Source organism: Bacteroides sp. BFG-606, assembly GCF_024788145.1.
Lineage (GTDB): Bacteria > Bacteroidota > Bacteroidia > Bacteroidales > Bacteroidaceae > Bacteroides > Bacteroides vicugnae.
The window spans coordinates 3864945-3980287 of sequence record NZ_JANUIL010000001.1 but is presented as its reverse complement, the minus strand read 5'-3'; the positions used below and the strand labels follow the sequence as shown (position 1 = coordinate 3980287).

The following is a 115343-nucleotide window of genomic DNA, read 5'->3' as shown; positions in this document are numbered from 1 at the left end:
CCATAACAATGTTGCTATAAAATAAATTAAAAAGATCTTCAAAAGCCTCTTCTTTAAAAAGTCTTTCAAATAATTTTTCTTATAAATACAAGAATATGTTAATCCATATCCCGAAAGAAAGAAAAATACAGCTACTGCATACGTACCAAAATTAAAAAACTGTGAAAATACAGGACCAAGATATATCAGTTTACACAAGTGGCAAATAACGACTGATAACGCACAAAAGTATTTAATATACACCCATCGCTGTACAGCCATTGCCTCAAGTTTACTGTAATTTTTCATTATCATCTAATTATTCATTCGCTAAACTAAGTACCTAATAAATATTATATTTATCTAATATGATTCGTTCTATAAATATTATCAAAAGGATCACTTATAAAATCCGAAGATTCTCATTTCATTTTATATAATAGTTCAAGTCCACTGTACGGCAAATGCATGATAGCAAATAGTTTTATTTCTTGTTTTATAGGTAGTTTAATATATTTAGACGGTGACACTACCTGTTTTATCAATTTTCTACAATCTGCTATTATTTTTTTCTTTTCTTTCACCGATATTGAAACCTCATTCATTATCTGTTCAATAATCCTAAGTACACCTGAAGCTAAGATAAAAGACGCAAAGTAATTGTTGATAATAAAATTGTCAGAATATCTTTCTTGAAAATAGATATAATCTATAGAATGTAGCTTTAGAGCTTTGTACACGGTTCTATAGTCGATAATTTTATTAGACAAAGAATTTTCTATCTGCCTATAATAATAGCTACAATCATCAGATACATAGACCGTATTAATATGTTTAAAATAATTAAAGCAAAAAATAAGATCTTCACAAAAAGATAATTTATCAACAAAACGAATTTTATATTCATTCAATATTGATTTTTTAAACATCTTCCCCCATACAGCCAGGCAAAGTCCATTAACTCCAATCAAACCTGTGATAGCATCTTCAACAGTTATGAGGTCAGTAGGGGCATTTGAAAAAAAGATTTTTTTATCCCCCCCTTTTCAAAACCCTTAATTAGATAAAGATCTTTATTAGGGTATTCGTTTATATTGAAATTCCTTAAATAATCGGCACCAATAACGTCATCTGAATCGATAAAAACAATCCATTCTCCCAAGGATAATTCAATACCTAAATTTCGGGCTGAACTTACTCCACCATTTGTTTTATGAAATGCACGAACGCGAACATCTTTCTCTGCGTACTCATCACAAATAATACTAGAGCGATCTAAGCTACCATCATCAATAAGCAATAGTTCAAAGTCTGTAAAAGTTTGTAAAAGTATACTATCTATACAATAATTGAGATAGTTCTCCACGTTGTATACAGGTATAATAACAGAAATTTTAGGCTTCACAGTATATTATTAAGAATTATTTCGTTTGAACATGATTATTAGTCTACTTACAAAATCTCTTGTTCCATGAAACAATAGATAAAAAACGCCAAAAGTTAATACAGCACAAATAAGAAATACATATAATGAACTAATAATTAATTGCTTCAAATTACTTATAGTCTCTATCTGTAAGTAATCAAAGATAAAATATGTAACTACAAATAAAAAAAATATACCAGCATATCTAAAAATGGTTGGAATAAAATATTTACTAGCTTCTACTTCTATCCCCTTTACGAAAAGAAAATAAGGCTTCCATATCAAAATTATTATCATTTGGCTGATTATTATCCCTAATACAATTCCATTTAGAGACCAAAAGTATCCTAAACAGATTGATAATCCCAAATTTAAAACAGCTTCTAATACAGGAGCCCATACATCTTGAAACAGACCATATGCATAAATGTAACTGTCTACAGTAGTCCGTAGCATACTAATACTGGTTAATATAATAAATAATAAAAGAAAATCCTTTCCTAAACAATAATTAGCACCTAACCATAATGTTATCAACGGATTAGTAAGATAGAATAAACAAAGAATGCAGATTGTACTAATACACATTCTGGAATCGCTTAATTCCCAAAAAACATCTATGATTCTCTTTCTATCATTACTAGCAACCAAATTTCCCACTGCAGCTCCTGTACTGTTGAACATTGCACCCATAAGAGCTCCAACTTTTGACACAATCAATAGATAATTACCATATAAAGCAACAATGGATAAACTTGTGAACGCATAAATAACCAACGGACTTGATTGTGATAAAATGACTCCACCCATTTTATGAAAAAATGCTTGTTGGGTTTTTCTCAATACCTCTGGATATTTCTTTAAATAGCTCTTCCCACATGAAACATTTCCCTTTAGCCATGAATATTCCTTCTTTAATAGTCTATGTAATAAAAAAGACGTAATGACTGCTGAGAGAAGTTCAACAACTATCCAAAACACATATGGAAATGCACTGTAGGTGATACCTAAAATTTGGATTATAGTTTTAACAACCACAAATCCTTGTACAACTATCTGAATTTTATATCCTTTCTGGTCTGCGTTAAGAACTATTTGTCTATAATTAAAGAAATACCCCAACATTGAACTAAACAACAGAACTCCAAAAGTAGAATAGGAATACCACAGAGATAATGGAGACTTAGCAAATATCAATGGAAAGAATACCATTAAAATAGCAGAAACTCCTAGCATAAAATACGCAATCTTTCTATAGAGCCATCCTTGCAAAGAGACTATTTCGTTAATTTTCTCATGATCTTTTTCAAATAAAGGCTTATATAGAAAATAACCAACTGAAGTTCCTATCCCAAGTTCTGCTAGATTCAAAAATCCTAATAAATTTACAACAGTTGTATTTAATCCTAATATTTCACTACCTAAGTAATCAAAAAATGCTTTTCTAGAAAAAAAGCCCAATAGTATCTGTATCAGATAAAAAATTAAAGCTACTTTCGCATTTCTAACACTCTTTTCTGTTCTTGTCTCTAACATATTGAAAATTCTTACTTAAACTTCGACTAGACCTATAAATTACATACAATAGACTTCAGATAGCGAAACGCTCTTCATAATAACAAATAATCGTTACATGCCATATTCCTGACTAAAATAAATATTACTCTAGTCAATGTTATATCCCTACACATAGAAATCATTTTTTTACTTTATTTTCTCCATAGCCATAACCATACCCATAACGTTTACCATAACCATAATACTTACCATATTTACCATAACCATAATAATAACCATACTTCTTCTTTTGAAGATCAAGAGCATTAATTACAGTACAAAGATTAGGTAACTTATTACTATTAGCCAATTCATTAATCAAAGTAAACTCGGCTTTTCGAGTATAATCAGCACGACAGACATACACCGATAAGTCTGCTACACGACCTATCAATAAGGTATCCGTCACCATACCAACTGGAGCTGTATCCAGAATTACATAATCAAAGTTCTTTCTCAATGTTTCAATCGCCTTATCCAAGACATTACGGGCTAACAGTTCTGTCGGATTAGGAGGAACAGTTCCACCAGGAAGAATAAAAAGATTCTTGTTGATATCAGAAGGCTGTACCAAATCCATCAGATTCTTTTCTGGATTTGACAGATATTGAGTAATACCCAATTCTTTACGAGGAATATTAAACACCTTATTCAAACCGGGCTTACGAATATCGAGACCAACAATCACAACCTTTTTTCCCAATAAAGAAAGGCTGACCGCTAGATTTGAAGAAATAAATGATTTACCTTCACCACTGACCGTAGAAGTGACCAGTATCACTTTTTGGTCACTTTTAAGCATAAACTGAAGATTAGTACGGACATTGCGAAAAGTCTCACTCATTAAGGTATTTTGATTCTCGAATACGGCAATAGCTCCATTATTTTCAGTAGTTAAAGGTACATCACCTACAATAGGCCGACTCGTTAAATTCTCAACATCACCACGTCCCTCTATTTTGAATTTAGTCAAACCAATCAGGAAAATAACACCAACAGGTAGCCCCATACCTACTACCAAAGCAATCATATAAATAATTTTGGGCTTTGGAGATACCGGACCACCTTCAGCTACCGGCTCATCTATAATCTTAGCATTATTGGCTGTAGCGGCTAAAGTGATGGCGTTTTCTTCACGCTTCTGCAAAAGCATCAAATAAAGTCCTGCCTTAATTTCTTGCTGACGTGCAATACTTACATATTGACGCTCTTGCCCCGGAGCATCACTGATACGACGAGAAAAACGACTCGCTTCACGATCTAAATCAGCCTTCACAATAAGTAAGCCCTGCAAAGTACCATTAATAGCAGCCTGAACATTCGATTTCATAGCACGAATGCTCGTATCCAGATTCACTATCATCGGATTGCTCTCCGTAGAAGTACGAAGTAAACGTTTACGTTCAATAATTAATTCATTATAACGTTCTATCTGAGTAGTCAATCCATCATCAGATAAACCGATATTACCAGGTAAAACTTCATATTCATTTGACGGATTATTGATATATTTAGCAAGGTCGCGAACCAAATTAATCTGAGTTCCATTCTCTACACGTTTCCTTTCATATTCAGCATTTCCCGATACTGCCAATTGAGCATCACTGCTAATATCTGTCAAACCCGCATTTCTTTTAAAGGCTTCCAATTTATTCTCCGTACTTCCTAATTCTTCATCAATAATCTTAATACGTTCATTGATAAATTCCCTTGTCTTTTCAGCAACCTCATTCTTGTCATTATTTGTATTCCGATTATACATTTCCATCAACTTATTGATAAAATCCTGTCCTCGCTGTATATTCGTATTCATCAATGAAACAACTGCTACAGAAGTCGTTTTGGAGGTGGGTGCTATTTCCAATGCCCACTGATATCCTTTTGCTACTCCAAACGGCTGGCTGACCACAGCGCTGATATTTCGCACCACATTTTGTCCTTCTATCCTCCCATTCGCCAAGGAATCTTTCAATGCAAACCCAAATGTACCCGCATCTGTAGGTAACACTGCTGGGAGTTTATCAAAATGTTCAGTATATTCATTCAACCCTATTTTCAAATTTACATCCAGACCACCTTCTGGAGCAAGCTTCATATTAATCAAAGCTATATCCGGCAGTTCATCAGCTTCCTGAGGTGTCAGGTTTACAACTACTGGAGAAGTCTTATATAGTTCTTTTTTAGGGAACTCATCCTCATCATAATAAGTTATATAAAGTTCCAGATTATTGATAACTTCTTTTAAAATCGTTTTTGAACGTAAAACTTCAATCTCATTATCAATACTTTGTGCTGAAGTTATCACTCCTCCTAATCCTAAATTCTCCAAATCTGTCGACCCTGAATTTCCTCCTTTCTTATCATCCTTTATCATGATAGAAGCAGAAACTTTATACACAGGGGTCTGAAAATATAAATATCCCCAAGCACCAATCAAACAAATCAAAATAGAAGCCACAAACCAAGGCCAGTGAATTATATATCTGAAAAGAAGTTCCTGATAATTGACTTTCTCCTCATCCTGTTCGTTCATATTATTTTCGTACAAGTTTTCTTTCATTTTTGATCATTTATTTTATGATTTTATCGTAATATAGTTATCATTAGGTTGGCTAATGAGACCAAAATAGAAGTAGCAGAAACCCACAATCCCGTACTAGTCCCAACATCCGAATTCTTAGCCTTAGTCTTATTAGGTGTCACATAAATTATATCATTCTGCTGTAACTGATAATAAGGAGACAGTACCGTTTCAGCCTTATTCAAATCTATTGTAATAATTTCTTGCTTGTTATCTTGTCCTGTCCGGATTAATTTCACATTATCACGCATACCATAAATAGTCAAATCACCTGCCATAGCGAGTGCTTCCAGCAAATTAATCTTCTCGTTAGAAACAACAAAACTACCCGGACTAGCGACCTCACCCAATACCGAAATCCGATAATTAACAATACGTACAGTTACAAGCGGTGCTTCTTTCAAATAAACTTTCAATTTCTCTATAATCAAGTTTTCTATTTCCAGTTTAGTCAATCCACCTACATGAATCTCACCCAATACCGGAAAGTTGATATTTCCCTGATTATCTACCAAATATTGCTGTGGAGCATCAGTACCCGAATTTACCAAATTGAAAGGTGCAGCCAGTTCCGGAGTGGAACAAGACACGGCAATCGTCAACAAATCCTTTGGCATTACCTTCACACCTGTCTGATGAACACTCTGTTCTGTATCATTCACAAAAGCTGTATCTTGCAAATAAGGCACTTTCTTGTATGCTTGGCAGGATACCAGCAAAAAAGTAAGTAACAAGCAAAGAGTCAATCCAGCCATTTTTTTCATAACCGCCTATAATTTTTAGTTTTTAATCTTTAATTATTTCAATAAGCCTCTTTATCCCCGCGGATGACATTATACACAGTTTTATACATGATATATAAATCCAAAAGAAACGTCCAATGTTCGATATACCAGATGTCACGTTGCACGCGTCCTTCCATCTGCCAAAGCTCTTTTGTTTCTCCACGAAAACCTGTCACCTGTGCCCAACCTGTAATACCCGGTTTCACAAAATGACGAACCATATATTTATTTATTAAATGGGAATATTCTTCTGTGTGCTTCAACATGTGCGGACGAGGACCCACTAAAGACATATCCCCTTTCAGTACATTAATAAATTGAGGAAGTTCATCCACATTCGTCTTACGAATCAAATCACCGATTCGGGTTTTACGAGGATCATGTTCGGTAGCCTGTAATGTATCACATAGAGCATTCACCCGCATCGAACGAAACTTATAGCACCAAAATTCACGACCATCTTCACCACTTCGTTTCTGTTTGAAAAAGACAGGTCCGGGAGAACTTATCTTTATAGCCAGTCCCACAATGACATATATAATCGGGAAAAGGGTACAAAGGAACAGTAGCGAGCAAATAATATCAAAGCTACGTTTCACAATACGATTTTCCAATAACTCTAGTGGCTCACGACGGATAGAAAGTACCGGAACATTACCTAGCATTTCAAAATGCATTCTCCGTTTCAGATAGTTCCGGACATTGGGAACACTGAAAAAACGAATCAGATGGTTCTCACAATAGTTGATAATCGGCACAATTTCAGCACTACGGGCGGAAGGAAGACTGCAATAAAGCTGGTCTACTTTTCCCGCATTACGGGTCAAATAATCAACGGCTTCGCATGGCTGTCCCAAATATGCTACATTCATAGGATAGCGGTCTGATGGATAATCTTCAAAATATCCCAGTACCCGAAATCCGGATGTCGGATCATCCGTCATGGAATGATAAAGTTCCTGCATATTTTCATGGCTACCCACTAGTACTACCTTTCGGACATTTTCCCCACTTTTGCGATAAAGCTCCAGAATATAACGAAACGTCAGGCGATAAGAAATAATAACGATAATGAGAACTACGTAAAATGCCCCCAGCTGACGCAGGTTAACACATTCAAAATGGAAAATGTATGAGAGTCCCAACACCATCAATACAAAAGGAATCATGTTCCGTGCCACTCGAAGCATGATTTGCTCCGGACGAACCACCGGACGATGAAGGATCACTCCGGAACGAATGTTGCAAACCAGATAACATAAAGTCATCAAAGCCATGCTCTGGAAAAGAGGCATGGAAAACTCAAAAAGGGAACGGTTTCCCCAAAGAGAATCGAATACCCACAACAGTAAGTTCAGTAAGATAATGTCCCCTAAAAGGACAAAAGATTTTAGGACTTTATTAAAACGTTGGACTTCCTGCATAATATTATTTATCTTTTTTCATTCAATCATCATATGCTAGCTCTACCACTCCATTAGTACAGTTTTTATCATTGTTAGCAAGTTCCTCTTTCTTCTTTTTCCTGTACCGAAGATACATCAATGCCCACTTTTCTATTTTTTCAAGAATTTCTTCATCAGTAAGAGCGTTACAATAAAAATCAAGAATACCTTCGTAATACTTCAGATGTTTATCGGAGCCCCCCTTAGATCAGAGTAAGTCGTATGCCCCATGTGCATAGCATCACACATTGCTGTAATATTCACCCCCGCACGTCTCAACTCCTCCTCAATCAGGATTCCTAAAGCCTCGTGGCGAATTTCGTTTCGCATGTCCATTTCTTTGTTTTTTGTTAAATATGTAAGTTTCACGTTAATTATTTTCACATTGTTCCCGACATGTCGGGAACAGCATTTTAAAATCTTTGCTGATCTTCGCCCATGCTTTTGAAAGACAAAGCAATTACTGAATTAAAAACTTAAAAAATTAAATGATGACAAACGATTTCAGAATGTCTTATTTCATGCCTCCCATTGCTCCCATCAAAAATGAACAGGGACGGATTGTTACTCCTGCAACACTTATTCCCTCCTGCGAAGTCTCCGTAGAGCAAGTTTTTCAAATGATAACCTGCAACGAGAATCTCAAAATCCTGACCGGACAAGTACGCAATTCCGAAGATATACGGACCGCAAAAGCATCACTATTGCCTTATGTGACTCCCTGTGGTACGTTCTCGCGTCGAAACAGCAAATGTTTCGTAGCTTCTTCACATCTGGTGGTGGTAGATATCGACCATCTCGACTCCTATCAGGAGGCAGTGGAAATGCGCAGCGCATTGTTTAATGACCACCTTCTGCATCCTGTACTCACGTTTATCAGTCCCAGTGGACGGGGTGTGAAAGCATTCGTACCCTACAATCATTTACCCATGGCTAACGACACAAACAGTATCATCGAAAATATGAAGCTGGCAATGATGTTCACCGTGCTGCTCTATGGTACGGAAACACCTTCTCCATTCGGAGAAAAACGCAAAGGGGTAGACTTTTCCGGTAAGGACATTGTAAGGTCTTGCTTTCTTAGTCATGATCCGGGAGCGTTGTTTAGAAACAGTAAATAATTAGATATTAAAAACTATAAATTAAAATTATGGACGAAATTGAATCGTTATGCCGCCTCTGTGAGGCGGTTGAAACTGCAGGAGCGGATATTGCCCCTACGTATGCTGAATATGTACAACTGGCGTTCGCCATCGCAACCGATTGCGGAGAAGCTGGACGCGAGTTTTTCCATCGGTTGTGCCGGGTGTCTGCCAAGTACGAACGGGAACATGCCGAACGGATATTCTCCAACGCACTTACTACCCGGCATGGAGATGTCCATCTGGGCACTGCATTCCATCTTGCTGAAAGGACGGGTGTAACTCTCTGCAAAGAGGAAATGATGAACCACCGGAAAAATGCAAAAAATGCAGAAAATACACCGACCAAAAATCTCACACACACGCACGTATATAATAAGGTGGACAATGAAGAACCGGACGAATCCGAAGAGCTGCAGGACGGTAGTGAACCGAACCAGCCATTGCCCTCTTTCACCGAAGCGGACTGGCCGAAAATCCTGTTGCTCATCATGAGTTATGCCACCAGCCCCACACAACGCGATGTCATGCTGCTCGGAGCATTGACCGCCATAGGTGCCAGCATGGAGCGATATGTGAGATGTCCATACGCCGGCAAACTCCAGTCTCCTTGCCTGCAAAGTTTTATTGTAGCTCCTTCCGCCTCGGGTAAGGGAATTCTTTCGTTCATCCGTCTGCTTGTAGAGCCTATTCATGACGAGCTCCGCCAACAAGTAGCGGAAAAGGTCAAGGCCTACAAGAAAGAGAAAGCCGCCTATGATGTCATGGGAAAGGAGCGCTGCAAAGTGGAAGCTCCTCAAATGCCCAAGAATAAAATGTTCCTCATTTCGGGTAATAACACCGGAACGGGTATTCTGCAAAATATCATGGATGCCAACGGCACAGGGCTTATCTGCGAAACCGAAGCGGACACCATCTCTGCAGCTATCGGCTCTGAATACGGACACTGGAGCGATACGCTCCGCAAAGCGTTCGACCACGACCGTCTGTCGTACAACCGACGCACCGACCAGGAATACCGGGAAGTAAAGAAAAGCTATCTTTCCGTCCTGCTTTCCGGTACACCCGCACAGGTAAAACCACTTATTCCATCGACAGAGAACGGTCTCTTCTCGCGCCAGCTGTTTTATTATATGCACGGTATATGGACATGGATCAACCAGTTTGAAAGTGGCGAAACCGATCTGGAAGCTGTCTTCACAGACATAGGTCTGGAATGGAAAAAGCAACTGGACCTGATGAAAGCACACGGGCTTCATACGCTCCGGCTCACTGATGAACAAAAGCAAGAGTTCAATGCTCTCTTTGCCGATCTGTTTTTCCGTTCGGGACTCGCCAACGATAACGAAATGAGCAGTTCCATAGCCCGACTGGCTGTCAACACGTGCCGTATCATGGCAGAAATAGCTATGATGCGTGCACTGGAATGCGACCAGCCTTATCAGTTCAAAGGTTCTTCCGCCCCTCTGCTGACTCCTGACAAGGAGATTGCTGCCGATAATATCAAAGACAGCATTATCACCCGTTGGGATATGACAATCACCGCTGAAGATTTCCATGCGGTGCTGGAGCTTGTAACTCCGCTCTATCGTCATGCCACACATATCTTATCTTTTCTTCCTTCCACAGAGGTCAAACATAGAGCCAATGCCGACCGGGATGCACTTTTTGAAATAATGGGCAACCAGTTCACCCGCACACAGTTGTTGGAGCAGGCTGAAAAGATGAAAATCAAACCTAACACTGCTCTTAGCTGGCTGAACCGTCTGATAAAAAAAGGATTGCTCATCAATACAGACGATAAAGGCGTTTATACGCGCACGCATGTGTGCGTGTGTTAGGGAGCCCCCGGAAAAAGTGCATTCTTTGCATTTATATAACAACAGGACGTTTCATGAAATCTAAAGCGGCGCTTTAGAGGTGGTAAAGCATAGCTTTACGATTGCTAAAGCGGTGCTTTACTTTTCCGCTCTTCTAAGGTTCTCCCAAGGCGTCTACAATCACTCTCACCTCCAACGGGGTGAATGAGCGGCGCTTTGATTCGTAACCTAAGTCGTACAGACGTTGCAGAAGTCCGGGACATAAAGAGATCCATTTCTTCATCTTTCGATATGCAGCAATGTCAGTTAGTTCCGGAGAATAAAGTTGAGCCAGTTCCATGCGGCCGTAGGCACGTATTTTGAATTCGTTCATAATGAATAAGTTTCTGATTTACAGTTACAAAAATAACAAAACATATCCACATATCCTACGTTTTTCCATTGAATAACCGACTGTTACTGCGCATAATTGACAACAATCGTACGCAAGCGCATACTATTGATTTTCCAAGGTTTGAGGGTAGTATCTTTGTATTGTCGAAAGGGAAAAGAATCCCTCGGACACGATGTTTAACCCTTTAATTTATTGTTTTATGATCCGTTACAAAATTTATCAAAACCAACAACAGAAAGGCCTGAATGCAGGCAAGTGGTTCGCCCGTGCAGTAAGCGACGAGACGTTTGATTTGGCAAAGCTTGCCGAGCATATGTCGAAGCACAATTCACCGTATTCCGGTGGTGTCATCAAAGGTGTGCTTTCCGACATGGTTGACTGTATCAAAGAACTGCTGCTGGATGGCAAATGTGTGAAAATCGACGACCTTGCCATCTTTGGTGTGGGCATCCGCAGTAAGGCGGCTGATACGCTGGAAGATTTCTCACTGGAGAAAAACATCACTGGTATGCGTCTGAAAGCCCGTGCTACCGGTAATTTGTCAACCACCAACCTGAAACTCGACAGCCAGTTGAAGCAGCAGGCCGAATATCAGAAACCAACAACTGCCGGAGGAGGTTCTGATTCGGGTGACAACCCTGATCCGAAACCGGATGGTGGCGGTGAAGCGCCTGATCCGGCTGCTTAAGGGATTCACCACAGAGGACACCGAGGACACAGAGTTTTTTCACCACAGATTATTTCTTTCCTCTGTTTCCTCTGTGTCCTCCGTGGTGAATAAAAAAACTATTATCAATTTATTTAAAACTTATTATTATGAGTAATTCATCATCTCCCCGCTCCGTATGGAGCTTCATCATCAAAGTGATTATCACCGTTGCCACCGCTATCGGAGGTTTGATCGGAGTACAGAGCTGTATGTAGTCCTATGCGTACCATCACTCTGATTATCATTCATTGCAGTGCCACGCCGGAAGGAAAGTCCCTTTCGGTGGAGGCTTGCCGACAAGATCATATCTTGCACCGGAGATTCCGTGACATCGGCTATCATTTCTACATCACCCGGGACGGAGAAATCTGCCAGGGTCGTCCTCTGGAAAAGGTCGGGGCACACTGCCGTGACCATAACACCCATTCGATAGGTATTTGTTATGAAGGAGGGCTGGATATGGCAGGACGTCCCAAAGACACGCGTACATTGGCACAACGGGCTTCTTTGCTCGGTCTGCTCCGCGAATTGAGGAAAATATTTCCTAAGACGTTGATTGTAGGCCATCATGATTTGAATCCGATGAAGGAGTGTCCGTGTTTTAATTGTACGGAGGAGTATCGGGAATTAGGTGGTATTATCTAAGTATATTGACCAGCAAACTGGCAATAGACACCAGGATGGAAAATCCCGAAACCCACATCGTCGTACTTGTTCCTATGTCTGCGCTCTGCGCTTTGGTTTTATTAGGAGTGACATACAGGATGTCATTCTGTTGCAACTGATAATAAGGAGAGATTAACAAATCCGCGTCGTTCAGATTGAGTGTAACAAACTGTTTATGCCCATTCCTGTCTTCGCGGATTAGTTTTACATTATCACGAACACCATAAATTGTCAAATCTCCTGCCATGGCAAGTGCTTCGAGCACATTGATCTGCTCATTCACCACCGGATAAACACCGGGGGAAGCCACTTCTCCCAAAACCGAAACTTTAAAGCCGGACATACGGACTACTACCGTAGGACGTTCTTTCACGTAAGATTTCAGTCTCTCCGTTATCAGGTTTTCAGCTTCACGACTTGTTAAACCGGTTAAAGAAAGTTTACCTAAAACCGGATAGTTGATATTTCCCTGGTCATCCAGCAGAAATGTACTGCCTTGTTCATTGAATGGCTGCGAAACAACCGGATCGGAAGTGGAAACAAAAATGGAAACCTCATCGCCCGGTATCAGTCTTGCGTCCTGAACAGGTGCAACTTGCGTATTCGCCTGTTTCAAAATCTCCGCATCCTGTAAATAAGGTACTTTCTTATAGGACTGGCAAGCCGAGAAAAAGAAGAAAAAGAATATCAGTGCAAAAGCACAGGATAATTTCGTATTCATGTAAATGGTGGATAAATAATGACTGACGGGTATTAGTTTTTCTCGCAGATAGCCTCGACATAACCAATAGGCATATTAACACAAGCGCATCCCAGCATATTCAGCCGGACAGCAATCTTGCTTTTGCCATCGACATTGACCAGTTCACCAACCAGCCCGGTCAGAGGTCCTTTCACAACACGGACCCTTTCACCACGTGCCAAAGGAGAACTGTTCATACAAATAGCTTCCTCTGAATAGTCGAGCATGAAACGGAAACGAGCCATCTGCTCATCAGGAATCACCGCCGGAGAACTCTCACCGCGCATCACCATATAACGGCTAACAGTAGAGAAACCCAGAACTTCTTTGCGTTCTTTCGGATTTACATGCACAAACACCATCATGGGCAGAAGAACGGACTCAACCATCTTGCGCCGGTCACTCCACTGGTGAATTTCTTGTTGGACAGGAACGAAATTCTCAATCCCCATTTTAGATAAACGCTCGGCTACTTTCTTCTCGTGGTGCATACGAACCAGAGCGACATACCAGCGTTTAGAGTGTGCTACGCCTTCCCCTGTCCCATCACTAGGCCCAGCACTAATTGATTTTGGTTTTGTTAAAATCATGTTTTTTTACCCCATGTTATTCCGTTACTTCTTAGGTAACGGACAATACATACACAAGGCACGCATCTCAATAAAAATGGAAATCACATATAGGAATAGGGCACAAGAATGGAACTGCCTAATACTCAACAGGAAAAATCCAGAGATTAGGCAATAAAAAAGTATAGAGCATGAAAATTAGATTATTTCATGTTCGGATAGTTTTTTTCCTTATATTTCAGATAAAACGAAAAAAAGTGGAAGAATATTTGCTTACTATCTATGTTTTTGTCTATCTTTGCGTCAAATTTAAGTTCCGTTACCTAAGAAGTAACGCACATATATCAATACTGACTACTAGCACTTTACACTTTTCTTTCTGTCTACACAACAGTTTCTGACGTAAGATAAATTCCCTTTATTTACCTCTGTACGTTCTTTAAGTCCAAAGCCTTTTAAATAGATTTGTGTTGTTTTTATAGATTTATGGCCCAATGATTCACTAATCATTTCAATAGGTACTCCCCGATACTTCGCTGTCGTTGCCCAAGAATGGCGAAGTGTATAGGAAGTGACGGGAGATTGCAGACGTAAAGCTCTAGCCAAGTCTTTCAAACAATTATTGAACTGACGGAGAGCGGACTGATATTCCCGATACCCTTTTTCATCCTGACGTTTCTGTTTGCCGCTAAGAATGTCAAACAGATAATCCGGACGATCGGGTTGGGCATCTTCCCTGTTACGGAGCTGGTTGATCATTTCCCTGGCTGTATCAAGCACTTCCACACTCATCGGAGTTTTGGTTTTGATACGATTATACCGCAACACATTCTGATCCAAAGCCGATTTCTCCAAATGAGCCAAATCGGCAAACGACATTCCACAAAACTGGAACATCAGGGCAGCAATAGCCTGTGTACGACGCAATCGCTCCGACTTTGGATCTTCATATAGAAGCTTATGCAATTCGACAGCAGGCAGGGCTTTTTTCTGGCGGATATCCACACCTGTATAAACATCATGAAACAGTCGCGGCACATAAGACGCAATACCTGCTTCCACTCCCCGGTTGTAAATGCTACGAAGCATACGCATATACGTAGAAATCGTGTTGGGCTTCAAACCACACTCGTAAAGGTACTGCCCGTAACGCCGTAAACTTTCCCGGGTGACTTGTCTGAACGACACATTGAACGTGCCGCAAAACTTGCTGAAAGAGAAGAGAGCATTCTTGTAAACATGTGCTGTAGAATGGCGTCCCTCCTTTCGCAAACGGCCGATGTAGAACTCTGCACACCGGCTAAATCCATTTTTGTTCCTCATTACATCATTTATTATTTTATATATTTCAAAAAAAATCATCCGGCTTTGTCCATCATGAGAACGGAACAAAGTCGGATGAATTCCATTTTGTACGATATTATCTTACACGTATGTTTCCAGCAGTTTCACATTTCCTCCTTCGGGAGTGATTGTGACATCTTGCGTGGTAGCAGGCAACAGGATAGATTCTCCTGCACTGACAGTCAGTTCATTACCTTCATTGTCTCTCATCTTGCAGGATCCTTCCATACAGATAAAGATTACGAATGAATCGAGTTCGGAATAGTCGCAACTGATTTCTTCAGTCATGTCATACAGAGAAGTCGTGAAGTAAGTGCAAGCAACCAGTTCTACCGGTTCGTCCTTCAACGGTTCGTATTTAGTGCGATAGTCATCCAATACCTCATAGTTGATGGCTTCACGGGCTAAATCGGTGTGAAGTTCGCGGGTTTTGCCATTCGCATCTTTACGGTTGAAATCGTAGATACGGTAAGTTATATCAGAGGTCTGCTGAATCTCGGCGATGAAAGAACCTGCCCCGATGCTGTGCACACGTCCGGCAGGAAGGAAGAATACATCACCCGGATGAATTTCATATTCCTGCAATACGTCGGTAATCGTATTGTTCAACACGCGTTCTTTATATTCTTTCGGGGTAATCTGTTCAGAGAACCCTGAACGCAATTTAGCTCCTTTGTCGGCATCTACCACATACCACATCTCGGTTTTTCCCATCGAATTGTGGCGTTTCTTCGCCAACTCATCTGTCGGATGTACCTGGATTGACAAATCCTGTTTGGCGTCGATGAACTTAATGAGCAGTGGAAATTTATTGCCGAAACGAGCATAATTCGCTTCTCCAACCAGCTCCTCGCGATACTTTCTGACCATATCGGCCAAGGTTAGACCTTTATCCGGACCATTAGCCACTACGGATTCATTGTTCTCAACGCCAGAAATCTCCCAGCTTTCTCCTACTCCTTTCAAGTCTGAATTCAAATGCTTGAATGGAATAATTTTGTCGCCCCCCCAAAGCGTCTGCTTCAGAATAGGTTCGAATTTTAATGGATACATTTTTGTTTTTCTTGTTATAAACTTAGATTAAATTCGCTCGGATTGTTACAATCCGGCAACAAACATACAAAAAATAGTTCAGTTTTTAAGAAAAGGAGGATGAAAATTCATTTAAGAAAGCATCTTTTATTCTTGCATTCGAAGAAGATGAAGTAATAAAGCTAAACTTTCCTAAAGCATCTACTATATTTAGCCGGAATAATTTGTGAGTAAGAAAGAATTTCCCTTTATTTGCAGGAAAATTTTAATAATACCAGACATGAATAACACATTCCCAACAGAAGGGAATCTATCAGGGCTTAGCCGGAAAGATTTCCAAAAGGATATAAATGATAAGAAAACTGATTTATTTATCCTCAAAAACGCAAAGGGAATGGAAGTAGCTGTAACCAATTACGGATGCGCCATTCTTTCTATCATGGTACCGGACAAAAACGGTAAGTATGCCAATGTAATCCTCGGACACGACAGCATCGACCACGTCATCAACAGCCCGGAACCTTTCTTAAGCACTACTATCGGACGCTACGGCAACCGTATTGCGAAAGGAAAATTCACTTTGTTCGGCGAAGAACATGAACTCACGATTAACAACGGACCTAACTCTCTGCATGGTGGACCTACCGGTTTCCACGCCCGTGTATGGGATGCTGTCCAGATTGATGAGAGTACGGTGCAATTCAACTATGTTTCTGCCGATGGCGAAGAGGGATTCCCCGGCAATCTGGAAATAGAAATGACCTACCGCCTGGACAACGAAGTAAATGCACTGAATATCGAATACCGAGCTACCACCGACAAAGCTACAGTCGTTAACTTGACTAACCACGGTTTCTTCAACCTCGCCGGTATTTCCAACCCTACTCCTACCGTCAACAACCACATCGTTACGATCAACGCTGATTTCTATACGCCTATCGACGAAGTTTCTATCCCTACCGGTGAAATTGCCAAAGTAGAGGGTACTCCGATGGATTTCCGTGCCCCGCACACTGTAGGCGAACGTATCGACGACAAATTCCAGCAACTGATTTTCGGTGCAGGATATGACCACTGTTACGTACTGAACAAGTTGGAAAGCGGTTCGCTCGATCTGGCTGCCACTTGCAAGGATCCGGAAAGCGGACGTATCATGGAAGTATATACCACCGAAGCGGGTGTACAACTCTATACAGGCAACTGGCTCAACGGATTTGAAGGTGCACACGGAGCTACATTCCCTGCCAGAAGCGCTATCTGCTTTGAGGCACAGTGTTTCCCGGATACTCCGAACAAACCGCATTTCCCATCGGCTACTTTGCTGCCGGGTGATGAATACCAACAGATCACTGTCTACAAATTTACGGTAGAAGAATAAGATTTGAAAAATAACTAACCTAATTTTATAAACTAACATTTTTTTGAACCATGACACAAGAAAAAAAGAATGGAAAAATCATTGCGATCATTACGATGATTTTCCTTTTCGGTATGATTTCATTTGTTACTAACCTCGCTGCCCCTATGGGTATCGTATTGAAAAACCAGTTCGACGTATCAAACGCATTAGGTATGCTGGGAAACTTCGGAAACTTTATTGCTTATGCAGTAATGGGTATTCCGAGCGGCATCCTGTTACAACGCGTGGGCTATAAGAAAACAGCACTTATCGCAGTAGCTATCGGCTTCATAGGCGTAGGTATCCAGTTCTTATCCGGCCATTCAAGCCCGGAAATGGCTTTCGCTGTTTATTTGATCGGTGCATTCGTAGCAGGTTTCTCTATGTGTTTGCTTAACACTGTTGTGAACCCGATGCTGAACAAACTTGGTGGCGAAGGTAACAAAGGTAATCAGCTTATCCAGGTAGGTGGCTCTTTCAACTCTGTAATGGCTACCATTACTCCGATGTTTGTAGGTATCCTTATCGCCGGATCTATCGAAAAAGCTACTATTTCTCAAATATTCCCTGTGATGTACACCGCTATGGCTGTGTTCGCTTTCGCATTCTTCGTGCTTTTGTTTGTACGCATACCAGAGCCTAACGCCGCTACCGCAACAGAACCTATCGGTAAATTGATGAAAGGTGCTTTGAAGTTCCGTCATTTCGTCCTGGGAGCTATTGCAATCTTTGTATATGTAGGTATTGAAGTAGGTGTACCGGGAACTTTGAATTTATTCTTGACAGACCCTGTAGAAAAAGGTGGAGCAGGTATCGCTTCTACAATCTCGGGATTCGTAGTAGGAACATACTGGTTCCTGATGTTGATCGGACGCTTGACAGGTGCTTCTCTTGGTGCTAAAATCTCCAGTAAGGCTATGCTTACATTTACTTCTGCTTTAGGTTTGATTCTGGTATTCCTTGCCATCTTCTCATCTACAGAAACAATGGTTGATCTACCTGTACTTCAACAAAGCGCTACCGGTAGTTTGTCATTCGGATTTGCAGAAGTTCCTATCAATGCCATGTATCTGGTATTAGTGGGCTTATGTACTTCTATCATGTGGGGTGGTATTTTCAACCTTGCTGTAGAAGGTTTAGGTAAATATCTGGCTGCTGCTTCCGGTCTGTTTATGGTACTGGTATGTGGTGGAGGTATCTTACCTGTAATTCAGGGATTAGTAGCCGATATCGCTGGTTTCATGCCTAGCTATTGGGTTATTATCGCCGCTTTGGCTTACCTGTTGTTCTACGGTCTGGTAGGTTGCAAGAATGTAAATAAGGATATTCCTGTGGAATAAACAATCACATAGAATAGAATTCAATTTATTCACCTTTAAAATATAAATATCATGGATACAGAATACGTAAGAAGTCGATTCATTAAACACTTTGACGGAACTACCGGCTTTCTATATGCTTCTCCGGGCCGTATCAACCTGATCGGCGAACACACTGACTACAACGGTGGATTCGTTTTTCCGGGAGCGGTAGATAAAGGGATGATTGCTGAAATCAAACCGAACGGTACTGACAAAGTAAAGGCTTACTCTATCGACTTGAAAGATTATGTGGAATTTGGCTTGAATGAAGAAGATGCTCCACGCGCCAGCTGGGCAAGATATATTTTCGGTGTATGCCGTGAAATGATCAAACGTGGCGTTGACGTGAAGGGATTCAATACTGCTTTCGCAGGTGATGTGCCTCTGGGTGCAGGTATGTCTTCTTCTGCTGCTCTGGAAAGTACATATGCCTTCGCATTGAACGAGCTGTTCGGTGAAAACAAGATAGATAAGTTTGAATTGGCTAAAGTGGGTCAGGCTACAGAACATAACTATTGTGGTGTGAACTGCGGTATTATGGACCAGTTTGCTTCCGTATTCGGTAAAGCAGGCAGCTTGATCCGTCTGGATTGCCGTTCACTGGAGTATCAGTATTTCCCATTCCATCCGGAAGGTTATCGCCTGGTTCTGATGGATTCAGTGGTGAAACACGAATTGGCTTCTTCTGCTTACAACAAGCGTCGCCAAAGCTGTGAAGCTGCTGTTGCCGCTATCCAGAAAAAACATCCGCACGTAGAATTCCTGCGCGACTGTACAATGGCTATGCTGGAAGAAGCAAAAGCTGATATCAGCGCTGAAGACTATATGCGTGCAGAATACGTAATCGAGGAAATCCAACGTGTACTCGACGTTTGTGAAGCATTGGAAAAGGATGATTACGAAACTGTAGGTAAGAAGATGTACGAAACTCATCATGGTATGAGCAAGCTGTACGAAGTAAGCTGCGAAGAACTCGACTTCCTGAATGACTGCGCTAAAGAATACGGTGTTACCGGTTCACGCGTGATGGGTGGCGGATTCGGCGGTTGTACGATCAACCTTGTCAAAAACGAATTGTATGACAACTTCGTTGAAAAAACAAAAGCTGCTTTCAAAGCTAAATTCGGCAGAAGCCCGAAAGTGTATGATGTAGTAATCGGTGACGGTTCCCGCAGACTGGAATAAGAATTCATTCGAAATTAAATAAGTAAAAAGGGCGGCTTCCTCACGGAAGCCGCCCTTACTTTTACAATTAACAAAAATTTAAAACCTATTACTTGGTATTCTGAGCTAACACATCTATTTATTTCTTCTTAAATTTATAAACAGCAAATGTAGTCGGTTCCAGTTCGGTAACAAACACGTTGCCTTCAATCGATACCGGAGTTTCCTGTGGAGTGATGGCGGAAGGTTGTTCAAGCGTGTTATCCTTGTCAAGATCAAGCGAATGAAGTTTGATGCAACGGCCGTCTGAAAGTACATCCTGTTTTTTCAAACCTTCAAAGTTCAATGAAATCGGTTGGGCCGTGGCGGAAGTGTTAACCACCTTAACAATCAATTCATTCTTATCCTTATCATAAACAGCACTGGCAAAGAGTCCGTTTTGCCCTTCAGCTCCTGTTACATTTTTCTTATTCATGGTAAGCGGAAGCACGTTAGTTCCTTTGTTATGTGCAAACAACTGCTGTACATAATAGCTTGTAGTACGCACGGAATTCAGGTTATCAAACCAAATCATATCCGGACGCCATTGCCATCCTTCTACGTGAGCGAAAAGAGGAGCATAAGTAGCCATGTGTACGATGTCAGCGTTACGTTCCAGCCCTGTCATAAAAGCAGCTTCAAGCAGAGCAGCATGGTAATGATTCCATTTTTTGCCTTTTCCGTGGCAGGCATATTCTCCGGCAAACACTTTCGGACCTTTACGGTCATAGTTGTCATAGCGTGCGCCTTGTGTCAGAAACCAACTTTCAGGACGATAGAAGTGTTCATCCACCAAATCAGCTTTCAGACGTTTCATTTCAGGCCACAAATAATCAAACTCTTTTCCTTCGGAATTCGGACCGGAGCTACCTACGATTTTGATTTCCGGATGAGCCTTACGAATGGCTTTGATAAACGGTTCAAGACGTTCGGGATATTCTTTTCCCCATTGTTCGTTACCGATACCGATAAACTGCAGATTAAATGGAGCAGGATGTCCCATATCGGCACGTACCTTCCCCCATGTAGTATTGACGTCACCATTGGCAAATTCTATCAAATCGAGTGCATCCTGAATATAGCTATCCAGATCACAAACTGCAACGTGAGCTTTCGAATCATTATTCTGATATTGACAGGAAAGACCGCAATTCAGAATCGGAAGAGGCGCTGCACCCATTTCTTCGGACAACAGGAAGTATTCGTAGAATCCTAATCCATAGCTCTGATAATAATCCGGGAAGAAACGATGGGTAAAGGTATATTGCCAACGGTTCTCATTCAAAGGGCGGTTTTCTACGGGACCTACCGATTTTTTCCAGTCATAACGGGTATTGAGGTCAGTACCTTCTACGATACAACCACCGGGGAAGCGGAAGACTCCGGGATGAATATCCGCCAATGCTTGTGCTAAATCTTTGCGAAGACCATTTTCATGTCCTTTCCAGGTATTGACCGGGAAAAGAGAAACGTGCTCCAAATCAACCGTTCCTTTAGAAGTAAGGAAAATGCGGAGTACGGATTTTGGATGGGTAATGCCGGACTTCAAGATGACTTGATACTTTTTCCATTCGTTGGAGTCAATCGTCAGATTCTCTGCGGCAAAAGCCTGACGTTCACCCATTGATTTAGTATCGACAAGTTCGATCCTCAATGTTTCTTTCGTACTTCCTTGCGGCAAACGCGCCCAAACAGAAAAGCGATACTCCTCTCCTTTCTTGACGCCAATACCGAAAAAGCCTTCGTTATCCAGGCCGGTATGTTTGTGTCCGTGTCCCGGATCGGAAAGGCGTACATAATGCGGATTACGTTCAAAAGGTCCGTCATCCATCAGTGTCACTTTGCCATAGGTATTCCATCCCATCAGATGCTGGGGGAACTCGAACGAGCGGTTCTTTACCAGTTCCGCGTATAATCCGCCATCAGCAGCATAGTTGATGTCCTCAAAAAAGAGTCCGTACATAGTAGGTTGGATTTCCGCTCCCAGCTTCTTCGTTTGTATCACCAACTCATTGGTTTGCGCATGAAGTGCAAGGTTAGTAAACAAGGCTAATACTGCCAATAAATTTGTGTATCTTCTCATGGTTCTCAATAAAAAATTATATATAGTTAAAATGCAAAGATAATCAGATTCTCAATTTTCCGCGTACCCGATTTTATCATAAACAGGTGTTTATCGGTCAAAAAGGATCAAATTCCATTCATTTGCACAAATTTCCATCTGGTATCCGTATTTATAATACGAAATCAGATAAAAAAACACCTATTTATTACAATCATATAATACAAATATGAACTGCAGGAAAGCGTATATTTATATATATAATAAGGTGTGGAAAAAATTATAAAACATACCTTTTATGCTGCATAACATATAAGAGTGTATTTGATACACCAAACAAAAGTGTTACTTTTACACCCAAAATAAGATAAGCATCTCATTTACATTAAAAATAAAACCATGAAAAAACATTTTCTACTTGCAGGAATTGCCGTGCTGATGCTGGCTGCGTGCAATAACAAACCGGCTTCCGAGCTGACCTTGTCCGGTCTTGATCCGGTAAAATTTCAAACAGAAGTGAATAATGCCCAAACAGCTCTTTACACACTAAAGAATAAGGCAGGCATGGAAGTATGCATCACTAACTTCGGAGGACGTATCGTGTCTATCATGGTACCCGACAAGAACGGTCAGATGCAGGATGTAGTTTTAGGTTTTGACAGCATTGCTGATTATATCAATATTCCCAGCGACTTTGGCGCTTCTATCGGACGCTATGCAAACCGTATCAACCAGGGACGTTTTGTATTGGATGGCGATACGATCCAGTTACCACAAAACAATTACGGACACTGCCTGCACGGAGGTCCGAAAGGCTGGCAATACCAGGTTTATGAAGCCAATCTTATCGATCCGACAACACTGGAGCTGACTCGTATTTCACCGGATGGAGATGCTAATTTCCCGGGCAACGTAACAGCTAAAGTGACTTACAAACTGACTGATGACAACGCTATCGACATCAAATATAGCGCAACTACTGATAAAAAGACGATCATCAACATGACCAACCACTCTTATTTCAATCTTTCCGGTGATCCGTCTAAAATTTCAACCGACCATATCATGTATGTGAATGCAGACTACTATACTCCGGTAGACAGCACCTTTATGACTACAGGCGAAATTGCTCCGGTTAAAGACACTCCGATGGACTTTACTACTCCGAAAGCCGTGGGTAAGGAAATCAATAACTATGATTTCGTTCAATTAAAGAATGGAAACGGATATGATCATAACTGGGTATTGAACACTAAGGGAGATCTTTCTCAAGCAGCCGCCAAACTTACTTCACCCGAAAGCGGCATTACTCTGGAAGTATATACCAACGAACCGGGTATACAGGTTTATACAGGTAACTTCCTCGATGGAACCGTAACCGGCAAGAAAGGTATCGTTTACAACCAACGTGCTTCCGTTTGTCTGGAAACACAACACTATCCTGACAGCCCTAACAAGGCAGACTGGCCGTCTGTTGTTCTGGAACCGGGACAAACTTACAACAGCGAATGTATTTTCAAATTCTCTGTAGAGAGATAATATTAACTCATAAATCATTTTTATCGTGGAAGCATTAGATTGGCTAGTAATCGGAGTCTTTTTTCTGGCTCTGATTGGTATTATTGTTTGGGTAGTCAGACAAAAACAAAATGACTCGGCAGATTATTTCTTAGGTGGACGTGACGCAACATGGCTTGCGATCGGTGCCTCTATCTTCGCATCGAACATTGGCTCGGAGCACTTGATCGGACTGGCAGGAGCCGGAGCATCCAGTGGTATGGCTATGGCTCACTGGGAAATTCAAGGATGGATGATTTTGATTCTGGGATGGGTGTTCGTGCCTTTCTATTCACGAAGCATGGTATATACGATGCCGGAATTCCTGGAACGCCGCTATAATCCTCAATCACGTACTATCTTGTCTGTAATCTCTCTGGTTAGTTATGTCTTGACCAAAGTAGCCGTAACTGTATATGCCGGTGGTCTGGTGTTCCAGCAGGTATTCGGCATCAAAGAACTTTGGGGAATTGATTTCTTCTGGATTGCAGCTATCGGTCTGGTAGTGTTGACCGCAATTTATACCATCTTCGGAGGTATGAAATCCGTTCTTTATACTTCTGTTCTTCAAACTCCAATCCTATTGTTAGGCTCCTTAATTATCCTTGTGCTTGGTTTCAAAGAACTAGGCGGATGGGACGAAATGATGAGAGTCTGTGGTGCTGTGACCGTAAATGATTATGGTGATACCATGACCAACCTGATTCGTAGCAATGATGATGCAAACTTCCCATGGTTGGGTGCTTTGATCGGTTCAGCTATCATCGGATTCTGGTACTGGTGTACTGACCAGTTTATTGTGCAGCGTGTACTTTCAGGAAAGAATGAGAAAGAAGCTCGCCGTGGTACTATCTTCGGAGCTTACCTGAAACTGTTACCTGTATTCCTTTTCTTGATTCCGGGTATGATTGCATTCGCCTTGCACCAGAAATATATCGGTGCCGGTGGTGAGGGTTTCCTTCCGATGCTGGCTAATGGAACTGCAAATGCCGATGCCGCTTTCCCGACATTGGTTGCCAAATTACTTCCTGCCGGGGTAAAAGGTCTGGTAGTATGTGGTATTCTTGCCGCTTTGATGAGTTCTCTTGCCTCTTTGTTCAACTCATCGGCCATGTTGTTCACTATCGACTTCTACAAGCGTTTCAGACCGGAAACTCCGGAAAAGAAACTGGTTGGTATCGGCCAGGTTGCAACAGTTGTAATCGTTATTTTAGGTATTCTTTGGATTCCTATCATGCGTAGTGTAGGTGATGTACTTTACACCTATTTGCAGGATGTTCAGTCAGTCCTGGCTCCAGGTATCGCTGCTGCGTTTTTACTGGGGGGTCTGCTGGAAACGTACTTCTGCTCAAGGTGGTATGTGGGGACTGATTTCCGGTATGGTCATCGGCTTGACGCGTCTGGGTGCTAAAGTATACTATAGCAACGCGGGTGAAGTGGCTGATTCTACATTCAAATATTTGTTTTATGATATGAACTGGCTGTTCTTCTGCGGATGGATGTTCCTATTCTGTATGATTGTAGTAATCGTAGTTAGTCTAACAACAAAGGCCCCGACAGCAGAAAAGATTCAGGGACTGGTATTCGGTACAGCTACTAAAGAACAAAAAGCGGCTACTCGTGTCAGCTGGGATCACTGGGATATTATTCATACTGTAATAATCCTGTCTATTACAGCCGCTTTCTACTGGTATTTCTGGTAATTAAATAATTCACTACGACAACAATGAACAATTATTATAGCTCAAATCCGACTTTCTATGTCGGCATCGACTGTATCATCTTCGGTTTCTCCGAAGGGGAAATCAGCCTGCTCCTGTTGAAGAGAAACTTTGAGCCGGCAATGGGTGAATGGTCTCTGATGGGAGGATTCGTGCAGAAAGATGAAAGTGTGGACGATGCCGCCAAACGTGTATTGCATGAGCTCACCGGACTGGAAAACGTTTATATGGAACAGGTGGGAACCTTCGGAGCAATTGACCGCGATCCGGGTGAACGGGTAATCTCTGTGGCTTATTACGCGTTAATCAACATCAATAAATATGATCTGAATCTGGTTCGGAAACACAATGCTCACTGGGTGAAAATAAACGAGCTTCCCCCACTTATTTTCGACCATCCTGAAATGGTGGAGAAGGCACAGGAACTGATGAAACAGAAAGCGTCCGTGGAACCTATCGGATTCAATCTGCTTCCGAAACTCTTTACGTTGACTCAACTGCAAAGTCTATATGAGGCCATTTATGGTGAGACGATGGATAAACGGAACTTCCGTAAAAGAGTGGCTGAAATGGATTATATAGAGAAAACTGATAAAATTGATAAACTAAGTTCTAAACGCGGCGCTGCCTTGTATAAGTTCAACGGCAAGGCTTACCGCAAAGACCCGAAATTTAAAATCTAATCATTATGCTGGAAGAACTAAAAGAAAAAGTATTTCATGCCAATCTCGAATTGGTAAAGCATGGATTAGTCATCTTTACCTGGGGAAATGTTTCTGCCATTGACCGTGAAAGCGGATTGGTAGTAATCAAACCCAGTGGTGTAAGTTATGATGACATGAAAGCCGAAGATATGGTAGTAGTGGATCTGGATGGCAAGGTCGTTGAAGGACGGCTGAAGCCATCTTCAGACACCCCTACTCACGTAGTGCTTTACAAAGCATTTCCGGAAATCGGAGGAGTGGTACATACACACTCTACCTATGCAACAGCATGGGCACAAGCCGGATGTGACATTCCGAATATCGGAACCACTCATGCAGATTACTTCCATGATGCCATTCCCTGCACAGCGGATATGACGGAAGCGGAAGTGAAAGGTGCTTACGAGCTGGAAACCGGTAATGTAATAGTGAAACGTTTTGAAGGCTTGAACCCTGTACATACACCGGGAGTATTGGTGAAAAATCATGGTCCTTTCTCTTGGGGAAAAGACGCATACGACGCCGTACACAATGCTGTGGTTATGGAACAGGTAGCTAAAATGGCAAGTATCGCTTATGCGGTAAATCCCAATTTAACAATGAATCCGCTGCTGATAGAGAAACATTTCAGCCGCAAGCATGGCCCGAATGCTTATTATGGACAGTAAAACAATTAAAAATTATAAATTTAAACTATAACATGATGAATAACGTATTTGATCAATATGAAGTATGGTTCGTAACAGGAGCACAGCTTTTGTACGGAGGTGACGCAGTAATCGCAGTAGATGCACACTCTAATGAAATGGTTAACGGATTGAACGAATCCGGTAAACTTCCTGTAAAGGTGGTATACAAAGGAACAGCTAATTCTTCTAAAGAAGTGGAAGCTGTTTTCAAAGCAGCCAACAATGACGAAAAGTGTGTCGGTGTTATCACTTGGATGCATACGTTCTCCCCTGCTAAAATGTGGATTCACGGTTTGCAACAGTTGAAGAAACCTTTGTTGCACCTGCATACTCAATTCAACAAGGAAATTCCTTGGGATACCATGGACATGGACTTCATGAATCTGAACCAGTCTGCTCACGGTGACCGCGAATTCGGACATATCTGTACCCGTATGCGTATCCGTCGTAAAGTGGTGGTAGGTTACTGGAAAGAAGAAGAGACTTTGCATAAGATTGCCGTTTGGATGCGTGTTTGTGCCGGTTGGGCAGATTCACAGGATATGCTGATTATCCGTTTCGGCGACCAGATGAACAACGTAGCTGTAACCGATGGTGATAAAGTGGAAGCTGAACAGCGTATGGGTTACCACGTAGATTACTGTCCGGTAAGCGAATTGATGGAATATCACAAAGATATCAAAAATGAAGATGTAGATGCATTGGTAGCTACTTACTTCAAGGAGTACGATCACGATGCTTCTTTGGAAGATAAATCAACTGAAGCTTACCAGAAAGTATGGAATGCTGCCAAGGCTGAACTGGCTATGCGTGCTATCCTGAAAGCTAAAGGTGCGAAAGGGTTTACTACCAACTTCGACGATTTGGGCGACATTGAATACAATGGTTTCGATCAAATCCCGGGTCTTGCCTCACAACGTCTGATGGCGGAAGGTTACGGATTCGGTGCTGAAGGTGACTGGAAATCGGCTGCTCTTTACCGCACTGTATGGGTAATGAATCAGGGACTTCCTAAAGGCTGCTCATTCCTGGAAGATTACACTCTGAACTTCGATGGTGCAAACAGCTCTATCCTTCAGTCACACATGTTGGAAATCTGTCCGCTTATCGCTGCCAACAAACCTCGTCTGGAAGTACACTTCCTCGGTATAGGTATCCGCAAGAGTCAGACTGCACGTCTGGTCTTCACTTCAAAAGTCGGTACTGGCTGCACTGCTACTGTTGTAGATATGGGTAACCGTTTCCGTCTGATCGTGAACGACGTAGAATGTATCGAGCCGAAACCGCTGCCTAAGTTGCCGGTTGCTTCTGCTCTCTGGATTCCGATGCCAAACCTTGAAGTAGGTGCAGGTGCATGGATTCTGGCTGGTGGAACTCACCACTCTTGCTTCTCTTACGACCTGACAGCAGAATATTGGGAAGATTATGCTGAAATCGCAGGTATCGAAATGGTACATATCAACAAGGATACTACAATCAGCTGTTTCAAGAAAGAACTGCGCATGAACGAAGTTTATTACATGTTGAATAAAGCACTTTGCTAAACCTTAAAATATTGATTTCAACATGAAATTAGATGCAAAATCAACCATCGAGGCAGGTAAAGCTATTCTTGGCATAGAACTCGGTTCAACACGAATAAAAGCTGTCTTGATTGATCAGGAAAACAAGCCTATTGCTCAAGGTAGCCACACTTGGGAAAACCAGTTAGTTGACGGACTTTGGACGTATAGCATTGAAGCCATCTGGTCAGGGCTGCAAGATTGCTATGCCGATCTTCGTACGAACGTAAAGAATGCATACGGCATAGAGATCGAGACGCTGGCTGCCATCGGTGTCAGCGCCATGATGCATGGTTATATGCCATTCAACAAAAAAGAAGAAATCCTCGTGCCTTTCCGCACTTGGAGAAACACCAATACAGGCCGCGCAGCGGCTATTTTGTCCGAACTATTTGTCTATAATATCCCTCTGCGGTGGAGCATTTCCCACTTATATCAGGCTATTTTGGACAACGAAGCACATGTGAATGAGATTGACTTCTTGACCACTCTGGCAGGTTATGTGCATTGGCAGATCACAGGCAAAAAGGTGTTGGGAATAGGTGATGCATCGGGTATGCTTCCTATAGATCCGACTACTAACAACTATTCTGCCGAAATGGTGGCTAAGTTCGATAAGCTGATTGCTCCGAAAGAATATAGCTGGAAGCTGCAGGATATTCTGCCTAAAGTATTATCGGCAGGTGAAAATGCAGGTGTCCTCACACCGGAAGGTAGTAAAAAGCTCGACGTATCGGGCAATTTGAAAGCAGGAATACCCGTTTGTCCTCCGGAAGGAGATGCCGGCACCGGTATGGTTGCAACCAATGCTGTGAAACAGCGTACCGGAAATGTATCGGCAGGTACTTCTTCATTCTCTATGATTGTATTGGAGAAAGACTTGTCCAAGCCATACGAAATGATCGACATGGTCACAACTCCTGACGGAAGCCTCGTAGCCATGGTACATTGCAATAACTGTACTTCTGATCTCAATGCATGGGTCAACCTGTTTAAGGAATATCAGGAACTTCTGGGCATACCTGTAAATATGGATGAAATCTATAGTAAACTCTACCATATCGCACTTACCGGTGACACAGATTGCGGAGGTCTCCTTTCATACAACTATATTTCAGGCGAACCTGTAACAGGACTTGCGGACGGAAGACCGTTATTTGTACGTTCTGCCAATGACAAGTTCAATTTGGCCAACTTTATGCGGACTCACCTATATGCTTCAGTAGGTGTTCTCAAGATTGGTAATGATATCCTGTTCAACGAAGAAAAAATCAAAGTGGATAGAATTACAGGTCACGGAGGACTGTTCAGAACAAAGGGAGTAGGTCAAAGAATCCTTGCAGCAGCTATCAACTCGCCTATTTCGGTGATGGAAACAGCCGGTGAAGGTGGTGCCTGGGGGATTGCCTTGTTAGGTTCTTATCTCGTGAACAACGAAAAGAAACAATCTCTTGCCGACTTCCTGGATGAAAGTGTATTTGTCGGAGATGCCGGTGTCGAGGTATCACCCACACCCGAAGATGTAGCCGGCTTTAATACATACATCGAAAACTACAAGGCAGGATTGCCCATCGAAGAGGCAGCGGTCAAATTTAAATAGTTGACAATTGGCAATTCCTTGTTATATATTCATCAAGAAATTGCCGACAAATCGCTGTTTAGCAAGAACCAATTCTCACTAAATATTAACATTAACTATCCCCACCCCTCTCCTCTTTGGGAGAGGGAAAAGGGGAGACTATTACCATGAAAACCACCTCGTTCATACTTAGCCTTGTCCTGTCCGCCTCACTGGCTAAAGCACAAAATGCTCCACAGGTGTCTTACTTCCCTTTACAGAATGTAAAACTATTGGATAGCCCGTTCCTGCAAGCCCAACAGACTGATTTACATTATATACTTGCCTTAAACCCCGACCGTCTGCTCGCTCCTTTTCTACGCGAAGCAGGTTTACAACCTAAAGCTCCTGGCTATACCAACTGGGAAAATACCGGATTGGACGGACATATCGGCGGACATTATCTATCCGCCCTCTCCATGATGTATGCCGCTACCGGAGATACTGCTGTCTACAACCGCCTCCACTATATGCTGAATGAGTTGCATCATGCACAGCAAGCTGTAGGTACAGGATTCATCGGAGGAACTCCGGGAAGCCTCCAACTTTGGGAAGAAATAAAAGCTGGAAAGATCCGTGCCGGAGGTTTCGACCTTAACGGCAAATGGGTACCTCTATACAATATACATAAAACGTATGCAGGATTACGGGACGCTTACTTGTATGCAGGAAGCGATCTGGCACGTAAAATGCTGATTGACCTTACAGACTGGATGATAGACATCACTTCCGGTTTGAGCGACGAACAAATGCAGGATATGCTTCGTAGCGAACATGGCGGATTAAATGAGACTTTCGCTGATGTGGCTGAAATCACAGGCGACAAGAAATATCTGGAACTGGCCCGCCGTTTCTCCCACAAACTTATCCTCGACCCGCTTATCAAAGATGAAGACAAGCTGACAGGTATGCACGCCAACACACAGATTCCCAAAGTGATCGGTTACAAACGAATAGCCGAACTTTCGCAAGATGACAAGAGTTGGAATCATGCTGCTGAATGGGATCATGCCGCCCGTTTCTTTTGGAATACGGTAGTCAATCACCGTTCCGTCTGCATCGGAGGAAATAGTGTCCGTGAACATTTCCACCCGGCGGATAACTTCACGTCCATGCTGAACGACGTTCAAGGACCGGAAACCTGTAATACTTACAACATGCTCCGTCTTACTAAAATGCTTTACCAGAATTCTCACAATCCCAACAATACACAGGAGCCTGATCCCAACTACGTAAACTATTACGAACGTGCGCTTTACAATCACATTCTTGCATCGCAGGAACCGAATAAGGGTGGATTTGTCTATTTCACTCCCATGCGCCCGGGACACTATCGTGTGTACTCACAACCGGAAACATCCATGTGGTGCTGTGTCGGTTCTGGCTTGGAGAATCATACCAAATACGGTGAATTTATTTATGCACATCAGAAAGATACGCTTTATATCAATCTCTTCATCCCTTCACAACTGACCTGGAAAGAGCAAGGCGTAACTTTGACACAGGAAACCCGATTCCCTGACGACGGTAAGGTAACTTTGCGAATAGATGAAGCGCCCCAGAAAAAACGTACTTTAATGATACGTATTCCGGAATGGGCTAACCAATCCAAAGGCTATAGCATCAGCATCAATGGGAAAAGAAAAATATTCATTATGGCAAAAGGTAATCAGTATCTTCCTCTCTCCCGCAAATGGAAGAAAGGAGATATCGTTACTTTCAACTTACCGATGAAAGTCAACATGGAACAGATTCCCGACAAGAAAGATTATTATGCTTTCTTATACGGTCCTATCGTTCTTGCAGCTTCCACGGGCACTGAACACCTCGATGGTTTATATGCCGATGATAGTCGTGGCGGACATATCGCTCATGGCAAACAAATTTCGTTACAGGAAGTTCCGATGTTGATAGGAAATCCCGATTCCATCCGTAAGTCTCTTCACAAAGAACAAGGCAGCCGGATCGCTTTCAGCTACAACGGAGATGTTTACCCTGCACAAGGCAAAGCATTGAAGCTTGTTCCCTTCTTCCGCCTGCATAATTCCCGCTATGCCGTTTATTTCCGGCAGACAAGCGAAGAGCAGTTCAAAGCCATTCAGGAAGAAATGGCAACGGCTGAACGAAAAGCAACCGAATTAGCTAATCAAACCATTGATCTTATCTTCCCCGGCGAACAGCAGCCGGAATCCGACCATGGCATCCAATATGAGCAGGCAGAAACCGGAACGAACACAGACCGGCACTTCCGTCGTGCCAAAGGTTGGTTCGGCTATCAACTGAAAGTAAAAGAAGAGGCAAGCCGCATACTGATTACAATACGGAAAGATGACCGTAACAAAGTAGCTATTCTACTGAATAATGAAAAGTTGGCTGTTAATCCAATGATCAGTGAAGCAGATAAAGATGGTTTTATCACCCTTTCTTATGTCCTGCCTCAAAAACTGAATACAGGCAGCTGTCCGATACGTTTCATCCCTGACGGAACGGAATGGACACCTGCAATTTACGAAGTACGTTTACTAAAATAAACGTTCAAAAAGAAATAACCATCATCAAAATCAAACATCTATATAATCATTAAACAAATACCATTTATGAAAGCAAAACTATTAGTCAGTACGGCCTTTCTGGCAGCATCAGTATCTCTTTCCGCGCAAAAGAGTGCTACCATAACTGTACATGCCGACCAAGGCAAAGAAATTATCCCGAAAGAAATCTACGGTCAGTTTGCCGAACACCTGGGTTCATGTATCTACGGTGGTCTTTGGGTAGGCGAAAAGTCAGATATACCCAATATCAAGGGATACCGTACAGATGTATTCAATGCATTAAAAGACTTGGCTGTTCCCGTTCTACGCTGGCCGGGTGGCTGCTTTGCCGATGAGTATCATTGGATGGACGGCATCGGTCCGAAAGAAAACCGTCCGAAGATGGTGAATAACAACTGGGGCGGAACGATTGAAGATAACAGTTTCGGTACACATGAGTTCCTGAATCTTTGCGAAATGCTGGGTTGTGAGCCTTACGTAAGTGGAAATGTAGGTAGCGGTACCGTAGAAGAACTCGCCAAATGGGTGGAATATATGACCTCGGACGGGGACTCTCCCATGGCCAATCTCCGTCGTAAGAATGGTCGTGACAAAGCATGGAAGCTCAAATATCTGGGAGTAGGAAATGAAAGTTGGGGTTGTGGTGGCAGTATGCGTCCGGAATATTATGCGGACTTATACCGTCGTTATTCTACCTATTGCCGCAACTACGACGGCAACCGTCTGTTCAAAATTGCCAGCGGTGCAAGTGATTATGACTACAACTGGACAGACGTATTGATGAATCGTGTAGGACATCGTATGCAGGGGCTTTCTCTCCACTATTACACCGTAACCGGATGGAGCGGCAGCAAAGGAGCAGCCACTCAATTCAACAAGGATGATTATTATTGGACAATGGGTAAATGCCTGGAAGTGGAAGATGTGCTCAAGAAGCATTGTGCCATCATGGATAAATATGACAAGGACAAAAAGATCGCTCTTTTACTCGACGAATGGGGAACCTGGTGGGATGAAGAACCGGGAACCATCAAAGGACACCTGTATCAGCAGAATACATTGCGCGATGCTTTCGTTGCTTCTTTAAGCCTTGACGTATTCCACAAATATACAGACCGCCTGAAGATGGCAAATATCGCGCAGATAGTCAATGTACTTCAATCCATGATTCTGACGAAAGACAAAGAAATGGTGCTCACTCCTACTTATTATGTCTTCAAGATGTATAAAGTACATCAGGATGCCACTTATCTTCCCATTGAGCTGACTTGCGAAAAGATGAGTGTACGTGATAACCGTACCGTTCCGATGGTAAGCGCCACAGCTTCCAAAAACAAGGATGGAGTGATTCACCTTTCTCTTTCTAATGTAGATGCTGACGAAGCACAGGAAATCACCATCAATTTGGGTGATACGAAAGCAAAAAAAGCAGTTGGAGAGATTCTGACCTCCGCCAAACTGACCGATTACAATTCTTTTGAAAACCCTAATATTGTAAAGCCGGCACCTTTCAAAGAGGTAAAAATCAATAAAGGAACAATGAAGGTAAAACTTCCTGCTAAGTCCATTGTTACTTTAGAGTTACAGTAATTTTAGGGCAATTACTTATTGTATCACAAACAAGAAGACTGTAAAATTGTCGATAAAAAAGATAGCTCTTTTGGATTGTTAAATCCACATAAAGAGTTATCTTTGCGAACAATCTGACAGAAATCAATTAAATTTTAATGATATGAACGATAACAAACTTATGAATCGTGCAGCGGATAACATCCGTATTCTTGCTGCTTCAATGGTTGAGAAAGCCAATTCCGGTCACCCGGGTGGCGCCATGGGTGGTGCTGATTTTGTAAATGTACTCTTCTCTGAGTTTCTAGTATACGATCCTGAAAATCCCCGTTGGGAAGGACGTGACCGCTTCTTCCTGGATCCGGGCCATATGTCTCCGATGCTTTATTCTACACTGGCATTGACCGGTAAATTCACTCTGGACGAACTGAAAGAATTCCGTCAATGGGGAAGCCCTACTCCGGGACACCCAGAAGTGGATATCATGCGGGGCATTGAAAATACTTCCGGTCCGTTGGGACAAGGACACACTTTCGCTGTGGGTGCTGCCATCGCTGCCAAATTCCTGAAAGCCCGTTTCAACGAAGTGATGAATCAAACAATCTATGCTTACATCTCTGACGGTGGTATCCAGGAAGAAATCTCTCAAGGTTCCGGACGTATTGCCGGTGCACTGGGACTGGACAACCTGATTATGTTCTATGACTCCAACGATATCCAGCTTTCTACTGAAACGAAAGATGTAACCGTTGAAGATACTGCCATGAAATATGAAGCATGGGGATGGAACGTACTTAGCATCAACGGTAATGATCCTGACGAAATCCGCGCAGCAATCAAAGAAGCACAGGCTGAAAAAGAACGCCCTACACTGATTATCGGCAAAACGGTTATGGGTAAAGGTGCACGCAAGGCAGACGGCAGCAGCTATGAAGCTAACTGCGCTACACACGGTGCTCCTCTCGGTGGCGACGCTTATGTAAATACAATCAAGAATTTGGGTGGTGATCCTACTAACCCGTTCGTTATATTCCCGGAAGTAGCCGAGCTGTATGCAAAACGTGCAGAAGAGCTGAAGAAAATTGTAGCTGAGAAATATGCTGCAAAAGCTGCATGGGCGAAAGCAAACCCGGAACAAGCTGCCAAACTGGAACTTTTCTTCTCGGGCAAAGCTCCGAAAGTGGACTGGGCTGCTATCGAACAGAAAGCTGGTAGCGCTACTCGTGCTGCATCTGCCACTGTACTGGGCGCACTTGCCACACAAGTAGAAAACATGATCGTTGCTTCTGCCGACCTTTCTAACTCTGACAAGACTGACGGTTTCCTGAAAAAGACTCATTCTTTCAAGAAAGGTGATTTCAGCGGAGCATTCTTCCAGGCAGGTGTATCAGAATTGTCGATGGCTTGTATCTGTATCGGTATGTCACTCCACGGTGGTGTAATCGCTGCTTGCGGTACATTCTTCGTATTCTCCGATTACATGAAACCTGCCGTACGTATGGCTGCTTTGATGGAACAACCGGTGAAATTCATCTGGACACACGACGCATTCCGCGTAGGTGAAGACGGTCCTACTCACGAACCGGTAGAACAGGAAGCACAAATCCGCCTGATGGAAAAACTAAAGAACCACAAGGGACACAACTCTATGTTGGTACTTCGTCCGGCCGATGCAGAAGAAACAACTATTGCATGGAAACTTGCCATGGAAAATATGTCTACTCCGACAGGATTGATCTTCTCTCGCCAGAATATTGCCAACTTACCGGCAGGAACTGATTACGAACAGGCAGCTAAGGGTGCGTATATCGTAGCAGGTTCTGACGAAAATCCGGATGTAATCCTGGTAGCTTCAGGTTCTGAAGTGGCTACATTGGTAGCCGGCACAGAATTGCTGCGCAAAGATGGCGTAAAGGTACGCATTGTATCCGCTCCGTCTGAAGGTCTGTTCCGTAACCAACCGAAAGAATATCAGGAAGCTGTTCTCCCGGCAGATGCAAAGATTTTCGGTATGACTGCCGGTCTGCCTGTTAATCTTCAAGGTCTGGTAGGTTGCCACGGTAAAGTTTGGGGATTGGAATCTTTCGGTTTCTCTGCTCCTTACAAAGTGTTGGATGAGAAACTTGGATTTACTGCCGAGAACGTATATAACCAGGTAAAAGCAATGCTCTAATGAAAACAATCGGATTAGCATGCGACCATGCCGGTTTTGAACTGAAAGAATATGTTCGCGGCTGGCTGGAAGTAAAAGGCTGGGCTTACAAGGATTTCGGAACTAACTCTACCGCTAGCGTAGACTATCCGGATTATGCTCATCCACTGGCTCTTGCAGTGGAATCGGGAGAATGTTATCCCGGTATCGCTATCTGCGGCAGTGGAAACGGAATCAATATGACGCTGAACAAGCACCAGGGAATTCGTGCTGCTCTCTGCTGGAATGCAGAAATTGCGCACTTGGCTCGTCAGCACAACGACGCTAATGTTCTGGTCATGCCGGGACGCTTCATCAGCACTGAAGAAGCGGATATGATTTTGACAGAGTTCTTCTCTACAAAGTTTGATGGCGGTCGTCATCAGAACCGTATTGACAAGATTCCGGTAAAATAAAGCCTGAAGATAAATCAAACATGAGTAAAGCTGTTCTTCTTTTTGAAGGGCAGCTTTATTTTTATACTGATATCAGAGTTTCTTGTATATGAGGTTATGAAAGGAAAGTACTTATCGCACCAACCCCACAATAAACTGATAACAAAAATAACCGCAAACAACAAACTTTAGAAAAGTTCCGAATATAAATCCGATTAATGAACCTACACCGGATTTGAGTGCTTGGAAAAACTCTTTATTTCCCAATAATTCACCAATCACCGCTCCTAGAAAAGGACCAAGAATAATTCCCCAAGGCAAAAAAAGAAGGCCGACAAGAGTTCCTATAATACATCCCCAATTTCCCCATTTACTACCGCCACTATACTTGCTCCCCAGCATCGGCATGAAGTAATCCAATACTTGCAAAACGACCACAATCAAAAGCCACACAATTAATTGTGTTGTAGTATATTGCACTTTATCGGTAAGATCCAGAATGACCAGCCCTAAATAAGCAATGGGAGTACCGGGAAGAAACGGAAGGATACAACCCGCCAACCCAGCTATCATACAAAGCACGCCAATTACAATCAAAATAATATCTAGCATAGTCTGTTCTTTTTTAATTCTGCACAAAAATACCGTATCTTTCAGTAAAAACAAGCTAACATCAAGAATTTTTCTACCCCTTTCCCCTTCACTGCCTGCTTAATAATGACAAGAGCGTGTAGCATATCAGAGGATAATCCGCCTCTACTATACAATATACAATAAAGTCCAAACGTTGTAAATTTCCGTCTTCATTTGCCCCATTTACACAAATAAAAACTATCTTTGCGTTTCAGAATCCCGAAAGACGAAAGAAATGGAGCAAATAGACAACCTAAAAGAGCTTATCAATCAGGGGGATGTGGACACAGCGATTAAGCAATTGGACCAGCTTCTCCAGGACACTTCTGTCGAAAAAGAGAAAGATACTCTTTACTATTTACGGGGAAATGCCTACCGAAAAAAAGGAGATTGGAAGCGGGCACTGGACAACTACCAGTATGCCATCGAGCTCAATCCGGACAGCCCTGCCGTTCAGGCCAGGAAAATGGCAATTGATATCCTCAATTTCTACCACAAAGATATGTTTAATCAATAATCGAATTCAAAGATAACGTAATAAAATAAAGATTATGGCAAAAATCAAAGGAGCAATCGTAGTCGACACGGAGCGTTGCAAAGGATGCAACCTGTGTGTAGTGGCATGTCCGCTCGATGTAATCGCCCTCAATAAAGAGGTAAATATGAAAGGCTATAACTATGCCTGGCAAGTAAAAGAAGATACCTGCAACGGATGCAGCTCGTGTGCAACGGTTTGTCCGGACGGATGTATTTCAGTGTATAAAGTAAAAGTAGAATAAAAGAAAAGAATATGGCAGAAGAAGTTGTATTAATGAAAGGAAACGAAGCCATCGCCCATGCAGCTATCCGCTGCGGTGCGGATGGATACTTCGGATATCCTATTACTCCCCAATCGGAAGTGTTGGAAACGCTGGCCGAACTGAAACCGTGGGAAACAACCGGCATGGTAGTACTCCAGGCAGAAAGTGAAGTGGCAGCTATCAATATGGTATATGGAGGTGCAGGTAGTGGAAAAATGGTTATGACATCATCCTCAAGTCCTGGTGTAAGTCTGAAACAGGAAGGTATCTCTTACATCGCAGGTGCCGAACTTCCTTGTCTGATTGTGAATGTGATGCGTGGCGGTCCCGGACTGGGAACCATCCAACCGAGCCAGGCAGACTACTTCCAGACTGTAAAAGGTGGTGGTCATGGTGACTACAGACTGATAGCACTCGCACCGGCATCCGTACAGGAAATGGCGGATTTCGTAGCACTGGGATTCGAATTGGCATTCAAATACCGTAATCCGGCTATTATTCTTGCTGATGGTGTGATCGGACAGATGATGGAAAAAGTAGTTCTTCCTGCTCAAAAAGCACGCCGCACGGAAGCGGAAGTAATCGAACAATGCCCATGGGCTACTACCGGAAAGGCGAAAGGCCGCAAACCGAACATTATCACTTCTCTGGAACTGAAACCGGAAGCAATGGAAATCAACAACCTCCGCTTCCAGGCCAAGTATCGTAAAATCGAAGAAAACGAAGTACGTTTTGAAGAAATAAACTGCAAAGATGCAGAATATCTGATCATCGCCTTTGGTTCAATGGCACGCATTGGCCAAAAAGCAATGGAACTGGCTCGTGAAAAGGGTATCAAAGTAGGTATTCTGCGTCCGATCACCTTGTGGCCATTCCCGACAAAGGCAATTGCCTCTTATGCTGATAAAGTAAAGGGCATGCTTGTTACGGAACTGAATGCCGGACAGATGATTGAAGATGTCCGCCTGGCTGTTAACGGTAAAATAAAGGTAGAACATTTCGGACGCCTCGGCGGTATTGTGCCCGACCCGGATGAAATTGTAACTGCCTTGGAAGAAAAAATAATGTAATTAGACGATTAGACTATTTACGATTTACGATTAAAGTAACTATGGTAAGTCGCAAAATAATCTTAATCGTAAATCGTAAATAAAAAATAGTAAATAAAGCGATGAATCCCGATAAAATAAGAAACGTACTGAATATCCTCTTTATGATATTGGCCGTCGCAGCCATCATCATCTATTTTGTAGCCAAAGAAGATTTCAAAATGTTTATCTACGTATGCGGCGCGGCAATCTTTGTCAAGCTGATGGAGTTTTTTATACGGTTCACCAACAGATAAGGAGAAGAAGTTATGACTAAAGAAGAAATAATCAAACCCGAGAATCTGGTTTACAAAAAACCGACTCTGATGAACGATAACGCCATGCACTACTGTCCGGGCTGCAGTCACGGCGTGGTACACAAACTCATTGCCGAAGTAATAGAGGAAATGGGCATGGAAGATAAAACAGTGGGAATCTCTCCGGTAGGATGTGCGGTTTTCGCCTATAACTATCTGGACATTGACTGGCAAGAAGCAGCACACGGGCGCGCTCCTGCTGTGGCAACCGCTGTCAAACGCTTGTGGCCGGACCGTCTCGTATTTACATACCAAGGCGACGGTGACTTGGCCTGTATCGGTACAGCTGAAACCATACATGCTTTGAACCGTGGCGAAAACATTACGATTATCTTTATCAACAATGCCATCTATGGTATGACAGGTGGTCAAATGGCCCCGACTACACTGGTAGGAATGAAGAGTTCGACTTGTCCTTACGGACGTGACGTGGAACTTCATGGCTATCCGCTGAAGATTACTGAAATCGCTGCCCAATTGGAAGGAACCGCTTACGTAACCCGCCAGTCCGTACAATCCGTACCGGCTATCCGCAAAGCTAAGAAAGCAATCCGTAAGGCGTTTGAGAATTCCATGAGCGGTAAAGGTTCCAACCTGGTGGAAATCGTTTCTACTTGCAGCTCCGGCTGGAAGATGACTCCCGAAAAAGCAAACAAATGGATGGAAGAACACATGTTCCCATTCTATCCGCTAGGTGATTTAAAAGATAAAGAATAACGCTAAAAGTCAACAGAACAATGAAAGAAGAAATTATTATAGCAGGCTTCGGTGGACAAGGCGTATTGTCTATGGGTAAGATTCTGGCATATTCCGGTCTGATGGAAGGCAAAGAAGTGAGCTGGATGCCGGCTTATGGTCCTGAACAACGAGGTGGAACGGCCAACGTTACAGTTATTGTAAGCGACGACAAGATATCTTCACCGATTCTAAGTAAATATGATGCTGCCATCATTCTGAACCAGCCTTCACTCGAGAAGTTCGAAAGCAAAGTGAAACCCGGCGGTATCCTGATTTATGACGGTTACGGAATTATCCACCCTCCTACTCGCAAGGATATCAAAGTATATCGTATTGACGCAATGGATGCAGCCAACGAGATGAACAATGCCAAAGCATTCAACATGATCGTACTTGGCGGTTTATTGAAACTTCGTCCGGTTGTAACTTTGGAGAATGTGGTTAAAGGATTGAAGAAAACCTTGCCGGAACGCCACCACCACTTGATTCCTATGAACGAGGAAGCTATCAAGAAAGGGATGGAGTTAATCCGTGAGGTTTAATAAATTAAAAATTAAGAATTGAGAATTAAGAAATAATTGCTCGCCAAGTAAAGGATGCAACATATTTTTCAATTCTCAATTCTCAATTCTCAATTAAAGTAAGTATCTTTGCCTCCAATTATGAGACGAATCTTACTATTATATATATTACTTTCCGTTATAGGTTTGACGACTGTTCAGGCACAGTTCGATAATGGTCGCCAGAGAGTAGACGAAAACGGATACGACCAATACGGAAATCAGGTAGACCCTGCCATGATTCCGGACAGATTGGATAGTGCAAATGTCGAAGTACAGGGATTGCCTCCAAAATTGTATATGTGGCGTATCAAAAACCAGTTGGGCGACCGGACCATAGTACCGGCAGATACAGCCTTTCATCATTTCCAGAATTCAAACCTGACCGAAGGACTTACCGGACATTACAATTATCTGGCCAATATGGGTTCTCCCCGTATGTCACGCATCTTCTTTGACCGCCGTGACCCGGAACCGACTATTTTCATGGAGCCTTTCTCCAGTTTCTTTATTCGTCCTACGGAATTTAATTTTACCAACAGTAACGTACCTTATACGAATCTGACGTATCACAAAGCCGGTAATAAAGTGAACGGGGAAGAGCGTTTCAAATCTTACTTCTCTGTCAATGTAAACAAGAAACTGGCTTTCGGATTTAATATAGATTACCTGTACGGACGAGGATATTACAATAATCAGAATACGGCGTATTTTAACGCAGCTGTTTTCGGTAGCTATATCGGCGACAAATATCAGATGCAAGCTATATACAGCAACAATTACCTGAAAACAAACGAAAACGGAGGTATTGAGGACGACCGCTATATCACTGCACCGGAAGAAATGGCGCAAGGTCAAAGAGAATATGAGTCAACCAATATTCCTACCGTACTAAATGCAACGACCAACCGTAACCATGACTTTTATGTCTTCCTGACCCAACGATATAATCTGGGATTCAGTCGTGACATACCACAGGCTGAAAATGACACCACTCCCGCCAAACAGGAGTTTGTCCCCGTTACCAGTTTTATACACACCATCCAGGTAGAACGGGCACGGCATACCTTCAACTCGAATGATGATATGCGCGAGAAGAATTATTATCAAAACACTTATTTAGACCCAGATAATCCTACGGCCAGAGACAGTACCACCTATGTAGGAATCAAGAATACCATAGGTATTGCTCTATTGGAAGGCTTTAATAAATATGCCAAAGCCGGATTGACGGCATTCGCTTCCTATAAAATCAGCAAGTATACATTGATGAATATGGAAGGAAATCCGTTGCCCGACAAATACAACGAAAATGAAATATTTGTTGGAGGAGAATTATCCAAACGTGAAGGAAATGTACTTCATTACCATGCTATCGGAGAAGTGGGATTGGCAGGAAAAGCCATCGGACAATTTAATGTAAAAGGAGATATTGACCTGAACTTCCCGTTATGGAAAGATACCGTCAGTCTGATAGCCCGTGGTGAAGTCAGCAATAAGCTTGCTCCTTTCTATATGCGCCATTATCATTCCAAGCATTTTATGTGGGACGACGATATGGACAAGGAATTCCGTACCCGTATTGAGGGGGAATTGAGCATTGCACGTTGGAGGACACGCCTGAAAGCAGGAGTTGAAAACATCAAGAACTATACTTACTTCAACCAAGAAGCAACACCAGAACAGAACAGCGGAAGTATACAGGTATTATCTGCAAGTCTTAATCAGGACTTCAAGTTGGGAATCTTCCATCTGGACAATGAAGTGACCTGGCAGAAATCCAGTGACCAGACTGTACTTCCCCTACCTGATCTCTCGCTATATCATAACTTCTATATGCAGTTCAAACTGGCGAAGAAAGTACTTAGTGTGCAATTGGGAGCCGACGTGCGTTATTTCAGCAAATACAATGCACCTGCCTATATGCCGGCCATTCAGAATTTTCATCTGCAACCGACAGACGACCAAGTACAGATAGGAGGTTATCCGATTGTGAATGTATATGCAAATTTACATTTAAAGCGTACACGTTTCTATGTAATGATGTATCACGTGAACCAGGGCATGAGCAGTCCGAATTACTTTTTGTCTCCGCACTACCCCATCAACCCACGTGTGCTGAAATTCGGTCTTTCATGGAATTTCTATGATTAACAAAAACTATACGGCTTATGGTATCACGCCCCAAATTGAGACTGTTCAGATATTTAGTGCCAGTGATTGTTGTATTGGCATTTATCTCCTCTTTCCGTCAATGCGGCAAGCAGGAAAAACCTGCGGGACATCCGCGTGATTATGCTGCCATTGCCAAAGAGGGTATCATACGTGTAGCCACTGAATATAATTCCATCAGTTTTTATGTAGACAGTGACACTGTTTCCGGTTTTCATTACGAACTGATCCAGGCATTCGCCCGGGACAAAGGGCTCAAAGCCGAAATAACACCTATCATGAGTTTCGAAAAGCGGTTGGAAGGATTAAGCGAGGGACGTTATGATGTGATTGCTTATGGCATATTAGCCACCAGCAAGTTAAAAGACTCTCTGCTTCTCACCTCTCCCATTTTCCTCAACAAGCAAGTGCTGGTGCAACGCAAAGAAACTGGAGAGAATGATTCGCTCTATATCCGTACCCAGCTGGATTTAGCCCAGCGAACACTTCATGTCGTAAAAAGTTCTCCTTCTATTTTGCGTATTCAGAATTTAGGCAATGAGATCGGAGACACGATCTATATCAAAGAGATTGATAAATACGGTTCCGAACAATTGATATCAATGGTAGCGCATGGAGACATCGACTATGCCGTTTGTGACGAAAGTATCGCACTGGCAGCAGCAGATTCGTTGCCGCAAATAGATATTAATACAGCTATCAGCTTCACGCAGTTCTACTCATGGGCAGTCAGCAAACAATCCCCCGCCTTACTCGATAGTTTGAATACATGGCTGGATAAATTCCAAAAGGAAAAGGAATACCAAAAGATTTATAAGAAATACTATGATAAAGAATAACCTTATTTCTATTACACAAAAACTTCGATTCCATATACGTTCATTTTCTTTTATTGCTTTCCTGATTCTCCTGACTATCTGCTTTCCACGGACCCATGCCGCAGAAAGCGGGATATTCAATTTCTCGAATATCAATCTCAAGAATGGCTTGTCGCAACTATCAGTCCTTGCCATTGCCCAAGACTCCAAAGGGTATATCTGGTTTGCCACCCGCAATGGATTAAACAAATACGACGGGGAGAAATTTACTGTATACAAGCATGATAACGATGATCCTCATTCATTGTCGGACAATCATATCACCTGCCTGTTGCCGGACGATGCAAATGACGGATTGTGGGTAGGCACCAATAACGGGCTTAATTATATCAATCTCAAAACCAATCAGATTACCAAATATCAAACGGACGATTATCCAAGCATGGCAGGAAACAACATTGCCGTTCTTCAATTTGACCAGTCCGGAAATCTGTGGGTTGGTACCCGAACAGGGTTATGTATATGGTACCCCCGTTCCGGGGAATTCAAGAAGAAATATTCCGACCATATCCCGGAGAATGAAGCAATCATGCAGCTTTATATTGATGCAGAAAAACGGCTTTATATTGGTACCCACCGTCACGGATTATTTATCTGTACGCCTGAAATGGAGTTGATTCAGCAACTCAATAAAAGCACACTGCCTGCCCTGTCGGACGACGCAATCAGTTGTATTTTCGAAGACTCCCGACATCAGATATGGATAGGAACAGAAACCAGAGGACTGAATAAATGGAACCCGAAGACCAAAGACTTATCCATCTACAATCAGAAAAACAGCGGACTGACAAATGACTATATCCGTTGCATCACCGAGCAGGACCAGAAATTGATTATCGGGACGTTTGACGGACTTAGTATTCTGGATTTAAGAAATGATGATATATCCAAGTACAACCGGTTCGATGCCAACCAGAACAGCCTAAGTCATTTTTCCGTCCGCAGTATCTACATCGACCGGGAAAAAACGCTCTGGGTAGGTACCTACTCCGGTGGTGTGAACTACTATAACCCGCTCAATAACCGATTCATCTTTTACCATCCGGTAGAGAATAACAACCAGAAGTTATATAATATCTTTGGCACGATGGTGTATGATTCCACTTCATTGTGGATTGCAACAGAGGGAGGAGGATTAATGCAGTTCGATCCCATCACCAAGAAATATACCAACTTCCTGATTGAACAGACATCCCAAGGATTGTTTAACAAGAACATCATCAAATCCCTGTTACTGGACGGAGATTACATCTGGTGTGGCACAAGTACCGGAGGAGTCTATAAATTCCATATTCCCTCCAGAAAGTTCACATTAGTATATTCATTCGACCGGGAAAAAAATATAGCTATCTATACTTTTTATAAAGATGCAGAGAATAATCTATGGATTGGAACGACAGCCGACAAAGGACTGGTGAAACTGTCTCCGGACGGAAAAATCACGAATCAGTTCCCGTATGGCAAAGAGAAGAAGGAGTTTGTCAACTTTACCAGTCTCCGGAGTTTCCTGCCACTGAATGCCCATACCTTTCTGATAGGAACCCGGTCGTTCGGGCTCTACGAATATGATATGCAAAAAGGAACGGTGCTCCGTTGCAATATGTCAGAGACAAATCCCAATCAGAAACTCGAAAATAACTACATCACTTCCATGGTGCGCAAAGCGAACGGTGAAATCTGGTTCAGCACTTTCGGAGGGGGAATATACCTGTATAAACAAGGAACAGGCGTCGTCAAACATATTGGCAAGAAAGAGGGGCTACCCAATAATGAGGTATATGCCATGGTGGAGCACAATAATAACTTATGGATTAGTGTCGATAAGGAAATAGCCGAGCTGAATACCAAGACCGGGCAGATACGTAGTTATGACTGTTTTGTCGGTTCTGAAACGTTGGAGTTTACACCGCAGGGAGTCATCAGTCTGCCCCACGGTGAGATCTACTTTAGCGGAAGCAATGGTTTCCTTTCTTTTACCCCCGGCTCTCTCCTAAAGAATAACACCATGCCGCCGGTAGTACTGACCCAACTGACCGTAAACAATAAGGTTATCACACCGAATGATGATACTCATCTGCTGGATAGTGCCCCGGATGATACACAAACATTGGTACTTGCCTACAATCAGAATAATTTTTCCATTGCATACAGTGCCTTGAACTACATTCTGCATAAACAGAACCAATATGCCTATAAACTCTCCGGTCACGACGAAGACTGGAATTACGTAGGTAGTCGTAAAGAAGCATTCTATACCAACATCGCTCCGGGAAAATATACATTCCAGGTCATAGCATCCAACAATGACGGCGTATGGAATGAAACCGGAAAGAAAATGGAAATCATCATTCGCTCTCCGTGGTGGGGAACGCCACTGGCCTATATTCTCTATGTCCTATCCGCATTGGGAATCATGTTTACTATCGGCTATTATATGTACAGTAAGCATAAACTGGAACTGGACTTGCGCATGAAGCAAATGGAAAAACAACGCATGGAAGAATTCCATCAGACAAAGCTACACCTGTTCACCAACTTCTCGCATGAGTTACGTACTCCACTGACACTTATCATCAGTCCGTTGGAAGAGTTGATGAAACGGGCAGAAGTTCCCCAGTTTATCAGAACACAACTGGAAATGATTCTGAAAAATGCCCGCCGATTATTACTTCTCGTCAATCAATTGATGGATTTACAGAAGAACCAGAGTGGTAATCTTACTCTCCAACTGTCTCAAAGCGACCTGAATGCTTTCCTGCTCGAAATATTCTATACATTCAGGCAGATTGCCGAAAGCAAACGGATTCACTTTGAATATCAGGCCCCTCAAGGTGAGGTGACAGCCTGCTTCGATCAGGGCTTACTCGAAAAAGCTGTTTTCAATTTATTGTCGAATGCTTTCAAATTCACAGTACCGGGAGATACGATCACTCTGCGTTTATTGCTGATTACAGATATAGACACTCTCCGCCAAGAACATAGCGACTGGCTATCGGAACATTCTCCGCTTATCACCTCCCATCAGGGAAGTTATTTAGTGATTCAGGTAGCAGATACGGGAAAAGGAATTCCAGAAGATGAACGTACCCAAATCTTCACTCCCTTCTACCAGGTTGGTCACACGACAGGTAGCGAGAATATGAATGGCACAGGTATCGGATTAAGCCTGACTCAATCTGTTGTTCATCTGCATCACGGAGAAATTGGAGTCACAGCCAATACCCCCAAAGGAAGCGTATTCACTATCCTATTGCCAAACCACACCATGACAGAAGAAGAGGTAGCGGATGCCGTTGTTCTCCCGGAAGAAACCAATGAACAAGTAGAAAAAGGTATGTCCGGAGCCATTGATTCCGAAAATACCGTTTCCGGAGCCACTCCATCCCTACCCGGCAAAACAGTTCTATTGGTAGAAGACAACGAAGAGATACGAAGTTACGTAAAAGGACACTTGGAACAATATTACCATGTACTGGAAGCCGACAATGGTTCGGATGCTTTTGAAATTATCCTGAAAGAATTTCCCGACCTAGTGGTGACGGACATTATGATGCCCGGTATCGACGGACTGGAACTTTGTTCACTTATCAAGAACAATTTGCAGACAGGACATATTCCCGTTATTCTACTCACTGCCCGCACGATGGTGATGCATGTCAAAGAAGGATTCTTGTCGGGAGCAGACGATTATGTGGTCAAGCCATTTAATATTGATGTCCTGCTGGTACGTATCTACAATCTTCTGGCGCAGCGGGAGAAGCTAAAATCCGTATATAGCAAAAACTTCTCCCTGCAATCCATGGGAATTGAAGTGGAAACGACCTCCGCCGATGAGAAATTCATGCAGAAACTATTTAAAATCATTGAAAAGTATCTCACCGACCCCGATTTGAAAGTAGACAAAATCTGTGAAGAGATGGGATTCAGCCGGAGCAACCTTTACCGGAAACTGAAAGCTATCACCGACCTGCCGTTGAATGACCTTATCCGTCATAAACGTTTGGAAATAGCTACACAAATGCTGAAGCAAACAGAAATGAACATTACCGAAATTGCAACGGCTACGGGATTCAGTACTCTTGCCTATTTCACGAAATGTTTCAAATCAGCTTACGGTGTTTCTCCATCGGAATATCAAAAGTCACATTCAGGCCATACAGATATTGATACCATCCGGAAATAGCCGATTTACAAAATCGTCCCAAACAATAAAAAATGTCCCAACAAGGCTTACAGAGCGGATTTTTTTATTTGTTTGGGATGAAAATGCAAACATCTGGCATCATTAGACAAACCGATTCTACTCTGTTTCCATACATTTGCAATGTTGTTCTACTTAATATAATCATATGGAAACAAAGATTAAAAACTACTTGTTGGTCTTCGGACTTGGAATCATCACACTTACCAGTTGTAATCACTCTAAAGAGCAAGATATCGTTGCTTCTAACTTCGCATTTGCCGAACAGCAATTAAAATACGCACTGACTCAAATAGACGAGGCACGTGCCAATGAATCACAAGAGAGTAGAGAAAAGAGAGAAAACAAAGGCTGGGGGAATTAACCAATCCCCGCAGTATCAAACCGGACGGTTCACTGGAACTGGTTGTTTCTAAAGACTGGACCAGTGGATTCTTCCCCGGTGAGCTTTGGTATCTATATGAGTACACGCACAATCCATATTGGAAAGAGCAGGCGCAGAAACATACAGAAATTCTGGAACGCGAAAAAAATAACGGAAAAACACACGACATGGGCTTCAAGATGTATTGCAGCTATGGAAACGGTTATCGTCTGACCGGAGATTCCACTTATAAAGATATTCTGTTGCAATCCGCACGCACCCTGATTACCCGTTACAAACCGGTAATCGGCTGTATCCGTTCCTGGGACCACCATGCAGACAAATGGCAATTCCCCGTTATCATCGATAATATGCTGAATCTTGAACTTCTGTTCTGGGCATTCCGCGAAACAAACGACTCCACCTATTATAATATAGCAGTCAACCATGCACTCACTACCATGAAGAATCACTTCCGTGAAGACAACAGCTGCTATCATGTAGTAGATTACGATACCATCAACGGAACGGTACGCAGCAAAATGACGCATCAGGGATATTCCGACGAATCGGCATGGGCACGCGGACAAGCATGGGCCTTATACGGATATACCATGTGTTATCGTGAAACCGGCAGACCCGAATTCCTGCAACAGGCGGAAAAAGTAGAGAAATACATCTTCAGTAATCCGACCCTGCCGGCAGACCTGATTCCTTATTGGGACTTCAACGCACCCGGAATACCGAACGAACCCCGTGACGCATCCGCTGCATCCTGTATGGCATCCGCTCTTTATGAACTAAGCACATACGTTCCCGAAAAGAAAGAACAATACAAGCAGGAAGCCGATAAGATTCTCCAGAATCTGACGCATAGCTATCGTGCGCAACTGAACGGGGATAAAGGATTCTTGTTGCTGCACAGCACAGGTTCCAAACCACACGACAGCGAAATAGATGTCCCGCTTTCATACGCCGACTATTATTTCCTGGAAGCCTTGCTCCGCAAAGCTAAATTGGAAAAGGAAGAAAGTCTTTTCTAAATCTTCCGGCAACTCTCACGATCACATCACTTTACTATTTATCCTTATTAGTACATTACTAATTATGAAAAGATTATCTTCCATATTCATCCTGTTCATTCTGCTGATACTCCCGTTAAATGCCATGATTCCGACTCAACAAAGAATCCGGCAGACAGACTCATGGGAATACCTGAAAGGTGACTTGGGAAGCATTTGGGAAGCAATACGTCCCGCCGACCCCGGTTCTTCCGAAGCAGTGCCTATCTGGCAACAGGTTACCTTGCCCCACTGTTTCAATGCAGAAGATGCAGTAGACCCGGATATCAATTATTATCAGGGCGCAGGATGGTATCGCACGCAGCTTTCTATCAAGAATCCATATCTCAATGGACGCATCCTGCTGGAGTTTGAGGGAGCAGGACAAAAAACGGAAGTGTATGTCTATACATATAAAGTAGCCAGTCACACAGGAGGCTACGACGGTTGGAGTGTCGATATCACCGAAGCCGTTCAGCAAGCCCTTGCCAACCCGGATTGCGCAAAACGCTTCAATGGCAGAATTCCATTATCCGTTCGTTGCGATAATACCAGAGATACGGAGATGATTCCGTCCGACCTGTCGGATTTCAACTTATACGGTGGTCTTTACCGCTACGTGAATCTGATTTACCAGCCCGAAGTGTCCTTCAGTAATATACAGATAAAAACCCCTGTAGAGAAAGATATGAAAAGCGCTTCTCTAAAGATACAAGGAACATTTCATAACCCGAATGATATTCACCAGGCAAGCATTCACCTTTTATTAAAGGCACCTAATGGAGAAAAGGTATGGGAACAGACAACAACGATTCTTCCGTTGGGAACAAATCCTCTGTTCGAAACAACGATTAAGAATCCGATTCTGTGGAGTCCCGACCAGCCTCAACTCTATACCTGCGAACTGACATTGACTACTCCTCAAAGCAAACAGACTATTACAGAATCCGTCGGATTCCGTCACTTTGAATTCATTGAAAACGGACCTTTCCGGTTGAACGGAGAACGTCTGCTGTTAAGAGGAACCCATCGGCATGATGACCATGCCGGAGTAAGTGCCGCTATGACAGAAGAACAAATGGAAGCGGAAATGAAACTGATTAAAGAGATGGGAGTCAACTTTATCCGTTTGGGACATTACCAACAATCGGACATCATTCTCCGTTTATGCGATCAGTTAGGCATTTTGGTATGGGAAGAAATCCCCTGGTGCAGAGGTGGACTGGGAGGAGAGAAATATCAGGCACAAGCCCGCCGGATGCTGACCAACATGATTACCCAGCACCACAATCATCCCTCCGTCATCCTTTGGGGATTGGGAAATGAAAATGACTGGCCCAATGATTTCTCAACATTCGAACAATCGGCCATCCGTGCTTTCATGAAAGAGTTGAATGACTTGTCACACCAACTCGATCCGTCACGTATGACTTCCATCCGCAGATGTGATTTCTGCAATGATATTGTAGATGTCTACTCTCCCTCCATTTGGGCAGGCTGGTATCGCGGACAATTCACAGACTACAAGAGCATTTCGGAGAACGAGATGAAACGGGTGAAACATTTCCTGCACGTAGAATGGGGAGGTGACTCACATGCCGGACGTCATTCCGAATATCCTTTCAACCCGCTACAGGCAATTACGAGTGGAAACAGTGCCGACGAACGGGCAGGCGACTTCGCCCTGCAAGGCGGAGATCCCCGTGCTTCCAGAGATGGCGACTGGTCGGAAACATACATCGTAAAACTATTCGACTGGCACTTGAAAGAGCAAGAAACAATGCCTTGGCTGACAGGAACCGCCTTTTGGGTATTCAAAGATTTCTCCACCCCTCTCCGCCCCGATAATCCGGTGCCATACGTCAATCAGAAAGGAGTGGTAGAACGGGATCTCACTAAAAAAGAGGCCTACTACGTCTTCCAGTCTTACTGGACTAAACAGCCTATGATTCATATTTACGGTCATAACTGGCGGACTCGATGGGGCAAAGTGAACGAAGAAAAAGAGATTCTGGTATATTCCAACTGTGCAGCAGTAGAACTGTTCGTGAACGGCGTCAGTCAGGGAGTCAAGCAACGCAACAGCCAGGACTTTCCGGCAGCGGGACTTCACTGGAACTGCCTACTGAAAGCAGGAGAAAATAACATAAAAGCGGTCGCTGTGAAAGGCCCTGGTAAAGGTAACATGAAAGCAGCCATTACGGATGAAATAAGTTTCAACTACCAGACAGAAGAATGGGGCAATCCGAAACAACTGAAGTTGAAGACATACCCCGATAAAGGTTCTATCGTATGGGTGGAAGCCCAGCTGACTGACGACAAAGGGATCCCCTGCCTGGATGCTGCAAATGTAATCTCATTTGAAGCTGCGGGCGACGGAAAACTGATTCAGAACTTAGGAACATCCACCGGTTCCCGAAAAGTACAAGCTTATAATGGCAGAGCTGCGATTCGCGTTGACTTGAACGGCACATGCCAGATAGCCGTAAAATCACCGGGCATTCAAACTGCTTTCATCGAAGTGAAAGCTGAATAGCAGTGAAAGCTGAATAAGAAAAGGAGAAAAGTACCATGAGAAAGACAATAGTTTCAATAGGTTTCATTATATTCTTTGGCACTGCTACGGCAGTTGCCGGAGAAAACACAGCCGAACAGATCCGTCACCTTTTAGAAAAAGAAACGATACAACGGGCAGATGCCGCGCTTCATGAGAAACCGGTCACAGTGACCGCTACCCGCGCGACAAGAAGTGCCGGAGGTATCCATGACTTCTATTCGGAGGGTGACTACTGGTGGCCGAATCCGGAAGCTCCCGACGGTCCTTATATCCGCCGGGACGGAGAAACCAACCCGGAGAATTTCACAGCACACCGGCAGGCCATGATTCGCATGAGCCAACTGGTAGGCGACCTTACTTCCGCCTGGATACTTACGGGTAAACAAGTATATTCCGATGCAGCCATGCAACATATCCGGGCATGGTTTATCACCCCGGATACACAGATGAATCCCAATCTGCTGTATGCACAGGCCATCAAGGGAGTAGCGACAGGACGAGGAATAGGAATTATCGATACGATTCACCTGATCGAAGTAGTGCAGTCGCTCCGGCTTATGGAAGCGAAAGGGATAATTGACAAGGAAGAACTGGGGACTATCAAACAATGGTTCTCCGATTATCTGACCTGGATGTCCACACACCGTTACGGAATCAAAGAAATGGAAGCGAAAAACAATCATGGTACCTGCTGGGTCATGCAAGTCGCTGCCTTTGCGTTGTTCACGGACAACCGGGAAATGATTCGTTTTTGCACGGAACGCTATAAAACAGTACTTTTACCTAATCAAATGGCTGCAGACGGCAGTTTCCCTTTAGAACTGGAACGCACCAAGCCCTATGGTTATTCTCTTTTCAACCTTGACGCAATGGCCACTATCTGCCAACTGCTCACTACCGAAGAAAAAAACATATGGAACTATACCACACCGGATGGCAAAAACATCGATAAGGGTATCGCCTGGCTTTATCCATACGTAAAAGACAAAAGTAGCTGGAAGAGACAACCCGACATCATGTTCTGGGAAGAATGGCCGGTGGCGCAACCGTTCCTGTTATTCGGCACATTACATCATTTCAACAAAGAATATTTCAAAACATGGATGCAACTGGAGCATTTCCCCACCAACGAAGAGGTGGTACGTAATCTTCCCATCCGTCACCCGTTATTATGGATTCAATAAACTAGAAAATCAATAGAATATGAAAAACTTATTAGTATGCACATTATTGTTCGCCTCTGCTTTCACACTGAACGCACAGGTAGCCAACACCCGCATCTATGCTGCGGAAAAATTAGCTAAAGTAAAAGAAAAAGCCGATTCACCTCTATATGCCCCTGCCGTCAAAACTCTTTTAAGAGATGCCGACAAGGCTTTGAAGATGACTCCGCCGTCCGTAATGGATAAAACGATGACAGCAGATAGCGGAGACAAACACGACTATATGAGCATGGGGCCTTATTGGTGGCCGGACCCATCCAAACCGGACGGTTTGCCCTATATCCGTAAAGACGGACTAAGAAATCCGGAATTGGATAAGCTCGACCGCAACAAACTGGGAGATATGTCGAAAGCAGTCACCACACTGGGACTTGCCTATTACTTCTCCGGTGATGAGAAATATGCGCAAAAAGCCGTAGACTTCCTGAATGTCTGGTTTCTGGATGCCAAGACAAAGATGAATCCGAACCTCACTTACGGACAAACCATCCCCGGAAAGAATAAAGGCATGGGACGTGGCGCAGGTATGATTGATATTTACTCATTCACAGAAATGATTGACGCCATGACATTGATGGAGAACTCGAAAGCATTTACTCCCAAAGTAAAGAAAGGGATGAAAGAATGGTTCACGCAACTAGTGGAATGGATGCAGACCAGTCCCGTAGCTGCCGAAGAACAGAGAGCAAAGAACAATCACGGTCTGGCTTATGACGTGCAACTGACAGCTTATGCTCTATATACAGGCAATCAAGATCTTGCAATGAAAACCATTCAGGAATTTCCCGAAAAGCGTTTGTTCGCGCAGATAGAACCGGACGGCAAGCAACCGTTGGAACTTGCACGCACCACCGCCCTAGGATATACCATCTTCAATCTGGGACATATGCTCGATATGTGTTCGATCGCCTCCACTTTGGGACAGGATATTTACACCGCCACCAGTCCGGACGGACGTTCCATTACGGCAGCACTGAAATTTCTGATTCCATATATCGGCAAACCACAGAGCGAATGGCCTTACCAACAAATCAAGGAATGGGACAAGAAACAGGAAGAAGCTTGCTGGATTCTTCGCCGTGCCTCCTTCTTTGATCCGAAAGCCGGATATGAAGCCATCGGCACTCAATTCCGCAAGACACCTGCCAACAAAAGAATTCATTTAATCTATAGTTTAGAATAAGAAACACTTAAAATACTAATCAGATGAAGAACAAATTTATTCATTACCCTTTGGTAATGGCATTGATGCTGTTATTCTGTGTTCCGTGCGTTACCGTCACTTATGCACAGTCGTTTACCGTCACCGGAACAGTGACCGACAGTCAGGGTGGAATCCCCGGAGCGAATGTGAAAGTAAAAGGTGGTACCGCAGGTACAATCACCAACATGGACGGTCAGTTTACGTTGAGTGTCCCCTCCTCCAAGTCTATCCTGGTGGTTTCATACATCGGATACATCCCACAGGAAGTTGCCATCAACGGTAAAAACAAATTGGATATTCACCTGCTGGAAGATACCAAGACACTGGATGAAGTGGTAGTCGTAGGTTATGGTGTGCAGAAAAAGTCCCACTTGACGGGATCTGTGTCCAAGATGGATATCAACAACCTGACAGATATTCCCGTGACCCAAGTAGACCAGTTATTACAAGGTAAAATTGCCGGTGTCAATATCCAGAACTCTACTTCCGAAGCGGGAGCCGCCCCACAAATCCGTGTGCGTGGTATGGGTTCTATCAGTGCCGACAGTTCTCCGTTGATTGTCATCGACGGCTACCCCACACCGGACGGTCTTTCCACACTCGATATGGCGGATATTTCTTCCATCGAAGTATTGAAAGATGCCGCTTCGGCAGCCATCTACGGTTCACGTGCCGCCAATGGCGTTATTTTGGTTACTACCAAGACAGGAAAAGCCAGTAAACCAAAATACAGCGTGAAAGCCTCCACTGGTTTGAAATGGGCTTATAAGTTACATCCCATCATGAGTTCACAGGATTATTGCAGCATGATCGGATATGAATCGGTATTGAAAAATAAAACAATGTCACAGACAGAGGAGGCTTTCGGCCTCATTGATAACTACACCGACTGGCAGAAAGAGGGATTGAACAGCAGTCCGCAGATTCACCAGGTGCAGCTCTCCGTATCGGGTGGCAAGAATGACATCACTTATTATATTTCGGGCAACTATGCACAGGAAGACGGTATCATGCTCAACAGCAACTATACCCGCCTGAACCTGCGTTCACGCATCACTGCCAAACTATCCAAGCGGGTAGACTTCAGCTTGAATCTGGCACCGTCGTACACCAAGACAGAAACTCCTGCCACCAACTTCATGGATTTCTATCGTACGCCCTCTTTCATGCCTGTACGCCATACAGCCGCCACCTCCGCACTGACCGGCAAACCTATCGGTTCGTATGCACGAGGCAGCGACTTCAGCAATGTTACTTATACCCGTGAAGACGGAACCACTTTCACCCCGACCAGCAGTCCTTTCGGTTCGAGCAACAACAATCCGCGTTCACTGATGGATACGGAAGAACGTTTCCGCGAGGATTACAACCTGCAGGCGAATGCCTCTTTCAATGTCCAACTGATGAAAGGACTGGTATTCACCACTTCCAACGGTTTCTTTATCAAGTATCGCCAGAACAATCAATATCGCGATTATGCAGCGAAGAAAGATGAAGAATCAGCTATGGGTACTTATACCAACCGTCTGTATATCGACTTATTGAGCGAGAACACGTTGAACTATACCGGAAAGACAGGGAAACATGACTACTCCGTACTGGCCGGCTACACAGCGCAGACTACTTCTGAAAGAACTGCCGGTATCGTCGGACTGGGCTTCCCCACCGACTATATCCATACATTGAATGCCGCAACATCTTTCGACCTTGACGGAACTTACACCCAGAAATACCGTACGGCAATGATGTCCCTATTGGCACGTGCCACATACAGTTATGATGAGAAATACCTGTTCTCTGCCAGTATCCGTACAGACGGAAGTTCTCTCTTCGCCGACGGGCATCAATGGGGCTACTTCCCCTCGGTATCTGTGGGATGGCGTGCTTCGGAAGAGTCTTTCCTGAAACAATTCGGTTGGCTGAACCTGCTGAAAGTCCGTGCCAGTTTCGGTGTGACGGGTAATAACAGTATTCCCGCCAATTCATTCTATGACCTGCTCTATCCCAACAACTATGCATTGGGAGAGGGAAACGGCAACCTGATCTCCGGACTCGCCAAAACTAGCGAAACCAAAGGTAACAACCGCATCACCTGGGAACAGACTTACGAATACAACGCCGGATTTGACTTGAGCATCCTGAACAACCGCATCAACCTGACAGTGGACGGATACTACTCCATCACCAAACAGTTATTATTCAAACAGCCGGTTCTTTCTTTCACCGGATTCAATAACTACTGGAATAATATCGGACGCATCCGCAACAGTGGTATTGAGATAGAACTGAACACTCATAATATCCGCACCAAGAATTTTGAATGGGAAAGCTCATTCAATATCTCTTCCAACTTCAACAAGTTACTGGAACTTTCGGGAGAAGAACGACTGATCTCTACGGGTGAACGTAACGAAACATATCTGGCACAGGTAGGCAAGAGAGCCATTTCTTTCTTCGGCTACAAGACAGACGGCATTTACAAAAGTCAGGAAGAGGTGGACGCTGTTCCCCACTTGGCCAGCGCCGTACCGGGCAGTCTCCGGATTGTAGATATCAACGATGACGGAGTGATTAATGACAAAGACCGTACAGAAATAGGCAACCCATTCCCGACAGCAACATGGGGATTCACCAATACACTGACCTGGAAAGGATTCGACCTTTACGTCATGATTCAGGGAGTTCACGGACTGGATGTATTCAACGGTGACGGTTACTTTACCGAAACCAAGAAGTTCAACCGCAACTACGTGAAAAACCGCTGGATCAGCGCAGACTACCCGGGTGACGGAAAAACTCCCTCTTTCGCAGCAAACGGCGGTGTCGCCTGGGAATTTACGGATTACCTGATCGAAGACGGCTCGTATGTGGCATTGCGCAACGTGACTTTAGGTTATAAGTTCAATAAGAAGCAATTGAAAAAGATCGGAATCAACTCACTCCGTCTCTATGCTTCAGGACAGAACCTGTTCTATATCTGGTCCAAGGACTACCGTGGTATTAATCCGGAAGCACGCAAGACGAGTGGTTCTTACAGTTCTCCCCTTATCAACGGTTACCAGTCCGGAGGTTTCCCCCTGCAATCGACAGTCACTTTCGGATTCGAACTTAATTTCTAACTCCTTAAAGACAAATAACAATGAAACTAAAACATACATTCATCGGTATTCTCTCGACCTGTGCGTTGGGACTCGCCTCCTGCGACTTGAACATCATGCCAGATTCTTACATAGCCGATATCAACTTCTATAAGAATGAAGCGGAAGTGAATACTGCTATCATCGGCTGTTACGGAGGTATGCACAATCCGTTAAATATAGAATGGGCGCTGACGGAACTCCGCTCGGACAATACCCGCATGAACAGCACCCGTTCCAGTAATGACGCATTCATGCAACTGCTGGCACTGGACCTCGGAACAATGGACGCCAGCAACCCGAATATCCGTACTTACTGGGAGGCTACTTATCAGAACATCAATAACTGTAACTCGATACTGGTTCCCGAAGTGTTGAACGTAGTGGAGGACGAAAAGAAGCGTGCACAATTCGAGGGTGAAGCACTCTTTATCCGTGCTTATCATTACTTCAATCTGGTGCGTCTTTTCGGTCCCACCTTTCTGGTGACGGAAGAGATCAGTATGGAAGAATCATTAAGAAAAAACCGCAGTTCGGTACAGGCTACCTACTCACAAATCATCGACGACCTGAAACGTTCTGTCACGGACTTGCAGGATGTTACGTATAGTTCCAATGACTTGGGACGCGCCACGGTACTGGCGGCCAAGTCACTACTGGCAAAGGTTTATCTTACCCTCGGACAGTATGAAGATGCCAAACCGTTACTAAGCGATGTAGTGACTGTTAAAGGCGAAACGCTGAATGTCAAATATGCCGATGTGTTCGACACGACCAAAGAAATGAACGATGACATTATCTTCACTGTACGCTACAAAAGCGGCAGTCTGGGTATCGGTTCTCCGTTTGCCAATACATTTGCACCGCAGAACAGTGGCGCGAATGTAATCACCGGTAGCGGTGACGGTAAGAATTACCCGACGAAAGAAATATCCGCTGCTTACAGTAAAGAGGATTTAAGAAAGGACGTCAGCATGGCAGACAGTTATTATGATAAGAGCAAAGAGATGGAAGCACAGGTTGCTTATGTCAAGAAGTTCCTTTCAGAAGTATCTGTACGATACGATGCTGAAAATGACTGGCCCATTATCCGTTACGCAGATGTGCTGCTGATGTATGCGGAAGTATTGAACGAAGTAGACGGTCCTTCTGCCGGATTGAAATACCTGAATCTGGTACGTGAACGTGCCGGACTAAGCAAAATCGAGAGTAACGCTGTGAGTACCCGTAACGTATTCCGTACCTATCTTGAGAAAGAACGTCGTTTGGAACTGGCTTTCGAAAATCAACGCTGGTTCGACCTCTTGCGTTGGGGCAAGGCCATAGAGGTGGTCAACAAGCATATTCAGGAAACGGAATGGGATTTCTATGCTGGCTATACCCAACAGATCAACAAGTTGCAGGATTACCAATTGATACTGCCGATTCCACAAAGCGTGATCGACAACAATCCGGGCGTCATCACACAGAACCCTAACTATTAATACTAAAAGACACTGAATCATGAAAAATAAATTCTATAGCCTATTCATCTTCTTCGTTCTCACTGCGCTGGCAGGTTGCAACGAAAAAGAATCGACTGATGTCACCGAACAGGGTGATCCTCAAATTATAGAGTTCACCCCGACGAGCGGTAAGTTCGGACAGGAAATCACTGTCAAAGGAGAATTCCTGCGCGATATACAAAAAGCAACGATTGGTGGCGTAGAAGCTACGATACGCTATAAGCTCTCTCAACAGGAGATTGTTATTGTAGTTCCCGCCAATGCCGGAAACGGGAAAATCGTTCTTAGTACGAAAGAAAAAAAGACGGAAAGTGAGCAGTCATTTACGATTGTATATCCGGTTCCCCAAGTGAAGAATGTTCCTGCCGGGGCGCACGTGGGAGATCAGATTGAAATACAAGGTGAGAATCTGGACATCGTGTCTAAAGTTTGTTTCGGCGATAAAGAGGCTTCCATCTCCTATCAGTCCGAAAGAGAAATTGTAGCAACCATTCCTTTCGTCATCACGGATGCCGCTCCTATCTCCCTCTATTATCTTGACTCTACAGGAGAGCAGTTCACTCAACCGGAGGGTCCTGCTTTTGAGATCATCAAAGATATTCCGACCATTGACGCAATGGCAGAACGGGTGACCGAGGGAAGTCTGATTACCCTCAACGGAACTTTCCTGAATCTGATTGAAAGCATCCATTTCGGGGATGAAGTGAAAGTGACTAACTTCGTTGAGAAAACTGCCAACAGCATTGTATTCCGTGTTCCGGAATTGCCGGAGAGTGCTACTGTGGACGTTCTGGCCAAATATTATGAGGGAACAGGCAGTCTGACGCTACGGAATGACTGTTATGTATTTATTCCGAGAGTATTCAGCTATCCGAATCTGAAGATGGGTGCACACCGCAATGAAGATTTTGGTAATATGATTAACGGAACTACCGGACAGGTTTCCACCACTTGTATCCTGAAAGATGTTGATTCCCGTGCCCTGATTGATTTTGCAGCGGTACACAACAGTAATAATGACTTTGCATTGAACGGTCCGCAGAACATAAAGGCTAATTTGAGAAATTACTGGTGTAACGGTACTCCATTACCTCCATTGAAGAGTTCTTCTACGGAAGCCGAAGTCAACGAAAACTTTGGTGAGTTTACTTCTACTGTCACCAAACTTCTTGTACTTCAGGAAAGCAAAGGATATGGCGAACTGATTAGAAACATTAAAGAAGGAAACATCGAAGAAATATCTCCTACCGACGAGATTACCAAAGCATTATTCAATATTGATATGGATGCGGAAGGCTCCAACTCGGTACGCAGCCGTCAGAAAGCGGAAGCGGAGGATAAGGAAGCATCGAATATATACAAGGCAGGCAGTGTCGTTGTGTTCAAGAACCTGAAGAAGAATAAATTCGGTATTATGATTATCCGTTCTGTCAATGTAGACTTTGACGCTGTTAAGGCGACGAATGATGCCAATGCAACGATTACTTTCGACCTGTATTACCAACGTTACTAAAAAAGACGAAAGACAATGAAAAGACAATATAAATTTACCGCATTATCGGCAGTCCTGTTCTGCCTGATAGGTTTGTTGTACGGATGTACCCGTGACAATGAAATCATAATTCCGGAAACATCTGTCAATCCACCGGCTACGGATTATTCCGTAGCAATCGGTGACGAGGTTACCTTTACCGGACAGAATATGCATCTGATCTCTAAAGTGGCTTTTGACAATCAGGTGGTCAACATCACTACCGAGCCATCCAACCGTTCGCAAACCACACTGATAGTGGCGGTGCCCGATAATTTCGAAGTGACACAACATATCTCTGTCGTTGCCACTTACAATTCTGTACACAAACTGACTTTAAGTGATGCTTTCGAAGTGGTAGTGCCGGGTGTCACCACTGATGTGAGTTCTGCTACTATCGGAGATAAGATCACACTTACAGGAAAGAATATGCACCTGATTACTAAGGTAAACTTCGGAGATCAAGTGGTATCTTTCGATCCCAATCCAGACCGTTCGCATACTTCACTGATGGTAACTGTGCCCTCTACTTTCGATATAACTAAAAAGGTTCAGTTGAGCGTTACGTATACCACCCATACCGTGAATGTATCTAATGATTTTGAAGTAATCGTGCCACCGGTTATTCCTACTGTCACCACTGTTCTGGAAGGAGAAGTGGGCACAGGAGCCACTATTACGCTGGCCGGAACCAATCTGAATATTATCAAGAAACTAATGGTAAACGGACAAGCATACGAGTTTACAGCTACCGCTACCAGTCTTTCTTTCAAAGCTCCCGAAGACATTACCGAAAATTTAGTAATCGACAATGTAGTATTAGTGTATGACAATGTGCTGGGGGATAATCAGGAACTATCTGTATCGGGAAGCGTAACAGTGAAACCGACACCTACCCTGCCATACATCCTTTGGGAAAATATCGAACTGGGAAGTCATGGAACGGAGAATGCTTTCTTTGATGTTACGAATGGACGGACGATGACTCCATGCGATGTAGTCGAACATAAGGAATGGGTTACTTTCGCAATGGATAATACTAGCGGTGCGCCCACAGCGCGTCTGTTGAATCCGGCCAATATCGGAACCAATCTTCTGAACAGTCAGTTTTGCAATGGTATAGCTTTGAATCTGAATGATTATGCCATCTGGAAAGAGCCTACGCAGACAACTCCGTTCAAGAAAGTCACGGATGACGCACTGATTGCCAAAGTGACAAATGGTGAAATCACCAATATTCGGGATGACATCGGAGATGTGAAAGCGTCTGATATCAAAACAAATACTCCGACTGTTGCAGCAGGAGAAGTGTATTACTTCTATCATAAGGAGAAATTCGGATTGATTTGGGTGAAACAGCTGAATATTCAAACAGACAGAAAACTGAACACCATCATTATGAATGTATATTACGAGAAATAGACAATACAATAAAACGAGTACCCAAAAAGTTATATTATCCCATGAATCTACGAGCGAACTACTCCAAGAGAATCCGTTTGTCACTGGCTTTCAGCATTGTTGCAATGACTGTTTGCGCCCAGAGCATCTGGAATGCGGAACATCTGGAACAAGTGAAAAAGTCTCTCAATCAAGCCGCATACAGCGCCACTTATCAGAACTTACTAAAGCAGGCAGACAAGGCTTTGAACGCCCACTATCTTTCTGTTATGATGAAAGATAAAACGCCACCAAGCGGAGACAAACACGACTACTTGAGCCAGGCACGCTATTTCTGGCCGGACCCGACCAAGCCGGACGGTAAACCTTATATCAGCCGCGATGGTGTATCCAATCCGGAACTGGATAAACTGGACCGTAACCGCTTGGGAGAGATGGCAAATAATGTCACGACACTCGCACTTGCGTGGTATTTCAGTGGCAAAGAACAGTATGCACTAAAAGCAACCAAGCAGATTCGTGTCTGGTTTCTGGATAAGAAAACCTGCATGAATCCACATCTGAAATATGCACAGGTTGCGCCCGGACATAATAATGATCTTGGCCGTTGCTATGGTGTGATAGATACTTATTCGTTAGTGGAAATGCTGGATGCCGTCCAGCTTCTTGAAAAAATCCCGTTCGTTCACCTCGAAAGATTCAGAGCAGCTAAAAAAATGGTTCGGGCAATTACTGGACTGGATTCTGACTAGCGAACAAGGAAAAGAAGAAGCCAGCCGCCCCAACAATCATAGTACTGCTTATGATGCACAAGCCATCGCATTTGCACTCTATACAGGCAATCATAAAGTAGCCGAACGGATACTTCGGGAAGTTCCCGAGAAGCGGGTATTCAAACAGATTGAACCGGGCGGCAAACAGCCCGAAGAATTACGCCGGACATTGGCTTTCGGATATTCAGAATTCAATCTGCAACATCTGATAGATATTGCGGCTATGGGAGAAAAAGCCCATATACCTGTTCTTTCTGTCAGCTCTGCCGACGGACGAAGCATTTACAAAGCTGCCGATTTTCTGAAGCCATATCTCGGTAAAGGAGTCAAAGAATGGCCTTACAAGCAAATCAGCGAATGGAACAGTAAACAACAGGAATTATGTAAAGACCTGTATCGACTGTATCTGCTCGATTCCACTCGCACCGATTATTTAAAGGCATATCAGCAGTTCCGGAAAAAGAACTCCAAAGAGCTTTTCAATCTTCTTTTCCTGAAAGAGAAAGATGCATTGTAAAAAAGGAGAATATACTCCGGAAGCTTACCCATCCAATCCGGTGGAATAGAGAAATAAAAAGCAAATAAAGCCTCAAAGACTTGACTTTCGCTTCCGAATATCGTATCTTTACAGAGTTAATGATAAAGTAGCTTCAATTAAACTACACGCAAAGGAGGGAATTGTGATTCCCTCCCTTTTTTTTATATATCAAAGGAAAAATCATATTCATAGAGGGGAAAGTTCCCCCCACCCCGGCTTTCCCTTCTGTTTTGCCCGGTATTCTTTCTCCTTCAACCCGGGGCATAGCGGTCTTCACCTTGCTTCTTACCGGAATTAGAGTGTGCGTTGCCATCTTTTAGAGGCTCTGTTTTCACCAAACAGACCGTCTGTTCAGGTAAAGCAGAGCCTCTATTGAAGTAAAACGTAATGTCTGTTTTCCCACTGTCTCTGCCAAGTTAATAATCAATAAAGTTGCTCTTGACAAAAAATAGCTTTATCTTTGGGGAGTTGTTAAAGCAGACACAATAGGTATATATTATGAGTGAAAAGATTATCAAATGGGGCTTTATTGGTTGCGGAGAAGTAACCAAGACAAAAAGTGGTCCCGCTTTCCAGAAAGTAGAACATTCGGAAGTCGTAGCCGTAATGAGTCGTGACGGTGCGAAGGCGAAAGCGTATGCCAAAGAGAGAGGAATCAAAAAATGGTATGACGATGCACAAGAACTGATCGATGATCCGGAAGTAAATGCTGTCTACATTGCCACTCCTCCTTCTTCACATGCTACGTATGCCATTATGTCCATGAAAGCAGGCAAACCTGCTTATATTGAGAAACCAATGGCTGTGACGTACGAAGAATGTACACGCATCAACCGCATATCCAATGAAACGGGAGTTCCTTGTTTCGTAGCTTACTATCGCCGTTATCTCCCCTATTTCCAGAAAGTAAAGGAATTGGTAGAGAACGGGACTATCGGTAATGTCATCAATGTGCAGATTCGTTTTGCCCAACCGCCACGCGATCTGGATTACAATCGCGATAATCTTCCCTGGCGTGTGCAGGCTGACATTGCCGGAGGTGGCTACTTCTATGACCTTGCTCCGCATCAGATTGATTTGTTGCAGGATATGTTCGGCTGCATCCTCGAAGCAAGTGGTTATAAGAGTAATCGGGGTGGACTTTATCCTGCTGAAGATACATTAAGCGCCTGTTTCCAATTTGATAACGGATTGGTTGGTAGCGGTTCCTGGTGTTTCGTAGCCCATGACTCTGCCCGCGAAGACCGTATTGAAATTATCGGTGACAAGGGAATGATTTGTTTCTCTGTTTTTACTTATGAACCTATAGGCTTACATACCGAAAAAGGACGGGAAGAAATCTGCATCGGTAACCCGGAACATGTGCAACAACCTCTCATTCAAGCAGTGGTAGATCACCTATTGGGTAAGTCCGTTTGCTCCTGTGACGGTGAAAGCGCAACGCTTACTAATTGGGTAATGGATAAAATTTTAGGCAAACTATAACCCCAAAAAGCAAAAAAAGTATCATTCTTCTCCGCAGTTTACCGATACTGTAAAAAAATTAATAGGGATATTCCATTGTATATTGTTAGTTTTTTCTATCTTTGTATAAAGAAGGTGCGACAAGAAGTCGTACAAGTAATTGTTCAGCATAATGTCTGAACCTGTTGTTCCGTCAACAGTAGCCTAAAGAGGCGTGCTTTACGAGTAATTGTTTGGTGCGAAGCCCTCTTGACAATATGGTTCTATGCAGAAATATCCAATGTATAGGCTGTTAGGCTGACCGATATGAGTAACGTATGTGAACCGCTGCACCATCGTAACAAAAGAATAGCTTACGGATATTTACAAGCTATAGCCAAAATGGCGGGCAGTCAGGATAGTTCTCTCTTTTTCAGGACTACACGGATGCAGCACTGCCGGTGGATGGGCGGACTTTAAGTCGGTCGTAAGTTACTTGTACGGAACTTGGTAAGCCCGTATCTCTCCTGTCCTTTATCGGACAGGTAAGCCAATCGCAAGAGAAGCCGAATGATGTGCGGGTAAAGGATTGCGGAGAAAGCGAACGCTTCCGTGTAATGCGGAAGATAGAGGTTTAAACGTCACCTCATGCGAAAGCAGGCAGACTTCCGCAGGGTAATTCTTTGTGAAACGATTGTAGAACTTTAACGAAATGAAGAAACAGCAAAGGAGCAAGGCGAAAGCCGAGTGTGCATCTTCAGCCGAGCGTAACACAACATGGAAAAGCATTGACTTCTCCAAATGTGAACGAAAGGTCAGAAAGCTGCAAGTCCGAATAGCAAAGGCTCATAAAGAAAAGAGGTACAACAAGGTTAAAGCCTTGCAGCACCTGCTTGTCACTTCGTTCGAAGCCAAGGCATTGGCAGTAAGGAAAGTGACCTCCAATAAAGGTAAACGCACGGCAGGGGTTGACCACATAAAGTGGGATACCGATGCCAATAAAATAGAAGCTATACGTTCTTTGACACGGAGAGGATATAAAGCCCTCCCATTGAAAAGAGTTAACATACCTAAGGCAAACGGCAAGACAAGACCGTTGGGAATACCGACCATGAAAGACAGAGCCATGCAGGCACTGTATCTTATGGCATTGGAACCCATAACGGAAAGTGAAGCGGATGCAAACTCTTACGGATTCAGAAAGTTCAGAAGTACGGCAGATGCGATAGATGCGCTTCACAGATGGCTAAGCAGGGATTGCTCTCCCGAATGGATATTGGAGGGAGACATAAAAGGCTGCTTCGACCATATCAGCCATGAATGGCTTCTCGATAACGTACGAATCGACAGGCAGATATTAAGAAAATGGCTGAAAAGTGGAGTTGTATTCAACAGACTGCTTCAACCGACTATTGAAGGGACACCACAGGGCGGCATTATTTCACCGACACTTGCAAATGCAACTCTTGACGGCATGGAAAGGATGCTCAAAGAGAAGTACAAGGCAAGTTATGTCAATGGAAAACTTTACTGCCCCAAAGTCAATCTCGTAAGATATGCGGATGACTTCATTGTCACTGCTGACAAAAGGAAAACGTTACTTGAAATAAAGGAAATGTTGACAGTTTTTCTAAAGGAAAGAGGACTTACCCTATCCGATGAGAAGACACTGATAACACATATCAGTGACGGATTTGACTTTTTAGGTTTCAATGTCCGGAAGTACAACGGCACATTGTTAATAAAGCCGTCAAAGAAAAGTCAGAAACGTTTCACTGACAAGCTGCATGAGGTTGTGCTGACCAAAGGTAAGGCATCATCCCAGCAGGAGCTGATAGAGAAACTCAATCCTATAATAAAGGGATGGGGTAACTACTACAGCCATGTGGTATCAAAGGAGGTGTTCTGCCGATGTGACCATATCTTAATAAATCAACTTAAAAGATGGTCATATCGCAGACATACCGACAAGTCAAGGAAATGGATAAGGAAGAAGTATTTTATCCGAAAAGGTGGCAGAAATTGGATTTTCGGTTTTGAATATGTATGTGGAGAAATAAAGGATAAGTTCACATTACAGCAACTGACAGAAATTCCAATCAAGCGACACACAAAGATAAGATGCGAGGCCAATCCGTTCGACCCATCATGGGACGAATACTTCGAAAGGCGGAAACTCAAAAGTGCCCGTCAACGTGCGTGAAGAAAACTTTATCGGAAACAAGTCATCGCAAGATGATTATGAGCCGATTTAATTTTATGAGAATTAAATTTAGAATTATCGGAGCTGTATGCGGTGAAAGTCGCACGTACAGTTCTTAATGGGGAAAGCGGCAGCAATGCCGCCGACCTACATAACAGAAGGAAAAAATGAAACTAACAATATACTTTTTTGTACCATGACTAAAGAAGCCTTAATGAGGAAAGCAATCGAGCTTTCCAAAGAGAATGTTAAAAATGGTGGAGGTCCTTTCGGTGCTGTGATTGCCACGAAAGAGGGGGAAATAATTGCAACAGGAGTGAATCGTGTTACGGCATCTTGTGACCCAACTGCTCATGCCGAAGTGAGTGCAATACGTGCCGCAGCTGCCAAACTCGGTACTTTTAATCTTAGCGGATACGAAATCTATACTTCCTGCGAACCTTGTCCCATGTGTCTCGGTGCTATTTACTGGGCACGTTTGGATAAAATGTACTATGGAAACAATAAGACCGATGCCAAGAATATTGGCTTCGATGACTCTTTTATTTATGACGAACTGGAACTGAAGCCTGAAGACAGAAAGCTTCCTTCCGAAATCTTATTGCATAATGAAGCCCTTACTGCCTTCAAAGCCTGGGCGGCCAAAGAAGATAGAGTAGAATATTAAAAAACCTCTCACTATTATTAACCTATTAATTATCCCTCAAATGAAAAGAAAAAGCCTTTTATTTGTTATGGCATCAGTATGCCTGTTCAGTTGTCAACAACAAGACGAACTGCAAGACCCCAGTAAAGAAGGTATCAACTTTCTTACTACTGTCGACAATGAAAGTATCACTGACGCTGTTACTCGTAGCAGCAGTAACCTGTCACTTCCTTTAAAAAGTAGTTTTTCAGCCGGAGACGTCATTTCAATGTCTGTTTCCGAGCAGGAATATCAGCCTTTTATCTTGGGAGTAGATAACCAAAATTGGAGCGAGACAGCTACAGATTCGGAAGCTGTAACTTTCTATGCTCATTATCCTGAATTGTCCGGTGATGTAACGACTAGATCCCTCTTTAGTCGCTACCGTGACATCAAAGGCGGTTTAGAATATTTGTTCGGCACAGCCCAAGCCCGCAAAGGTTCTAGCAATGTAGCCCTTACATTCAAGCGAATGACTGCGCCCGTTATTCTACTTGATGAAAAAGGCAACCCGTACGAAGGTAAAGCAATCGTTAAACTTTTCCTGAAGAACAAAGGTGTGCAGGATCTTTTCAACGGTAAAATCGAAGCTGACAAGAATGCAACCCCGGAATATATCAGTATCCGGAAAATTTCAGAAGGTATCCTGACTAACTTGATTCCACAAATAATCAAAGCTGGTGAGAAGATTGGTTCTGTAATCGTAGACGATAAGGAAGAACCTATCATCGCAGATCAGGATATTACCATAGAAGCCGGAAGTCCTGTTACGATGAGACTTTACGGAGGTCGCGGAATTATTGATGAACGGACTCCGTTACGCAGATAAAACAAAAGAATAACAGCGATACTAATAAAAATCCCCGGAACCGCTGTAGACACTCAGCATTCCAGGGATTTTTTACACACAAAAGTTATTATTGAAATTGAAAACTGTCTCTTTATTAGATTAGAAGCGCATACCTACGGTTAATAGTACTTGACTACGTTTATTGGTAACCTTAGTTGCATTTGGCACAATGATTGTTTCAAAGTTTTCTCCTGTTTCATTATAGAAAGGATAAAAGTCCTCCTTATAAGTATGGAACTGATAAGCTAAGTCAGCATAGAAAACAGCTCCTTTATATCCCAGTCCTACTGTATAATTATTGGTTGCTTTCAAGTTAGAGAATTCTGTACTTGTACTGATACTGTTAAGTGCAATTCTCTTAAATGTATCGTCATACATTGCTGCTGTCATATAATTATATCCTAAACGGAAAGAGAATTCAGGTGCAAATTTAATTTCAGCACCAACGCGTAATGTATGTACTCCTTTCAATCCCGTTTTTATTTGAGATGTTTCATTCTCCATTTTCAGACCATCATCATATTTCAGTTTGGCTGAAGAATAATCACTATATTCATATTCTGCTCCTAATGCTACAGAACGACCAATGGTATACCCCAAGCTTAAATTATATTTCCAAGGAGTTACTAATTGATATTTAGTTTTTGATTCACCAGGGAATTCCATCGTATCATATTCAAACAATTCATCCTTTTCAATGATTCCGTTACTATTCATATCAATATCAGAAGTCATGATGGCGGAAGTTCGGTCTTCCAAATTAAACCATGTAGGTGTGTGTATTGCAGCACCGATACGGAATGAAGAGGATTCAAATGGACGTACAATCACTCCTAACTTAAAATCAACTCCCGTTCCACTTGTATCAAACCAATTCTCTAAAGAATAAGTTGAAACATCTCCCTCATAACTTTCCCTATAAATAGAATTTCTTGAATAATCTACACTATAAGCTCCTATCGTAGCACCCAAATAAATGCGATCATAAAAGTTTAGCGCAACATTAAAGTCATAGGAATGTAACCCACCTCTTTCTTTAGATGTATAGGCTCCCTGCACCGGCAAATAAATAGGTTCACCTCCCTCACCCACCATATAGCCTACATTGCTGGCATATTGATCATTATTTTCACCATTATCGCCCACTGCTCCAATCACTCTAGTCCGAAGAGCCATAGCGCCTAACCACGGTGCAGCATCGATACCTCCATCAGTAAAAGCGGCATTAGAGCTCAAATATCTTTCAGTAAGCCCATGGGATAAAGTAGCAAAAAAGTCACTTTGTGACAATGGTCCTTCCGAATCTTCTATCAGTCCATTCATTACCATATTTTTATCAAAGGACTTTACCTTACGATAATTAAAACCAAAGTTCACAAACCGCAAAGGTGTCTCATTTCCGATACGGCTTGATATAACAAAACCGATATTATCAAATGAACCAAACAACTTATCTTGTTCATTTTTGCTGCCGTTCATAGTAGACTTCATTCCAATATTACTGAAACCAAATGAAGTCATTACGTCACTACTTCTGTATATTCCGATACCTGCCGGATTGGTCCCCATAGTTGATATGTCACCGCCTAGTGCTCCCATGGCCCCTCCCATGCCGACAAATCGTGCAGTTCCATTCAAATCATTCCCCATAAACCGGGCTGCATCGTATAAGCTCTGTGCACTTACGATAGTACTACCAACCAAAGTACACAGTATCACTATTGTAAATCTTATATTTTTCATAAATATATCTTATTAATAATACCCAATCATTATCATCTTCTTCGACTTCCACCGCCACCAGAGGAACCGCTAGAACGAGAACTTCCACCACCACTTGAGTAACCACTCGAGCGAGACGATGAAGACTGACTCGGTGAGTAGCTGGAACCTGATGAAGAACGACTTGGAGAATAAGTGGAACTAGAAGAAGAACGGCGACTACTACTATTATCCGGGGAATAACTCCGTGGAGTCGTAGAACTTCCACGGTTATATGTAGAAGAAGAACGACTGCTACTGCTATTCGTTGTTCCATAAGTTCTGCGAGAAGAAGAGTTGGAACGACTGTTATCATATGTCGAACTGCTACGTGTACTGCTCGGACGAGTGTAGGTAGAACTCCTGCGGGAAGAGTTTGAGCCTGTGGTAGTCCCTACTCTTGTATTCGTACGATTACCTACAGTTCTTCTGGAAGAAGAATCATAAGTTGTGCCGCGGCGTGCAGATTGGCTTACACCTTCTCCATTTGTACGACGTGTACCAACTGTTGTACCGATTCTGCGGTCACTACTTGTTGGGTAAGAAGAACGGCGTGCACTTCCAACACTGTTTCCAAAGTTAGAACGACGATTATTATAATAGGTATTACGTGCCCAATGGTTTCCACCTCCGCCCCAGCCCCAGCTAGGACCACCGTGCCAGTGGTGGTGATGTCCCCAATAACCGCCGCCATACCAGCCACCCCAGTAGCCGCCATACCAGCCGCCCCAATAACCCGGAGAATATCCCCAAGCGTAATAAGGACGATTCCATCCCCAACCATAGTTCCATCCCCAGCCGTAAGAGCCATAACGCCAATCCCACCAGAGCGGATTACTGAATGTCGGGAATGCATAAGCATACATACCATCGGTATATACGTTCCAGTCCCATGAATTCGGACCGTAAACTACATCCCAATACAACGGACTGCTGATGCTGATAGCAAAACGCGGATTGCGGAAACGGATGATACGTTCAGCGTATTCATAGTCGTCTTCCGTACCATTGAATTCACCTGTCACCCATTCTCCGTCCAAATCCGGATTAGATTTTTCTTTTATATATAAGGTATCATTATCCATTACGAATTCATTATCACGTGCATCGTAACGGCGGTTATATTCATCCACATCCCGTGTTCTTCCCTTACGGTCCTGAACCACTACTGTAGTACCCGGTGAAGTATAGATGTTGGTCACCTGTTTCTTCGGTTCCTTCTTAACCGGAGTTTCTTTCTTCTCCTGTTTGTCTTTTGAAGGAATGAAGTAAAGGTCGTCATCAACGCTTTGTGCCATCAAGCCTATCGGGAGGCACAAGGCAAATAGCAAGAAATAAACAATCTTTTTCATATCATCTCGGTTTATGTAATTACTTAAACTTATTCACGTTACAAAGATAAGGAAGAGATTTTTCGTTCGAGGGAGATTTTCCCCAAAGGATAATAGGGAAATCCCTATTTCACTACTTTTATAGAGAAAAAGAGGTGTTTGATTCTATCGAAATACGTCTATTTAACTTATGATATCAAAGGTATGGTAAACTTCACATACGATATATACAAATCAAAGAAGTCCATTTGGAGCTTTTGTTGATAGCAACATATACTTCATTAAAAAACTTCGTCAAGACTTCGTTTTTGAGTATCTTTGCCCCATCATTATTCAGATAAAAAGAAAGATTATGAAATATTTTGAGTTTTCATTTCAGACACATCCTTGCACCGAAACGGTGAATGATGTATTGGCTGCTGTATTAGGCGAAGCCGGATTCGAAAGTTTTGTTGAAAGCAAAGGCGGATTGACTGCATACATCCAACAATCCTTATGTGACGAAACTGTTATAAAAAATGCGATAGATGAATTTCCTATACCCGACACAGAAATCACCTATACTTATATTGAAGCAGAAGACAAGGACTGGAACGAAGAATGGGAAAAGAATTTCTTCCAACCTATTATCATTGGCAACCGCTGTGTGATTCACAGTACTTTCCATCAGGATGTTCCCAAAGCGGAATATGACATTGTTATCAACCCGCAAATGGCTTTCGGCACCGGACACCACGAAACGACAAGCCTTATTATTGAAGAATTACTGGACAACGAACTGAATAATAAATCCCTGCTGGATATGGGTTGCGGAACTTCAATTCTTGCCATTCTGGCACGAATGCGAGGTGCACGTCCTTGCACGGCTATCGATATCGACGAATGGTGTGTACGCAACTCCATCGAAAATATCGGATTGAATCATGTAGATGACATTGTGGTTTCACAGGGAGATGCTTCGTCACTGACCGGAAAAGGACCTTTCGATGTCATCATTGCCAATATCAACCGGAATATATTACTGAATGATATGAAACAGTATGTTGCCTGTATGCATACTGATTCTGAAATCTATATGAGCGGATTTTATGTAGACGACATTGACTCCATCCGGGAAGAAGCCGGAAAAAACGGACTGACTTTTATCCATTATAAAGAGAAGAATCGTTGGGCAGAGGTGAAGTTTATTTATAAAGGGGCAACCGAAAATCATGGTTGATATACGCTATTAATAAACACAAAACTCTTGATTGATATAAAAAAAATAGTGACGCTATATGACAATGATACCGTCAGTATCCCAATCATATACCGTCACCATTTTTATTGGATAGCGTCACTATCTCGTAGAAGAGAGAAGATCAGATTATTATGAACGAGGTCTTCACATAGTTGTTACGCGAACTCCCTCTTTATCTGTTGGCACCATTCCTTTATTTTCTCTTCCGCATGTTCAGACTGATTATCCAAATCAACAACCAGACCACACCATTGCCCGCCACGCAAAGCTTTGGAACGTTCGAAAGTGTAACCCTCGGAAGAAGTAAAGCCGACTAGCGTAGCTCCATCCTCTTCAAATACCTCCGCCAACAATCCGATGCCATCCGCAAAGTTTTCCGGATAACGTATCTGATCTCCTAACCCGAAGATTGCAACTTTCTTTCCTTTTAAATTCATTGTCCGTAACTCCGGCAACAATTCATCCCAATATGTAGGAAGTTCTCCGTCAAACCAAGTTGAAGCACCGACAATAAAACAGTCATAAGCTTCAAAGTCATTTTGCCAAGCCTGTTCAATAGGCACTGTTTCTATCTTTTCCTTACTAAATTCTTTCTGTATTTTCTCTGCCACCCAACTCGTTCTTTCAGCTTTGGTAGCATAAAATAAGCCTATCTTTTTCATAATCCACACTATTTAATATTCCAATAATTTCCGGGCAGCCTCGTATATCTTGGTCTCATCCGGCAGAATTTCCTTTTCCAGAATCGGATTAAAACCGACAGGGGTAAAAGTAGACCCCACACGCTGCACCGGTCCATCAAGATAGCGGAACATCTCTCCACTAATCATAGCAGCAAGTTCCGCACCAAAACCGGAGAAAACTTTATCTTCATGAACGACCAATGCCTTGCTCGTTTTCTTGACCGATTCGAATATCGCCTCTTTATCCAACGGAATCAAGGAGCGAATATCAATGACTTCCACTTTCCAGCCACCTTCTTTTTCCAATCGTTCTGCTGCGTGCAGGCAGAAATGGGTGGTATTGCCATAGGTAATAATGCTCAAATCTGTTCCCTCACGACGAACACGTGCTTTCCCGAAAGGTACTTCAAAATCTTCCGGCACTACTGCTGCCGCTTCTACCGAATTATACAATGCTTTCGGTTCGAGGAACAGCGTAAAGCCTTTGGATCGCATACTGGTACGAAGTAATCCGGCAGCATCATCCGCAAAAGATGGGCAGACAATACGTGCCCCCGGTAAAGTGGTCAAAGCTCCCTCCAGGTTTTGAGAATGATACAAGCCTCCACCGATATAACCACCGGAAGCCAGACGCAGAGTTATATTCGGAGCAAATTTCCCATTGCTACGCCAGTACTCATGTGTACACTCCACGTATTGCTCTATGGCAGGCCAGAAATAATCGGCAAACTCCGCTCCCTCAATCACCACATGAATTTTAGGATCAAAACGACTCATTCCATTGGCAGTGCCTACAATATAATCTTCCGCAATCGGTGCACTAAATACACGGGCCTCGCCGAATTCTTGCTGCATACCTTTGGTTACATTAAACACGCCTCCTTTTTCCCTGTTTGCCACATCCTGCCCCCAAATAAAGGTATCGGGATTATGGCGGAATTCAGCTTTCAATGTTTCATTAATGGCATTGACCAGAAAAGTCTTCTCCCCTTCCGCCTCATGTGTACCGTCTTTATATTTCTGTGGCTGATAAGGTTCGGGCATTACAAAATCATAAATGCTTTTAGGATCGGGATCGGGAGCAGCCAAAGCCTTCCGGTTGGCAGCAGACAATTCTTTCTTTGCATCAGCTTCTATTTGTTGCAGTTCTTCCTCGGTCAGACGTTTATAACGCAGCAGCATCCGGCGGAACTTCATCAAGGGATCAGCATCTTTCACATATTCCAATTCATTCTCATCCCGATACAAGGTGTGTTTATCTGAATTGGAATGCGAACCGATCCGGACACAATTCGCTTGCACAATAACCGGATTACGGGTACTGATAGCATATTCCCGTGCCTCGGTCATAGCATTCATCGAATCGAATACATCCTTTCCGTTGCAATAGATAATCTTCAGGTTCTTGAAGCCCGAGAAGTTCTCGGCCACTTTACGGTTGGCAGTCTGTTCCGATTTGGGTACGGAAATACCATACCCATTATCTTGTATTACAAAAATCACCGGAAGACGTTCGAGACTGGCACCATTGATAGCTTCGTAAACGAATCCTTCGGAAGTAGCCGACTCTCCGTGAGAAGTGATAGCCACGCCTTTATGTCCATAATATACCATTGCTCTGGCCACACCTGCTGCGTGAAGGTCGTGTGTGCCAGTAGCAGAGGAGATGTTTTCAATGTGCCATTCCGGTTTGGCGAAATGGTTCGACATGTGACGTCCTCCGCTACCCGGGTCCGTCGCTTTTGAAATACCGTTCAGGATCACTTCTTCAGCAGTCATTCCGGCAGAAAGCACGGTTAACATATCCCGGTAGTATGGGAACAGGAAATCTTCACCGAGGGTGAATACCTGACCAACGGCAAGTTGAATACCATCATGTCCTGCATAGGGAGCATGATAAGACCAACCCAAAGATTGCAACAGATAAGACGGTGCCTTTTCGTCCAAGGCACGCCCCAATGTCATCAGATGATACCACTTTTTCAGGGTTTCTACATCTGTAGTTTTTATATCATATTTCTTTTTCATGAGTAATGAAGTTCTTAATGAATGAAACAATCAGTTATCAGCCTTTCCAATTTTCGAGATAGTCGGCTATAAAATGCAGGAAGTTACCTCCCAACATTCCGTCTACTACCCGATGATCGTAAGACAAAGACAAGTACATTTTATGCCGGATTGCAATCGTATCACCCTCCGGAGTTTCTACAACAGCAGGTTTCTTCTCAATATACCCTACTCCCAAGATAGCTACTTGCGGCTGATTAATGATTGGCGTACCGAACAGGCTCTTGAATGTACCAAAATTGGTTATCGTAAATGTGCCCCCATCAATATCTTCCGGCATTAATTTGTTATCCCTTGCTTTCAAGGCCAGAGAATCGATAGCAACAGCCAACCCGTTCAGATTCAGATGATCGGCATCATGTACCACAGGAACAATCAGGTTTCCATCATTCAAAGAGACGGCAATACCGACATTAATATGCTTTTTGAAAAGAATATTATATCCATCTACCGATACATTCACCTGTGGATAGGCAGCCAATGCTTTTGCCACGGCTTCTGTTATCACAGGCATATAAGTCAGTTTCACTCCTTCGCGACGGAAGAAAGCGTCTTTATTCTTTTCACGCCAACGTACCAATTTGGTAACGTCTACTTCTACTACATTGGTCACGTGAGGAGATACTTTCTTAGACATAACCATGTGGTCGGCAATAATCCGGCGGACACGATCCATCTCTTTGACTTCGACTCCAGGCATTGCTACAGGAGCAGACGATTTAGATAAAGTGGCAGCCGGCTGGGCAGCAGCGGCAGATGTAGCCGGAGCAACCTTCGGACTTGCCTGTTCAGAAGAAACAGCAACTGATGGTTTGCTTGCGGCCGGAGCAGCAGATGCCGGCTTCGGTTCAACGCTACCTCCTCTTTTCTTCTTTTCAATATAATCTTTTATATCTTTCTTACTCAATCGCCCTTCATAACCGGTTCCTTGTATAGCATCCAGCTCTTCTTTCGGAATCTTAGCTTCCCGCGCCAACTGAATCACAACAGGAGAGTACCAACGTTCTTCCTCTGCAACAACAGGTTTCGATGCAGTATTCGCTGATACGTTCTTAGCAGTTTCCGCTGACGATGGTGATGTTTCAGAAACATTTACCGGCTCCGTTCCTGAAGATTCTTCTCCATCCAAATCAATTATAGCTACTACTGTTCCTACAGCAACCGTATCACCTTCCTTATATAAAATCTCCACCACTTTTCCCGCTACGGGAGAAGGGATCTCCGCACTTACTTTGGCAGTATTCACTTCAAAAAGCACATCGTCTTCCTGAATCATATCACCTACCTTTACAGACCAAGAGACGATGGTCCCTTCGGTTATACTCTCGCCCAACTTAGGCATTTTTATTTCGAATTTCGACATAGACAGTTAATTTATTATTCAACCTTGAGATATTACAACAACGGGCTGAAATAGAAAGTTTTAAGTTAAGTAAATTTTAACCGGATACTGACAAAGCCAGTCCGGACATCAACGACTATATATCCACTCTTTCTGAATATATTTCTCTTTCCGGAGCTGATTGACAGCCTCTATTTCCTTCCCGTTAAAAGCACTGACAGATTGGGACTTACTGAAATACTGAAAAGCCTTCTCTTTAAAATCAGTTACAGTTCCCTCCGGCAAGTGACTCCGAATATTGGTTACCTCACTCCGAACGGAAGGAACAGCATATACTGACGATAAAGTTTCATCATCAACCATCGGTTCCGGATTCAAAGCTTTATACAAGGCAGTCAGATCCGTATCATACAACAGAGTGCAATGATACAACACCCGATTCTTATGTACGCATTGCGCACTCCCTGATATTTTCAATCCATTCAAATAAATCCCCAATCGTTCATCTCCTTTTACCATCAGGCCTATAGAATTCAAGAAATTCAATGTCCGCTGCAAATAAGTAACAAATTCCGGCAGACGGGGAGCCGTTTCTATAAAAGTCAGATTGACATTACCCAAATCATGATACACCGCTCCCCCACCCGAAAAACGACGGGCAATATGTACTCGTCCCTGTTCCGCCCATTTCTTATCGACTTCCGACCGCAACCGCTGATGCTTACCTATTACCACAGAAGGAGTATCCTGCCAAAGCATGAAAATATCTTCATTTCCCTGCTTCAACAGATATTCCTCTGCTGCCAAGTGAAAGTAAATATCAGTAAACGGACTATAGATACATCGAATCATAGATCAAGCGGAATAAGAGTTAAAACATTATTTCGTGATAAATCTCTCCGACCGTAGGATGCGGAAACACAGTCTTCTGGAATTCCTCCACCGTGTACCCTCTCTGAATAGCAATACCTGCTATCACAATAAGTTCTGATGCCGGATTTCCCAACATGTGACAACCGATAATCCTCCCGTCTTCATCCTGGATCAGCTTACAGAGTCCGTTTCCCTGTTCATTCTCCGCAACGAACCGTCCGGAATAAGCCATCGGTAATTTTGAAACACGGTAAGGAACTCCTGATTTTACCAGTTCTTCTTCTGTCTTTCCCACTCCCGCCACTTCAGGGTTGGTATAAACGACTCCCGGAACACAATCGTAATTCATACGGTCTTCCACTCCTAAAATATGATTGATAGCGACTTCCGCTTCACGGATAGCGGTATGCGCCAATAAAGAATAGCCTGTAATATCACCACACGCATATACACGAGGATGCGAAGTCAACAGATGTTCGTCTACTTTCACCCCATTCCGATGCAGTTCTATATTCAGCTTGTCCAGTCCTACCTTGGATAGATTTGCCTTACGTCCTACACTAAGCAAAATCTTCTCCGCTTCAATAGTAGACGTCTTGCCTTCTTTTTCTATCACAACTCCATGAGGATTTACTTCCACCACTTTCGTATTCAAATAGAAAGTGACTCCACGTTTGGCATATTCGGCACGAAGCATACCGCTGGTTTCCTTATCCATCGCTCCCAGAATCTCCGGCATCATTTCTACCACATGCACTTTCACACCCATACTGTTGAAAAAAGAAGCAAACTCCATCCCGATCACCCCGCCGCCAATAATGACCAGCGTCTTTGGAAGTTCCTTTATTTCCAATGCCTCCTTGGAAGTCCAATAACTGATTTCTGACAGTCCCGGTATAGGAGGAATCACTGTATCAGAGCCGGTACATACCAGCAAATATTTCACGGAATAGGTTTCTCCATCACAAATGATTTGTATTTTCCCATCTTTTTCTCCTTCTATCAGAGCTTCCTTTTCTACAATAGTCACTCCGTAAGAACTCACAGTCATCTTCACACCGCCCGTCAACATTTTTACTGTTTTATCTTTACGGCTCATAATCTTGGATAAATCGAACGAAGGAGATTCGGCAGAAACGCCATATTTGGAAGCATTCTTGATGCTATCCAGTATTTTAGCAGAATATAACAAAGTTTTAGTAGGAATACACCCCTCATTGAGACATACTCCACCCATTGCCTTTTTCTCAAAAAGAACGGCCTTTAATCCGTTGGCCCCTGCCCGTTCGGCAGCTGTGTACCCGGCCGGACCACCACCAATAATAGCTATATCAAAGTTCATAATCGTATCTTTTAAGTAATAATACGATTATAACAAATATGAGAAGAGATAAGTTGTAGGGAAAAGAAATACCCGTTACTTAATTGTCAGCTTTTTAAGTTCCTCTAACGAGCCATTGAATACATTCAAATCTACGTCTTCTTTAATACCGGGAACACTTCCCACATCCGTATGTTGCCAAAAGTGCCATTTTCCCTGATACCTTACAGAGTCCACATAATAATGGGCAATCCAATAAGGGTATGCATTGAAGATAGAGTCGTCCAGATAACGGGTTTTAAATTTATAAGAGGTATAAAGAATAGGCTTCACCCCATAATGAGATTCCACCCGGTCCAGCCAGCGTTTGATGCCTTGCTGTAATTCCTTTTTCTCTTTTCGTCCGGTCACTTCCACATCGAGAACCGGAGGCAGGTCACCGGAATCCAGTTTTACCGTGCGAATAAAGAAGTCCGCCTGTTTCAAAGCATCCGTGCTCGGAATATAAAAATGATAAGCGCCACGGATAAATCCATGATTACGGGCATTGGCAAAGTTTGCCTCAAATGTAGTATCGTTATGATCTCCTCCTTCTGTTGCCTTCATAAAGACAAAATGCAAAGGAGTAGCCGTCTCTTTATTCTGCAACAGCTTCTTCCAATCAATCTTTCCCTGATAGTGAGAAATGTCAATACCATGAATATCATATCCGTCAGGGATGCAGACACCGTATTCCTTTAAGCCATGGCAAGGTTTCCATCGATAAGCATAAGGACGGATAAAGAAATAATAGAAAGCTGCGGAGAAACAACCGACAATCATCACTGCCAGCATATTACGGAGCCAGGTAGGCATCACAGTTCGATGCTTCACCTGTTCCTTTTTTGAGGTACGGGAAGTTTTGGAAGAAGAGGTCGTTCCCTTTCTTTTAGTGGTGGAAACAGTTCTTTTCTTCTGTACGGCAGACATCGGGTTGTTGCGTTGCGGCATTTACTTTAAACGATCAATATTTTTAGAGATAGGCACGGATTACACGGAATACACGGTTTATTAAGAAATAACTAAAAAACCGTGTTAATCCGCGTAATCCGTGCCTGAAAGAACCCTTCATTGCAGCTGTTATTGCAACTATTACATTAACAACTGCTCTGAAGTGTATTTATTTAGCTTGTTCCAGTTGCAAAGTCTTAGTTGCCTGGTCGCAAACTTCTGTAGGACCGAAGTATTGGATCGGACCCGGATATACATAATCCGTTTCGATAGCCCAACGTTCGCGTTGTGAAGCAAATGCTTTGAAAGGAGCACCATCCAGTTTTACCAATGCTTTCTGGATAACCGGCTTCATTTCACCGTGACGACGTTCCATGTTCATCATCATGGTAATAGGCACACCACCAGCAATCCATTCAGCAGCAGGAGCTGTTGTGTTACGTACAGAAGACATATAACCAGTCTTACCGTTAGCAATCAACATAGAAGCTGTGTAACCCAAAGAGTAGCAATAGTCAGCGTCAAAGTTTGACGGAGCAGCACAACGTCCTTCATAACCGAAGAAGTGGTGTTGAGCAGCAAATTTACCAACATACTTGCCTTCTTCTTTCCATGCAGCCAACTTAGTAGCTACCATTTCAGACAACAGTTTTTCAGTTTCGATCAATGATACCTGAACGTTTCCATGCGGGTCACGATCCAAAGTCAACTGACGGGCAACACCTTCCGGCAGACTTGCATAGATAGCAGAGTTTTCCGGAGAAAGTTTGCGGATGATATAATCACGTTGGTGAGATTTCTTAATCTGACCGAATTCTTCAGCATTAGCAGCCAGGAAGTCATTCAATTCAGCAATCAGACGTTTCATGGCAGGAATGAACTCAACCAGTCCTTCCGGAATCAATACTGTACCGAAGTTGTGTCCTTGTGCTGCACGGTCTGCTACCACTTTAGCGATGTAAGTCACTACATCATCCAAAGACATATCTTTTGCTTCCACTTCTTCTGAAACGATACATACGTTAGGCTGTACCTGCAAAGCACATTCCAGTGCAATGTGAGAAGCCGAACGACCCATCAATTTGATGAAGTGCCAGTATTTACGTGCAGAGTTACAGTCACGTTGGATGTTACCGATTACTTCAGCATAAGTCTTACAAGCTGTATCGAAACCGAAAGAAGTTTCAATCATATCGTTCTTCAAGTCACCGTCGATTGTTTTCGGGCAACCGATTACCTGTACACCATACTTCTTAGCAGCATAGTATTCAGCCAATACGCAAGCATTTGTGTTAGAGTCGTCACCACCAATGATAACCAGTGCCTTGATACCCAATTCTTTGATGATTTCATAACCCTTTTCGAACTGGCTTTCAGCTTCCAGCTTCGTACGTCCGGAACCGATAATATCGAAACCACCCGTATTACGGTATTCGTCGATGATATCAGCAGTCAGTTCCATATAGTTGTGATCTACCAGACCACCAGGACCCAAAATAAAACCATATAATTTGTTTTCCGGATTCAATTTCTTGATACCGTCGAACAAACCGGAGATTACATTGTGTCCGCCCGGAGCCTGACCACCGGAAAGAATTACACCTACGTTCATAGCAGGAAGAGCAACAGCTTCACCGGCTTCGAATGTAATCAACGGCATTCCATACGTGTTCGGGAATAATGCTTTGATAGCTTCCTGATCGGCTACAGATTGAGTAGCAGCACCTGCTACAGCCTTAACAGCTCCTGATGCCAATGCTTTCGGAAGTTTGGGCTGGTAAGCAGCCCTTGCGATTTGCAATGCACTTTTAGTCATTTTCTTTAATTTTTTATTTAAAGGTGTTAGTAAGTTTCTTGTCAAACTTGAAAAGCGTTGCAAATTTCGCACTTTTTTCCGAATTATGAAAATTCTTCTTCTGTTGTTTTTAAGACAAAAGGAAGAAGAAAGAAAAATTAAGGCTATCTCCCGACGTGGGAGATAGCCTTTACGTTTTCTTCAGCGAGCTAATTTATAATATAATTCTAGGGATTCTGCTCCCAGCCTCCGCCAAGAGCCTTATAAAGTTGAACCACCGCAATCAACTCGTCACGAATGGCATTACTCAATCCGATTTGGGCATCAAAGTATCCACGTTGGGCATCCAATACATCCAGATAGTTGATGACCCCATTGATGTACTGCAATTGTGCCAGGTCCATGTAGCTCTTGGCCGAACGTTCCAGATTGGCACGAAGTTCGTATACTTCCTTGATCTTGTTGAAGTTGACAATCGCGTTACGTGTTTCTTTGAAAGCTTCCAGTACGGATTTCTCATAACTATGTACTTCAGCCTCATAAGCGGCCTTCTTCGCTTTCAATGCCGCACGGTTCTTTCCCCAACCAAATATAGGAGTCAATAAAGCTCCTTCCATAATTGCGTAGGGAGATTTCAGGAGTTCCGACAAAGAAGTACTTTCACTACCGAAACCGCCTGTCAAGGCAAGACGCGGGAACATATTCGTATAGGCCACTCCCACTTTTGCATTGGCAGCAATCAGTTTCTGCTCTGCCTGACGAATATCGGGACGGCGTTCCAACAAAGTAGACGGTAATCCTACGGGAAGTGTTTCCGGAGAATTAAATTCCTGAAGCAAACGGGAACGGGCTATCTTATTAGGATATTCACCCGCAAGATAAGCAATATCGTTTTCTTTCAGAGAGATTTTACGTTCCAAGTCAGGAACCAGAGTGGCCGTACGTGCCAACTCCACTTGTGCCTGTCGATAGGAAGTCTCGGAGGTCAATCCACCGGCAAACCGGATACGTGCCAGACGTACCCCTTCTTCACGGGCTTTCAACGTCTGTTTGACAATATCAAGCTCTGTATCCAAAGCTACCAGTTCATAGTAAGCCTGCGCCACTTCAGCCACAATCGTCATCTGCAATGCACGTTGCGCCTCAATAGATTGCAGATACTCGGCAATGCTGGCCGAACGTGCCCAACGTAGATTTCCCCAAAGATCGAGTTCCCATGAAACAAGAAATTGTGCTTCAAAGGTATCTGATCTCTTGAAAGCGTCTCCTCCATGATTCTCAAGTTCACGTTCCCCTGTCACTTTTCCTTTAATATCCGGAAGCAATGCCGCCGTAGAAATTCGTTTCTGTGCAGCCATTTCTTTCACACGGGCAGCAGCAATCAGCATATCTTTATTATGATCCAATGCACGCTCTATCAGACTTCTCAATGTAGCATCCGTATAAATATCCCTCCAGTCCTGAGCACCGAAGCTGACCGAATCCTGTGATCTTTCCAAGCTGTCGGGTAAATGAAGATCAGGACGGACATAGCTTTTCCCTACCTTGCAGGAAGTCAGTACTCCGGCAAGTAACAGGATAGCAATATATAGTTTCTTTCGTTTCATTATTTCTTATGTTTTAAGATTTTCGACTTTGTTTTATACACCATCACAAAGAAGAACGGCACAAGAATGATACCAAATACGATAGCAAATATCATTCCGAAAAATACACCTGTACCGATTGCCTGCCGGCTTGCCGAACCCGGACCACTTGCCAGTACCATCGGAAGCATACCGAGCACAAAGGCAAGAGAGGTCATCAGAATCGGACGGAAACGCAATTTGGCTGCGTATATGGCCGACTGCACCAAGTCTTCACCTTTATCTACCTGCACCTTTGCAAACTCTACAATCAAAATCGCATTCTTAGCGGCAAGTCCGACCAACATAACCAAGCCAATCTGGAAATAAACATCGTTTTCCAATCCGCAAACCCAGACTCCCAAATAGGCTCCCAAAGCAGCCACAGGTAAAGAAAGCAATACGGCAATAGGCACTGTCCAACTTTCGTATTGTGCGGCAAGGAAAAGGAAAACGAACAAGAATACCAGTGCCATCACCATACCTGTCTGACCTCCCGCCTGCTTCTCCTGATAGGAAAGACCGCTCCATTCCAGACCGATATTATCGGGGAGATGATCTTTGGCAATCTGTTCCATGATCTCCATCGCCTGTCCGGAACTATATCCTTGCGCAGCTGCTCCACGAATAACGGCCGTAGTAAACATATTGAAACGTTTGATACTTCCCGGTCCTGTGGTATATGATGCATTTCCCAGAGAAGTCAACGGTACCATCGCTCCATTGGAGGCTTTTACGAAAAATAAATTAATATTGTCTTTATGTTCCCGGTAAGGAGCTTCCGCCTGAATATAAACCTTATATATACGGTTGAACATATTAAAGTCGTTCACATACACCGAACCGGTATAAGCCTTCATGGTAGAAAACACATCAGCCAAAGGCACACCCAGCATCTTCACTTTGTCTCGATCCACATCAAAATAGAGTTGTGGGATTTCCGACTGCAAAGAAGATGACAAGCCGGCCAGCTCTTTACGTTTGGATGCATAGTACATTAATGTATCTGCTGCGTCTACCAAATTATCAAAAGTGGCTTCTCCGCGGGCTTCCAGCTGCATCTCAAAACCTCCCGAACTACCCAGTCCCGGAATCACCGGAGGGGTGGACAGATAGACTTTACATTCCGGATATTCCTGAAGATGTTTTTCCACCGTATGCATGATTTTCTCAATAGTAGTACTCTTCCGTTCTTCCCAAGGTTTCAGGATCACCGTCAGTTCAGCACGTCCCTGGTTACTTCCGACACGCGGACTACTTCCCGTTACATTCTGTATATACTCAATGTACGGGTTCTTTTCCAAATAAGCAATGGCACGCTCTGTCACGATACGGGTACGTTCCAGAGTAGCTCCTTCCGGTAGTTCTAATTCAATCTTGAAATATCCCTGATCTTCTACAGGTAAGAAACTGGTCGGAATAATACGATGAATCAACATGATAGCAATCAACACCATACCAAAAGCACTCAAAACTCGACGAGGATGCTTGATTGTACGAGTTACGGCAGCCACATACTTATTACTACCGATACCCAGCCATTCATTAATCTTCCGGAAAACGATATTCTTTTTCTTTCCGCTATCCGGCTTCAGAATCAGCGAACACATCACCGGACTCAATGTCAGAGCCACTACCGTAGAAATAAGTACGGACACTACAATTGTCACCGTAAACTGGCGATACAACTGTCCTGTAATCCCACTTAAAAAGCTAACCGGGACGAACACAGCCGCCAATACCAGTGAAGTGGCAATCAATGCACTGGAAAGTCCGTTCATCGCTTTTTTCGTAGCTTCATAAGGGCTTAGGTGCTCCGTTTCCATGATATGTTCTACACCTTCCACCACCACAATCGCATCATCCACCACAATACCGATGGCAAGGATCAATCCGAGCAATGTCAGGATATTCAGTGAGAAACCGAAAATCAGCATGAATCCGAAAGTACCGATCAATGAAATAGGTACCGCCACTACCGGAATCAACGTTGCACGCCAGCTCTGCAAGGATAGATAAACCACCAGAACCACCAAAACCAACGCTTCAAACAACGTCTTATATACTTCATGAATAGATTCGGAAATATAGGTCGTCATATCGAACGGAATCTCATAGCTCAATCCCTCCGGGAAGTTCTTGCTAATCTCATCCATCGCCTCTTTTACTCTCTCGGCCACTTCCATCGCATTGGCACCCGGTAACATATAAATACCAAGCACGGCAGCATTCTCACCGTTAATACCACTCTCTGTATTGTAGGAAGAAGCTTCCAGCGATACACGTGCCACATCTTTCAATCGAATGATAGAACCATTCGCATTAGCACGCACTACGATATCTTCAAATTGTCCTACAGTGGAAAGACGTCCCTGTGTCGTGATAGGAATCGTGATATCCAATCCCTGTACAGGCTGTTGTCCCAGCACCCCCGCTGCCGATTCACGATTCTGATCTTTCAATGCATTCTGCAAATCCTGTACGGTCAGTCCGAAGTTTGCTAGCTTATCCGGCTGCGCCCATATCTGCATGGCATAATAACGGCTACCGATATTGGATACACGCCCCACTCCGGGAATACGGCGAATCACATCGAGCACATTGATAGTAGCAAAGTTACTCAAGTAAATCTCATCGAACTTTGGGTCAGTAGAAGTCAGACAAAGCGTCATCAACTGACTGGGAGCCTGTTTCTCTACCGAAATACCATTCTGAATCACTTCCGCCGGCAAACGGGATTCTGCCAGTTTCACACGGTTCTGAATCTCAACAGCTGCCAAATCCGGATCAGCAGATACATCAAAAGTAACTGTTGCCGAAAAGCCTCCGGAGTTAGAACTATTTGATTCCATATAAAGCATCCCCGGAGTACCATTGATTTCCTGCTCAATCGGAGTAGCCACTGCCTGTGATACAGTAAGTGCACTCGCACCCGGATAGGAAGCACTGATCTTCACTACCGGAGGGGTAATCTGCGGGTATTGATCCACCGGAAGCATCGTCAGACCGATAATACCGACAATCACAATCACGATGGAGATTACAGCCGAAAAGACCGGCCTATCTATAAAAAAAGTAACTTTCATCGTTTATTCTCCTTTCGCATTATCCTTCATTCCGGTAACATTTTCTTTCGCCCCGACCACTTCATTTTTTGTCGCAGTTATACTATCCTGGGCCTCTGCATCCGATTGGCTCACCCGTACTTTCATACCTGGAGTCAACTTATGGAATCCTTCCACAACAACCATTTCTCCTTCTGCCAATCCTCTTTCTACCACCACATTATTCCCGACTTCCGGTCCTAATTCGATAAAACGCTTTTCTACCGCATTATCTTTACGCATGGTATAAATATAAGCTCCTCCCTTTTCGATGGTAACGGCTTTCATCGGAACAACGAGTGCTCCTTCACGAACATCCAGCAACAATTTCACCTTTGTAAACTGCCCCGGCAATAATACCTGTTTCGGATTAGGCATTTCTGCACGTACGGAGAAAGTACCGGTTTGAGGGTCCACCTGCGGTTCGGCAAAATCCACGTATCCTTTGAATGGATAAACCGTGTTATCCGCCAATGTAATGGTAATATTGGGCTGCCAGGAACGGGTAGAGTCCTGTTGTCCCAAATTAATATTTCTTTCTTTACTCTTCAGATAATCGAGTGCTGTCATACTAAAATCAACCAACACCGTATCACTCTTCACAATAGTAGCAAGCAACGATTTTCCCCCGGGTCCCACTAACGTACCCAAATCCACATTTCTTTCACTAATGTGTCCCGACAAAGGCGAACGGACAATGGTGTAGCCCAGCTCCAGTTCAGCCTGTGCCAGATCCGCCTCACTCATGGCTACCGTTGCCTCGGCACTTTCATAAGCAGCTTCCGCATTATCCAAATCCAACTGGCTTGCAGCATTCTGCTCAAACAACGGACGGATACGTTTTAAATCACGCTCCGCTTTCAAAGCCTGCGCTTCGTCTTTTTTCAACTGCGCCCTAGCCTTATCAGCTTTGGCACGATACTGGTCCTGATTAATGACAAACAAAACCTGATTCTTATTGACATATGTACCTTCGGCAAAAAGCATATTTTCCAGATAGCCTTCCACCCGGGCACGGACTTCGACGAACTGCTGGGCGCGAATACGCCCTACATATTCCCCGTATATCTCTACATCATCTTTCACTACCGGTTCCACAATGACTGTCGGCATTTCCGGTGCAGCCTTCTGAGGTCGGGTCAGTATCCAATATACACCCAACACAACTACCGCACAGATTATAGCAGCAATGGTTCTCTTTCTCCTCAGTTTCAACTCATGTTTCGAAAAGAATAATCTCATATCGAATCTTATTATTTAATTTAACTTATGTTTGTTCTTTACTCTTATATGCAATTCACATACCAAAAATGCGTCGCAGACATTATTAACTTACAATCAAAGCATTACAAATTCTTCTTCTTTTTGCAAAAGTGTGGAAATCCGCTGTATTGTGTAGAAATTATCCACATTTCCGACTTTTGGAACATTTTTTTTAATTCCCATTTCAACAACTAAACAAATTATGCTCTACATTTGTATTATATTAAACATCAACACTAGACCATGTCCTAATGAAAAAACAAATCTTTTCAACATTAGTTTTATCAATTGGCTTATTATTGCCTTTTTCTTTGCATTCTCAGGAGCAAAGAAAAAAGGTAGGTGTCGTACTGAGCGGCGGGGGTGCCAAAGGAATGGCACACATCAAAGCACTGCAAGTGATCGAAGAAGCCGGCATTCCTATCGACTATATAGCCGGTACCAGTATGGGAGCTATCGTAGGTGGTCTTTATGCCATCGGCTATACTCCGGAACAATTGGACAGTATGGTACGGAAGCAAGATTGGACGTTCCTGTTGAGTGACCGTATCAAAAGAAGCGCCATGTCATTAACAGATCGTGAGCGATCTGAAAAATATACAGTCTCTATCCCTTTCACCAAAACTCCCAAAGATGCCGCTACCGGAGGAATCATGAAAGGAGAGAATCTGGCCAATCTGTTTTCAGACCTTACCGTGGGATATCATGATTCTATCAATTTTAATAAACTTCCCATTCCTTTTGCCTGTGTGGCTGCCAATGTTGTCAACGGAGAGCAAATCGTATTCCATGACGGAATACTTTCTACTGCCATGCGCGCCAGTATGGCCATCCCCGGTGTATTTACTCCGGTACGGCAAGACAGCATGGTGTTAGTGGACGGTGGTATTGTAAACAACTATCCGGCGGATGTAGTGAAAGCAATGGGGGCTGATATTATTATCGGAGTAGACGTGCAAAACGCTCTCAAAAAGGCCGACAAGCTCAATAGCGTCCCCGACATTTTGGGACAGATTGTAGACATTACCTGTCAGTCTAATCATGAAAAGAATGTAGACCTCACAGATACTTATATCCGTGTCAATGTAGAGGGATATTCATCCGCCAGTTTTACTCCGACTGCTATTGATAGCTTGATGCGAAGAGGTGAAGAAGCGGCAAGAGACCAATGGGATTCGTTGCTTGCCTTAAAAAAGAAAATAGGAATAGCCGAGGATTATACTCCCAAACAACACGGCCCTTATTCTTCCCTATCCAATGCACGTACTGTTTATGTGACCGACATTTCATTTTCGGGTGTAGAAGTGGATGACAAAAAATGGCTGATGAAGAAATGCAATTTGAAAGAAAACAGTAATATCTCCACTCTACAAATAGAACAGGCCTTGTATCAGTTACGCGGTAGCCAATCCTACTCAAGTGCCAGTTATACATTGAAAGAGACACCTGAAGGCTATCATCTCAACTTCCTGTTGCAAGAAAAATATGAAAGAAGAATCAATTTGGGCATCCGTTTCGACTCGGAAGAGATCGCATCGTTGTTGGTCAATGCAACGGCAGACCTCAAAACTCATATTCCTTCCCGGTTGGCTCTTACCGGTCGGTTGGGTAAACGATATGCCGCCCGCATAGACTACACGTTGGAACCCATGCAACAACGTAATTTCAACTTCTCGTATATGTTCCAATACAACGATATCAATATTTACGAAGAAGGTGACCGTGCCTATAATACAACTTACAAATATCATCTGGCCGAATTCGGTTTCTCTGATGTATGGTACAAGAATTTCCGTTTCGGACTCGGTCTTCGTTTTGAATATTACAAATACAAGGATTTCCTGTTTAAGAAACCTGAAATCTCCGACCTGAAAGTAGAATCGGAACATTTTCTAAGTTATTTTGCCCAAGTACAATATAATACCTATGATAAAGGACGTTTCCCTTCTAAAGGAAGTGACTTCAGAGCTGCCTATTCGCTCTATACGGATAATATGGCACAATACAACGAACATGCTCCATTTTCAGCACTGAATGCTTCGTGGGCAAGTGTCATTCCAGTGACCCGCCGCTTCTCTGTCATTCCTTCCATTTATGGACGTATCCTGATCGGAAGGGATTTTCCTTATCCATTACAAAATGCTATTGGCGGTGATGTCCCCGGTTTCTATATTCCACAGCAATTACCTTTTGCCGGGGTTACCAATCTGGAATTAATGGATAACACCATTATGATCGCCTCTATTAAATTCAGACAACGGATGGGAGCCATTCATTATCTCACATTGACAGGTAACTACGGGCTAACGGATAGTAATTTCTTCGATATATTGAAAGGGAAGCAATTGTTCGGTGTTAGCGCAGGTTATGGTATGGATAGCATCTTCGGACCATTGGAAATATCATTAGGATATTCTAATCAGACAGATAAAGGAAGTTGCTTTGTGAATTTAGGATATTATTTCTAATGGATTACAGTATTTCCAAAAAGCAAAAGAGGAGACCGCTTCACAGTGACCTCCTCCCTCTATACTCTATATGAATATGCTAAAAAGGGTTTATTGAAAAAAAGAAGCATATTCAAAAGGGTTTTATTAAAAAATATTACATAGCGATTCAATGAATCGCTTTAAAATCATATCAACAATCTTCACAGACAGTTGATATGTATGGGAAATATGTATCAAATTATATTTTGGTACATGGATCAATTTACATGCTACCACCTTTACCACCACTATGTGTCGGGTTATAAGTTACCGTCTTATATTGCTGGTCAGCACCTGTATAACGTTTTGCAGAGATAGATATCGTTTTTGTCTGCCCGTTATAGATGACTGTTGTAGTCAATGTAGTTGTACGAGTCTTGGCATAACAAGCATAATCCATCGTAGTATAGCCATTTACATTTACCGTATTATATAACACACAATCGAGAACAACCGAAATGAAAGCAGAGAAAAACATCGACAATTACAGTAATAGAAGAGTTTTGGCCTTTAGCGAAGGGGCAAATTCTTTTTTTAACAGGATATATAAATCATAGGGCAAAAACAAGGTATCCAAAGAGGGCTGTACAAAGCGCTGAAACGCCCGCCAGTAAAGGGGGAAAAGCCAACGAAAACCAGTAGAGTAGAGAAGAGAAGAGAAAAGTATTATTTCTGTTATAAATAATAGCAATAATATAGGGCAGAGAAAATGGCTTTAGCTGCTACCGCTGTCGGTTCGGATCACTTCGTCGGTGCCGTTTCTGTACCCGCGTCCCTCATGAGTTATTCGTCCGGCAGATGACCGGCTTTCGTCTGGCAGGTTGTTGATGCTCGTCCGGTGGGTAACGGACATTCACACGGTAGATAACGTACGTTTGTCCGTTAGGTAAATTCTATATTATTTTTCGGGTTACCGCTTCACTAAAAAATAATATTTGGCTCATACATAACCAAAATACTATTCAGGATCACAATCAAACCTGTTATTCCATCAATAATAGCCTGTGAAATTATTTAAATAAAGGGATAGAGTTAAGAAGATGAAGGCCTGAATAATGTTTTTCCCTATATTATTCGCTAGAATCAAAGAAAGTGCCTATCTTTACCGCAAATATTTTTATTATTCACCATTAAATATAAAGATTATGGCAAGTAGAAGAGAACTCAAAAAGAACGTAAACTATATCGCAGGAGAATTATTCACCGAGTGTTTAATTAACAGCATGCTTATCCCCGGCACAGACAAAGCGAAAGCTGATGAACTGATGGCAGAGGTACTGAAGATGCAGGATGAATTTGTTACTCGCATCAGCCACACAGAACCGGGCAACGTGAAAGGTTTTTATAAGAAATTCCGTGCTGATTTTAATGCAAAGATTAACGAGATTATTGAAGCTATCGGAAAATTGAACTAAAAGCAGAAATGAAAAAAGCAATTTATAGCTTTATCTATTACCGCCTGTTAGAGTGGAAGACAAACGTTACGGTGCCTAATTATGATAAATGCGTGATATGTGCCGCTCCACACACAACAAATCTTGATTTATTTATTGGAAAACTATTTTATGGTGCTATAGGCCGTAAGACAAGTTTCATGATGAAAAAAGAATGGTTTTTCTTTCCACTCGGAGTTTTTTTCAAAGCTGTTGGCGGAATTCCCGTTGACCGCAGCCGAAAAACTTCGCTAGTAGATCAGATGGTTCATAATTTTGCTAAATATAAAAAGTTTAATTTGGCTATCACTCCCGAAGGAACCCGCAAAGCGAATCCAAACTGGAAAAAAGGATTTTATTTTATAGCCTTGAAAGCCCAGGTTCCTATCGTTCTGATTGGCATTGATTACAGCAAGAAAACAATCTCTGCAACGAAAGCCATCATGCCATCAGGAGATATTAATAAGGACATGAAAGAAATCAAACTTTATTTCAAAGATTTCAAAGGAAAACATCCGGAGAATTTTGCTCTTGGAGAAATATGATTTTAAGTATTAAGTAATAAGTATTAATCGTAGCTTCTGACATACCTATCCGCACGGTTTAATACTTAATACTTGACACTTAATACTTATTTAACACTTAGTTAGTATGGAGTCTATCCGTATTTCCATCATACAAACCGATATTGCTTGGGAAAATAAACAAGAAAATCTCCGTTTGCTCCACGAAAAGCTGCAAAGTCTTCGTGGAATAACGGAGATGGTTGTTTTACCGGAGATGTTTTCCACCGGATTCAGCATGCAGAGTAAAATGCTGGCAGAGCCGAACTCCGGAGCGACCATTACAACACTCAAGCAATGGGCTGCCCAATTTCAGCTAGCCATTTGTGGAAGTTATATAGCAACTGAAAACGACCAGTTCTATAATCGGGCCTTCTTCCTGACACCGGAAGGAGAAGAATTCTATTATGACAAACGTCACCTGTTTCGTATGGGAAGGGAAGCTGAACATTTTTCGGCTGGTGATAAACGACTTATCATCCCTTACCGTGGATGGAATATCTGCCTGCTGGTTTGCTATGATCTCCGTTTTCCTGTATGGAGCCGGAACGTAAACAACGAGTACGACCTTTTAATATATGTAGCCAACTGGCCTATCCCCCGCCGTCTGGTTTGGGACACTCTACTCCGGGCACGTGCCTTGGAAAATCAATGCTATGTATGCGGTGTCAATAGGGTAGGCATAGACGGATATCAGCTTACATATAATGGAGGAAGCAGAGTTTATTCTGCTTTCGGAGAAGAAATAGGCTCATTTCCAGATGAAAAGGAAGGAATAGCTACTGTGAGCCTTAATCTGAATACTCTTAACCAATTCAGAGAGAAGTTCCCGGTATGGAAAGATGCAGACGAATTCCATCTGTAACATTGGCAAAACAACAAATGTTAAAAACAGATTATTGCAGCAACAATACCTATAACTCGGTAGTTAATTATATAGACTTCTTTTGTATCTTTGTCGTGAAAATACAGTCGTAAGGACGCTAATCTTACATAACTTAATTAACAACTTTATGAAAACAAATCTTAGTTCTCAAATCAGTCTCCACCGGGTCTCCCCCAGATACTACAGACCGGAGAATGCATTTGAAAAATCAGTCTTGACAAGACTCGAGAAAATCCCTACGGACATCTACGAATCCGTAGAAGAAGGTGCTAACTATATTGCGCGCGAAATAGCACAAACCATACGCGAAAAACAAAAGGCAGGACGTTTCTGTGTATTGGCACTTCCCGGAGGTGACTCACCCAGCCACGTATATACCGAACTTATCCGTATGCATAAGGAAGAGGGACTTAGCTTCCGCAATGTGATCGTATTTAATATGTATGAGTATTATCCGTTGTCTCCCGATGCAATCAACAGCAACTTCAACGCTTTGAAGAGTATGTTGCTGGACCACATCGACATTGACAAGCAGAATATATTCACTCCCGATGGAAGCATTGCCAAAGATACTATCTTTGAATATTGCCGCCTGTATGAACAACGCATTGAAAGCTTCGGAGGTATTGATATTGCTTTGTTAGGTATCGGTCGTGTAGGTAACATTGCGTTCAACGAACCGGGTTCCCGACTGAACTCTACCACTCGTCTGATTTTGTTGGATAACGCATCACGCAATGAGGCATCCAAGATTTTCGGAACGTTGGATAATACTCCGATCAGTTCTATTACAATGGGAGTAGCCACTATTCTTGGTGCAAAGAAAGTGTATCTGCTTGCCTGGGGTGAGAATAAAGCAGCTATGATTAAAGAATGTGTGGAAGGTGCGATCACTGACACAATTCCTGCTTCTTACCTGCAAACTCACAACAATGCGCATGTAGCTCTCGATCTTTCGGCAGCCATGAACTTAACACGTATCCAACGTCCTTGGTTAGTCACTTCCTGCGAATGGAACGATAAGTTAATCCGTAGCGCTATTGTTTGGCTGTGTCAGCTGACCGGCAAACCGATTCTGAAATTGACCAATAAAGATTATAACGAAAACGGGTTAAGTGAGCTTCTGGCACTTTATGGTTCTGCATACAATGTAAATATCAAAATTTTCAATGATTTGCAGCACACCATTACCGGATGGCCGGGTGGCAAGCCCAATGCTGATGATACCTATCGTCCGGAACGCGCAAAACCATATCCGAAACGCGTAATCATCTTCTCTCCGCATCCGGATGATGATGTTATTTCCATGGGTGGTACACTTCGCCGTTTGGTAGAGCAGAAACACGAAGTACACGTAGCTTACGAAACTTCCGGTAATATCGCTGTAGGTGACGAGGAAGTAGTTCGTTTCATGCATTTCATCAATGGATTCAACCAACTCTTCAATAACAGTGAAGACTTGGTTATCAATGAAAAATATACAGAAATACGCAATTTCTTGAAAGAGAAGAAAGACGGTGATATGGACAGCCGTGATATTCTGACTATCAAAGGTCTGATTCGTCGTGGTGAAGCCCGTACGGCTTGTACTTATAATAATATACCGTTGGAACGTTGCCATTTCCTTGATCTGCCATTCTATGAAACAGGTAAGATTCAGAAAAACCCGATCAGTGAAGCAGACGTAGAAATTGTACGCAACTTGCTCCGTGAAATAAAACCTCACCAAATTTTCGTTGCAGGTGACCTAGCCGACCCACATGGAACTCACCGTGTATGTACAGACGCTGTATTTGCTGCTGTCGATCTTGAAAAAGAAGAAGGTGCCAAATGGCTGAAAGACTGTCGTATCTGGATGTACCGTGGTGCGTGGGCTGAATGGGAAATCGAGAATATTGAAATGGCAGTGCCTATCAGTCCGGAAGAACTTCGTGCAAAACGTAACTCTATCCTGAAACATCAGTCGCAAATGGAAAGTGCTCCGTTCCTGGGTAACGACGAACGTTTGTTCTGGCAACGTAGCGAAGATCGTAACCGTGGTACAGCTACTTTGTACGATCAGTTGGGACTGGCTTCTTACGAAGCAATGGAAGCATTTGTAGAATATGTTCCATTATAAGAGTAATCATTCTTAATTAAGAGAATATAAAACAATGAAAGAAGAGTGGGAAGTTTCGATACTTCTCGCTCTTTTTTGTTTATTTTTGCAGGAGAATTCACCACAGAGGAAAGGAGGACACAGAGTTATTATGAACAACCATTTTATATCGCTATATCGCTTCATAGATTTAACCTCTGTGTCCTCCTTTCCTCTGTGGTGAAAATGAAAATAAAAGCATTGAATGATGAAAAAGATAATAGTGTTTCTTCTATGCCTCATTATAGGCGCAAACTACCTTTTCGCTCAAGACATTGAAAGAAATGTAAAAGAGCGGCTGACGGATTACTTCAACCAATATACCGCAACAGCCAAAATCAGCACTCCTAAACTGAATAGCTTCGATATTAATTACGACCGTAAGACGATTGCAATCTATGCATCGGAGAGCTTCGCCTATCAGCCTTTCCGACTGGAAACTGTAGAAAACATTTATAATCAAGTAAAAGAGTTGCTTCCGGGTCCCGTTCATTATTACCAGCTTACCATTTATGCGGATGGGAAACCCATTGAAGATTTGGTACCTAATTTCTACCGGAATAAGAAAAAGGATAAAGAGCGGTTATCCTTAAATGTAGATTATAAAGGAGCTCCCTGGGTGAAAAACACTTCACGTCCTAATGAGATCTCACGCGGACTACAAGACCGCCACATTGCAATCTGGCAAAGCCACGGCAACTATTTCAAAAATGACAAAAACGAATGGGGATGGCAACGTCCCCGATTATTCTGCACCACAGAAGATATGTTCACTCAATCTTTTGTCCTTCCTTATGTAATTCCAATGCTGGAAAATGCAGGAGCGATTGTCTATACTCCCCGCGAACGGGATACACAAAAGAATGAAATCATTGTAGATAATGATACTCCCAACGCTTCTCTTTATTTGGAAGTGGGTGGTAAAAAGACTAATTGGACAAATGCTCCGGTAAGAGGATTTGCTCAAAAGAAAACAATCTATAAAGAGGAAGAAAATCCTTTCACTGACGGGACCTGTCGTTTTATTCCAACAGAGAAAAAGAAAAAGAAGAATAAAGACCAGGTATTTGCCGAATGGGTGCCTACTCTACCGGCAACAGGCAAATATGCAGTTTATGTTTCCTACCAGACATTACCCAACAGTGTAAGCGACGCCAAATATCTGGTATTTCATAACGGTGGAGTTACCGAATTCAAAGTAAACCAAAAGATAGGTGGAGGCACATGGGTTTATCTCGGCACTTTTGAATTCGATAAAGGGAACAACGACTACGGCATGGTGGTTCTTAGCAACGAGAGCAGCGAACATGGAGTTGTATGTGCCGATGCAGTACGTTTTGGGGGAGGAATGGGTAATATTGCCCGTGGAGGAAGAATCAGTGGGCTACCGCGTTACTTGGAAGGAGCACGCTACTCTGCTCAATGGGCGGGAATGCCATACGAAGTATATGCCGGACGAAAAGGTGAAAACGACTATATAGACGATATTAACACACGCTCTAACGTTATCAATTATTTATCGGGCAGTTCCGTCTATAACCCACAACAGTCGGGTCTGGGCGTACCTTTGGAAATGACGATGGCATTGCACAGTGACGCCGGATGCAGCAAAACAGACGAACTGATCGGATCACTCGGCATTTACACCACCGATTTCAATAATGGCAAACTGAATGCAGGAACAGACCGGTATGCCTCACGTGATCTGGCAGACATTCTGCTGACACAGATTCAGAAAGATATTTATTCAAGCTACAGCTTGCCGTGGACACGCCGCAGCATGTGGAACCGGAATTATAGTGAAACACGTCTTCCGGCTACGCCTTCTACAATTATTGAACTACTCTCCCACCAGAACTTCGCAGATATGCAGTTAGGACATGATCCGAACTTTAAATTTACAGTGGGACGTGCCATCTACAAAGGAATTTTGCAATTCATTACCAGCCAGCATGATAAAGAATACATCGTTCAGCCTCTGCCTGTGAGCAATTTCGCCATTCAATTCGGAAAGAAAAAGAATACATTAGAACTTTCATGGAAAGGCGAAGACGATCCGCAAGAACCGACTGCACGACCACGGGAATACATTGTATATACCCGCATCGGTTATGGAGGTTTTGACAATGGCACTTTAGTCAGCAAAACGTCCCATACCGTTAAGATAGAACCGGGACTCGTTTATTCATTCAAGGTAACTGCTGTAAACCGGGGCGGGGAAAGTTTTCCTTCTGAAATCCTCTCCGCTTATAAAGCCAAACGTGAACAGGGAAAAGTAATCATCATCAATGGCTTTGACAGAATCAGCGGTCCGGCGGTCGTTAACACTTCTGAAAAAGCCGGATTCGATCTAATGCAAGATCCCGGCGTTCCGTATATATCGAATATTTCATTTTGCGGAGCACAAACCAGTTTCGACCGTACACAAGCCGGTAAAGAAGGAAAAGGAAGTCTGGGGCATAGTGGAAACGAATTAGAAGGAATGAAAATTGCAGGAAACACGTTCGACTATCCTTTTATTCACGGAAAAGCGATTCAGGCAGCCGGAAAATATAGCTTCGTATCATGCAGCGACGAAGCGGTAGAGAACGGATTAGTTACGTTAGAAGATTATCCGGTGGTAGATTATATTTTGGGACTGGAAAAAGAAGATCCTGCAAGTAAAGCATATTACAAGACATTCTCTTCGGCTATGCAACGGATTATGACCAGCTATTGCCAAGCGGGAGGTAACCTGTTTGTCAGCGGTGCTTATGTAGGAAGTGATATGAGTGGAACACAAGGAAACCGGGAATTTACGGAGAAGATACTGAAGTATGGTTATCAAGGTAGCCTGACGGATAAAAGTTCGAATCAGATTAAAGGATTGGGCCGTACTATTACAATCCCACGTCTGCCTAATGAAAGCAGCTATGCTGTGCCTGCTGCGGATTGTATTGTTCCCGTAGATACTGCCTTCCCCGTATTTACGTATGCACCCGGCAATCAGAGTGCAGGTATTGCCTACAAAGGAAACTACCGTACTTTTGTATTGGGCTTTCCTTTTGAAAGCATCCAGTCCGAAGCGGACCGGGCAACCATTATGGCAGGCATCCTGGGATTCTTTACTCAAAAATAAAAAATATCCTTTTTTTTAATCCGTTTTTCATTTTAAATTCTATCTTTGCTACTATAATAACCTTTAAAACTAAAAAACAATGTATACTATACAAGCAAATCCCAGCGGTACACGCAGCATAGAAGTATCTAATGAAAATTTGAGAACGATTGAAAAATATGCTCTGTTCCGTCATCTTATCGACAGTACCGGTATTGTAGATGAAGCAGTTTTGGATAAGTTGAAACTTAATGTCCGTTCCCTTATCGCCAGCCAGGAGGAAGATAGCAAAGACTTGCTGGACCTTTGTATCGACGTGATTTATCACAATAATATGAAGGCATTCGGCTTGCAACAGCTCATCAAGCTCTATCTTACCTGGCTCTCCAGTCCGGAAGCGGAAGAAGAGGAGGAATAATGATTACGGTAGATACCTGCGGAATAACAGCATACAGTCCGCTGATTCCTGCAATAAAAGCGATGTGCACTGCCTCTCCGGGTGAAACGATAGAGATTATCATGAACCATGCCGATGCGTTTCAGGATCTAAAGGAATATCTGTCCGAGCAAGGTATTGGTTTCCGTGAAATCTATGACGGTGAACAAATGACATTACAGTTCACAATCAACGGGAAGTTAAAAAAATATCCTAATAATTGAAAGAAAACATCCTAATGAACGAAGTGAAACATCTCAATGAATAAAAAAATCATTGGGATGTTTTTTATTATCCGTATCTTTGCGGCATGAAAGAATATCGATTGACCGACTGGTTACCCACTACTAAGAAAGAAGTAGAACTTCGAGGATGGAATGAATTGGATGTCATTCTATTCAGTGCTGATGCATATGTGGATCATCCTTCTTTTGGTGCTGCCGTTATCGGACGCATTCTCGAAGCGGAAGGTTTGAAAATAGCCATCGTTCCCCAACCTAACTGGCGTGACGACCTGCGTGACTTCAGGAAGTTGGGACGTCCACGGCTATTCTTCGGTATCTCCGGCGGATGCATGGACTCGATGGTTAATAAATATACCGCCAACAAACGACTACGCAGCGAAGACGCCTATACTCCGGACGGCCGACCGGATATGCGTCCGGAATATCCTTCCACGGTTTATAGCCAGATACTAAAGAAACTCTTTCCGGATGTTCCGGTAGTCATCGGAGGAATCGAAGCCAGTTTAAGACGGTTGAGCCATTACGATTATTGGCAGGACAAAGTGCAAAAGAGTATTTTGTGCGACAGCGGGGCAGATCTGCTCATTTACGGAATGGGGGAAAAGCCTCTTGCAGACCTGGTGAAGAATATGAAAAGTCTGCTCACCGCTGAAGAACCTGTACTGACAAGCAGCAAATTCAGAACAATTATCGGTTCTGTACCCCAAACAGCCTATCTTTGTCGTGCAACAGAATGGACATCTGCGGAAGATGACCTTCAACTTTATTCACACGAAGAATGTCTGGCAGATAAAAAGAAACAGGCTAGTAATTTCCGACATATCGAAGAAGAATCCAATAAATATTCGGCTTCACGAATCACACAAGCAGTAGGAAATAAGATAGTAGTTGTCAATCCTCCCTATCCTCCGATGAGCCAGAAAGACCTCGATCATTCGTTTGATCTACCATATACCCGCCTGCCTCATCCAAAATATAAAGGGAAACGGATTCCGGCATACGATATGATTAAATTTTCCATCAACATTCACCGAGGATGTTTTGGTGGCTGTGCATTCTGCACCATTTCCGCCCATCAGGGAAAGTTTATTGTCAGCCGAAGCAAAGAGTCTATACTGAAAGAGGTAAAAGAGGTTATTCAGTTACCCGATTTCAAAGGATATTTAAGTGATTTGGGAGGTCCTTCCGCTAATATGTATCAGATGAAAGGGAAAGAGGAAGCTATTTGCAAGAAATGCAAACGACCGTCATGTATTCATCCGAAAGTTTGTCCGAATCTAAATACCGATCACCGCCCTCTACTGGATATTTACCATGCTGTAGATGCCTTGCCCGGAATCAAAAAATCGTTTATCGGTAGCGGTGTACGCTATGACCTGTTACTTCATCAAAGCAAAGATGAAGCTATCAACCGTAGCACTGCCGAGTATACCCGCGAATTAATAGTCAATCATGTGAGTGGCCGGTTAAAAGTAGCTCCGGAACACACCAGTGACCGGGTATTATCCGTAATGCGCAAACCTTCTTTTGAGCAATTTGAAACATTCAAGAAGATATTCGACCGTATCAACCGAGAAGAGAATCTGCGTCAGCAACTGATTCCGTATTTTATCTCTTCGCATCCCGGATGCAACGAAGAAGATATGGCGGAGCTTGCCGTTATCACTAAACGTCTGGACTTCCACCTGGAACAAGTACAGGACTTCACTCCTACTCCGATGACAGTGGCTACCGAAGCTTGGTACACCGGATTCCACCCATATACTTTAGAACCGATATTCAGTGCTAAAACTCAACGGGAAAAACTTGCTCAACGGCAATTCTTTTTCTGGTATAAACCGGAAGAACGAAAGAATATCATCAATGAGTTGAGACGTATCGGACGTTCAGATTTGATAGACAAGTTATACGGAAAAGGAAAGGACATGGAAAGAGGGAAAGGAAAAAGATAGAATGAAATAAATTATAAATCAAGCATAAGGCATGATTATGAATCAATTATAACTTGTGATTCTATTGGCTACTTTTAAGTTAGCGCTCTCCAATTGATATATATTTGATTACCTAGTAAGTTTTCGTTTGACTATAGTCAAACGATAGTTCAATTATTGTCGGGCGTTAGTTCAACTTAAGTCAAACGAAAACTCATTAGGCAATCGAAAAAATAATATAGGTAAGAGAAAGAAATAAAAGCTACATAGTGATGAGTTGTTGCCAATAATAGCATCTTCAACTCATTTATGCTTCCTTTACCGGCAAAGCCACAATCTCCTGCAACACACTGACTGCCGTTTCCACATTAGTAACATCCTTAATCAGCATACTCCGTCTGCCGTTCTGTTCACGCAAATCACAACGACGGGTATATTTCATCATATAGTCTATCACTTTACCAAAAGCCTTACTTTGATAGAACGGACTATCCGGATTGGAAACAAAGAACAAGGTCATCCGCCCACCTTTCAGGAAGATTTTCTCTGCACCCAAACGGGCTGCAAGACGGCGTAGAGGCACAATACGGAGTAGTTCTTCCGTTTCCCGGGGAACCGGTCCGAAGCGGTCTTCCAGACGAGCACGGAAAGCTTCCACATCTTTGTCCAATGTCAGTCCATCCAGTTCACGATATAGCAACATGCGTTCGCTGCTGCCAGTTACGTAGTTGGCGGGCAATAATAGTTCGAGGTCGCTTTCTACCTGACACTCGTCTACAAACTCTTCTCCACTAATTTGACCTTCGCCTTTGATTTCATCCGCATACAACTCTGCAAACTCATCTGTCTTCAACTCATGGACAGCTTCGGTCAGAATTTTCTGATATGTCTCATATCCCAAATCGGCAACAAATCCGCTTTGTTCGGCTCCAAGCAGATTTCCGGCTCCACGAATATCCAAATCCTGCATGGCAATATGAATACCACTTCCCAAATCACTAAAGTTTTCAATCGCTTGAAGACGTCGCCTTCCTTCGGCTGTCAAACTACCCAACGGAGGAGCCAGCAGATAACAAAAAGCTTTCTTGTTGCTACGTCCTACCCGTCCACGCATCTGATGGAGATCACTCAATCCAAAGTTTTGCGCCTGATTGATAATGATAGTGTTGGCATTCGGAATATCAATACCACTTTCGATGATTGTAGTTGCCAAGAGTACATCATAGTCGTAGTTGACAAAATCCAGAATAATCTTCTCCAGCTCTGTCGGTTCCATCTGTCCATGTCCAATTGCTACACGGCAATCCGGGATATGACGTTCGATCATCGCTTTCAATTCCGGCAAGTTCGCAATCCGGTTATTGACAAAGAAGACTTGACCGTTGCGGCTCATCTCAAAATTGATGGCATCCGTTATCACTTCTTCATTAAAAGTATGCACTTCGGTCTGAATCGGATAGCGGTTGGGTGGCGGAGTAGAAATCACACTCAAGTCGCGTGCACCCATCAATGAAAATTGAAGGGTACGGGGAATTGGAGTAGCAGTCATCGTCAGTGTATCCACATTTACTTTCAACTGACGCAGCTTTTCTTTGACAGAGACTCCAAATTTCTGCTCTTCGTCCACAATCAACAATCCCAAGTCTTTAAACTGGACATCTTTTCCCAAGATACGGTGGGTACCTATCAGAATACCGACATCTCCCTCTTTCAATCCTTTCAATACAGCTTTGGTTTGTGCGGCAGTACGTGCGCGGCTTAAATACTCCACCCGGCACGGTAACCCTTTCAGACGCTCACGGAAAGTCTGAAAATGCTGGTAAGCAAGCACTGTTGTCGGAACCAAAACGGCTACTTGTTTATTATCGGCAACGGCTTTGAAAGCCGCACGGACCGCTACCTCGGTTTTTCCAAATCCTACATCTCCGCAGACCAGACGATCCATCGGACGGTCACTTTCCATATCCGCCTTGACATCAATCGTCGCCTTGCTCTGATCCGGTGTATCTTCATAAATAAAGGATGCTTCCAACTCACGCTGCAAGAAACTATCGGGACTATAAGAGAAACCTTTTTCCTGACGACGCTGCGAATACAATTTAATCAAATCGCGGGCAATATCCTTGATTTTACTCTTCGTACGTTCTTTCAGTTTCTCCCATGCACCTGTACCTAATTTGTTAAGGCGGGGAGCCTCTCCTTCTTTACCTTTATATTTGGAAACCTTATGCAGGGAATGAATAGAAACGAACACCACATCTTCATTTTGAAACACCAGTTTCAAAACCTCTTGCGTAGTATCACCATTCGGAATACGTACCAAGCCGGAAAAACGTCCGATACCATGATCCGTATGCACCACATAGTCTCCCGGAGTGAACTGATTCAGTTCTTTCAAAGATAGTGCCACTTTTCCCGAACGGGCTTTATCACTTTTCAGATTATATTTATGGAAACGATCAAACAACTGATGGTCTGTGAAGATACAGAGCTGCAGTGTGTTATCTACAAAACCTTCGTGAATAGTACGTTCTACGGGAGTAAAATTAATCTTATCACCCCGATCTTCAAAAATCGCTTTGATACGATCTGTTTGCTTCGTGCTGTCACTACAGATATAAAGCGAATAGCCTTTTTCCAGATAATCCTTGAAAGAAGAAGCTACCAGATCGAAATTCTTATGAAAGATAGGCTGGGCAGATGTATTGAAAGTAACACTGACATTGGGCGTTCCGGTCGGTTTATTACCAAATTCCAACCGGCGGAAATCGAGTGCCCGTACAGTAAACTCACTACCGTCTATCAATTTCCCTTCCAATGTAATGCCACCATTCTCTTCGGCCTCCTGAACGGCTATTGCCTGTGGCGTCAGCGCCTCATCATGTACTACCTGGATTCGCTCGCGCAACCAAAGAAAATCGCGCATCGCCAAGGTAGTCTCTTTCGGAATGAAATCCAGAAAAGAAGTCGTTACATCACCTGTCACCGCCAAATCGGGAACAATAGACACTCCATCTTTCTTCTCACGGGATAATTGAGACTCCACTTCAAAGGTACGGACACTTTCCACTTCATCACCAAAGAAATCGATGCGATAAGGATATTCCGAAGCAAAAGAGAAAACGTCGATAATACTACCGCGAACAGCATATTGTCCCGGTTCATATACGTAGTCTACATATTCAAAACCATAACTATGCAACACATCGGTGATGAAAGTGGTATCCACTTTCTCTCCTACATTCAGCTTCAGCGTTTTATTACTCAATTCCTTGCGCGACACCACTTTCTCCGCCAATGCATCCGGATACGTAACGATACATAATCCCTCTTCCCCCTTTTGCAAGCGGCTAAGTACTTCTGTGCGCAAAATCTCATTGGCCGCATCTTTTTGTCCATACTTGATGGAGCGACGGAATGAAGATGGAAAGAACAAGACTCTTTCCGTACCTAATATCTGCGTCAAGTCGTGATAGAAATATCCGGCTTCTTCAAGATCACCTAAAATAAATACAAACGGGCAACCACCCTCTTGCACCAGTACAGAAGAAAAAAGAGAAGCGGCGGATGCACACAGTCCTCCGCAAAAAACAGTCTGAACGGAAGTGTCCTTCAACAAGCGCTTCATTACTGCCATATTGGGGTGGGCAGCATATTGTTGTTGCAACTCAGTTATTGTCATACCTATAAAATTTCCCCGCAAAATTACAAAAAAGATTGGGAGTATACACCCAAAGAACAGAAGTATTATAATAAGGTATCTGCCGGACATTACTTAGATGTGGGGCGAGTGCTGTTAAACCGTGGGCTAAACATCCGTGAGCCGTGGGATGAGCACTGCTAAGGCGTGGGCTTACCCCAAGCGAGGTGCGGGCTTAGTTCCGACAACATGCCGTCTTATTCCGAATGGGGGTATGAAACACGTTAAATTTTCCTTAGTTCAGCTATAACTAAAGGAAAAGAACTACTTTTGTTTCTAAATTTTATAGTATCTATATGCAGACATCGGATAGCATTGTAATTATCCCCACCTATAATGAACGGGAGAACATAGAAAATATCATCCGTGCCGTTTTCGGCCTTCCCCAAGTATTCCATATTCTGGTCATAGAAGACGGCTCTCCGGACGGGACGGCAGCCATCGTAAGAAAACTGCAACAAGAATTTCCCGAACGGCTTTTTATGATTGAACGTAAAGGAAAACTGGGACTGGGCACTGCCTACATTACCGGATTTAAATGGGCACTAGAGCACGCATACGAGTATATTTTTGAAATGGATGCAGACTTCAGTCATAATCCGAATGATTTACCCCGTTTGTATCAGGCTTGTTCGGAACAAGGAGGAGATGTATCTATCGGTTCCCGTTATGTCAGTGGAGTGAATGTAGTGAATTGGCCGATGGGACGGGTATTGATGTCATACTTCGCCTCTAAATATGTGCGGTTTATCACCGGAATACCTGTACATGACACCACTGCCGGATTTGTTTGCTACCGGCGTCAGGTATTGGAAACGATCGATTTAGATCATATTCGTTTTAAAGGATATGCCTTTCAGATTGAAATGAAATTCACTGCATCCAAGTGTGGTTTCAAAATCATCGAAGTTCCCGTTATCTTCATTAATCGTGAATTAGGGACTTCTAAAATGAATAGCAGCATCTTTGGAGAAGCCATATTTGGTGTGATAAAATTAAAAGTAAATAGTTGGTTCCATAAATTCCCACAAAAGAAATGAAACGTACACTGATTCAAAATGCCGTTATTGTCAACGAAGGAAGAAAAGTTCTGGGTTCAGTAGTAATCGAGAATGAAAAGATAGCCGAAATATGGGTCGGTGAAGAAAACGCAACTGCCCCCTATGACGAGATAATAGACGCAACCGGATGTTATCTTTTGCCGGGTGCCATCGACGAACATGTGCATTTCCGCGATCCCGGACTGACTCATAAGGCAGATATCACCACAGAAAGTCGTGCTGCGGCAGCAGGAGGTGTCACCTCTATCATGGATATGCCCAATACCAATCCGCAAACTACTACATTGGAGGCTTTGGAAGAAAAATTTATTCTGTTGGGTGAAAAGTCGGCTGTCAACTATTCCTGCTATTTCGGAGCAACGAATAATAACTATACCCAGTTTGCACAACTGGATAAACACCGGGTTTGTGGAGTGAAGTTATTTATGGGGTCAAGCACCGGCAATATGCTGGTAGACCGGATGGCCAGTCTGCGTAATATATTCGGTGGAACTGATCTGCTCATCGCTGCTCATTGCGAAGATCAGGGAATTATCAAAGAAAATACGGATAAATATAAGAAAGAATACGGAGACGATGTACCTTTGGCTCTTCATCCGCTCCTTCGTTCGGAAGAGGCTTGCTATCGTTCATCCGAACTGGCAGTGCAGTTGGCACGTGAGACAAACGCCCGCCTGCACATCATGCATATTTCCACAGCTAAAGAGTTGAGCCTGTTTTCTAATGTACCTTTGGTACAAAAAAGATCACGGCAGAAGCCTGTGTTTCTCATCTGCTCTTTACGGAAGAGGACTATCAGACACTGGGTGCCCGCATCAAATGCAACCCTGCCATTAAGACAGCGCAAGACCGGAAAGCTTTGCAAGAGGCTGTCAATAGCGGTTTGATTGATGCCATTGCCACAGATCATGCCCCACACTTACTTAGCGAAAAAGAAGGCGGTGCCTTAAAAGCAATGTCCGGAATGCCGATGATTCAGTTCTCACTCGTCAGCATGTTGGAGTTGACAGAAAAAGGAGTGTTTACTATCGAAAAAGTAGTAGAAAAGATGGCTCATGCTCCTGCGCAGATGTATGAAATACAAAACAGAGGATTCATTCGCAAAGGCTATCAGGCTGACTTGGTATTAGTCCGTCCCGGAAGCGAATGGACGGTAACAACCGATTGTATTCTAAGCAAATGCAAATGGAGTCCATTAGAGGGACACACATTCGACTGGAAAGTAGAGAAAACATTTGTAAACGGACATCTGTTATATAACAACGGAGAAATAGACGAGACTTATCGCGGACAGGAATTGTTCTTTGAGCGATAAATAATATTTCAGGCACGGATTACACGGATTTATTTCACGGTTTTTAGAAATATGACTATATAAAACAACAGCGTAATCCGTGTAATCCGTGCCTAAGAACATCAATATCCTGAAGGAAATCTTGCCTGGCACTACGTTACCGCCATTAAACTCCTATTTAATTGCATAATTTATGATTTTATCTTATAAAATACATACAGTCACTCCCTACATCAACTGGATTTACTTTTTTCCACGCATGGGGTTTCCAACCGCGTTTTGCAGCCATCGCCAACATTCACGGATGTGATGCCTGCCGTGCTTCGTGGCTGACAACTTTCCCGGAAGAAGAGCGTAATAAAGCTTCCGAAGCAATGCAGCTATTCAAAGAAGCCAATCGGATGCTCGATCTGCTTGACCGGGATTATGAAGTAAAGACCATCTTCAAGCTTTGCAAGGCAAACTCTGACGGGGATAACCTGATTATTGAGAAAGAAAAAGACCGGTTCATCACCTTTCCTTTACTGCGCCAACAAACGCCGAAAAGAGATGGTAGTCCTTTTCTTTGTCTAAGCGACTTTATCCGTCCGATTTCTTCCGGCATCCCGGATACCATCGGTGCTTTTGCTTCTTCCATTGATGCGGACATGGAAGGATTGTACGAACAGGATCCTTATAAACACCTGCTTGTCCAAACTCTCTCCGACCGACTGGCAGAAGCAGCAACAGAAAAGATGCATGAATATGTACGCAAAGAAGCATGGGGATATGCCAAAGACGAGAATTTAGGCATAGCGGATTTACTGGTCGAGAAATATCAAGGCATCCGACCTGCTGTCGGCTACCCGTCCTTACCGGATCAATCTGTCAACTTCCTGTTGGATGAACTATTGGATATGAAGCAAATAGGCATTTCACTAACCGAAAACGGAGCTATGTACCCGCACGCTTCTGTTTGCGGACTTATGTTCGCGCATCCTGCTTCCGAATACTTCTCCGTCGGAAAGATTGGACAAGACCAACTCGAAGATTATGCCCGCCGCCGGGGAAAAAGCATCGAAGAAATGTGTAAGTTTCTGGCAGCCAATCTTCAATAGTCCTTATTCTCCTGTGATTTTTCTCCTTTTCTCACGACTAACTAACCAGAAAAGTAATCATAGACTCCATGAGAGAACAAACAACAGAGGTCAGCGCCCCTATTGAGCAAGAGTTTTTGTCGGTGATCCGCGAATATGAACGGGTGATCTATAAGGTATGCTATCTGTATGCCAATCCCAATGCTCCTCTCAATGATCTGTATCAGGATGTGGTATTGAACCTTTGGAAAGCCTATCCTAAATTCAGAAAAGAATGTAAGGTTTCCACCTGGATTTACCGTATTGCCCTCAACACCTGTATCAGCTTCTATCGTAAAGAAAAGAATGTGCCGGAAATAGTCAGCCTCACCAAAGATACCGACTGGGCCATAGAAGCACACGACCCGATCAACGAAATGCTGAAACAGCTCTATCAGATGATCAACCAACTGGGACAACTCGACAAATCAATTATCCTGCTTTATCTCGAAGACAAAAGTTACGAGGAAATAGCAGAAATCACCGGACTGACGGTTACCAATGTAGCGACCAAACTAAGTCGTATCAAAGACAAACTTAAAAGAATGAAAAAGGAGGAATAAGATATATGGAACTGGAAGAACTGAAAAAATCTTGGAATGCCCTGGATGAACACTTGAAAGACAAAAAGTTCATTAAAGAAGAAGAGCTTGAAAAGCTGATAAGGCATGCGGACAAAGGTATCCACGCCATTGCCAGCCTGAACATCAAGCTTATTCTGATTTCTCTGCCGATACTGATCTTATTTTTAGCGGAGGTACTGTTGCACAACAGATTGAACCCGATCTATATCATTATCATTTTCGCATGGATTCCTGCTCTTTGCTGGGATATCGTCACCACCCGTTTCCTCCAACGGACACAAATAGACGAGATGCCTTTGGTAGAAGTAATCAGCCGCGTGAACCGTATCCATCGATGGACCATCAGGGAACGATTGATTGCTATTGCCTTCCTCCTAGTCCTGGCTATACTTTCATTTATCTACTGGCAAGTGTGGCAATATGGAATGGGTATGATAGTTTTCTTCATCCTGTTATGGGGCGGAGGACTAGGCCTGATCTTATGGATTTACCGCAAGAAGTTCTTAAATCGTATCCACGAAATCAAGAAGAATTTAAGCGAACTGAACGAATTAATGTAAAAGAATCTAAGCTGAATAATTCATATACAGTAGGCTAAGGAGTGTGCTTACCCCACCACGGTAAGCACGCTTTTTCCATTCACTTTTTTATGTACCTGCACCTGAACAGAAATCCGTTCACTCATCTCCTGCACATGAGAGATGACTCCTATTTTCCGTCCCTGCATCTGTAATTGCTCCAATGCTTCCATGGCTGTACGCAAACTTTCCGCATCCAAAGAGCCGAAACCTTCGTCAATAAAAAGAGATTCAACTTTCAGATTATTACTTGACAAGGAAGACAAACCTAAAGCTAGTGCCAAAGAAATCAGGAACGATTCACCTCCGGAAAGAGAGTATACAGTCCGTATTTCATCACACATATCGCAATCTATTACCTGAAGTGCCAACGTATCGGGCACCTGTTGTAGCTTATAACGTTTAGAGAGATAAGATAAATGTTTATTGGCATGAAGCAGCAGCAAATTCAAAGTGTAACTTTGAGCAATCACTTTAAATTTCGCCCCATCCGCACTGCCAATCAGTTTATTCAATTTTGCCCAACGTTCGGCAACCGTCTGTTTCTCTGCCAGTTCCTTCGCAATCTGTTCCACAGTCAGTTTATTCTTTGCTTGTTGTAGCAGGCGGGCTTCCATGGTAGAAAGGGCACGTTCGACATTCATATTTTCTTCTTGTTGCTTCTTTATTATTTCGGGAAGCAGTTCGGGAGACTCTATCTTTTTATACTGTTCCTGCAACTCTCCTATAGCCAGTGCAATTTGCTTCATCTCTCCTTGCAAACCGGAGAGCCGGTTGTGTACCGCCTCTACTTCTTTACGCGCTTTCTCCAAAGCGAGATTCAGCTCTTTCTCTCTTTTTGCTACGACAGCTTCCGCTTCCATCCGCACTTTTTCCTTTCAATAGCTGCGAACGTTCCTGACGAAGCACATTCAGCGCTTTTTCTATCACTTCAAATCTCTTTAGCTCGGCCGAAGCAGCATTCTGTAAAATTACCAGCTGTTCTTTGGCTGACGATACTTTCTGCATAGCCAAACGACAGAGAGAAACATTCTCACGGAGGGCTTCACAATGTGCACGCATCTTTTTAATTTCTTCATCGCCGCGCTGCCATTCTGCGTAAAGATTGCGATATTCCAAAATACGTTCTGCCAGTTCCGCCAAACGATGTTGTATCTGCTCTTCGTTTCCGGCTTCAATCCCTGCTTTATATAATGTTGCCAACTGTTCTCCGATTTGTCCGTCCACCGTTTTTTGATGTGCCAAATCACGTTGCAGGGCAATGCTCCGGTTATTCATCTGCTGACAGTTGGCTGCTGCTGCATTATACTCCTGCTCTATACTCCGGAAAAGAGTATCTACCACCTCCTGCCCCTGATGATAAGGATGCGCTGTGCTTCCGCAAACCGGACAAGCCTCCCCTTGCTGTAATTGTCGGCGCAATGCTTTTACATCTTTTCCCACTGCCATACGTGCATTTTCGTAAAGACGTTGAGTAACTTTCAATGCGGTTTCTTGCTCCGTCAATTGTTTCAGACAATCGGCCACTTCTTTCTCCAGCCTTTCTATTTCCGTCTTTGCTTTCGTCTGCGTTTCCGTTAATTGCCGGATATTCTGCTGACGAGTCAACTCTTTTTGCAACTTCACCTGTTCTTCGGCCAATAACGGATATCCGAAAGAATTTAAGCGCAATAAACGTTCCTCATTCGTACTTGTAGCGGCAGCCAGTTTGCTTTCTTCTTGCCGTAGAATCTCTTCCACCTGTTCAAGTTGCAGTGCTTCTTCTATCCCTACATGGCTTAATAAGCGGTTCAGAGAAGAATAAGACACCTGTAATTGTTCCGCAGCCACCCGCATTTTTTGTTCCTGCTCCGCCACCTGCCTATTAGCCGCCTGTAAAATCTGCTGCGACTGTGTATAACTGCTTTGCTGTGATTGTATCTGTACATCCAATTGACGTGCTTTCTTCAAGTCCGGCTGTATGGCCTCCCATTGTGCCTTAAAATGCACCAATCCTTCCTCTTGGGAAGCTAATGCACCCTGCAGTACTTTCTCCCTGGCCTGTTCCTCCTGTTCTTCCTGCAGCTTTTTCTTCCAAAGTTCTTCCTGTATTTTTAATGAACGAACCACATTCAGTTGTTCATTCTGTTCTGCCAGCAGTTTAATCCCTACTGCACGCTTTTCAGTCGATAGTTCTTTCTCTTTTTGCAGAGCAAGCAGCTCTTCTTCCGGCATCAGTTCGATCACATTCATTCGATTCTGAATCAAGGTCACCTCTTCTTGTGCCGCCTTATTCCGGGCATAAACCTCTTGAGAAATCCGGGAATAAACACCGGTTCCTGTCAACTTCTCCAGTAATTCTGCTTTCGCCGCCCCTTTTGATTTCAGAAATGTAGCAAAATCATTTTGTGCCAATAATACTGTACGGGTAAACTGTTCATACGTCAGGCCAACCAACTCCACCAACTGAATCAACAACTCTTTCTTGGTACCTTGAAATTCTTTCTCCGTATCCAATTCTTTCACTTCCAGCGTTTGTGGCTGCAAAGAACCGTTTATCTTGTTTCTTGTCCGCCTCACCGACCAACGAGAGCGGTAACGCCGTCCGTCAATACCTAAGAAATCGACTTCCGCATAACCGTCACTTGTCCCCCGGCGCAACAAATTTCTAACATCAGACTGATTAATCTGATTATCTCCCACATCTGCCAGGTTCACATTTTCCACTGAAGTAGCGAAGCGGGGAGCCTTATCATACAATGCCAGACATAAGGCATCTAATAAAGTAGACTTACCTGCACCGGTAGGTCCTGAAATGGCAAATATACCTGCAGAATGTAATGGTTCTGCCATAAAATCCACTTCTACCGTCCCTTCTATCGAGGTCAGATTCTTCAATCGTATAGCTAGTATTTTCATTCTTCTTCCTCCTCTTCTTTACGGGTAGCAGCCAAATAGGCCTCTTCAAACAAACCTGTCAGTTCTACAGGCATTTCCACCTGATAAATCTTCTCAAAGGCAGACTGTGCAATCTGTAAGGGAGACATCTCCTGCAACCCCCTCTTCCAGTTTTCATTTTCTTTCACCGTATTTCCGATATCAGTGTGATAGGTAGAAACAATACGCGCCAACCGATAGTTTTTATCTGCCAGTGCCTCTTCAATCTCCTGTCGAAGCATGGGTTCCGGTTCCTCCAACAATACCTTTACTTCCAGATATGGAGCTACGGCTTCTGTCTCGGGTAGTTCCTTCAAGGCTTTCAAGATAGCTTCCGGTGAGACGGGTTCTCCATTCGGCACACTCACCAAAGGTATTAATTTCGGGCATTCCAACCGTTCAATATCCACCGCACAGCCTCCGTCGAAAGTCACCATCACGACTCCATGATGATAATGTTTCTCGGCAAAAGACATCGGAATGGGGCTTCCGGCATATCTCACATTCTCTCTTCCGGACACTCGCTGCGCTTTATGTATATGTCCTAATGCCGTATAAGCTATCTGTTCGGAAAAAGCTTCCGGAGATACACACTCCAACCCGCCAATCACGGTACGCTCGCTATAATCCTTCTCTGCAATCTCCGATCCTGTGGCCTGCAAATGACCGATGGCAAGAATCGCCTGATTCTCCGTCCTTCGCTTCCATAATCTTTGCAAAAGTTGTGCATAAAGTTCGCGAACTCCTTCCGCATACGGATTACCTTCCGTTTGCACGGCCGGATAATCTCCCTGACGCAGAAAAGGAACTGCCATGCAAAGCAATTCTACTTCCCCTTGCCGGTTCTTCAGTTCTACAGTCAGATGGTCATAATCGATCTCTCCGCCTTCGAGCTTGCGAACTACCCCTCTGACTTCCGTCCGCATAGCTTGCAACAGAGGCAAAGGAGCTTCCAGGCGTGCTGCCGAATCATGGTTGCCGGCAACAATGACAATCTGCAAATACGGATTCTCTGCTGTCACCCGATAAATAAACTGATAATACATGCTTTGGGATGCAGCGGAAGGGTTGGAAACATCAAAAACATCTCCGGCTATAATCAATGCATCAATCTCTTTCTGACGAATTTCTTCTGCCAGCCAATTCAGGAATACTTTATGTTCTTCCGTGCGATCATAACCAAAAAAGGTTTGTCCTAGATGCCAGTCGGCAGTATGCAATATACGTATCATAATTTTGTAACTATCTCTAATAACAAGAGGCAAAAATAACACAATCGAAAAGATTATATCACATCTGCCCCTCTTTTTTACCAATAATCATGTATATTTGCAGGATAAAAATCCAACCCTATGAAGATACTGTATTATATTTATCAGATTTGCATCGCTTTGCCTATTTTATTAGTGTTGACCATCCTCACGGCAATCGTCACTATTGTAGGTTCTCTCTTGGGAGGAGCCCACATCTGGGGATATTATCCGGGGAAGATTTGGTCACAATTAATTTGTCTGTTTCTGTTGATTCCCGTGAAGATTGAGGGACGTGAAAAGTTGCATGACAAAACTTCCTATATTTTCGTACCTAATCATCAGGGTTCATTCGATATTTTCCTTATTTATGGCTTCATCGGAAGAAACTTTAAGTGGATGATGAAAAAAAGCCTGCGTAAACTGCCGTTTGTAGGAAAAGCCTGTGAAAGTGCAGGACATATCTTTGTAGACAGATCCGGCCCTAAAAAAGTATTGGAAACAATCCGGCAGGCAAAAGACTCATTGAAAGATGGGGTTTCTCTCGTTGTCTTTCCTGAAGGAGCGCGTACATTTACAGGACACATGGGATACTTTAAGAAAGGAGCCTTCCAGTTGGCGGATGATTTACAGCTGGCGGTTGTACCCGTCACCATTGACGGCTCGTTCGAAATTCTGCCACGCACAGGCAAATGGATACACCGTCATCGCATGATTCTGACTATTCATGAGCCTATTCCTCCCAAAGGGAAAGGAATGGAAAATATCAAGGCAACCATGGCAGAAGCCTACGCTGCGGTTGAAAGTGCCCTGCCGGAACAATACAAGGGAATGGTGAAAAACGAAGATCAAGACCGATAATCAGTACATAATATTTATATAAATATGAGGATGCTCACGCACCCCCATATTCCTAACCAGTTTTATGCATCAAACTATTAAATTAAGAAATTCAGATATTTAGATGTTTTGCAAGGTTATGGTTTGGTTTGACATCATTTGTAATTCTTGAAAAGTCAAATTAAAACTTTTATAAATTTCCTTTTCTAAATTCTCTAATGGGAAAGATTCATTTCTGACGCCATTAATCTTCCCTCTAAACCGATTGTTATAATGCTTGCGGAATGTATCCGGAGTAACCAGACCTCCCAAGCCATAATCCCCCACTACAATCACCGGCTTTCGGCGCAATACCCCTTCGTAAGCGGTAATTCCCGCACCAATAATCAAGTCGGCTTCTTCAATCAGTTTACCGATTTCACTCTCGGAGGATATATAATCCACCTGATACTCTGAATATTTACTTAATAGAACTCCTATCCTTAACCTGGTGCGAGAATTAGCTATTCCGACAACAATGCTGACTTTTTGTTCTATTAACTGCAATTCGTCACCTCTCAAAGAAGAGGCGGCAGATAATTCATTAGGATTTTTCATATAGCTATTTGGTTTTTGTTGTGTCAAAAGTACGGCATGCATCCGAAAACACAAAAAAAGTCACCCGGACAAAATCAGCGCGCCTGATTTTCCGTAAACACCTACATTTCAATAAAATACAGACTATCGTTCTATTAATGACCCGGACAATTCATTTTTT

82 protein-coding genes and 7 pseudogenes (1 of these 89 only partly in view) are annotated in these 115343 nt (G+C 43.2%); 57 read left to right on the top strand and 32 right to left on the bottom strand.

The window, feature by feature from the left end:
* The 7 genes from NXV01_RS14815 to NXV01_RS14785 form a co-directional block, all read right to left on the bottom strand.
* Window positions 1-261, bottom strand: partial view of an acyltransferase family protein gene (locus tag NXV01_RS14815; protein ID WP_259023453.1) — the 5' portion only. The gene continues 708 nt to the left of window position 1, outside the view; the window shows 261 of its 969 coding nt (coding positions 1-261); its start codon is at window positions 259-261; the stop codon falls past the left edge of the window.
* Between the two features lie 712 nt (window positions 262-973).
* Window positions 974-1384 (bottom strand): glycosyltransferase, encoded by a 411-nt coding sequence (locus NXV01_RS14810; protein ID WP_259022759.1) that lies wholly within the window; start codon window positions 1382-1384, stop codon window positions 974-976.
* A 9-nt stretch (window positions 1385-1393) separates the two neighbouring features.
* Window positions 1394-2941, bottom strand: a complete 1548-nt coding sequence (locus tag NXV01_RS14805; protein WP_259022758.1) for a lipopolysaccharide biosynthesis protein — start codon at window positions 2939-2941, stop codon at window positions 1394-1396.
* Between the two features lie 160 nt (window positions 2942-3101).
* Entirely contained in the window at window positions 3102-5522 is a 2421-nt protein-coding gene (locus NXV01_RS14800; protein WP_259022757.1) for a polysaccharide biosynthesis tyrosine autokinase, read from the bottom strand.
* A gap of 23 nt (window positions 5523-5545) precedes the next feature.
* Window positions 5546-6307, bottom strand: a complete 762-nt coding sequence (locus NXV01_RS14795; protein WP_259022756.1) for a polysaccharide biosynthesis/export family protein — start codon at window positions 6305-6307, stop codon at window positions 5546-5548.
* A gap of 38 nt (window positions 6308-6345) precedes the next feature.
* Complete coding sequence (locus NXV01_RS14790; RefSeq protein WP_259022754.1) at window positions 6346-7752, bottom strand: undecaprenyl-phosphate glucose phosphotransferase; 1407 nt, start codon at window positions 7750-7752, stop codon at window positions 6346-6348.
* A 201-nt stretch (window positions 7753-7953) separates the two neighbouring features.
* On the bottom strand, window positions 7954-8103 hold the full coding sequence (locus tag NXV01_RS14785) for a hypothetical protein (RefSeq protein ID WP_167511822.1): 150 nt from the start codon (window positions 8101-8103) through the stop codon (window positions 7954-7956).
* Window positions 8104-8264: 161 nt separating this feature from the next.
* Between NXV01_RS14785 and NXV01_RS14780 the strand changes: the two genes are divergently transcribed.
* Complete coding sequence (locus NXV01_RS14780; protein ID WP_195650656.1) at window positions 8265-8894, top strand: BT4734/BF3469 family protein; 630 nt, start codon at window positions 8265-8267, stop codon at window positions 8892-8894.
* A gap of 29 nt (window positions 8895-8923) precedes the next feature.
* Window positions 8924-10756, top strand: coding sequence for a DUF3987 domain-containing protein (locus tag NXV01_RS14775; RefSeq protein WP_259022753.1), 1833 nt, complete (start codon window positions 8924-8926; stop codon window positions 10754-10756).
* A 133-nt stretch (window positions 10757-10889) separates the two neighbouring features.
* On the opposite strand, the gene NXV01_RS14770 is transcribed toward NXV01_RS14775, so the two are convergent.
* Window positions 10890-11108: a DUF4248 domain-containing protein gene (locus NXV01_RS14770; protein WP_004297475.1), complete on the bottom strand. Its 219-nt coding sequence runs from the start codon at window positions 11106-11108 to the stop codon at window positions 10890-10892.
* 220 nt (window positions 11109-11328) lie between these two features.
* Between NXV01_RS14770 and NXV01_RS14765 the strand changes: the two genes are divergently transcribed.
* The 3 genes from NXV01_RS14765 (at window position 11329) to NXV01_RS14755 (ending at window position 12483) form a co-directional block, all read left to right on the top strand.
* Window positions 11329-11817, top strand: a complete 489-nt coding sequence (locus NXV01_RS14765; protein WP_148366283.1) for a DNA-binding protein — start codon at window positions 11329-11331, stop codon at window positions 11815-11817.
* A gap of 128 nt (window positions 11818-11945) precedes the next feature.
* Window positions 11946-12053 (top strand): smalltalk protein, encoded by a 108-nt coding sequence (locus tag NXV01_RS14760; protein ID WP_004297473.1) that lies wholly within the window; start codon window positions 11946-11948, stop codon window positions 12051-12053.
* A gap of 4 nt (window positions 12054-12057) precedes the next feature.
* Window positions 12058-12483 (top strand): N-acetylmuramoyl-L-alanine amidase, encoded by a 426-nt coding sequence (locus tag NXV01_RS14755; protein ID WP_259022752.1) that lies wholly within the window; start codon window positions 12058-12060, stop codon window positions 12481-12483.
* Here NXV01_RS14755 and NXV01_RS14750 read toward each other — a convergent pair.
* The 4 genes from NXV01_RS14750 to NXV01_RS14735 form a co-directional block, all read right to left on the bottom strand.
* Window positions 12476-13225: a polysaccharide biosynthesis/export family protein gene (locus NXV01_RS14750; protein WP_234133809.1), complete on the bottom strand. Its 750-nt coding sequence runs from the start codon at window positions 13223-13225 to the stop codon at window positions 12476-12478. The two genes, NXV01_RS14755 and NXV01_RS14750, sit on opposite strands and share 8 nt — an antisense overlap.
* A gap of 32 nt (window positions 13226-13257) precedes the next feature.
* The gene (locus NXV01_RS14745) at window positions 13258-13836 is read right to left on the bottom strand and encodes a UpxY family transcription antiterminator (RefSeq protein WP_148366277.1); all 579 of its coding nucleotides are present in this window, start codon (window positions 13834-13836) and stop codon (window positions 13258-13260) included.
* Between the two features lie 336 nt (window positions 13837-14172).
* On the bottom strand, window positions 14173-15138 hold the full coding sequence (locus NXV01_RS14740) for a tyrosine-type DNA invertase cluster 3b (RefSeq protein WP_259022751.1): 966 nt from the start codon (window positions 15136-15138) through the stop codon (window positions 14173-14175).
* A gap of 102 nt (window positions 15139-15240) precedes the next feature.
* Window positions 15241-16212 carry a type I phosphomannose isomerase catalytic subunit gene (locus tag NXV01_RS14735; RefSeq protein ID WP_117515077.1) on the bottom strand — a complete coding sequence of 324 codons (972 nt, stop codon included), beginning with the start codon at window positions 16210-16212 and terminating at the stop codon, window positions 15241-15243.
* A 259-nt stretch (window positions 16213-16471) separates the two neighbouring features.
* Between NXV01_RS14735 and NXV01_RS14730 the strand changes: the two genes are divergently transcribed.
* From NXV01_RS14730 to galK, 3 genes are read left to right on the top strand one after another with little or no spacing between them, the layout of a single operon-like run.
* Entirely contained in the window at window positions 16472-17569 is a 1098-nt protein-coding gene (locus NXV01_RS14730) for an aldose epimerase family protein (protein WP_074556472.1), read from the top strand.
* Between the two features lie 50 nt (window positions 17570-17619).
* A complete protein-coding gene (locus tag NXV01_RS14725) occupies window positions 17620-18930 on the top strand; it encodes an MFS transporter (protein ID WP_074556471.1) in 1311 nt (436 codons plus the stop codon).
* Window positions 18931-18981: 51 nt separating this feature from the next.
* Window positions 18982-20136 carry a galactokinase gene (galK, locus tag NXV01_RS14720; RefSeq protein WP_195650654.1) on the top strand — a complete coding sequence of 385 codons (1155 nt, stop codon included), beginning with the start codon at window positions 18982-18984 and terminating at the stop codon, window positions 20134-20136.
* A 118-nt stretch (window positions 20137-20254) separates the two neighbouring features.
* Here galK and NXV01_RS14715 read toward each other — a convergent pair whose 3' ends face one another.
* Window positions 20255-22237 (bottom strand): alpha-L-arabinofuranosidase C-terminal domain-containing protein, encoded by a 1983-nt coding sequence (locus tag NXV01_RS14715; protein WP_195649089.1) that lies wholly within the window; start codon window positions 22235-22237, stop codon window positions 20255-20257.
* 378 nt (window positions 22238-22615) lie between these two features.
* Here NXV01_RS14715 and NXV01_RS14710 point away from each other — a divergent pair, with 378 nt between their 5' ends.
* The 10 genes and pseudogenes from NXV01_RS14710 to rpiB all read left to right on the top strand — a co-directional run bounded on the left by NXV01_RS14710 (window position 22616) and on the right by rpiB (window position 36795).
* Window positions 22616-23755, top strand: coding sequence for an aldose epimerase family protein (locus NXV01_RS14710; RefSeq protein ID WP_148366267.1), 1140 nt, complete (start codon window positions 22616-22618; stop codon window positions 23753-23755).
* 25 nt (window positions 23756-23780) lie between these two features.
* Window positions 23781-25476, top strand: a pseudogene (locus tag NXV01_RS14705) (sodium:solute symporter).
* 23 nt (window positions 25477-25499) lie between these two features.
* A complete protein-coding gene (locus tag NXV01_RS14700; protein WP_074556461.1) occupies window positions 25500-26177 on the top strand; it encodes an NrtR DNA-binding winged helix domain-containing protein in 678 nt (225 codons plus the stop codon).
* A 5-nt stretch (window positions 26178-26182) separates the two neighbouring features.
* Window positions 26183-26866, top strand: coding sequence for an L-ribulose-5-phosphate 4-epimerase (locus NXV01_RS14695; protein ID WP_074556460.1), 684 nt, complete (start codon window positions 26183-26185; stop codon window positions 26864-26866).
* Window positions 26867-26901: 35 nt separating this feature from the next.
* The gene (araA, locus tag NXV01_RS14690; RefSeq protein WP_148366378.1) at window positions 26902-28431 is read left to right on the top strand and encodes an L-arabinose isomerase; all 1530 of its coding nucleotides are present in this window, start codon (window positions 26902-26904) and stop codon (window positions 28429-28431) included.
* A gap of 22 nt (window positions 28432-28453) precedes the next feature.
* Window positions 28454-30049, top strand: coding sequence for a xylulokinase (locus NXV01_RS14685; RefSeq protein ID WP_148366264.1), 1596 nt, complete (start codon window positions 28454-28456; stop codon window positions 30047-30049).
* Between the two features lie 146 nt (window positions 30050-30195).
* Entirely contained in the window at window positions 30196-32598 is a 2403-nt protein-coding gene (locus tag NXV01_RS14680; protein WP_259022750.1) for a glycoside hydrolase family 127 protein, read from the top strand.
* Window positions 32599-32664: 66 nt separating this feature from the next.
* Window positions 32665-34209, top strand: coding sequence for an alpha-N-arabinofuranosidase (locus NXV01_RS14675; RefSeq protein ID WP_148366260.1), 1545 nt, complete (start codon window positions 32665-32667; stop codon window positions 34207-34209).
* A gap of 142 nt (window positions 34210-34351) precedes the next feature.
* Window positions 34352-36361 carry a transketolase gene (locus NXV01_RS14670; protein WP_074556456.1) on the top strand — a complete coding sequence of 670 codons (2010 nt, stop codon included), beginning with the start codon at window positions 34352-34354 and terminating at the stop codon, window positions 36359-36361.
* The gene (gene rpiB, locus NXV01_RS14665) at window positions 36361-36795 is read left to right on the top strand and encodes a ribose 5-phosphate isomerase B (protein WP_004309178.1); all 435 of its coding nucleotides are present in this window, start codon (window positions 36361-36363) and stop codon (window positions 36793-36795) included. The genes NXV01_RS14670 and rpiB overlap by 1 nt, the downstream gene beginning before the upstream one ends.
* A 111-nt stretch (window positions 36796-36906) precedes the next feature.
* Here rpiB and NXV01_RS14660 read toward each other — a convergent pair whose 3' ends face one another.
* The gene (locus tag NXV01_RS14660; RefSeq protein WP_074556510.1) at window positions 36907-37386 is read right to left on the bottom strand and encodes a DUF456 domain-containing protein; all 480 of its coding nucleotides are present in this window, start codon (window positions 37384-37386) and stop codon (window positions 36907-36909) included.
* A gap of 256 nt (window positions 37387-37642) precedes the next feature.
* On the opposite strand from NXV01_RS14660, the gene NXV01_RS14655 reads away from it, so the two are divergent.
* The 24 genes and pseudogenes from NXV01_RS14655 to NXV01_RS14545 all read left to right on the top strand — a co-directional run bounded on the left by NXV01_RS14655 (window position 37643) and on the right by NXV01_RS14545 (window position 68615).
* A complete protein-coding gene (locus tag NXV01_RS14655) occupies window positions 37643-37924 on the top strand; it encodes a tol-pal system YbgF family protein (protein ID WP_008999149.1) in 282 nt (93 codons plus the stop codon).
* 34 nt (window positions 37925-37958) lie between these two features.
* Complete coding sequence (locus NXV01_RS14650) at window positions 37959-38186, top strand: ferredoxin family protein (RefSeq protein ID WP_004297419.1); 228 nt, start codon at window positions 37959-37961, stop codon at window positions 38184-38186.
* Window positions 38187-38197: 11 nt separating this feature from the next.
* Window positions 38198-39277 carry a 3-methyl-2-oxobutanoate dehydrogenase subunit VorB gene (locus NXV01_RS14645; RefSeq protein ID WP_259022749.1) on the top strand — a complete coding sequence of 360 codons (1080 nt, stop codon included), beginning with the start codon at window positions 38198-38200 and terminating at the stop codon, window positions 39275-39277.
* Between the two features lie 101 nt (window positions 39278-39378).
* Window positions 39379-39552: a hypothetical protein gene (locus tag NXV01_RS14640; RefSeq protein WP_008999147.1), complete on the top strand. Its 174-nt coding sequence runs from the start codon at window positions 39379-39381 to the stop codon at window positions 39550-39552.
* A 12-nt stretch (window positions 39553-39564) separates the two neighbouring features.
* Window positions 39565-40329 carry a thiamine pyrophosphate-dependent enzyme gene (locus NXV01_RS14635; RefSeq protein WP_005677852.1) on the top strand — a complete coding sequence of 255 codons (765 nt, stop codon included), beginning with the start codon at window positions 39565-39567 and terminating at the stop codon, window positions 40327-40329.
* A gap of 20 nt (window positions 40330-40349) precedes the next feature.
* On the top strand, window positions 40350-40892 hold the full coding sequence (locus NXV01_RS14630; protein ID WP_074556452.1) for a 2-oxoacid:acceptor oxidoreductase family protein: 543 nt from the start codon (window positions 40350-40352) through the stop codon (window positions 40890-40892).
* A gap of 120 nt (window positions 40893-41012) precedes the next feature.
* The gene (locus tag NXV01_RS14625; protein WP_195649081.1) at window positions 41013-43064 is read left to right on the top strand and encodes a putative porin; all 2052 of its coding nucleotides are present in this window, start codon (window positions 41013-41015) and stop codon (window positions 43062-43064) included.
* A gap of 17 nt (window positions 43065-43081) precedes the next feature.
* Window positions 43082-43921 carry a transporter substrate-binding domain-containing protein gene (locus NXV01_RS14620; RefSeq protein ID WP_195649080.1) on the top strand — a complete coding sequence of 280 codons (840 nt, stop codon included), beginning with the start codon at window positions 43082-43084 and terminating at the stop codon, window positions 43919-43921.
* Window positions 43908-48143, top strand: coding sequence for a two-component regulator propeller domain-containing protein (locus tag NXV01_RS14615; RefSeq protein WP_259022748.1), 4236 nt, complete (start codon window positions 43908-43910; stop codon window positions 48141-48143). Before NXV01_RS14620 ends, NXV01_RS14615 begins: the two co-directional genes overlap by 14 nt.
* A 166-nt stretch (window positions 48144-48309) precedes the next feature.
* A pseudogene (locus NXV01_RS14610) lies at window positions 48310-49568 on the top strand (glycoside hydrolase family 88 protein).
* 64 nt (window positions 49569-49632) lie between these two features.
* Window positions 49633-52122 (top strand): glycoside hydrolase family 2 TIM barrel-domain containing protein, encoded by a 2490-nt coding sequence (locus NXV01_RS14605; RefSeq protein ID WP_259022747.1) that lies wholly within the window; start codon window positions 49633-49635, stop codon window positions 52120-52122.
* Window positions 52123-52157: 35 nt separating this feature from the next.
* On the top strand, window positions 52158-53327 hold the full coding sequence (locus NXV01_RS14600) for an alginate lyase family protein (RefSeq protein ID WP_148366217.1): 1170 nt from the start codon (window positions 52158-52160) through the stop codon (window positions 53325-53327).
* Window positions 53328-53346: 19 nt separating this feature from the next.
* Window positions 53347-54549 carry an alginate lyase family protein gene (locus tag NXV01_RS14595; protein WP_074637162.1) on the top strand — a complete coding sequence of 401 codons (1203 nt, stop codon included), beginning with the start codon at window positions 53347-53349 and terminating at the stop codon, window positions 54547-54549.
* Window positions 54550-54572: 23 nt separating this feature from the next.
* A complete protein-coding gene (locus tag NXV01_RS14590) occupies window positions 54573-57689 on the top strand; it encodes a TonB-dependent receptor (protein ID WP_229128568.1) in 3117 nt (1038 codons plus the stop codon).
* A 20-nt stretch (window positions 57690-57709) separates the two neighbouring features.
* The gene (locus NXV01_RS14585) at window positions 57710-59191 is read left to right on the top strand and encodes a RagB/SusD family nutrient uptake outer membrane protein (RefSeq protein ID WP_259022745.1); all 1482 of its coding nucleotides are present in this window, start codon (window positions 57710-57712) and stop codon (window positions 59189-59191) included.
* Between the two features lie 19 nt (window positions 59192-59210).
* Window positions 59211-60725 carry an IPT/TIG domain-containing protein gene (locus NXV01_RS14580; protein ID WP_234131978.1) on the top strand — a complete coding sequence of 505 codons (1515 nt, stop codon included), beginning with the start codon at window positions 59211-59213 and terminating at the stop codon, window positions 60723-60725.
* 15 nt (window positions 60726-60740) lie between these two features.
* Window positions 60741-62165, top strand: a complete 1425-nt coding sequence (locus NXV01_RS14575) for a hypothetical protein (RefSeq protein ID WP_259022744.1) — start codon at window positions 60741-60743, stop codon at window positions 62163-62165.
* A gap of 41 nt (window positions 62166-62206) precedes the next feature.
* Entirely contained in the window at window positions 62207-62896 is a 690-nt protein-coding gene (locus tag NXV01_RS25910) for an alginate lyase family protein (RefSeq protein WP_309569303.1), read from the top strand.
* Window positions 62811-63434 carry an alginate lyase family protein gene (locus tag NXV01_RS25905; RefSeq protein ID WP_309569302.1) on the top strand — a complete coding sequence of 208 codons (624 nt, stop codon included), beginning with the start codon at window positions 62811-62813 and terminating at the stop codon, window positions 63432-63434. Before NXV01_RS25910 ends, NXV01_RS25905 begins: the two co-directional genes overlap by 86 nt.
* Window positions 63435-63953: 519 nt before the next feature.
* Entirely contained in the window at window positions 63954-64940 is a 987-nt protein-coding gene (locus tag NXV01_RS14565) for a Gfo/Idh/MocA family protein (protein WP_004325616.1), read from the top strand.
* A gap of 285 nt (window positions 64941-65225) precedes the next feature.
* Entirely contained in the window at window positions 65226-65378 is a 153-nt protein-coding gene (locus NXV01_RS14560) for a hypothetical protein (protein ID WP_167511788.1), read from the top strand.
* Window positions 65379-65610: 232 nt separating this feature from the next.
* On the top strand, window positions 65611-67101 hold the full coding sequence (ltrA, locus tag NXV01_RS14555; RefSeq protein ID WP_258978446.1) for a group II intron reverse transcriptase/maturase: 1491 nt from the start codon (window positions 65611-65613) through the stop codon (window positions 67099-67101).
* A 196-nt stretch (window positions 67102-67297) separates the two neighbouring features.
* On the top strand, window positions 67298-67768 hold the full coding sequence (locus NXV01_RS14550; protein ID WP_148366205.1) for a nucleoside deaminase: 471 nt from the start codon (window positions 67298-67300) through the stop codon (window positions 67766-67768).
* A 40-nt stretch (window positions 67769-67808) separates the two neighbouring features.
* Window positions 67809-68615: a fimbrillin family protein gene (locus NXV01_RS14545; RefSeq protein ID WP_259022743.1), complete on the top strand. Its 807-nt coding sequence runs from the start codon at window positions 67809-67811 to the stop codon at window positions 68613-68615.
* Window positions 68616-68735: 120 nt separating this feature from the next.
* Here NXV01_RS14545 and NXV01_RS14540 read toward each other — a convergent pair whose 3' ends face one another.
* Both NXV01_RS14540 and NXV01_RS14535 read right to left on the bottom strand, forming a co-directional pair.
* Window positions 68736-70379, bottom strand: a complete 1644-nt coding sequence (locus NXV01_RS14540) for a hypothetical protein (RefSeq protein WP_259022742.1) — start codon at window positions 70377-70379, stop codon at window positions 68736-68738.
* Window positions 70380-70411: 32 nt separating this feature from the next.
* Window positions 70412-71749, bottom strand: a complete 1338-nt coding sequence (locus NXV01_RS14535; protein WP_148366199.1) for a hypothetical protein — start codon at window positions 71747-71749, stop codon at window positions 70412-70414.
* Between the two features lie 331 nt (window positions 71750-72080).
* On the opposite strand from NXV01_RS14535, the gene prmA reads away from it, so the two are divergent.
* Window positions 72081-72947 (top strand): 50S ribosomal protein L11 methyltransferase, encoded by an 867-nt coding sequence (prmA, locus tag NXV01_RS14530; protein WP_258980190.1) that lies wholly within the window; start codon window positions 72081-72083, stop codon window positions 72945-72947.
* A 176-nt stretch (window positions 72948-73123) separates the two neighbouring features.
* Here prmA and NXV01_RS14525 read toward each other — a convergent pair whose 3' ends face one another.
* From NXV01_RS14525 to NXV01_RS14480, 10 genes are all read right to left on the bottom strand, one after another.
* The gene (locus NXV01_RS14525; protein WP_234131984.1) at window positions 73124-73630 is read right to left on the bottom strand and encodes a flavodoxin; all 507 of its coding nucleotides are present in this window, start codon (window positions 73628-73630) and stop codon (window positions 73124-73126) included.
* 12 nt (window positions 73631-73642) lie between these two features.
* Complete coding sequence (locus tag NXV01_RS14520) at window positions 73643-75679, bottom strand: thiamine pyrophosphate-dependent enzyme (protein WP_258980182.1); 2037 nt, start codon at window positions 75677-75679, stop codon at window positions 73643-73645.
* A gap of 37 nt (window positions 75680-75716) precedes the next feature.
* The gene (locus NXV01_RS14515) at window positions 75717-77081 is read right to left on the bottom strand and encodes a dihydrolipoamide acetyltransferase family protein (protein WP_234131985.1); all 1365 of its coding nucleotides are present in this window, start codon (window positions 77079-77081) and stop codon (window positions 75717-75719) included.
* A 108-nt stretch (window positions 77082-77189) separates the two neighbouring features.
* Entirely contained in the window at window positions 77190-77912 is a 723-nt protein-coding gene (locus tag NXV01_RS14510; RefSeq protein ID WP_148366191.1) for a lipoate--protein ligase family protein, read from the bottom strand.
* Between the two features lie 19 nt (window positions 77913-77931).
* Window positions 77932-79275: a dihydrolipoyl dehydrogenase gene (gene lpdA, locus NXV01_RS14505; protein ID WP_234131987.1), complete on the bottom strand. Its 1344-nt coding sequence runs from the start codon at window positions 79273-79275 to the stop codon at window positions 77932-77934.
* A gap of 75 nt (window positions 79276-79350) precedes the next feature.
* Complete coding sequence (locus NXV01_RS14500) at window positions 79351-80244, bottom strand: glycoside hydrolase family 25 protein (protein ID WP_234131988.1); 894 nt, start codon at window positions 80242-80244, stop codon at window positions 79351-79353.
* Window positions 80245-80413: 169 nt separating this feature from the next.
* Window positions 80414-82060, bottom strand: coding sequence for a diphosphate--fructose-6-phosphate 1-phosphotransferase (locus NXV01_RS14495; protein WP_074556442.1), 1647 nt, complete (start codon window positions 82058-82060; stop codon window positions 80414-80416).
* A 206-nt stretch (window positions 82061-82266) separates the two neighbouring features.
* Window positions 82267-83646 carry an efflux transporter outer membrane subunit gene (locus NXV01_RS14490; protein ID WP_074556441.1) on the bottom strand — a complete coding sequence of 460 codons (1380 nt, stop codon included), beginning with the start codon at window positions 83644-83646 and terminating at the stop codon, window positions 82267-82269.
* Window positions 83646-86750 carry an efflux RND transporter permease subunit gene (locus NXV01_RS14485; RefSeq protein WP_195649064.1) on the bottom strand — a complete coding sequence of 1035 codons (3105 nt, stop codon included), beginning with the start codon at window positions 86748-86750 and terminating at the stop codon, window positions 83646-83648. Before NXV01_RS14485 ends, NXV01_RS14490 begins: the two co-directional genes overlap by 1 nt.
* 3 nt (window positions 86751-86753) lie before the next feature.
* On the bottom strand, window positions 86754-88010 hold the full coding sequence (locus tag NXV01_RS14480; RefSeq protein WP_074556439.1) for an efflux RND transporter periplasmic adaptor subunit: 1257 nt from the start codon (window positions 88008-88010) through the stop codon (window positions 86754-86756).
* A gap of 272 nt (window positions 88011-88282) precedes the next feature.
* On the opposite strand from NXV01_RS14480, the gene NXV01_RS14475 reads away from it, so the two are divergent.
* Complete coding sequence (locus NXV01_RS14475) at window positions 88283-90499, top strand: patatin-like phospholipase family protein (RefSeq protein ID WP_148366183.1); 2217 nt, start codon at window positions 88283-88285, stop codon at window positions 90497-90499.
* Between the two features lie 244 nt (window positions 90500-90743).
* Here NXV01_RS14475 and NXV01_RS14470 read toward each other — a convergent pair.
* A pseudogene (locus tag NXV01_RS14470) lies at window positions 90744-90956 on the bottom strand (carboxypeptidase regulatory-like domain-containing protein); the annotation flags it as partial.
* Window positions 90957-91665: 709 nt separating this feature from the next.
* Here NXV01_RS14470 and NXV01_RS14465 point away from each other — a divergent pair.
* From NXV01_RS14465 to NXV01_RS14430, 8 genes are all read left to right on the top strand, one after another.
* Entirely contained in the window at window positions 91666-91935 is a 270-nt protein-coding gene (locus NXV01_RS14465; protein WP_074556508.1) for a hypothetical protein, read from the top strand.
* Between the two features lie 8 nt (window positions 91936-91943).
* Window positions 91944-92498, top strand: a complete 555-nt coding sequence (locus NXV01_RS14460) for a 1-acyl-sn-glycerol-3-phosphate acyltransferase (protein ID WP_259022741.1) — start codon at window positions 91944-91946, stop codon at window positions 92496-92498.
* A 106-nt stretch (window positions 92499-92604) separates the two neighbouring features.
* Complete coding sequence (locus NXV01_RS14455; RefSeq protein ID WP_074556432.1) at window positions 92605-93381, top strand: amidohydrolase; 777 nt, start codon at window positions 92605-92607, stop codon at window positions 93379-93381.
* Window positions 93382-93529: 148 nt separating this feature from the next.
* A complete protein-coding gene (locus tag NXV01_RS14450; RefSeq protein WP_074556431.1) occupies window positions 93530-95521 on the top strand; it encodes a glucosamine-6-phosphate deaminase in 1992 nt (663 codons plus the stop codon).
* A gap of 226 nt (window positions 95522-95747) precedes the next feature.
* Entirely contained in the window at window positions 95748-98657 is a 2910-nt protein-coding gene (locus NXV01_RS14445) for a xanthan lyase (RefSeq protein WP_259022740.1), read from the top strand.
* A gap of 79 nt (window positions 98658-98736) precedes the next feature.
* Window positions 98737-99054 (top strand): hypothetical protein, encoded by a 318-nt coding sequence (locus NXV01_RS14440; RefSeq protein WP_074556429.1) that lies wholly within the window; start codon window positions 98737-98739, stop codon window positions 99052-99054.
* A complete protein-coding gene (locus NXV01_RS14435) occupies window positions 99054-99296 on the top strand; it encodes a sulfurtransferase TusA family protein (protein WP_074556428.1) in 243 nt (80 codons plus the stop codon). Before NXV01_RS14440 ends, NXV01_RS14435 begins: the two co-directional genes overlap by 1 nt.
* A gap of 86 nt (window positions 99297-99382) precedes the next feature.
* Window positions 99383-101269 (top strand): YgiQ family radical SAM protein, encoded by a 1887-nt coding sequence (locus NXV01_RS14430; protein WP_259022739.1) that lies wholly within the window; start codon window positions 99383-99385, stop codon window positions 101267-101269.
* Window positions 101270-101555: 286 nt separating this feature from the next.
* Here NXV01_RS14430 and mfd read toward each other — a convergent pair whose 3' ends face one another.
* On the bottom strand, window positions 101556-104930 hold the full coding sequence (gene mfd / locus NXV01_RS14425; protein WP_217721530.1) for a transcription-repair coupling factor: 3375 nt from the start codon (window positions 104928-104930) through the stop codon (window positions 101556-101558).
* A gap of 314 nt (window positions 104931-105244) precedes the next feature.
* On the opposite strand from mfd, the gene NXV01_RS14420 reads away from it, so the two are divergent.
* From NXV01_RS14420 to NXV01_RS14405, 4 genes and pseudogenes are all read left to right on the top strand, one after another.
* The gene (locus NXV01_RS14420; RefSeq protein WP_148366176.1) at window positions 105245-105988 is read left to right on the top strand and encodes a polyprenol monophosphomannose synthase; all 744 of its coding nucleotides are present in this window, start codon (window positions 105245-105247) and stop codon (window positions 105986-105988) included.
* Window positions 105985-107324: pseudogene (locus tag NXV01_RS14415) on the top strand (dihydroorotase). Before NXV01_RS14420 ends, NXV01_RS14415 begins: the two are co-directional and overlap by 4 nt.
* A 172-nt stretch (window positions 107325-107496) precedes the next feature.
* Window positions 107497-108400, top strand: a pseudogene (locus NXV01_RS14410) (vitamin B12 dependent-methionine synthase activation domain-containing protein).
* Window positions 108401-108468: 68 nt separating this feature from the next.
* Window positions 108469-108981 carry an RNA polymerase sigma factor gene (locus tag NXV01_RS14405; RefSeq protein WP_074637383.1) on the top strand — a complete coding sequence of 171 codons (513 nt, stop codon included), beginning with the start codon at window positions 108469-108471 and terminating at the stop codon, window positions 108979-108981.
* Window positions 108982-109053: 72 nt separating this feature from the next.
* Here NXV01_RS14405 and NXV01_RS26055 read toward each other — a convergent pair.
* The 3 genes and pseudogenes from NXV01_RS26055 to NXV01_RS14390 all read right to left on the bottom strand — a co-directional run.
* A pseudogene (locus NXV01_RS26055) lies at window positions 109054-109098 on the bottom strand (hypothetical protein); the annotation flags it as partial.
* Between the two features lie 511 nt (window positions 109099-109609).
* A pseudogene (locus NXV01_RS14395) lies at window positions 109610-112478 on the bottom strand (AAA family ATPase).
* Complete coding sequence (locus NXV01_RS14390; protein ID WP_148366167.1) at window positions 112475-113728, bottom strand: exonuclease SbcCD subunit D; 1254 nt, start codon at window positions 113726-113728, stop codon at window positions 112475-112477. The pseudogene NXV01_RS14395 and the gene NXV01_RS14390 overlap by 4 nt, the downstream one beginning before the upstream one ends.
* A gap of 120 nt (window positions 113729-113848) precedes the next feature.
* Between NXV01_RS14390 and NXV01_RS14385 the strand changes: the two genes are divergently transcribed.
* Window positions 113849-114607, top strand: a complete 759-nt coding sequence (locus NXV01_RS14385; RefSeq protein WP_004297350.1) for a 1-acyl-sn-glycerol-3-phosphate acyltransferase — start codon at window positions 113849-113851, stop codon at window positions 114605-114607.
* 99 nt (window positions 114608-114706) lie between these two features.
* On the opposite strand, the gene NXV01_RS14380 is transcribed toward NXV01_RS14385, so the two are convergent.
* Window positions 114707-115183, bottom strand: a complete 477-nt coding sequence (locus tag NXV01_RS14380; RefSeq protein ID WP_148366165.1) for a polysaccharide deacetylase — start codon at window positions 115181-115183, stop codon at window positions 114707-114709.
* Window positions 115184-115343 lie beyond the last annotated feature (160 nt).

Coding starts and splice junctions, on each gene's coding strand:
- NXV01_RS14535 (WP_148366199.1), bottom strand. CDS start 71,749: ATGAAAAAGATTGTTTATTTCTTGCTATTTGCCTTGTGCCTCCCGATA.
- NXV01_RS14560 (WP_167511788.1), top strand. CDS start 65,226: ATGAGTAACGTATGTGAACCGCTGCACCATCGTAACAAAAGAATAGCT.
- mfd (WP_217721530.1), bottom strand. CDS start 104,930: ATGACAATAACTGAGTTGCAACAACAATATGCTGCCCACCCCAATATG.
- NXV01_RS14595 (WP_074637162.1), top strand. CDS start 53,347: ATGAAAAACTTATTAGTATGCACATTATTGTTCGCCTCTGCTTTCACA.
- NXV01_RS14545 (WP_259022743.1), top strand. CDS start 67,809: ATGAAAAGAAAAAGCCTTTTATTTGTTATGGCATCAGTATGCCTGTTC.
- NXV01_RS14785 (WP_167511822.1), bottom strand. CDS start 8,103: ATGCGAAACGAAATTCGCCACGAGGCTTTAGGAATCCTGATTGAGGAG.
- NXV01_RS14585 (WP_259022745.1), top strand. CDS start 57,710: ATGAAACTAAAACATACATTCATCGGTATTCTCTCGACCTGTGCGTTG.
- NXV01_RS14770 (WP_004297475.1), bottom strand. CDS start 11,108: ATGAACGAATTCAAAATACGTGCCTACGGCCGCATGGAACTGGCTCAA.
- NXV01_RS14520 (WP_258980182.1), bottom strand. CDS start 75,679: ATGAAAAAGAAATATGATATAAAAACTACAGATGTAGAAACCCTGAAA.
- NXV01_RS14790 (WP_259022754.1), bottom strand. CDS start 7,752: ATGCAGGAAGTCCAACGTTTTAATAAAGTCCTAAAATCTTTTGTCCTT.
- NXV01_RS14575 (WP_259022744.1), top strand. CDS start 60,741: ATGAAAAGACAATATAAATTTACCGCATTATCGGCAGTCCTGTTCTGC.
- NXV01_RS14455 (WP_074556432.1), top strand. CDS start 92,605: ATGGAGTCTATCCGTATTTCCATCATACAAACCGATATTGCTTGGGAA.
- NXV01_RS14420 (WP_148366176.1), top strand. CDS start 105,245: ATGCAGACATCGGATAGCATTGTAATTATCCCCACCTATAATGAACGG.
- NXV01_RS14490 (WP_074556441.1), bottom strand. CDS start 83,646: ATGAAACGAAAGAAACTATATATTGCTATCCTGTTACTTGCCGGAGTA.
- NXV01_RS14740 (WP_259022751.1), bottom strand. CDS start 15,138: ATGAGGAACAAAAATGGATTTAGCCGGTGTGCAGAGTTCTACATCGGC.
- NXV01_RS14510 (WP_148366191.1), bottom strand. CDS start 77,912: ATGATTCGATGTATCTATAGTCCGTTTACTGATATTTACTTTCACTTG.
- NXV01_RS14495 (WP_074556442.1), bottom strand. CDS start 82,060: ATGACTAAAAGTGCATTGCAAATCGCAAGGGCTGCTTACCAGCCCAAA.
- NXV01_RS14700 (WP_074556461.1), top strand. CDS start 25,500: ATGAACAATTATTATAGCTCAAATCCGACTTTCTATGTCGGCATCGAC.
- NXV01_RS14805 (WP_259022758.1), bottom strand. CDS start 2,941: ATGTTAGAGACAAGAACAGAAAAGAGTGTTAGAAATGCGAAAGTAGCT.
- NXV01_RS14590 (WP_229128568.1), top strand. CDS start 54,573: ATGAAGAACAAATTTATTCATTACCCTTTGGTAATGGCATTGATGCTG.
- NXV01_RS14765 (WP_148366283.1), top strand. CDS start 11,329: ATGATCCGTTACAAAATTTATCAAAACCAACAACAGAAAGGCCTGAAT.
- NXV01_RS14380 (WP_148366165.1), bottom strand. CDS start 115,183: ATGAAAAATCCTAATGAATTATCTGCCGCCTCTTCTTTGAGAGGTGAC.
- NXV01_RS14405 (WP_074637383.1), top strand. CDS start 108,469: ATGAGAGAACAAACAACAGAGGTCAGCGCCCCTATTGAGCAAGAGTTT.
- NXV01_RS14465 (WP_074556508.1), top strand. CDS start 91,666: ATGGCAAGTAGAAGAGAACTCAAAAAGAACGTAAACTATATCGCAGGA.
- galK (WP_195650654.1), top strand. CDS start 18,982: ATGGATACAGAATACGTAAGAAGTCGATTCATTAAACACTTTGACGGA.
- NXV01_RS14685 (WP_148366264.1), top strand. CDS start 28,454: ATGAAATTAGATGCAAAATCAACCATCGAGGCAGGTAAAGCTATTCTT.
- NXV01_RS14435 (WP_074556428.1), top strand. CDS start 99,054: ATGATTACGGTAGATACCTGCGGAATAACAGCATACAGTCCGCTGATT.
- NXV01_RS14440 (WP_074556429.1), top strand. CDS start 98,737: ATGTATACTATACAAGCAAATCCCAGCGGTACACGCAGCATAGAAGTA.
- NXV01_RS14625 (WP_195649081.1), top strand. CDS start 41,013: ATGAGACGAATCTTACTATTATATATATTACTTTCCGTTATAGGTTTG.
- NXV01_RS14390 (WP_148366167.1), bottom strand. CDS start 113,728: ATGATACGTATATTGCATACTGCCGACTGGCATCTAGGACAAACCTTT.
- NXV01_RS14635 (WP_005677852.1), top strand. CDS start 39,565: ATGACTAAAGAAGAAATAATCAAACCCGAGAATCTGGTTTACAAAAAA.
- NXV01_RS14630 (WP_074556452.1), top strand. CDS start 40,350: ATGAAAGAAGAAATTATTATAGCAGGCTTCGGTGGACAAGGCGTATTG.
- NXV01_RS14755 (WP_259022752.1), top strand. CDS start 12,058: ATGCGTACCATCACTCTGATTATCATTCATTGCAGTGCCACGCCGGAA.
- NXV01_RS14735 (WP_117515077.1), bottom strand. CDS start 16,212: ATGTATCCATTAAAATTCGAACCTATTCTGAAGCAGACGCTTTGGGGG.
- NXV01_RS14680 (WP_259022750.1), top strand. CDS start 30,196: ATGAAAACCACCTCGTTCATACTTAGCCTTGTCCTGTCCGCCTCACTG.
- NXV01_RS14500 (WP_234131988.1), bottom strand. CDS start 80,244: ATGCCGCAACGCAACAACCCGATGTCTGCCGTACAGAAGAAAAGAACT.
- NXV01_RS14565 (WP_004325616.1), top strand. CDS start 63,954: ATGAGTGAAAAGATTATCAAATGGGGCTTTATTGGTTGCGGAGAAGTA.
- NXV01_RS14640 (WP_008999147.1), top strand. CDS start 39,379: ATGAATCCCGATAAAATAAGAAACGTACTGAATATCCTCTTTATGATA.
- NXV01_RS14430 (WP_259022739.1), top strand. CDS start 99,383: ATGAAAGAATATCGATTGACCGACTGGTTACCCACTACTAAGAAAGAA.
- NXV01_RS14670 (WP_074556456.1), top strand. CDS start 34,352: ATGAACGATAACAAACTTATGAATCGTGCAGCGGATAACATCCGTATT.
- NXV01_RS14780 (WP_195650656.1), top strand. CDS start 8,265: ATGACAAACGATTTCAGAATGTCTTATTTCATGCCTCCCATTGCTCCC.
- NXV01_RS14515 (WP_234131985.1), bottom strand. CDS start 77,081: ATGTCGAAATTCGAAATAAAAATGCCTAAGTTGGGCGAGAGTATAACC.
- NXV01_RS14775 (WP_259022753.1), top strand. CDS start 8,924: ATGGACGAAATTGAATCGTTATGCCGCCTCTGTGAGGCGGTTGAAACT.
- NXV01_RS14695 (WP_074556460.1), top strand. CDS start 26,183: ATGCTGGAAGAACTAAAAGAAAAAGTATTTCATGCCAATCTCGAATTG.
- NXV01_RS14675 (WP_148366260.1), top strand. CDS start 32,665: ATGAAAGCAAAACTATTAGTCAGTACGGCCTTTCTGGCAGCATCAGTA.
- NXV01_RS14480 (WP_074556439.1), bottom strand. CDS start 88,010: ATGAGATTATTCTTTTCGAAACATGAGTTGAAACTGAGGAGAAAGAGA.
- NXV01_RS14800 (WP_259022757.1), bottom strand. CDS start 5,522: ATGAAAGAAAACTTGTACGAAAATAATATGAACGAACAGGATGAGGAG.
- NXV01_RS14550 (WP_148366205.1), top strand. CDS start 67,298: ATGACTAAAGAAGCCTTAATGAGGAAAGCAATCGAGCTTTCCAAAGAG.
- NXV01_RS14580 (WP_234131978.1), top strand. CDS start 59,211: ATGAAAAATAAATTCTATAGCCTATTCATCTTCTTCGTTCTCACTGCG.
- NXV01_RS14615 (WP_259022748.1), top strand. CDS start 43,908: ATGATAAAGAATAACCTTATTTCTATTACACAAAAACTTCGATTCCAT.
- NXV01_RS14655 (WP_008999149.1), top strand. CDS start 37,643: ATGGAGCAAATAGACAACCTAAAAGAGCTTATCAATCAGGGGGATGTG.
- NXV01_RS14750 (WP_234133809.1), bottom strand. CDS start 13,225: ATGAATACGAAATTATCCTGTGCTTTTGCACTGATATTCTTTTTCTTC.
- NXV01_RS14795 (WP_259022756.1), bottom strand. CDS start 6,307: ATGAAAAAAATGGCTGGATTGACTCTTTGCTTGTTACTTACTTTTTTG.
- lpdA (WP_234131987.1), bottom strand. CDS start 79,275: ATGAACTTTGATATAGCTATTATTGGTGGTGGTCCGGCCGGGTACACA.
- NXV01_RS14460 (WP_259022741.1), top strand. CDS start 91,944: ATGAAAAAAGCAATTTATAGCTTTATCTATTACCGCCTGTTAGAGTGG.
- NXV01_RS14450 (WP_074556431.1), top strand. CDS start 93,530: ATGAAAACAAATCTTAGTTCTCAAATCAGTCTCCACCGGGTCTCCCCC.
- NXV01_RS14620 (WP_195649080.1), top strand. CDS start 43,082: ATGGTATCACGCCCCAAATTGAGACTGTTCAGATATTTAGTGCCAGTG.
- NXV01_RS14660 (WP_074556510.1), bottom strand. CDS start 37,386: ATGCTAGATATTATTTTGATTGTAATTGGCGTGCTTTGTATGATAGCT.
- NXV01_RS14725 (WP_074556471.1), top strand. CDS start 17,620: ATGACACAAGAAAAAAAGAATGGAAAAATCATTGCGATCATTACGATG.
- NXV01_RS14540 (WP_259022742.1), bottom strand. CDS start 70,379: ATGAAAAATATAAGATTTACAATAGTGATACTGTGTACTTTGGTTGGT.
- araA (WP_148366378.1), top strand. CDS start 26,902: ATGAATAACGTATTTGATCAATATGAAGTATGGTTCGTAACAGGAGCA.
- NXV01_RS14475 (WP_148366183.1), top strand. CDS start 88,283: ATGAAAAAACAAATCTTTTCAACATTAGTTTTATCAATTGGCTTATTA.
- NXV01_RS14730 (WP_074556472.1), top strand. CDS start 16,472: ATGAATAACACATTCCCAACAGAAGGGAATCTATCAGGGCTTAGCCGG.
- NXV01_RS14650 (WP_004297419.1), top strand. CDS start 37,959: ATGGCAAAAATCAAAGGAGCAATCGTAGTCGACACGGAGCGTTGCAAA.
- prmA (WP_258980190.1), top strand. CDS start 72,081: ATGAAATATTTTGAGTTTTCATTTCAGACACATCCTTGCACCGAAACG.
- NXV01_RS14385 (WP_004297350.1), top strand. CDS start 113,849: ATGAAGATACTGTATTATATTTATCAGATTTGCATCGCTTTGCCTATT.
- ltrA (WP_258978446.1), top strand. CDS start 65,611: ATGAAGAAACAGCAAAGGAGCAAGGCGAAAGCCGAGTGTGCATCTTCA.
- NXV01_RS14745 (WP_148366277.1), bottom strand. CDS start 13,836: ATGATTTTAACAAAACCAAAATCAATTAGTGCTGGGCCTAGTGATGGG.
- rpiB (WP_004309178.1), top strand. CDS start 36,361: ATGAAAACAATCGGATTAGCATGCGACCATGCCGGTTTTGAACTGAAA.
- NXV01_RS14715 (WP_195649089.1), bottom strand. CDS start 22,237: ATGAGAAGATACACAAATTTATTGGCAGTATTAGCCTTGTTTACTAAC.
- NXV01_RS14525 (WP_234131984.1), bottom strand. CDS start 73,630: ATGAAAAAGATAGGCTTATTTTATGCTACCAAAGCTGAAAGAACGAGT.
- NXV01_RS14710 (WP_148366267.1), top strand. CDS start 22,616: ATGAAAAAACATTTTCTACTTGCAGGAATTGCCGTGCTGATGCTGGCT.
- NXV01_RS14605 (WP_259022747.1), top strand. CDS start 49,633: ATGAAAAGATTATCTTCCATATTCATCCTGTTCATTCTGCTGATACTC.
- NXV01_RS14600 (WP_148366217.1), top strand. CDS start 52,158: ATGAGAAAGACAATAGTTTCAATAGGTTTCATTATATTCTTTGGCACT.
- NXV01_RS14760 (WP_004297473.1), top strand. CDS start 11,946: ATGAGTAATTCATCATCTCCCCGCTCCGTATGGAGCTTCATCATCAAA.
- NXV01_RS14485 (WP_195649064.1), bottom strand. CDS start 86,750: ATGAAAGTTACTTTTTTTATAGATAGGCCGGTCTTTTCGGCTGTAATC.
- NXV01_RS14445 (WP_259022740.1), top strand. CDS start 95,748: ATGAAAAAGATAATAGTGTTTCTTCTATGCCTCATTATAGGCGCAAAC.
- NXV01_RS25910 (WP_309569303.1), top strand. CDS start 62,207: ATGAATCTACGAGCGAACTACTCCAAGAGAATCCGTTTGTCACTGGCT.
- NXV01_RS14645 (WP_259022749.1), top strand. CDS start 38,198: ATGGCAGAAGAAGTTGTATTAATGAAAGGAAACGAAGCCATCGCCCAT.